Raw genomic sequence first — 114014 nt, 5'->3', positions numbered from 1 at the left:
GGACTTCCCCAGAGGTGCGTTGCCGGGGCACGTACACCGGGAAGCTTTGAGCGGCCCTCCCGCGCGTGCGCGTCCCGGCAGACCGCACAGCACAAGGTGCGACGAGTTCTGCTCGTTGTGCTCACAGCGATTCAGGCGCTGGTCCTTTAACGCCCGGCCGGATCCCGTGGGGGGAATCCGCACCGGGACATGGGAAGGCGCCCTGGTCGTCGGCCCGTGGGGGGACCGGCGTGCCGGGGCGCCTTCCGCTTCTTCCGTGTTTCTTCCCCCGCACAGCACGAGGCCCCGCACCCGCGAGAACGCGCGGATACGGGGCCGGTGACGCTACGCGGCCGGTGGCGCCGCCGGGAGGCTCAGCGCCCCTCGACCGGGACGAAGTCGCGCTCGACCACGCCCGTGTAGATCTGGCGCGGGCGACCGATGCGGGAGCCCGGCTCCTTGATCATCTCGTGCCACTGGGCGATCCAGCCCGGCAGCCGGCCGAGGGCGAACAGGACCGTGAACATCTCGGTCGGGAAGCCCATGGCCCGGTAGATCAGACCGGTGTAGAAGTCGACGTTCGGGTAGAGCTTGCGCTCGACGAAGTAGTCGTCGGACAGCGCGTGCTCCTCCAGCTTCAGGGCGATGTCGAGGAGCTCGTCCTCCTTGCCCAGCGCGGAGAGCACGTCGTGCGCGGCGGCCTTGATGATCTTGGCGCGCGGGTCGAAGTTCTTGTAGACCCGGTGGCCGAAGCCCATCAGGCGGACGCCGTCCTCCTTGTTCTTCACCTTGCGGATGAAGGTGTCGACGCCGTTGCCCGAGTCGCGGATGCCCTCGAGCATCTCCAGGACAGACTGGTTGGCGCCGCCGTGCAGCGGGCCCCACAGGGCGCTGATGCCGGCCGAGATCGAGGCGAACATGTTGGCCTGCGAGGAGCCGACCAGGCGGACCGTGGAGGTCGAGCAGTTCTGCTCGTGGTCGGCGTGCAGGATCAGCAGCTTGTCGAGCGCGGAGACCACGACCGGGTCCAGGTCGAACTCCTGCGCGGGGACCGAGAAGGTCATGCGCAGGAAGTTCTCGACGTAACCGAGGTCGTTGCGCGGGTAGACGAACGGGTGGCCGATCGACTTCTTGTACGCGTACGCCGCGATCGTCGGGAGCTTGGCGAGCAGCCGGATGGTGGAGAGGTTGCGCTGCTTCTCGTCGAACGGGTTGTGGCTGTCCTGGTAGAAGGTCGACAGCGCCGAGACGACCGACGACAGCATCGCCATCGGGTGGGCATCGCGCGGGAAGCCCGTGTAGAAGTTCTTGACGTCCTCGTGCAGCAGGGTGTGCTGCGTGATCTCGTTCTTGAACGTGGAGAGCTCGTCGACGGTCGGCAGCTCACCGTTGATCAGCAGGTAGGCCACCTCCAGGAAGGTGGAGCGCTCGGCCAGCTGCTCGATCGGGTAGCCGCGGTACCGGAGGATGCCCTGCTCACCGTCGAGATAGGTGACGGCGGATTTGTACGCGGCCGTGTTGCCGTACCCGCTGTCCAAGGTCACGAGACCGGTCTGGGCGCGCAGCTTCCCGATGTCGAAGCCCTTGTCGCCGACGGTGCTGTCGACCACCGGGTAGGTGTACTCGCCGCCGTCGTACCGCAGAACTACAGAGTTGTCGCTCACGTCTTCCCTCACCGACGTAGTGCCTCATCTTCGAGGTGCCCTGACTGTCTCTACCATCCCCCATTTGGCTCAGGAGAGTGCACTCGGGGTCGACCATTGGGCCCATTGGCGGCACTCAGTGCCGTCAACCTGCTCATCCTGCCCCCTCGCTCCGGCCACGGGAAGTGCTGTGTGACCTTTACGACTCATTTGATCGATCATTTTTTGTGACGCGGCGTCAGACAGTGGGTTACGGCCCCACCGGAGGGCGGTTTTCAGCCGCCGCCGAGGCGGAAGTCCAGGGCCGTGCAGCGCCGTCCCGCCGACACCGTGCGCACCGCCTGACCGATCGCCCTGCGCGACCCGACGAGGACGACCAGCTTCTTGGCCCGGGTCACCGCCGTGTAGAGCAGGTTGCGCTGGAGCATCATCCAGGCTCCGGTGGTGACCGGGATCACCACGGCCGGATACTCGCTGCCCTGGGAACGGTGGATGGTCACCGCGTACGCGTGCGCCAGTTCGTCCAGCTCGTCGAACTCGTACGGAACCTCCTCGTCCTCGTCCGTCCGCACCGTCAGACGCTGGTCGACCGGGTCGAGCGAGGTGACCACGCCCACGGTGCCGTTGAAGACACCGTTCGCCCCCTTCTCGTAATTGTTGCGAATCTGGGTGACCTTGTCTCCGACCCGGAAGACACGGCCGCCGAACCGCTTCTCCGGCAGGTCGGGCCGGCCCGGCGTGACCGCCTGCTGGAGCAGTCCGTTCAGCGTGCCGGCGCCTGCCGGGCCGCGGTGCATGGGCGCGAGCACCTGCACGTCCCGGCGCGGGTCCAGCCCGAACCGGGCCGGGATCCGCCGCGCCGCCACGTCCACGGTGAGCCGGCCGGCCTCCTCGGTGTCGTCCTCGACGAACAGGAAGAAGTCCCTCATGCCGTCGGTCAGCGGATGCTGCCCGGCGTTGATCCGGTGCGCGTTGGTCACCACTCCCGACTGCTGGGCCTGGCGGAAGACACGGGTGAGGCGGACGGCGGGCACCGGGCCGCCGTCGGCGAGCAGGTCGCGCAGCACCTCCCCGGCGCCCACGCTGGGGAGCTGGTCCACGTCCCCGACGAGCAGCAGGTGCGCGCCCGGGGGCACGGCCTTGACCAGTTTGTTGGCCAGCAGCAGGTCCAGCATGGACGCCTCGTCCACGACCACCAGGTCGGCGTCCAGGGGGCGGTCCCGGTCGTAGGCCGCGTCCCCGCCGGGCTTGAGCTCCAGCAGGCGGTGCACGGTGGAGGCGTCGGCGCCGGTGAGCTCCGACAGGCGCTTGGCGGCCCGGCCGGTGGGCGCGGCCAGCACCACCTTGGCCTTCCTGGCCCGCGCCAGCTCCACGATCGAGCGCACCGTGAAGGACTTGCCGCAGCCGGGGCCGCCGGTCAGCACGGCCACCTTCTCGGTCAGCGCCAGCCTGACCGCCGCCTCCTGCTCGGGGGCGAGGTCGGTCCCCGTGCGGCCCTTCAGCCAGGCCAGCGCCTTGTCCCAGGCCACGTCCCGGAAGGCGGGCATCCGGTCCGTGTCGGCGCGCAGCAGGCGCAGCAGCTGGGCGGACAGGGACAGCTCGGCGCGGTGGAAGGGGACGAGGTAGATCGCCGTCACCGCCTCGCCGCCGTCCGGACCCGGCACCTTCTCCCGCACGACACCGGGGTCGGCGCCGTCCTCGGAGGGCTCGGCGAGTTCGGCGAGGCACTCGATGACCAGCCCGGTGTCCACCTGGAGGAGCTTGACCGCGTCCGTGATCAGCCGTTCTTCCGGCAGGAAGCAGTGGCCCTGGTCGGTGGACTGCGACAGCGCGTACTGGAGGCCCGCCTTGACCCGCTCCGGGCTGTCGTGCGGGATGCCGACCGACTGCGCGATCTTGTCGGCGGTCAGGAAGCCGATGCCCCAGACGTCGGCGGCCAGCCGGTACGGCTGGTTCTTCACCACCGAGATCGACGCGTCGCCGTACTTCTTGTAGATGCGCACCGCGATCGAGGTGGAGACCTCGACGGTCTGGAGGAAGAGCATGACCTCCTTGATCGCCTTCTGCTCCTCCCAGGCGTCGGCGATCTTCCTGGTCCGCTTGGGGCCGAGGCCGGGCACCTCGATCAGGCGCTTGGGCTCCTCCTCGATGACCTTCAGGGTGTCCAGGCCGAAGTGCTGGGTGATGCGGTCGGCGAAGACCGGTCCGATGCCCTTGACCAGGCCGGAGCCGAGATAGCGGCGGATGCCCTGGACGGTGGCCGGGAGCACGGTGGTGTAGTTGTCCACCTGGAACTGCTTGCCGTACTGCGGGTGGGAGCCCCAGCGGCCCTCCATGCGCAGCGACTCGCCGACCTGGGCGCCGAGCAGTGCGCCGACGACCGTCAGCAGGTCACCGGCGCCCCGGCCGGTGTCGACGCGGGCCACCGTGTAGCCGTTCTCCTCGTTGGCGTACGTGATCCGCTCGAGCACGCCCTCCAGCACGGCCGGACGCCGGTCCCCGGCACCGGCCTGCCCCCTCCGACTCGCGTCCGTGGTCATGACCCGACGGTACCGCCGGGTGGTGACAGCGCCGTCGAGCAGGCCGGGGCGGCCCGGCCCGCTCGCTCACCCGGCCTCGGACTTGGACTCGGACTCGGCGAGGGTGTGGGCGACCAGGGCGTTGGCGTGGCCGTGTCCCAGGCCGTGCTCGGCCTTGAGCCAGGTGACCAGTTCCATGTGCCTGGTCAGCGGCGAGGCGCGGATGAGGTCCTTCCACTCGGCGATCGGCCGGCCGTACTTCTTCTCGATGGAGGGGAAGTAGCTTGCGGGGCCCTTGGCGGCGGCGGTCATGGCGGGCTGCCTTCCTGTCGCGGACGGTGTCGTAGGTGATGACGGCCGCCGGAGGGCGAACTCATCGCTCGGGCGGGGGCGATTTCGCGCCACTCCCGGCCGCTAGACCTCCGGCTCCGGTTCCCCAGGGCAACGATCCGGCAACGGGCCCTTGCGATCAGCATGTGTAATCGTTTCCAATCGGTTCCAATCGTTTGCTGTAATCGATTCCACGAGGAGGTGGGAGGGCGATGGCGGGCATCAAGGACGTCGCCGCCGCGGCGGGCGTGTCCGTCGCCACGGTCTCGCGCGTCCTGAACGAGCATCCGTCGGTCAGCGCCGACGCACGCGCACGCGTGCTGGCCGCCGTCGAGGCGCTGGGCTACCGCCCGAACGCCGTCGCCCGGTCCCTGCGCACCCACCGGACCCGCACCCTGGGCCTGGTCATCAGCGACGTACTCAACCCCTACTTCACCGCTCTGGCCCGCTCGGTCGAGGAGGAGGCCCGCACCCTCGGCTACAGCGTGATCATCGGCAACGCCGACGAGCGGCCCGCCCTCCAGGACCACCACGTACGGACCCTGCTCGACCGCCGTATCGACGGCCTCCTGGTCTCCCCCACCGACGGCGGCTCCCCGCTGATGCTCGACGCCGCGCGCGCGGGTACGCCGATGGTGTTCGTGGACCGGTGGATCGGCGGCGTGGACGTGCCGGTGGTCCGCTCGGACGGGCGGGCGGCCGTACGGGACCTCGTCGCGCACCTGTACCGGCTGGGTCACCGGCGGCTCGCGATCATCGCGGGCCCCGCGGCCACCACCACCGGCCGCGAGCGCGTCGAGGCGTTCCGCGCGGCGCTGGCCGCCCACGGCGTGCCGCTCCCGGACGCATACATCGGCCAGGGCGACTTCAAGGCCGGGAGCGGCCGGCGGGTCACCGAGGGCTTCCTCGCCCTGCCCGTGCCTCCCGAGGCCGTCTTCGCCGCCGACAACCTGATGGCGCTCGGCGCGCTGGACGCCATCCGCGCGCGCGGACTGCGGGTGCCCGACGACATCGCGCTGGCCGCGTTCGACGACATCCCGTGGTTCCCGCACACCGACCCGCCGATCACCGCGATCGCCCAGCCCACCGGCGAACTGGGGCGGGCCGCCGTACGCGCCCTGGTCGACCGCATAGGGGGCCGGCCCGCGCGGTCCGTCACCCTCCCCGCCCGGCTGGTGGTACGCCGCTCCTGCGGCGAGCCGGGGCCGCGGCCGGGTGACGTGCGGCCCGGGGTCGACGCCCCGGTCACCACCGACCCCGCCACCGACCGCCGGAGCCCGGAATGGCCGGTTTCCGCCGGTCGACCGCCGGCTGCCCACCCCGATTGACCCCCGGTCGGCCCCCTCGTGAATCACCCCGGTAAGGAGAAAGCGCACATGTACGACTACGACCTCCTGGTCGTGGGGTCGGCCAACGCCGACCTGGTGATCGGTGTCGAGCGGCGGCCCGCCGCCGGTGAGACGGTGCTCGGTTCCGACCTGAGCGTCCACCCCGGCGGCAAGGGTGCCAACCAGGCCGCGGCCGCCGCCCGGCTCGGGGCCCGGACGGCCCTGCTGGCCCGGGTCGGCGACGACGACCACGGCCGGCTGCTGCTCGACGCCCAGCGCGCGGCCGGGGTCGACCCGGCGGGCGTGCTGGTGGGCGGGGCGACGACCGGGGTCGCACTGATCACGGTGGACCCGTCCGGGGACAACAGCATCGTGGTCTCGCCGGGTGCCAACGGCCGGCTCACCCCCGAGGACGTCCGCGCGGCCGGGGCCCTCCTGCGGACCTCGCGAGTGGTCTCCGCGCAGTTGGAGATCCCGCTGGAGACGGTCGAGGAGACGGCGCGGAACCTGGCGCCGGGAAGCCGCTTCGTGCTGAACCCCTCGCCGCCGCGCCCCCTGCCGCGGGAACTCCTGAAGGCCTGCGATCCGCTGATCGTGAACGAGCACGAGGCGAAGGTGATCCTGGGCGGGTCCGAGGCGGGCGACGCCCCCGAGGACTGGGCGCGGGACCTGCTCGCGCTCGGCCCTCGCTCGGTGGTGATCACCCTGGGCGGCGAGGGAGCGCTGGTGGCGTCCGTCGACGGGGTCGCCCGGGTCCCGTCCGTGAAGGTGGACGCCGTCGACACCACGGGCGCGGGCGACGCGTTCACCGCGGCGCTGGCCTGGCGGCTGGGCGCGGGCGCTTCCCTGGAGGAGGCCGCGGCCTACGCCGCCCGGGTCGGCGCGCTCGCCGTCACCCGGCGGGGCGCGCAGGAGTCCTATCCAACGGCGGCCGAGGTCGACGCCCTGTAAAAGGCCGGCGCCTTGTACAACAGGCCGGCACCCTGTGAGACAGGCCGGTCGGCGTCCTCGGCGGTCAGGAGCTCTCGGGGCTCTCCTCTTCGTCCCGCGGCCGCTGTCCGGCCTGCCGGGCCTCGGCCACCGCCTCACGTATCGCGCGGGGCGACCAGGGCCGCTGGAGAGCCAGTCGTCCGACGACGGAGCCCAGCCAGGCCGGGTCGCCGAACAGGTGCATCTCGCCTGCCTCGGAGGTCTGCGTCAACAGCTCTTCGAACAGTACGAGTTCGGTGCCACCATAGAAGCGGGGGTGCCGGCTGAAGCGGGCCACCCAGTTCTCGTAGGGGTGGCGCAGGGTCATGTGCAGGTAACCGCTGCCCCGCCCCCTCCAGGGGCCCGGCAAGCCGCCGAGCATCCCCATCGGGGAGTAGTTTCCCCTCGTCGGGTACTTGGCGCCCAGGGTGAAGAGAATTCCCGGCATGATCCTGGACCACGGGATCAGCTGCTCCTCCGAGTTCGGCTCGTGCTGATACAGCCCGTCCGCCCGGAGTTCGACCCAGTGGCTGCCCGGCCGGCTCCTCGGATCCCCCATCACCCAGCGGCCGTCGGTCAGTTCCAACGGCCCCAGGGACGTTCGCGTGTCCGTCTCGGTCATACGGTCATTGGATCACGTGTGCGACGAACCGATCCGCCGTCTCCGCCAGCACCTCCCGTCCGTCGCGCGCCCACAACAGCTCGTTGAACAGCTCGACTTCGATGGCGCCGGTGTAGCCGGCCGCCTCCACGTACCGCTTCCACTGCCGCATGTCGATCGAGCCGTCGCCGATCTGCCCGCGGCCGTTGAGCACGCCCTCGGGCAGCGGGGTGGTCCAGTCGGCGAGCTGGAAGGTGTGGATGCGGCCGCCCGCGCCCGCCCGGGCGATCTGCTCGGGGGCGGTGTCGTCCCACCAGACGTGGTACGTGTCGACGGTGACGCCGACCTGGTGGGCGGGGAAGCGTTCGGCGAGGTCGAGCGCCTGCGCGAGGGTGGAGACCACGCAGCGGTCGGCGGCGTACATGGGGTGCAGCGGCTCGATGGCGAGGCGGACCCCGCGCTCGGCCGCGTACGGACCGAGGTCGGCGAGGGCGTCCGCGATGCGCTCACGGGCTCCGTGCAGGTCCTTGCTGCCGGCCGGGAGCCCGCCGGAGACCAGGACCAGGGTGTCCGTGCCGAGGGTGGCGGCCTCGTCGACGGCGGCCCGGTTGTCGTCCAGGGCCTTCGCCCGCTCGCCGGGGTCGAGCGCGGTGAGGAAGCCGCCCCGGCACAGGGTGGTGACGGTCAGGCCCGCGTCCCGTACCAGCCGGGCGGCGGCCTCCACACCGTACTTCCGCACCGGTTCGCGCCACAGCCCTACGCCCGGGACGCCCAACTCCAGGCAGCTGTCGACCAGTTCCGGCAGTGACAGCTGCCTGACCGTCATCTGGTTGATCGAGAAGCGTTCGAGACCGGTGCTCATCGGTTCACCCCGTACAGCGACAGCAGGTTCTTCATCCGCTCCTCGGCGAGGTGCGGGTCGGGGAACAGGCCGAGGCCGTCGGCGAGTTCGTAGGCGCGGGCGAGGTGCGGCAGGGAGCGGGCCGCCTGGAGGCCGCCGACCATCGTGAAGTGCGCCTGGTGCCCGGCGAGCCAGGCCAGGAACACCACGCCCGTCTTGTAGAAGCGGGTGGGGGCCTGGAAGAGGTGCCGGGACAGCTCGACGGTGGGGTCGAGCAGTCCGTGGAAGCCCTTGACGTCCCCGGTGTCCAGGAGTCGCACCGCCTCGGCCGCGAGCGGTCCCAGCGGGTCGAAGATGCCGAGCAGCGCGTGGCTGAAGCCCTGCTCGTCGCCGGCGATCAGCTCGGGGTAGTGGAAGTCGTCGCCCGTGTAGCAGCGCACGCCCTGCGGCAGGCGGCGGCGCAGCTCGACCTCCCGCCGGGCGTCCAGCAGGGAGATCTTCACGCCGTCGACCTTGTCGGGGTGAGCGGCGATGACCTCCAGGAAGGTGTCGGTGGCCGCGTCCAGGTCGGCCGAGCCCCAGTAGCCCTCGAGGGCCGGGTCGAACATGGGGCCGAGCCAGTGCAGGATCACCGGGTCGGCGGCCTGCCGGAGCAGGTGGCCGTAGACCTCCAGGTAGTCCTCCGGGCCCTTGGCCGTGGCGGCCAGGGCGCGCGAGGCCATCAGGATCGCCTGGGCACCCGACTCCTCGACGACGGCGAGCTGCTCCTCGTAGGCGGCCCGGATCCGCGCGAGCGAGCCGCCGGTGAGCTGGTCGGTGCCGACGCCGCAGGCGATCCGCCCGCCGACGGCGCGGGCCTCGGCCGCGGACCGGCGGATCAGCTCGGCCGCGCCTGCCCAGTCCAGGCCCATGCCGCGCTGCGCGGTGTCCATGGCCTCGGCGACGCCGAGCCCGTGGGCCCACAGGTGGCGGCGGAAGGCGAGGGTGGCGTCCCAGTCGACGGCGGCGGGCGCGTCGGGCGAGGTGTCGGCGAACGGGTCGGCGACGACGTGCGCCGCCGAGAAGACCGTACGGGAGGTGAAGGGCGTGCCCGGGGTGACGGCGAGCGGCTCGGTGCGGGGCTCGTAGGCCCGCAGCGCCCCGCCCGCTGCGGGGAGTCGGATGGTCACAGCGAGATCTCCGGTACGTCGAGGCGGCGGCCCTCGGCCGAGGACTTCAGGCCCAGTTCGGCGAGCTGGACGCCGCGGGCGCCGGCGAGCAGGTCCCAGTGGTAGGGGGCGTCCGTGTACACGTGCTTGAGGAACAGCTCCCACTGGGCCTTGAAGCCGTTGTCGAAGTCCTGGTTGTCGGGCACCTCCTGCCACTGGTCGCGGAAGGCCTCGGTGGCGGGGATGTCGGGGTTCCAGACCGGCTTGGGGGTGGCGGAGCGGTGCTGGACGCGGCAGTCGCGCAGACCGGCGACGGCCGACCCCTCCGTGCCGTCCACCTGGAACTCGACCAGTTCGTCGCGGTGGACGCGGACCGCCCAGGAGGAGTTGATCTGGGCGATCGCGCCGCCCTCGAGTTCGAAGACGCCGTAGGCGGCGTCGTCGGCGGTGGCCTCGTAGGGCTTGCCGTCCTCGTCCCAGCGCCGGGGGATGTGGGTGGCGGTGAGGGCCTGCACGGAGGTGACCCGGCCGAACAGCTCGTGCAGCACGTACTCCCAGTGCGGGAACATGTCGACGACGATGCCGCCGCCGTCCTCGGCGCGGTAGTTCCAGGACGGGCGCTGGGCGTCCTGCCAGTCGCCCTCGAAGACCCAGTAGCCGAACTCGCCGCGCACGGACAGGATCCGGCCGAAGAAGCCGCCGTCGATCAGCCGCTTCAGCTTGAGCAAGCCGGGCAGGAAGATCTTGTCCTGGACGACGCCGTGCTTGATGCCGGCCCCGCGGGCGAGCCGGGCGAGCTCCAGGGCGCCGTCAAGGCCGGTGGCGGTGGGCTTCTCGGTGTAGACGTGCTTGCCGGCGGCGATCGCCTTCCTGATCGCCTCCTCGCGGGCCGAGGTGACCTGTGCGTCGAAGTAGATGTCGACGGCGGGGTCGGCGAGGACCGCGTCCAGGTCGGTCGAGACGTGCTCCAGGCCGTGCTGCTCGGCGAGCGCCCGCAGCGCGTGCTCGCGCCGGCCGACCAGGACCGGCTCCGGCCACAGCACGGTGCCGTCGCCGAGGTCGAGTCCGCCCTGCTCGCGCAGGGCGAGGATCGAGCGGACCAGATGCTGGCGGTACCCCATGCGCCCGGTCACGCCGTTCATGGCGATCCGCACCGTCTTGCGTGTCACGTCAGTCCCTTCGTACGCGGTCCACGCGCCGCGTACGCCCCCGGTGGTCGCACTGGTGAGCGTCGCAGCAAGCGCTTTCTATGTCGCAGAAGCTAGCCTCTGGACAGCGGTCCGGACAAGGGCGTGTCCAGGACGTGGTTGTCCGAGTCGGCGAACAGGCGAACAGGCGGACCGAGTGGCCGTAGGGTCTGCACGACGCCCCGACCCGGCCGCGTCCCCGCGGGCGGACCGCAGGGAGGCGCGTACCGGCCGGGCACGGCACGTACGACGACGACACGCGCGACCGGAGGACGACGAGATGACGGTGACCCTGGCGGACGTGGCGGCCCGCGCCCAGGTCTCCCCCGCGACGGTGTCGCGCGTGCTGAACGGCAACTACCCGGTCGCCGCGTCCACCCGGGAGCGGGTGCTGAAGGCGGTCGACGAGCTGGACTACGTGCTCAACGGCCCCGCGAGCGCGCTCGCCGCCGCGACCTCCGACCTGGTCGGCATCCTGGTGAACGACATCGCCGACCCCTTCTTCGGGATCATGGCGAGCGCCATCCAGTCGGAGATCGGCGGCCCCGGGGGGCGGGCCGGCGGGGAGCGGCTGGCGGTGGTCTGCAACACGGGCGGCTCACCGGACCGCGAGCTGACCTACCTGACCCTGCTGCAACGGCAGCGGGCGGCGGCGGTGGTGCTGACCGGCGGGGCCGTGGAGGACGCGCCGCACGCGGCGGCGGTCTCGGAGAAGCTGCGCAAGCTGGCGGACGCCGGGACGCGCGTGGTGCTGTGCGGGCGCCCGCCGGCGCCCGGCGCCCGGACGATCGCGCTGGCCTTCGACAACCGCGGCGGGGCACGGCAGCTGACGGAGCACCTGATCGGCCTGGGGCACCGGCGGCTCGGCTACATCGCGGGCCCCGAGGAGCGGACGACCACCCGCCACCGCCTGGAGGGCCACCGGGAGGCGCTGGCCGCGGCGGGCGTCGAGGACGATCCCCGCCGGACGGTGTACGGCCGGTACGACCGCTCGTCCGGCCACGAGGCCACCCTGGAGCTGCTGCGCCGCGACCCGTCCCTGACGGCGGTCGTCGCCGCGAACGACTCCGTCGCCCTGGGCGCCTGCGCCGCGCTGCGCGAGTCCGGTCTGCGCATCCCCCAGGACGTCTCGGTGGCGGGCTTCGACGACCTGCCGTTCAGCGTCGACACGGTGCCCGCGCTCACCACCGTCCGGCTGCCTCTCGCGGAAGCGGGCGCCCGCGCGGGCCGCATCGCGATGGGCCGCGAGGAGCCGCCGTCCGGAGGGGTCACGACCGTCCCGGGGGAGCTGATGGTGCGCGGGTCCACGGGGGCACCGCGCGGGTCGACGGGGGCGCCCCGGGGGGCGTGAGGCGTCGCGCGTCCGCGGGGGGGCGTTCCGTGGGGCACGAGACACCGCGGGAGTCCGCGGAGAGCGTCCCGCAGGGCGCGAGACACCACAGACATCCACAGACATCCTGCGGGCCTGGGAGCCGCGGGAACCCTGGGCCCTGAGGCACTTCGGGGGCGCGCGACACCGCGCGAATCCGCAGGGGGGCGTTCCGTGGGACATGAACCGCGCGGCGCGTGAGGCGCCGCGTGAGGCCGCGGGCGTGCCGGGCGGGTCCGCGGGGCCGCGCCCGGGGCTCGGGGCGCCGTGCGGGTTCGCGGGGTGTCGGGCGGGCGGGTTCGGTGGGCGGGGCGTGGACGGGCGGGGGTCGCCGGTTTAGCCTCGGAGCGAGCGGTTCTCTGACTGGGTCAAGTATCCGCGCCCGCCTCCCGTCCCCTTCACCCACGGGGTCCGACATGACCGTCCAGGACATCCGCGCCTTCAACCGCTTCTACACCAACGCCATCGGTGCTCTCGACTACGGCCGCCACCTCTACGCCCCCTACACGCTCACCGAGTCCCGGGTGCTCTACGAACTCGCGCACGCGCCCCGGACCGACGCGGCCGACCTGCGGGCCGAACTCTCGCTGGACGCCGGGTACCTGAGCCGGATCCTCAACAAGTTCGAGCAGGAGGGGCTGGTCGAGCGCGGCCCGTCCGAACGGGATCCCCGGCGCCGGAGCGTCGCCCTCACCCCGCACGGCAGGGAGGCCGCCGTCCTGCTGGAGGAGCGGGCTCGGGAGTCCGTCGGTCGGCTGCTGCTCTCCGTACCGCCGGCGGACCGGTCACGGCTGGCGGACGCGATGCGCGCCGTTCGGGAGATCCTGTCCGGGGGCCGGGCACCCAGCCCCGAGGACGTCGTGCTGCGCGGGCCCGGACCCGGCGACCTGGGCTGGATCGTGCAGCGCAACGGCGCGGTGTACGCGGCCGAGTTCGGCTGGAACGCCGACTACGAGCGCCTGGTGGCGAGGATCGTCGCCGACTTCGCCGAGGACCACGACCCGGCCCTGGAGCGGGTGTGGGTCGCCGAACTCGACGGACGCCCGGTGGGCAGCGTGATGTGCGTACGGGACGAGGCCCCGGCCACCGCCCGGCTGCGGCTGCTGCTCGTCGGGCCCGAGGCGCGCGGGCTGGGCATCGGGGACCGGCTGGTGCGGGCGGTCGTCGACTTCGCGCGCTGGGCCGGCTACCGGGACCTGGTCCTGTGGACCAACGACGTGCTCGGCAGCGCCCGCCGCATCTACCAGCGGCACGGCTTCGTCCTGGTCTCCGAGCAGCCGCACCACTCCTTCGGCAAGGACCTGATGGGCCAGGACTGGCGGCTGGACCTGCGCGAACCGGGCGCGTGACGAGCGGGGCCCGTGCCCATGGAGCCCGTCCTCCGGGGTCCGGTGAGCGGGTCCTCCGCCCTCAGCGCGACCGCCCGGCCGGCTGCGGCGTGGCGGGGCCGCCGGTGGGGACGGCGGCGGGCTCCGGAGCCGGGGCCGGCGACGGCTCACGGCGGCGGCCCGGCGCCAGGGACGTCAGCGCCACCCCGCCCACCAGCAGCGCCGCCGCGCACCAGCGCAGGGGGCTCACCGACTCGCCGAGGAAGAGCGTCGCCGCGGACATGCCGAAGACCGGGACCAGCAGCGAGAACGGGGCGACCGTGGAGGCCGGGTGGCGGCGCAGCAGCCAGCCCCAGGCGCCGAAGCCGAAGACCGTGGTGATCCAGGCGACGTAGAGGACCGTGCCCGCGCCCTGCCAGTCGAGGGCGCGCAGCGCGGCCAGGTCCCGGGAGGGGCCCTCAAGGAGCAGCGACAGGCCGAGCAGCGGCAGGACCGGGACCGTGCTCACCCAGACCATGAAGTTCAGCGCGTCCGGGGAGGCCGCCTTGCGGGTCAGGACGTTGGAGACACCCCAGCAGGCGGCCGCGGCGACGACGAGCGCGAAGGCGCCGAGGGGGCCCGCTGCGCCCTCGTCCACGGCCGCGACGCCGATACCGGCGAGCGCCACGCCCATGCCCAGCACCCGTACGCCCGTGGGGCGTTCGCCCAACGCCAGGAAGGCGAACAGGGCCGTGAACACCGCCTGGATCTGGAGCACCAGGGAGGAGAGCCCCGCGGGCATCCCGGCGTCCATCCCGAGGAACAGCAGCCCGAACTTGGCGACGCCGAGCACCAGTCCCACCGCGACGATCCACTTCCACGCCACCTTCGGCCGGCCCACGAGGAGGACGGCGGGGACGGCGGCCACCAGAAAGCGCAGGGCCGAGAAGAGCAGGGGCGGGAAGTGGCCGAGGCCGACCTCGATGACGGTGAAGTTCACGCCCCAGACGGCGGCGACGAGGACGGCGAGAAGGACATGGGCGGGTCGCATGTACCGAGGATCACTTCCACGGACCGTGAAGCACCAGCGATGATTGCTGCACCGTTGCATGAAGCATCGCTAACCAGTCGGCCCGTCGGAGGAACCGTGCTCGATCTCCAGCGTCTGCGTGCCCTGCACGCCGTCTCCGTGCACGGCACGGTCGGGGCGGCCGCCGCCGCGCTCGGGTACACCTCGTCGGCGGTGTCGCAGCAGATCGCCAAGCTGGAGCGGGAGACCAGGACGGTCCTGCTCGAGCGCGAGGGGCGCGGGGTGCGGCTCACCGACGAGGCGCAGCAACTGGTGTCGGTGGCCGGCGAGTTGCTGACGCTCGTGGAGCGCGCGGAGACCGAACTGGAGGAGCGGCGCGGGGTGCCCGCCGGGCGGCTGCTCGTGGCGGCGTTCGCCTCGGCGGCGCGGGGGCTCATGCCGTGCGTCCTCGCGGACCTGGCCCGCCGGCACCCGGCCCTGGACGCCCGGCTCAGCGAGGTCGACCCGCACCTGTCGGTGGACCTGGTCGCCAAGGGCGCCGTCGACCTGGCCGTCGCGCACGACTGGGACATCGCCCCGCTGCCCGCACCGGCCGGGGTGGAACAGGCTGTCATCGGGGACGACCTGTGCGATCTGCTGGTGCCGTCCGGGCACCCCTTCGCGGGGCGGACGGGGGTACGGCGCGAGGAGCTGGGCGGCGAGCGGTGGATCTGCCAGCCGCCGGGCCGGGTGTGCAGCGACTGGCTGCTGCGCACCCTGCGTGCCGCCGGACACGAGCCGGACGTGGTCCACCAGGCCGACGAGAACCCGACCCTGGTCGCCCTGGTCGCCGCGGGCCTGGGCGTCGCGCTGATCCCGCGCCTGGGCCGGGGCCCGCTGCCCGAAGGGGTCGTGGAGGTGCCGCTGGACCCCATGCCGGTACGGCGGCTGTACGCGCTGTGGCGCACGGGCGCCGCACGCCGCCCGGCCATCGCCGAGACGGTACGCACCCTGCGGCACCACTGGCCCACGGTGTCCGCCCACACACCTCGCTGAACGCCCACCCCCGCGCCACCGGTTCCTGTGCACTCCCTTGACTGGCAGAAACTGCCGGGATATTGGTGACCCCTCGGAAGTTTCCTTCAGTGATCCTCCAGCGGATCTCCTCCGGAAGGGGCGCACGTGCACGACACCAGCACGGGATCCACCGCACTTCCCTCCAGACGTACCCTCCTCGCCGCCACGGCCGGCGTCACCGCCGCACTGGCGGTCCAGGGCACCGGCACCGCCCACGCCGCTTCCCACGACGACAAGAAGCTGCGTGCCCTGATCTCCCGGATGACGCTCGAGGAGAAGGTCGGCCAGCTCTTCGTGATGCGGGTCTACGGCCACTCGGCCACCGCTCCGACCCAGGCCGACATCGACGCGAACCTCGCGGAGATCGGCGTCCGCACGGCCGCCGAGCTGATCGCCAAGTACCGCGTCGGCGGCATCATCTACTTCGCCTGGGCCAACAACACCCAGAACCCGCACCAGATCGCCGACCTGTCCAACGGGATCCAGCAGGCGTCCCTCGGGCAGCCGCGCGGCCTGCCTGTGCTCGTCGCCACCGACCAGGAGCACGGCATCGTCTGCCGTGTGGGCAAGCCCGCGACCCTCTTCCCGGGCGCCATGGCGATCGGCGCGAGCGGCTCGCCCGCCGACGCCAACACCCTGGGCCGCGTCTCCGGTGCGGAGCTGCGCGCCCTCGGCATCAACCAGGACTACTCCCCCGACGCCGACGTGAACGTCAACCCGGCCAACCCGGTCATCGGCGTACGGTCCTTCGGCGCCGACCCGGACGCCGTGGCGAGGCTGGTGGCCGCGGAGGTGAAGGGCTACCAGAACTCCCGGGTGGCGGCGACCGCCAAGCACTTCCCCGGGCACGGGGACACCGCCACCGACAGCCACTTCGGCTTCCCGGTCATCACGCACAGCCAGGAGCTGTGGGAGCAACTGGACGCGGTGCCGTTCCGGGCCGCGATCAAGGCCGGCATCGACTCGATCATGACCGCGCACATCCAGTTCCCGGCGCTGGACGACTCCGGCGACCCGGCCACCCTGTCCCACCCGATCCTCACCGGCATCCTGCGCGGCGAACTCGGCTTCGACGGCGTCGTGGTGACCGACTCGCTCGGCATGGACGGCGTGCGCACCAAGTACGGCGACGACCGAGTCCCGGTGCTCGCGCTGAAGGCGGGCGTGGACCAGCTGCTCAACCCGCCCTCGCTGGACGTGGCCTGGAACGCGGTGCTGGACGCGGTGCGCGCCGGCGAGCTGACCGAGGCCCGGCTCGACGAATCGATCTTCCGCGTCCTGCGGCTGAAGGCGAAGCTGGGACTGCTCGACGACCCCTACGTCAGCCAGTCGAACGTCGACCGCGTCGTGGGCGTCGAGTCCCACCTGGCGGCGGCCGACCGCGTCGCCGAGCGGACCACGACCCTGCTGGCCAACGAGGGCCGCCTGCTGCCGCTGTCCCGCCGCAGCCACAGAAAGATCCTCGTCGTCGGCGCCGACCCCGCCTCCCCGTCGGGCACCACCGGCCCGCCCACCGGAGTGCTCGCCGCCGCTCTCACCGAACTCGGCTTCCAGGCCACGGCGTTGTCGACCGGCACCGACCCGTCGGCGGCGACCGTCGACCAGGCGGTGGCCGCGGCACAGGACGCGGACGCGGTGGTGGTCGGGACGTACAACGTCACGGCGGGCAGCTCCCAGAAGACACTGGTGGAACGGCTCGTCGCCACCGGCCGCCCGGTGGTCGCGGTCGCGATCCGCAACCCCTACGACATCGCCCACCTGCCCACCGCCCCCGCCCACTTGGCCGCCTACTCCTGGACCGACGTGGAACTGCGCGCCGCTGCACGGGTGATCGCGGGCCAGGTGCGGCCGCGCGGGAAGCTGCCGGTGCCGGTGCAGCGGGCGGACGACCCGGCGCGGATCCTGTACCCCATCGGATACGGCCTGTCCTACTAGCCGCTCTCGCCCGTAGGGCGTAGGGCGCTTACGCCGCTCCCCCCGGCGTGCCACCGCCAACTGGCCCGAAGCACCGCGCACGCCTGGCGTGGCCCCGCTGCGGCGAGCCACGCTGGGCCGGGGTGGACCGGGGGGGACGGCGATGCGCGGGACATGGACCATGGGGGTGGCGTGCGCCCTGCCGGCGCTGCTCGTGGCGCTGCTGACGGGCTGCGGGCAGCCGCCCGGGTCCACGGGCGGCCGGGAGGGGGGCACCGCCCCGGCCTCCGCGGGGCCGTCCGGTCACGGCGCGGTGTTCCTCGACGTGGGCGAGTGCAGTTCCTTCGGCACGACGGCCTTCACCGAGGTGCCCTGTTCCGGCGAGCGGGCGGCGGCCCGGGTGCTCACCCGGCACGACGGCCGGCCCGGCGACGGCCCGCTCTGCCCGCCGAACACCGACTTCGTCCTGCACATCGACGCCCAGCCGGCGGGTCCCGGCCAGGAGGACGGCGCGATCCCGCAGGGCTACGCCTGTATGCGCAACCTCCAGCCGCCCCACCCCGGCGACCCCGGCGGCGGGGGTGGCCCGCGCACCGTCGTCGGCGACTGCCTCTACGGCTCCGGACGCGGCCAGGTCCGGGAGACCGCGTGCGACGGCACGGGCCACAAGAAGCCCGAGTATCTGGTGACGCGGGCGGTGCGCAGCCGCGACCGGTGCCCCGCGTCGACCGCCCTGTACGTCCGACTCGGCGGCGACGAACCGGTGGGCTGTGCCCGGAAGCTGTGACTCCGGGCGCAGCCCACCGATGGATCAGCGCGTGCGCGTCAGCGTGTCACGGCCTGAGCGCGGGCTCCCGCTCCACGTCCCGCACGTCCAGCTTCGCGTCGTAGCCGGCCAGCGGCTTGGCCACCGACGGGTTCGACTGGACCGCCGGGGTGGCGACTCCCGCCCACTCGAGGATCCTGGCCGTGGCGAGCGCCTTCTCGTCCGGCACGAGACCGGCGACGTTCGCCCCGTGGTTCATGCCGGGCGCCGTGAAGACGTACGAGTCCTGTGCCTTCTTGTCGAGGCGGAACCGCTCCGAGCCCCACGGGTCGTTCTCCCCGTACACGAAGAGCATGTGGTTCGCGTGCTGGCGCACCCAGGTGTCCACGTCACGCATCGCCGACGGCTGGAACTTCATCGGGATCGACCGCGGCACGTAGTTGCGCGGCGGCTGGTAGCCGTAGCGGATCAGCTTCTTCTCGATGTGCGGGAACTGGATGGTCGGCGCGCCGAGCTGCGTGCCGGCCTGGTAGTAGTACGGCGTGTAGGTCTCCAGGCCCTGGTCGGTGTAGGCGTCGAAGCCGGAGATGGCGTCGACGGTGTCCCAGATCTGCTGGTCGGTGGCGTTCTTGGCGTCACCCGGGATGGTGCCGCAGTCCTTCAGCAGGCTGTACTGCCAAAAGCCCCACACGTAGTCGAGGACGACGGCCTCGTAGGCCTTGTCCAGGTTGCCGACGGTGGTGAAGGTGTAGCCGTGGTCGGCGGCGAACTTCGCGTACTTGTTCTCCAGCGACTCCCGGCGCACCAGCGCCTCCCGCTGCACCCCGTTCAGCCGGTCGCGGCACTCCTTGGTGCCGACGGTGGCGAAGAAGCGGTCGTAGGCGGAGTCCTCCTTGTCGACCACGTCGTTGGGGGCGACGTAGGCGACCACGCCGTCCATGTCACCGGGGTAGAAGCGCTTGTAGTAAGTGGCCGTCATGCCGCCCTTGGAGCCGCCGGTGGCGATCCAGTTGTGGGAGTAGACCGGCTTCAGCGCCTGGTAGATGCGGTGCTGGTCGCTGGCGGCCTGCCAGATGTCGAGCTTGGACCAGTCGGCGGGGGCGGGTCGGGACGGGGTGAAGAACCGGTACTCCATGGAGACCTGGTTGCCGTCCACGATCTGGGTGGGCTCGCGGCGGCTCGCGGTCGTGGAGACGTTGTAGCCGCCGGTGTAGAAGACCGTCGGGCGGTCGACTCCCTTGTGCAGCACGGTGATCCGCTGCTGGAAGGTGCCCTTCGACGGATCGCGGTGGTCGACCGGCTGGGTGTAGTTGAGGACGAAGAAGCGGTAGCCCGTGTAGGGCTTCTCCTCGATCAGGCTCATGCCGGGGATGGCCAGGAGCCGGTTCAGGATGTCGGTTTCCGAGCTGGCCGCGGTGCTGTTCGTGGCCTCCGGCTGGGCCGCGGTGGCCGCCCCCGCCGTACTCAGCGTGCCGATGGACACCGTGAGCGCGAGCAGCCATCTGAGCGCCTTGCGCATGCACCCTCCCATTAAGACAGATGTTCGCCGGAAGGTATCGGAGCAACTCGGGTGCGCACCAGGGCGGCAGGGAAATACCTGAACGTGTTTCAGGGGCTCAGCACAGGATCCAGGACGTGTGCACCGACTTCGAGCCCACCGATCCGGAGACCCGCACGCACCGGTGGCCCGCGTGCACGGTGACCGGGCCGGCCTGCTGGGAGTAGCGGCCCTTGTCGGTGACCGGACGGTTGCCGCGGGCCTGCACCGTCACCGACATCGACCGTTTGGGGCCGGGATTCCTGGCGGTGGTGAGGGCGCAGACGTAGCCGTCGCGCTTGTGGACGTGGACGATGCCGGTGGCGAAGGAGAGCTTCCTGACCTCGCGGCCGGCGCAGGCGACGGCCGCGCGGGCGGTGGCGGGCGCGGCGAACGCGAGCAGCACCGCCCCGGTCAGCACGGCCACGACCGGCGCCCGCATCCGGTGTATCGCACCACGGTCCACGGTCCCCCCTGACGGCAAGCGTACGAGTGTACGGATGTACGGACGCGGCCCGCGGGCCGGTTGGTTGCTGCCACGGGCTCAGCGTGACGCGCTGACCGGCTCCTCCGGCTCGGACGCGCCGACGAACGTCCGCCACAGCGCGGCGTACCGTCCGTCGCGGGCCAGCAGTTCCTCGTGGGTGCCGTCCTCCACGACCCGACCGTGGTCCATCACCACCACCCGGTCGGCGCGGGCGGCCGTCGTCAGTCGGTGGGCGACCACCAAGGTGGTGCGCGCTGGGGGTCCCCCCGGACGGAGTCTGGGGGAGCTCGATGAGGGGTGGTGGTCGGGCGACGGGTGGGCCGTACGGCGGCCGGCGAGCCGGTCGGTGGCCTGGTTGACCTGTGCCTCGGTGGCCAGGTCGAGCGCGGCGGTCGCCTCGTCGAGGAGCAGGACGTCGGGGTCGACGAGTTCGGCGCGGGCCAGCGCGATCAGCTGGCGCTGACCGGCCGACAGGTTGCGTCCGCGCTCGGCGACCTCGTGCAGGTAGCCGTCCTCCAGCGTGGCGATCATCTCGTGCGCGCCGACCGCGCGCGCGGCGGCCTCCACCTCGGCGTCGGTGGCGTCGGGGCGGCCGTAGGCGATGGCGTCGCGGACGGTGCCCGGGAAGAGGTACGCCTCCTGCGGCACGACCCCGAGCCGGTGCCGGTACGCGGTGAGGTCCAGCGCCCTGAGGTCCGTGCCGTCGACGGTCACCCGGCCGCCGGTCGGGTCGTAGAACCGGGCCACCAGCTTCACCAGGGTCGACTTGCCCGCGCCGGTCTCGCCGACGAAGGCGACGGTCTGTCCTGCCGGGATGCGCAGGTCGACGCCGGTGAGCGCCGCGTCGCCCGCGTCGCCGGCGCCGTAGTGGAAGTGCACGTCCTCGAAGGCGATCTCGCCGCGCAGGGCGGGCACCTCGACGGGCTCGGCGGCGGACTTCGTGGACGTCGGCTCCCGGAGCAGTTCCTGGATGCGGCCCAGGGAGACGGTCGCCTGCTGGTAGCCGTCGAAGACCTGGGAGAGCTGCTGGACGGGCGCGAAGAAGAGGTCGATGTAGAGCAGGTAGGCCACCAGGGCGCCCGTGGTCAGCGTGGCCGCCTCCACCCGGCCCGCGCCCGCGATGAGCACCGCGGCCGCCGCGACCGAGGACAGGAGCTGCACGAACGGGAAGTAGACCGAGATCAGCCACTGGCCCCGGATCCGCGCCCGGCGGTAGTCCTCGCTGCGCCCGGCGAACCGCCGCCCGCCGTCCCCCTCGCGCCGGAAGGCCTGCACGATCCGCAGCCCGGCCACCGACTCCTGGAGGTCGGCGTTGACCACCGACACCCGCTCACGGGCGAGTTCGTACGCCCTGACGCTCGCCCGGCGGAAGAAGAACGTGGCGACGACCAGCGGCGGCAGCGTCGCGAAGACGACGAGCGCCAGGTGCACGTCGATCACCAGCAGGGTCATCATGATGCCGAAGAAGGTGACGACCGAGACGAACGCCGTGACCAGGCCGGTCTGGAGGAACGTCGACAGCGCGTCGACGTCGGTCGTCATCCGGGTCATGATCCGGCCGGTCAGCTCGCGCTCGTAGTAGTCGAGGCCGAGCCGCTGGAGCTGGGCGAAGATCTTCAGGCGCAGCGAGTACAGCACCCGCTCCCCGGTCCGCCCGGTCATCCGGGTCTCGCCGATCTGCGCCGCCCACTGCACCAGCACGGCGAGCAGGCCGAGCAGCGACGCCGCCCACACGGCGCCCAGGGCCATCCGTGTGACGCCCTGGTCGATGCCGTGCCGGATCAGGATCGGCAGCAGCAGGCCCATGGCGGCGTCCACGGCGACGAGGCCGAGGCTGGCCAGGAGCGGCAGGCCGAAGCCGCGCAACAGGCGGCGCAGGCCGTAGGAGTCCTCCGGGCGGACGGCCCGCCGCTCGTCGATGTCGGGGGTGTCGGCCGCGGGCGGCAGCGCCGCGACCTGGGCGAGCAGTTCGGGGGTGGCGGGCATGCCGGCCATCGCCGCGTCCCGGGGCTCGCGCTCGCCCGCCCACAACGTGGGCGTGATGCCGCGCTCGGCGTCGAACTCGGCGTCCAGTTCCTCCCGGACCGAGACGTCGTCCGGGGGAGCGGCGGGCTGGGTGTGGCCCGGTGAGACGCCGCCGAGCTCGTCGGGGTCGGTGAGCAGGCCGCGGTAGAGGGCGCACCGTTCCTGGAGTTCGTCGTGGGTGCCGATGTCGGCGAGGCGGCCCTGGTCGAGGACGGCGATGCGGTCGGCGAGGTTCAGGGTGGAGCGGCGGTGGGCGATGAGGAGGGTCGTGCGGCCCTCCATGACCTGCGCCAGGGCCTCGTGGATCTCGTGCTCGACGCGGGCGTCCACGGCGGAGGTGGCGTCGTCCAGGACGAGCAGGCGCGGGTCGGTGAGGATCGCGCGGGCCAGGGCGACGCGCTGGCGCTGGCCGCCGGAGAGGGTCAGGCCGTGCTCGCCGACCGTGGTGTCGTAGCCCTCGGGCAGCTCCGCGATGAAGCGGTCGGCCTGGGCGGCGCGGGCGGCGGCCTCGACCTGCTCCGCGGTGGCGTCGGGGCGGCCGTAGGCGATGTTGGCGCGGACGGTGTCGGAGAACAGGAAGGAGTCCTCGGGCACCAGGCCGATCGCGGCCCTGAGCGAGTCCAGGGTCAGCTCGCGCACGTCGTGGCCGCCGACGAGGACGGCGCCGTGGGTGACGTCGTAGAAGCGGGGCAGCAGCAGGGAGACCGTGGACTTGCCGGAGCCGGAGGAGCCGACGACGGCCAGGGTCTCGCCGGGGCGGATCTCGAAGGACAGCCCCTGGAGGACGGGCCGGCCGTCCGCGTAGCCGAACGAGACGTCGTCGAACTCGACGGTCGCGGGGGCGTCGGCGGGCAGCTCCTTGGTGCCCCCGGTCAGGGTGGGCTCGGTGTCGATCAGCTCCAGGACGCGTTCGGTGCCCGCCCGGGCCTGCTGCCCGACCGTGAGCACCATGGCGAGCATGCGGACCGGTCCGACGAGCTGGGCGAGGTAGGCGGAGAAGGCGACGAACGTGCCCAGCGTGATGTGCCCGCGCACGGCGAGCCAGCCGCCGAGGGCCAGCATGGCGACCTGGCCGAGGGCGGGCACGGCCTGGAGCGCGGGGGTGAACCTGGAGTTCAGGCGGATGGTGCGCAGCCGCCCGGCGAACAGCCTGCGGCCGACCCCGCGCAGCTTGGCGGTCTCCTGCTCCTCCTGGCCGAAGCCCTTCACCACGCGGACGCCGCTCACCGCGCCGTCGACCACGCCGGCGACGGCGGCGGCCTGCGCCTGGGCGTACCAGGTGGCGGGGTGGAGCTTGGTGCGGCTGCGCCGGGCGATCCAGCCGAGGGCCGGGGCGACGGCCAGGGCGACCAGGGTCAGCGGAAGCGACAGCCAGGCCATGATCACCAGGGAGATCAGGAAGAGCAGCACGTTGCCGATGGTCATCGGCAGCATGAAGAGCAGGCCCTGGATCAGCTGGAGGTCGCTGGTGGCGCGGCCGACCACCTGGCCGGTGGACAGCTCGTCCTGGCGTCTGCCGTCGAGCCGGGTGATCGTCTCGTACATCTCCGTCCGCAGGTCGTGCTGGACGTCGAGGGCGAGCCGGCCGCCGTAGTAGCGGCGGATGTAGGTGAGGACGTAGACGACGAGCGCGGCGGCGATCAGGGCGCCCGCCCAGGGGGTCATACGGCGGCTGTGGTCGCCGATCACGTCGTCGATGATCACCTTGGTGATCAGCGGCACCAGCGCCGTGACGGCCATGCCGGCGAGCGAGGCGCCCAGGGCGAGGACGACGTCCTTGGGGTAGCGCCAGGCGTACCCGGCCAGTCTCCGCGCCCATCCCTGGGCATTCTTCTCGGCCCCGCCCTTTTCCGCTGACACCCAGTGCCTCCCGATCCGCCTGCGCTACCGCAAGCAGGCAACGCCCGGTGGCCCGGTTTTCATCCCGCGGCGCCTTACCCGCACTCTTGTATCAAACAGTTGACACAAAGAGCCGGCCGACCCCATCTTGTAGCAAGTGCTTGATACAAATTGAGTTTCAGGCCAGGAGTTCGATCCAAGGGGGATTCGTATGCCCGTTCTGCCTGTGGGGTGGACGCTCGCGGTGCTGTGCGCCGGGGGAATCCTGTTGGCACTCGTGCCGGGCCGTGACGCGACCACGCCATTCGGCGGGCCTTCACGCCTGCGGCCGGAGAGCCTGGCCCGCTGGTCCGGGCTGGCGCTGGGCGCGGCGCTCGCGTGGTGGGCGAGCGGCAGCGAGACGCTCGGACGCGGGGCCGTGCTGGCGCCGACCCTGTTCGGCGCCGGTGCGGTGCTCGGTGCGCTGGGTGCCGACGCACTGACGCCCCGGCCGCACGGAAGGGTTCGCTTCGCCGGGCTCGCGCCGCGCCGGATCCGCGACTACCTGCCGACCCGCCTCGCCGCCCTCCTCGGCGGCTTCGCCGTCGCCCTGGTGGTGCTACTGACCTTCACCACCTTGGCGGGCAGTGCCGACGACCTCGGTCGGGCCGGGCGCTCGCTGACCTTCACCTGCGGTGACATGACCGGTTCGCACGGACCCTGGCCCGGTTCCTACTACAGCGTGCCCCTGCTGGCGGCGCTCGCCGCGGCAACCGCCGGGTGCGGGCTCGCTCTGCACCGGACGGCGCGCCGCCCGGTCACCGGGGAGCCGGACGGCGGCGCGGACGCGGGGCGACGCCGGGACGGCACGACGGACGTGGTCGCCGCGTGGGGACTGCTCGTCACCGGCTCACTCGCCGGCGTCGGCACGTTCGCCGTCGGCGGGGTCCACGCCGTACCGTGCGCGAGCGCGGCCCTCCAGGCCGGGTACTGGCTGCTCCTGCCCACGGTGGCCGGTGCCGCCTTCACGGCCGTGTATTGCCTGGCCGTCCTGGTCGACGGGACGGGACGGCGACGGTGAGCCCCGCCTCGGTCCGGGTGGACACCACGAGTCCGGTACCGCCGTACGAGCAGATCCGGGCCCAGCTGTCCGGGCTGATCCGAACCGGCGGGCTCACAGACGGCGAGCGGCTCCCACCGGTCCGCCAACTCGCGGCGGACCTCGGTCTGGCGACCGGCACGGTGGCCCGCGCCTACCGCGAACTGGAGACCGCCGGGCTGGTCAGGACCCGCCGGGGTGCCGGCACCCGCGTGTGCGCGCCGGCACCCGGACCGGACACGGGGAACCCACTGGGCCCGTTGGTGCCGCTGGCGCGTGACTACGTACGAGCGGCACGGCAACTCGGCGCGGATGACACCCGGCTGCTCGAAGCCCTCCACCAGGCTCTCCGGGAACCCCCGCCGGGACGGTCGGCGCGGTGAGCGCCGGGACGCAACGCCGGGGCGCCGCCCTCCCGGCCGCGCACCCCTACGGGGCCGGGACGGAGGCCTCGCTCGGGGTTCCGGTCGGCGCAAAGCGCACGGTGTTGGTCGCCGTGGGGACGAGGTCCTTGTGGATGGCCTTGGCGATGTTCTGGATGGTGGTGACGCCGTAGTTCATGGTGCTGTTGTCCTGGGTCAGCACCGTGATCATGTAGTCGTGGCCGGCGCCGTTGAAGGTGCCGACGCTGTGCACCCGCCAGCCGTGTGTGGAACGCGACAGCCAGCCGTTCTTGACGTGCACGGCGACGGAGGACGGCGCTCCGGCGGGCGTGCCCCAGCGCTGGGAGGAGACGACCTGGCCCATGAGCTTGAGGACGTAGGCGCGGGAGTTGTCGCTCAGCACGGTGTTCTTCGCCGTGAGCAGCCCGAGCAGCTTCTGCTCGTCACGCACGGTGATCTGGGTCAGGCCCCAGTAGCCGTTCGCTCCCGGCTTGGTCTGGGTCATGCCGGCCGCGGTGAGGAAGCCCTTGACCTTCGTCACGCCCAGCTGCTTCCACAGGCTGGAGGTGGCGTTGTTGTCCGACTTGGTGATCATGGCCTTGGCGAGCGTGGACTCGCGGGCGGTGAGGTAGCGGTTGTGCTTCTTGGCGTCCCACAGCAGGGTGGCGAGAACGGTGACCTTGACGACGCTCGCCGAGTCGTAGGTGGTCGACTGCCGCAGCGTGCAGGTCGTGTTGGTGGTGCGGTCACGCAGACCGACGGCGATGGTGCCTTTGCGGCCCTTCATGGCCGCGGTGATGTCCTTCTGCAACTTGGCTGCCAGTCCCGCCTTCTGGGACGTGCAGCTGACCGTGGGTGTGGCGGCCGTGGCCGGCGTCGCGACGGCCACGCAGGGAATCAGCATCCCGACGCCCACACCCGCCGCGAGCCCTCTGGCGCGCCGGGTTGTCCAGTGAGTCATGCATCCTTGACATACGGACTCCGGGCCAAGGTTGCGCGAGTTGACCGAGATTTGACCGGCCGTTACCCGAATGCAGTCAGGGACTCGCACACACGAGCACGAGCCCCTTTCCGGTTTCGCCGCGGGCTCAGTCCAGATGCGTGGGCGCGAACATCCGCAGGACGGCGGGGAGGACGACGACCGAAGGACCCGGTTCGGAAAGGGCCTTCGCCAGGTCGGCCGCCAGGTTCTCGGGCGTCGTACGGACGCCCGGGACGCCGAAGGACTCGGCCAGGGCCACGTAGTCGGGGCGGGTGAGCTCCGTCGCCGTGGCCTGGCCGAAGGCGTCGGTCATGTACTCGCGGAGGATGCCGTAGCCGCCGTCGTCGACGATCAGCCAGGTGACGTCGAGGTCGTACTGGCGGGCGGTGGCCAGTTCCGCGATCGAGTACAGCGCGCCGCCGTCGCCCGACACCGCCAGGACCGGGCGGGTGCGGTCCGCGGCCGCCGCCCCCAGCGCCGCCGGGAAGCCGTAGCCGAGGCCGCCGGCGCCCTGGGCCGAGTGCATGGTGTTGGGGGACTTCGCGTCGAAGGCCGACCAGGCCCAGTACGCCAGGATCGTCATGTCCCAGAAGGACGGCGAGCCGGCGGGCAGGGCGCGCCGGACGGACGCCAGCACGTTCTGCTCCAGGGTGAGTTCCTGGGCGGCGATCCGGTCGCGGACCTTGTCGAGGACGGCGCGTGCGCGGTCGGCGGCGCCCTCGTCCGGCCGCTCGTCCACCGTCTCCAGCAGGGCCTGGAGGGCCAGGCGCGCGTCCGCGTGGATGCCGAGCGCCGGGTGGTTGGACTCCAGCTTGCCGAGGTCGGCCTCGATCTGGATCACCCGGCCGCGCGGCGTGAACGTGTGGTAGTTGGAGGAGAGTTCGCCGAGGCCCGAGCCGATGACGAGCAGGACGTCCGCGTCCTCCAGGAAGTCCGTGGTGTGCCGGTCCTCCAGCCAGGACTGGAGGGACAGCGGGTGCTCCCAGGGGAAGGCGCCCTTGCCGCCGAAGGTCGTGACGACCGGCGCGTTCAGCCGCTCCGCGAGGGCCAGCAGCTTGCCGGACGCGTCGGCGCGGACCACTCCCCCGCCCGCGATGATCGCCGGGCGGGCGGCCTTCGACAGCAGGTCGGCCGCCACCGCGGTGAGTTCGGGACGCGGGAGCAGTTCCTCCGGGGTCGCGTCCAGCGCCGTCACCACCGGCAGGCTCGTCCGGTCGAGCAGCACGTCCTGCGGGATCTCCACCCATACGGGCCCGTGCGGGACCGTCAGCGCCGACTTCCAGGCGGCCGCAATGGCGGAGGGGATCTGGGACTGGGTACGGACCGTGTGGACGGACTTCACCACACCGCGGAACGAGGCGGCCTGGTCGGGCAGTTCGTGCAGGTAGCCGTGGCGGCCGCCGCCGAGCCCCGCGCTCGGGATCTGGCTGCTGACGGCCAGGACGGGGGCCGAGGCCGCCGCCGCCTCCTGGAGCGCGGCCAGCGAGGTCAGCGCTCCCGGGCCGGTCGACAGCAGCAGCGGCGCGGCCTCGCCGGTGATCCGGCCGTAGGCGTCGGCGGCGAAGCCCGCGTTGTTCTCCACCCGCAGGCCCACGTACGTGAGGTCCGAGCGGCGCAGCGCGTCGAACATGCCGAGGGCGTGCTGGCCGGGCAGGCCGAAGACGGTCGTCGCGCCCAGCCCGGCCAGGGTCTCCACGACCAGGTCTCCGCCGTTGCGGCCGGGGGGAGGGTTCAGGGCGGCCTCCGTCTGCGCGGGTGTCGGGCGGAGTTCCAGGTCGTGGTCGTGCGTCACGTCGCTTACGCGTCCTTCCGGGCCGCCGCGATCTGGCGGGTCATGATCGTGGTCAGTTCGTACGCCGTGTGGGAGGCGGCCACCGAGGTGATCTCGGCGTGGTCGTACGCCGGGGCCACCTCGACGACGTCGGCGGAGACCAGGTTGCAGGAGGCCAGGCCGCGCAGGATCTCCAGCAGTTCGCGGGAGGTCATGCCGCCGGCCTCGGGGGTGCCGGTGCCGGGCGCGTGCGCGGGGTCGAGGCAGTCGATGTCGATGGAGATGTACAGCGGGCGGTCGCCGATGCGCTGGCGCAGCTGGTCGGCCACCTCGTCGGCGCCGCGGCGGTAGACGTCGGCGGAGGTGACGATGCCGAAGCCCATCTTCTCGTCGTCGGTGAGGTCCTGCTTGCCGTACAGCGGGCCGCGGGTGCCGACGTGGGAGAGTGCCTCGGTGTCGAGGATGCCCTCCTCCACCGCCCGCCGGAACGGGGTGCCGTGCGTGTACTCGGCGCCGAAGTAGGTGTCCCAGGTGTCGAGGTGAGCGTCGAAGTGGAGCAGCGCGACCGGGCCGTGCTTCTTGGCGACGGACCGCAGCAGCGGCAGCGCGATGGTGTGGTCGCCGCCGAGGGTCATCAGCCGGGCGCCAGTGCCGAGGAGTTCGTCGGCGGCGGCCTCGATGGTCTCGACCGCCTCGTTGATGTTGAACGGGTTCACGGCGATGTCGCCGCCGTCCGCGACCTGGGCGAGGGCGAACGGGGAGGCGTCCTGCGCCGGGTTGTAGGGGCGCAGCAGCCGGGACGCCTCACGGATGGCGTTGCCGCCGAAGCGGGCGCCCGGCCGGTACGAGACGCCGGAGTCGAACGGCACGCCCACGACGGCGACGTCGGCGGTGCCCACCTCGTCGAGGCGGGGCAGCCGGGCGAAGGTCGCGGGGCCGGCGTACCGCGGGACGCGGGAGGAGTCGACGGGGCCGCGGGGCGTCTCGGTGCTGCTCATGCTGACATGCCTTCTTTCCTGCGCTTCGTCGCGCATGTACGGGCTCGTGATCGACCCTACTGGTGAGCGGGGGCCGGTTCGGACGTGAGTTCGGAGGTACGCCCGGCGAGACGTTCGCGCCAGGCGGCGAGGACGGCCTCGTCGGTCGGCTTCGTCGCCAGGGAGACGACGACGTAGGCGGCCAGGGAGGACAGCAGGCCGTAGTAGACGGGCTCGTTCGCGAGGATGCCGAAGGCCGCCATGAGGCCGATGACCGCGACACCGCCGACGATCACGGAGGCGAGGGCGCCCTGCGCGGTGCCGCGCTTCCACAGCAGTCCGCCGAGGATCGGCACGAGCAGCCCGCCGACGAGCAGGTTGTAGGCGACGGTCAGCGCCTCGACGACGTTGTTGAGCGCGATGGCGGTGCAGATCACGCCGACGCCCATGATCAGGATGAAGACGCGGTTGCCCTTGACCTCGTCGTGCGCGTCAGCGTCGCGGCGCACGGCGCCGCGCAGCCGGGACCAGATGTCGTTGTTGGCGACGGTGGCGCAGGCGATCAGCGCGCCGGAGGAGGTGGACATCACCGCGGCCAGGGCGGCGGCCAGCACCAGGCCGCGGATACCGATGGGCAGGTCGTCCTTGACGATGGTGGCGAAGGCGTCGTCGGCGCTGCCGAGCTTGGGGTAGAGCACCTTGGCGGCGGTGCCGATGACCGCGCCGGCGATCGCGTAGACCAGGCAGTAGGTGCCGGCGACGGTGCCGCCCCACTTGGCGGTGGTGTCGCTGCGGGCGGTGAACACGCGCTGCCAGATGTCCTGGCCGATGAGCATGCCGAAGGTGTAGATCAGGACGTACGTGAAGATCGTCTCGCCGCCGATGCCCAGCGGGTCGAAGTACGAGGTCGGCAGCTTGGCCTTCATCTCGCCGAAGCCGCCCGCCTTGACGACGGCGATGGGCAGCAGCAGGAGCAGCACGCCGATCGTCTTGACCACGAACTGCACCATGTCGGTCAGCGTGATGGACCACATGCCGCCGAGGGTGGAGTAGGCGACGACGATCGTGCCGCCGAGGATGATCGCGACGGTGCGGTTCAGGTCGAACAGGACGTCGAAGATCGTGGCGTACGCGATGGTGGAGGTCACCGCCAGCATCAGGGTGTACGCCCACATCACGACGCCCGAGATGATGCCGGCCCGGCCGCCGTAGCGCAGGTCGAGCATCTCGGAGACGGTGTAGACCTTCAGGCGGGCGATGCGGGCGGAGAAGAAGACCGAGAGGGCGAGGATTCCGAGGCCGATGGTGAAGACCATCCAGGCGCCGGAGAGGCCGTACTTGTAGCCGAGGCCGACGCCGCCGATGGTGGACGCGCCGCCGAGGACGATCGCCGCCATGGTGCCGGAGTACATCGCGGGGCCCAGACGGCGGCCCGCGACCAGGAACTCGCTCTTGGACTTGGCGCGGCGCATGCCCCACCAGCCCATGGCCAGCATGCCGGCGAGATAGACGACGATCACTGTGTAGTCGACGGCCATGTGGGGCCCTCCTTCGCGCACATCCCGGTGGCGGTGTCGTGCAGGTGTCTGGGGGTGGGTGGGACGTCGGCAAGGGCTCGCGGGGACATCGCCCGTACCCGTGGCTGCCGGTCTGCCTTGACACTAGGTGGCCGAAAAGCGACTGCGAAGTGTACTTTTCATCCATTCGAGCCGCGACGGTATGGAAGGAACGCACATCATGCCGGACGCACCGGGGCCAGTGGCCCCCACGGTCCCGTCAGTTCCGTCGGTCCCGCCGACCCCGCCCATCCCGCTGTCCGCCCTGCTGGCCCGCGAGGACCTCGCGCTGCGCCGGATCGCCGGCCCGGCCGACCGGGACACCGTGATCCACTGGGCGCACACCTCGGAGATGGCCGACCCCTACCCGTACCTGCTGGGCGGCGAGCTGCTGCTGACGGCCGGCGTCCATGTCACCCCGGCGGACGCCACCGGCCCGTACTTCGACACCTACGTCTCCCGGGTGGCGGCGGCGGGCGGCGCGGCCATCGGTTTCGGCCTGGCGCCGTTGCACGACACGGTGCCGCGCGCCCTGGTGGCCGCCTGCGAGGCCCACGGCCTGCCGCTGCTCGAGGTCCCGCCGCAGACCACCTTCTCCGGCGTCGCCCGCGCCGTCTGGCAGCTGATGGCCCAGGCCCGGCTGGCCGAGCTGCGCCGCGTGACCGAGGCGCAGCAGAGCCTCGCGGCCGCCGCCTCCCGCCCCGACCCCGTCCCCTCCGTGCTGCGCCAACTGGCCCAGCGCCTGACCGGCTGGGCGGCCCTGTACGGCCCGGACGGCGCGGAGATCGCCTCCGCGGGCCGGGCCCCGCACGAGACGGCCCGCCAGGCGCTCGCCCACCTGACGGCCGTGGTACGCCCGACCCCGACGACCACGCCGCCGTCGCCCGCGACCCCAGCGGGCGCGACCGCCCGCACGCCCCCGACCCCGGCCGCGCCCCCGACGGGTCGTCCCGGCGCGACAGCCGCCCCCGCGGGACGGCCCGTTCCCTCCTCCGCCACCGACAGCGTGGCGGGCAGCCATCTGGCCGCCTACGCCCTCGGGGCCGGGCAGGGCTTCGTGCTCGGAGTGGCCTCGCCGCGCCGCGAACCCGGGGACCACACCATCGCCTCCGTGGCCGCCGTACTGCTCTCGCTGCTCACCGGGGAGCGCCGCAGCGGTACGGGGGCGGCCCGCTCCTCGGCGCTGGTGCGGGTGCTGCTCGGGGCATCGCCCGAGGAGGTGGCGCCGCTGCTCGGGACCGGACGGTGGGTCGTCGTGCACGCACGGCCGGACACCCAGGCGGCCGACGCCGTGGCCGCCTCCGCGCTCGGCGCCGCGCTGGGCTCGGCCCTGGTCGACCTCGCCGACGGGGCCGTACGGGTCCTCCTGCCCGCCGAGCGGGAGCCGGGACCCCAGCCCGGCTGGGCCCTCGGAGTGAGCGCCGCCGTCGGCCCCGGCGACTGGGCGACGGCCGACGCCCAGGCGGCCCGCGCCCTGGCCCGCGCCCGCGCCACCCGCACCGCCCTGGTCGGCCACGGCACCCGCCCCGGCCTGACCGACCTGCTCCCGCGGGACGAGGCCGACGCCCACGCCCGGGCGCTGCTCGCCCCGATCGGCGCGGCTCCCGCGCTCACCGAGACACTACGCACCTGGCTGTCCCTGCACGGCAGTTGGGACCGCACCGCGGTCGCGCTGTCCGTGCACCGCAACACCGTGCGCCAGCGCATCGCCCGCTGCGCCGCCCTCCTCGACACCGACCTGGACGACCCCGACGTCCGCATGGAACTGTGGTTCGCGCTGCGGCGGGCGTGACCCGCGTCCCAGCGGCCGGGACACCGGCGACGCGGGCGGGGCGCTGCTCCACAATGGGGCCATGCCGATATCCGGGACACCCAGCCGCGCCGAGCTCGTCGACCACCTCGTGAGAACCCGTATCGCCGGGGATGTCGCGACCCCTCGCGAGAACAACCTCTCCCACTACCGCAAGCTCGCGAACGGCGACCGCAACTTCTGGCTCGGTCTGGAGCTCGGCGACCGCTGGAGCGACGAGCAGGACGTGCTGGCGGTGATGGCGGAGCGCGTCGGCGTCAACGACGACCCGGAGCACCGCCACGGCCAGGACACCATCGACCCGGACCTGACCGTCGACGCCCTGGAGCGGATGGCCGGCCGGCTGCGCAAGGCGGCCGACAGCCGTCAGCGGGTGCTGTTCGCCACCGGCCACCCCGGCGGCCTGCTGGACGTGCACCGTGCCACCGCCGCCGCCCTGCGCGCCGCCGGCTGCGAGATCGTGGTGATCCCGGACGGGCTCCAAACGGACGAGGGGTACGTCATGCAGTTCGCGGACGTGGCCGTCCTGGAACACGGCGCCACGCTGTGGCACACCCACTCCGGCGAGCCGATGCGGGCCATCCTCACGGGCCTGGAGCGCGAGGCCCGTCCGCTGCCCGACCTGGTCGTCGCCGACCACGGCTGGGCGGGATACGCCGGTCAGCACGGCGTGGACTCGGTCGGCTACGCCGACTGCAACGACCCGGCCCTCTTCCTCGCCGAGGCCGAGGGCACCCTCCAGGTGACCGTGCCGCTCGACGACCACGTGGTCAGCCCCCGGTACTACGACCCGATGACGGCGTACCTGCTGGACCGGGCGGGCCTGGGCTAGCCGGTCCTCGCCCCCGAAGCCGTGGTCGGGACCCTTGAGGACGCTCAAGGGTGTCGGTGGTGTTGTCCGCCGGTGTTCGGGCCGGGGCGGGTCCGCGCGCGGAAGGTACGGCGGTAGGTGTCCGGAGGCACGCCGACCGTGCGGTTGAAGTTCCGGCGCAGTGTGGTGGCGGTGCCCATACCGGTGGCCGCCGCGACGGTGTCGATGCTGTCGTCGGTGGTCTCCAGCAATTCCTGGGCGTGGCGGATCCGTTGGGTGAGCAGCCATTGCAGTGGGGTGGTGCCGGTCACGGACTTGAAGTGGCGACCCAGGTTGCGCGAGCTCATCCGTGCCTGGCGGGCCAGGTCCTCCACGGTCAGTGGCTGGTCCAGCCGTGCGATCACCCAGGGGAGGAGTTCGGCGAGCGGGTGGTTGTCCGGTGCGGGGACCGGAGTGGTCACGTACTGGGCCTGGCCGCCGTCCCGGTGCGGCGGCACGACCAGGCGGCGGGCGAGCGTGTTGGCGATCGCCGAGCCGTGGTCGAGGCGGACGAGATGCAGGCACAGGTCCATGGCGGCGGCCTTGCCGGCGGAGGTGAGCACGCTGCCGTCGTCCACGAAGAGGACGTCCGGGTCGACCGTCACCCGGAGGTAGCGGTCGGCCAGGGCTCGGGCGTGCGCCCAGTGCGTGGTCGCGCGTTTTCCGTCCAGCAGACCGGCGGCGGCCAGCACGAACGCGCCCGTGCAGAGGGAGGCCACGCGCGCGCCCGCCTCGTGGGCCGCGCGGATCGCGTCGACCAAGTCGACGGGTGGGTCCTGGTCGACGTCGGCCCAGCCGGGGACGATCACGGTGTCGGCGTGCGGGAGCCGGTCGAGGCCGCAGTCGGGCTCCAGTCGGAACCGGCCGACCTGCACGGCGCCCGGCCCGCAGACGGCGAGGTCGTACCAGGGGCCTGTCACGCCCGCCGGGGCGGAGCCGAAGACCTCGCACGCCAGGGACAGTTCGAAGTGCAGCATCCCGTCGGTGACGGCCAGGGCGACAGTGTCCATGTCCGGAATTGTATGAGCCATGGCGTTCCAGACACTCGCGGCGGGATGCCCGCCCTCGCCAGGATGTCCGTGACAGATGGCGGCAGATCGATTCGAGTACGGGGGACCCCATGGAACCGGGACAGACGGTGGCGGTGTTCGGCGCCTACGGGCACACCGGGCGCTTCGTGGTGGCGCGGTTGCGAGAGCGCGGGTTCGTCCCGGTGCTCTCCGGCCGCGACGCCGACAAGCTGCGCATACTGGCATCCGAGTCCGGACTCGACGCCCGCCCGGCGTCGGTCGACGACCCGGCCTCCCTCGACCGCGCGCTGGCCGACGCGTCGGCCGTGATCAACTGTGCCGGGCCGTTCGCCACGACGGCCGTCCCCGTGATCGAGGCGGCACTGCGCACCGGGATCCCGTACGTGGACGTGGCAGCCGAGATCGAGGCCAACACCGACACGTTCACACGCTTCGCCGACCGCGCTCGCGCCGCAGGAGTGGTGGTCGTCCCGGCGATGGCCTTCTACGGCGGCCTCGGCGACCTGTTGGCCACCGCCGCGATGGGCGACTGGACGGCGGCCGACGAGGCCCACATCGCGTACGGTTTGAGCAGTTGGCACCCCACCGCCGGAACGCGCACGGCCGGCGCGGTCTCCCGGCAGCGGCGGGGCGGCGGACGCATCGTGTACACCAACGGACGGCTGGAGTCCCGCCACGACGACCCGCCGACCCTTCAGTGGCCCTTTCCCGGCCCGATGGGCCCCCGGGCCGTCATCGGGGAGTTCACGATGGCCGACGTCGTCACCATTCCCAGCCACCTGTCCATCCCGGAAGTGCGCACCTACATGACGGTCGAGGCGGCCAGGGACGTGGCGTCCCCGGACACCCCGGCACCGGCCGCGGTTGACGCGCACGGACGGTCCGCGCAGACCTTCCTCGTCGACGTCGTCGTGCGCTCGGGCGACACCGAGCGGCGCGCCACGGCGAGGGGTCGGGACATCTACGCCGTCACCGCGCCACTCGCGGTGGAAGCGGTCGACCGCATCCTCACCGGACGGACCAGGACGACCGGCGTCGCCTCCGCAGGAAAGATCTTCGACGCACCCGACTTCCTCCGCACGCTGTCCCCGCACATCACCCTGGATCTGCATGTTTGACGTCCTCTCCTGCCGGAGGGGCAGGGGATTTGGGTCCGCACCGCGACGCGGTGCCACCTCGGGTTCCTGCTTCACCGGCCCTTGCCGCTCTTCTTGGCCGTGCCCTTCACCTCCACCCGGAAGGGTGGAGCACTGGGCAAGCACTCGATAGCAGGCCGACCGTCCACGCAGCCCTGCGCCGGGCCTCCTCGATGTCGTCGGCTGACGCCGCTCGGTCACACGTGGTTCCGGGCCGCCGTACAGCGCTCTGACGGCGGGCCGCCCTGATTCCGCACCACGAATGCGAGAGCGACGACGACCACGCCCTGGCGGCCACGGCGCAGGCGCGAGCCGACCGCTCACCCCGGGCGGCGCCGCGCCGCGCGAGCCGGTGAACCTTTCCGGTCGCGGCGCTACTAGGCCCCGGCGGCGGGTCCCTCGGAGCGGGGCACGCGGACCACGCCCTCCTGGATCACCGAGATCGCCAGCCGGCCGTCCTGGGTGTAGATGCGGGCCTGGCCGAGGCCCCGCCCGCCGTGCGCGGAGGGGGACTCCTGGTCGTACAGCAGCCACTCGTCGGCCCGGAACGGCCGGTGGAACCACATGGCGTGGTCCAGCGAGGCCCCCACCACGTCACCGACCGCCCAGCCGCCGCGGCCGTGCGCGAGCAGCACGGAGTCCAGCAGCGTCATGTCGGAGACGTAGGTGGCGAGGACGACGTGCAGGAGGGGTTCGTCGATCTCGCCGTCGAGCTTGCCGTCGGTGCGGAACCACACCTGGGAGTGCGGCTCGCGCGGCTCGCCGAACCTGCCGTACGGCGGCTCCTCGACATAGCGCAGGTCGACCGCCTCACGGGCCGCCAGGAACCGCTCCACGACCTGGCGCGGAAGGTGGTCGTAGCCGCGCATCCGCTCCTGCGAGGTGGGCAGGGTCTCCGGATCCGGGGCGGGCGGCATGGGCGCCTGGTGCTCCAGGCCCTCCTCGTACGTCTGGAACGACGCCGAGAGGTGGAAGACGGGCTGCCCGTGCTGGACCGCGACGACCCGGCGGGTGGTGAAGGAGCGGCCGTCGCGGATGCGGTCCACGGTGTAGACGATGGGGGCGCCGGGGTCGCCCGGGCGCAGGAAGTAGGCGTGCAGCGAGTGCGCGTGCCGGTCCTCGGGCACCGTGCGCCCGGCGGCGACCAGCGCCTGCGCCGCGACCTGCCCGCCGAAGACGCGCGGGACGACCGCGTCACGGGACCGGCCGCGGAAGATGTCCTGCTCGATCCGCTCCAGGTCGAGCAGATCGAGCAGGGACCGAAGTGCTGGGTTCATGCGTTTCTCTGCCCTTACAGGCCCATGTCCTTGGCGATGATCGACTTCATGATCTCGCTGGTGCCGCCGTAGATGCGGTTGACGCGGTTGTCCGCGTACAGGCGGGCGATGGGGTACTCGTTCATGTAGCCGTAGCCGCCGTGCAGTTGGAGGCAGCGGTCGATGACGCGGTGGGCGACCTCGGTGCAGAACAGCTTGGCGGAGGCGGCCTCGGCGGGGGTGAGCTCACCGGCGTCGAGGGCCTCCAGCGCGCGGTCGGCGACGGCCTGCGCCGCGTCCACCTCGGCCTGGCAGGCGGCCAGCTCGAACTTGGTGTTCTGGAAGTGGGCGACCGGCTTGCCGAAGACGGTGCGCTCCCGCACGTACTTCGTGGCGAACCGGACGGCGGCCCGGGCCTGCGCGTAGGCGCCGAAGGCGATGCCCCACCGCTCGGAGGGCAGGTTGGCGCCGAGGTAGGAGAAGCCCTTGTTCTCCTCGCCGAGCAGGTCCTCGACCGGGACCTTGACGTCGACGAACGCCAGCTCGGCGGTGTCGGAGGCCTTCAGGCCCAGCTTGTCGAGCTTGCGGCCCACCGAGTAGCCCGCGGACCGGGTGTCCACGGCGAACAGGGAGATGCCGTGGCGGCGGTCCTCGGCCGTCGGGGCGGCGGTGCGGGCGCAGACGATGACCCGGTCGGCGTGGACGCCGCCGGTGATGAAGGTCTTGGCGCCGTTGAGGACGTAGTGCGCGCCGTCCTCGCTCAGCCGGGCGGTGGTCTTCATGCCGGCGAGGTCGGAGCCGGTGCCGGGCTCGGTCATCGCGATGGCCCACATCTCGTCACCGGAGACGAACCTGGGCAGGTAGCGCTTCTTCTGCTCGTCGGTGGCGAGCATCCTGAGGTAGGGCAGCGCGAGCAGGACGTGGACACCGGAGCCGCCGAAGGTGACGCCCGCGCGGACGGTCTCCTCGTACTGGACGGCCTCGAACCGGTGCGTCCGGAGTCCGGCGCCGCCGTACTCCTCGGGGACGTTGATGCCGAACAGGCCGAGCTCGGCGAGCCGGTGGTAGAACTCGCGCGGCACCTGGCCGCCGGCGCACCACTCGTCGTAGACCGGTACGACCTCGGCCTCGATGAAGGCGCGGAGGGTCTCCCGGAACGCCTCGTGATCCTCGCTGAACACCGTACGGCGCACGCCGCCACCTCCACACACCCGGACTGTCCAAGCGCTTGCTCACACCAACGTACCGGCGAGTACGCAACCCCGTAAAGAGCACTCCGAGTAAGACGGATCACGAAAGAGACGAACTGGAGGGCCAGGGGGCGCCGCCCCCTGGCCAGGGGCGCGGGGAACTGCGCGCCCGGCCCCCACGAACCCGCAGCCGACAACGGGGGTCCGGGGGGCGCAGCCCCCGGGACGGGACGGGTAGGAGCGGCGGGAGCGAACCAACCACCACACACCCCAGGGGCACGGGGCACAGCCCCGTCACACGCCGGGCCGCACCCGCAAACCGCTCAGCCCGCCGCAGGCGACGGCGCGGAGGCGAACGCCCCCCGAGCCATCCGATGCAGCAACTCCGCCGTCGCCCCGCGCCCCGGCAGGGACCCGGCCCGCCCCAGATGCGGCGTGGAGTTCAGCAGCCCGAACACCGAGTGCACGGCCGACCGCGCGGCCGGCTCGGCGAGGTCCGGATGGACCTGGCGGACCACGTCCACCCACAGCTCGACGTACTGCCGCTGGAGCTGGCGGACCAGCTTGCGGTCGCTGTCCCGCAGGCGGTCCAGCTCACGGTCGTGCAAGGTGATGAGGGGCCGGTCGTCGAGCGCGAAGTCGATGTGGCCCTCGATGAGGGAGTCGAGCACCGCCTCGGGCCCGGCCGGCCCGTCGGCCTCGGCCAGACGCCGCTTCGCCCCCGTCAGGAGCTGACCGCTGATGCCGACCAGCAGCTCCGCGAGCATCGCGTCCTTGCCCGGGAAGTGCCGGTACAACCCCGGCCCACTGATGCCCACGGCGGCGCCTATCTCGTCGACGCCGACACCGTGGAACCCACGTTCGGCGAAGAGCCGCGCGGCTTCCCTGAGGATCTGCTCGCGGCGGGTGGTGGCATCGGTTCGGGTGGCCATGGAAGTAATTCTAGACAGGGAGGTTAGCGCTCGTTAACCTGGATGCAGATGCGTTAACGCTCATTAACCATTCGGGCATGGCCGTCCAGGCATTGCCGGTCGGGCATGAGCAGTCAGGCACGGACAACCGGGCATGGACAGCCGGTCGCACGGACCACCGGGTGAGGGGACCGCAAGGATGCACGAGGCACCGGAGCTGACGAGCGCGGCCGATCCCGCGTCGGAGGCCTGGCGGGCCAACGAACAGGCACACCGCGCGCTCGTCGACGAGCTGCGCGGCAAGCTCGCCGCCGCACGGCTCGGCGGCGGCGAGAGGGCCCGCGCCCGGCACACCGCGCGCGGGAAGCTGCTGCCGCGCGACCGCGTGGACACGCTCCTCGACGCCGGGTCGCCGTTCCTGGAGCTGGCACCGCTGGCCGCCGACGGGATGTACGAGGGCCAGGCCCCGGCCGCCGGGGTCATCGCCGGCATCGGACGGGTCGCCGGCCGCGCGTGCGTGATCGTCGCCAACGACGCGACCGTCAAGGGCGGGACCTACTACCCGATGACGGTGAAGAAGCACCTGCGGGCCCAGGAGGTGGCCCTGGAGAACCGCCTGCCCTGCCTGTACCTGGTCGACTCCGGCGGCGCCTTCCTGCCCATGCAGGACGAGGTCTTCCCCGACCGGGAGCACTTCGGGCGGATCTTCTACAACCAGGCCCGGATGTCGGGCGCCGGGATCCCGCAGATCGCCGCCGTCCTCGGCTCCTGCACGGCCGGCGGGGCCTACGTCCCGGCGATGAGCGACGAGGCCGTGATCGTCCGCAACCAGGGCACGATCTTCCTGGGCGGACCGCCCCTGGTGAAGGCGGCCACCGGCGAGGTCGTGACCGCCGAGGAGCTCGGCGGCGGCGAGGTGCACTCCCGGATCTCCGGCGTCACCGACCACCTCGCCGAGGACGACGCCCACGCCCTGCGCATCGTGCGGAACATCGTCGCGACCCTCCCCGCGCGCGACACCCCGCCCTGGGAGGTCACCGAGGCCGTCGAGCCCAAGGTCGACCCCTCCGGGCTGTACGGCGCGGTGCCCGCCGACCCCCGCACGCCCTACGACGTCCGCGAGGTCATCGCGCGCGTGGTCGACGGCTCCCGCTTCGCCGAGTTCAAGGCCGAGTTCGGGCAGACCCTGGTCACCGGCTTCGCCCGGATCCACGGCCACCCGGTCGGGATCGTCGCCAACAACGGCATCCTGTTCTCCGAGTCCGCCCAGAAGGGCGCCCACTTCATCGAGCTGTGCGACCAGCGCGGGATCCCGCTGCTGTTCCTCCAGAACATCTCCGGCTTCATGGTGGGCAGGGACTACGAGGCGGGCGGCATCGCCAAGCACGGCGCCAAGATGGTCACCGCGGTCGCCTGCACCCGCGTGCCCAAGCTGACCGTCGTGGTCGGCGGGTCGTACGGCGCGGGCAACTACTCGATGTGCGGCCGGGCCTACTCCCCCCGCTTCCTGTGGATGTGGCCGAACGCCAAGATCTCCGTCATGGGCGGTGAGCAGGCCGCCTCCGTGCTCGCCACCGTCAAGCGGGACCAGCTCGAAGCGCGCGGCGAGGAGTGGCCGGCCCAGGACGAGGAGTCCTTCAAGGCCCCCATCCGCGCCCAGTACGAGCACCAGGGCAACGCCTACTACGCCACCGCCCGCCTCTGGGACGACGGCGTGATCGACCCGCTGGAGACCCGGCAGGTGCTGGGCCTGGCCCTGACCGCGTGCGCCAACGCGCCACTGGGCGAGCCCCAGTTCGGCGTCTTCCGGATGTGAGGGGGGACCTCGTGACGATGTTCGAAACGGTTCTGGTGGCCAATCGGGGCGAGATCGCCGTCCGGGTCATCCGTACGCTGCGCGCGCTCGGCGTGCGCTCGGTGGCCGTCTTCTCCGACGCCGACGCCGGCGCCCGGCACGTGAGGGAGGCCGACACGGCCGTCCGGATCGGACCGGCGCCCGCGGCCGAGAGCTATCTGTCCGTCGAGCGGATCCTTCAGGCCGCCGCCCGCACCGGCGCGCAGGCCGTCCACCCGGGGTACGGCTTCCTCGCGGAGAACGCCGGGTTCGCCCGCGCCTGCGAGGAGGCCGGGCTGGTCTTCATCGGCCCCGGGGCGGACGCCATCTCCCTCATGGGCGACAAGATCCGCGCCAAGGAGACGGTGAAGGCCGCCGGAGTGCCGGTGGTCCCGGGCTCCAGCGGCTCCGGGCTCACCGACGACCAACTCGCCGACGCCGCCCGCGACATCGGCATGCCGGTGCTGCTGAAGCCGTCCGCCGGCGGTGGCGGCAAGGGCATGCGACTGGTGCGGGACGCCGGCCTGCTCGACGAGGAGATCGCCGCCGCCCGCCGTGAGGCCCGCGCCTCCTTCGGCGACGACACCCTCCTCGTCGAGCGCTGGATCGACCGCCCCCGGCACATCGAGATCCAGGTTCTGGCCGACGGGCACGGCAACGTGGTGCACCTCGGCGAGCGCGAGTGCTCCCTCCAGCGCCGCCACCAGAAGATCGTCGAGGAGGCGCCGAGCGTGCTCCTCGACGAGGAGACCCGGGCCGCGATGGGCGAGGCCGCGGTCCAGGCGGCCCGCTCCTGCGGGTACCGGGGCGCGGGCACGGTGGAGTTCATCGTCCCCGGCGGTGACCCGGCGTCGTACTTCTTCATGGAGATGAACACCCGCCTCCAGGTGGAGCACCCGGTCACCGAGCTGATCACGGGTCTGGACCTGGTGGAGTGGCAGCTGCGGGTGGCGGCGGGTGAGCCGCTGGCGTTCGCCCAGGAGGACGTCCGGCTGACCGGTCACGCGATCGAGGCCCGCCTGTGCGCGGAGGACCCGGCGCGCGGGTTCCTGCCCTCGGGCGGCACGGTGCTCGGGCTGCGCGAGCCGCAGGGAGAAGGAGTGCGCACCGACTCCGGGCTCAGCGAGGGCACGGAGGTCGGCAGCCTGTACGACCCGATGCTGTCCAAGGTGATCGCCCACGGCCCGGACCGCGCCACCGCGCTCAGGAAGCTGCGGGCGGCCCTCGCCGGGACGGTCACGCTGGGCGTGCAGACCAACGCCGGGTTCCTGCGCCGGCTGCTGGCCCACCCGGCCGTGGTGGCGGGCGAGTTGGACACCGGGCTGGTGGAGCGGGTGGCGGACGAGCTGATCACCGCGGAGGTGCCGGAGGAGGTCTACGAGGCCGCCACGGCCGTACGGCTGGAGGGCCTGCGACCCAAGGGCGGGGGCTGGACCGACCCGTTCTCCGTGCCGAGCGGCTGGCGGCTGGGCGGGGAGCCGAAGCCGATGGCGTTCCCGCTGCGGGTGCCGGGACTCGAACCCGTCACCCACCAGGTGCGCGGCACCCACACCGTCACCGACGACACGGTGTCCGTCACGCTCGACGGCGTCCGCCACACCTTCCACCGCGCCGCCGACTGGCTCGGCCGCGACGGCGACGCCTGGCACGTGCGCGACCACGACCCGGTGGCCGCCTCCCTCAGCCGCGCGGCCCACGCCGGCGCCGACTCGCTCACCGCCCCCATGCCGGGCACGGTCACGGTGGTGAAGGTCGCGGTCGGCGACGAGGTGGCCGCGGGGCAGAGCCTGCTGGTCGTCGAGGCGATGAAGATGGAGCACGTCATCTCCGCGCCGCACGCCGGCACCGTCACCGAACTGGACGTGGCACCGGGCACGACGGTCGCCATGGACCAGGTCCTGGCGGTCATCGCCCCCGTGGAGGAGGAGACGGCATGAGCACGCCGAACGGCACGGGCACCGGGGACACCGGCCTCCCGATGGTGGTCCCCGCCCCCGACCTGCCCGCGCGAATCAGGATCCACGAGGTCGGTCCGCGCGACGGACTCCAGAACGAGAAGGCGACGGTGCCGACCGAGGTCAAGGCGGAGTTCATCCGCCGCCTCGCCGACGCGGGTCTGACGACCGTGGAGGCCACCAGCTTCGTCCACCCGAAGTGGGTTCCCCAACTGGCGGACGCGGAGGCGCTGTTCCCGCAGGTCAAGGATCTGAAGGGGGTGCGTCTGCCGGTCCTCGTGCCCAATATGCGCGGGCTGGAGCGCGCGCTCGCCCTCGGGGCGGACCGCATCGCCGTCTTCGCCAGCGCCACCGAGTCCTTCGCCAAGGCCAACCTCAACCGCACGGTGGAGGAGTCGCTCGCCGTCTTCGAGCCGGTCGTGGCCCGCGCGAAGAAGGGGGGCGCCCATGTCCGCGGCTATGTCTCCATGTGCTTCGGCGATCCCTGGGAGGGCGCCGTCCCGCTGCACCAGGTCGCCCAGGTGTGCAGGGCGCTCCTCGACATGGGCTGCGACGAGCTGAGCCTCGGGGACACGATCGGCGTCGCCACGCCGGGGCACGTCCTGGAGCTGCTGGCCACGCTCAACGAGCAGCACGTACCGACCTCCGCGCTCGGCGTGCACTTCCACGACACCTACGGCCAGGCCCTCGCCAACACCCTGGCCGCCCTCCAGCACGGCGTCACCACCGTCGACGCCTCCGCGGGCGGCCTCGGCGGCTGCCCCTACGCCAAGTCCGCCACCGGCAACCTCGCCACCGAGGACCTCGTGTGGATGCTGCGGGGTCTCGGCATCGAGACCGGAGTCGACCTCGGCCGCCTGACCGCCACCAGCGCGTGGATGGCCGACCAGCTGGGCCGCCCCAGCCCGTCCCGCACCCTCCGTGCCCTCTCCCACAAGGAGCAGTGATCGACGATGAACCACCGCCTGACCCCCGAGCTGGAGGAACTCCGCCGTACGGTGGAGCAGTTCGCCCACGACGTCGTCGCCCCGAAGATCGGCGACTTCTACGAGCGGCACGAGTTCCCGTACGAGATCGTCCGGGAGATGGGCCGCATGGGCCTGTTCGGGCTGCCGTTCCCGGAGGAGTACGGCGGCATGGGCGGCGACTACCTGGCGCTGGGCATCGCCCTGGAGGAGCTGGCCCGGGTGGACTCCTCGGTCGCCATCACGCTGGAGGCCGGGGTCTCGCTCGGCGCCATGCCGATCCACCTCTTCGGCACCGAGGAGCAGAAGCGCGAGTGGCTGCCGCGGCTGTGCTCCGGCGAGATACTGGGCGCCTTCGGCCTCACCGAGCCCGACGGCGGCTCGGACGCGGGCGGGACGCGCACGACGGCCCGCCTGGACCCGGACACGAACGAGTGGGTGATCAACGGCACCAAGTGCTTCATCACCAACTCGGGCACGGACATCACCGGGCTGGTGACGGTGACGGCGGTGACCGGCCGCAAGCCCGACGGGCGCCCGCTGATCTCGGCGATCATCGTCCCGTCCGGCACGCCCGGCTTCACGGTGGCGCCCGCCTACTCGAAGGTCGGCTGGAACGCGTCCGACACCCGTGAGCTGTCCTTCGCCGACGTCCGCGTGCCGGCGGCGAACCTGCTGGGCGAGGAGGGCCGCGGCTACGCGCAGTTCCTGCGGATCCTCGACGAGGGCCGGATCGCCATCGCGGCGCTGGCGACCGGGCTGGCCCAGGGCTGTGTGGACGAGTCGGTGAAGTACGCCAAGGAGCGCCACGCCTTCGGCAGGCCCATCGGCTCCAACCAGGCCATCCAGTTCAAGATCGCCGACATGGAGATGAAGGCCCACACCTCCCGTCTCGCCTGGCGCGACGCCGCCTACCGCCTGGTGGCCGGCGAGCCCTTCAAGAAGGAGGCCGCCCTCGCCAAGCTCTACTCCTCGACGATCGCCGTCGACAACGCCCGCGACGCCACGCAGGTCCACGGCGGCTACGGCTTCATGAACGAGTACCCGGTGGCCCGTATGTGGCGCGACTCCAAGATCCTCGAGATCGGCGAGGGCACGAGCGAGGTGCAGCGGATGCTCATCGCGAGGGAGCTGGGCCTGACGGACTGACGATCCGGCAGGGCACGGGCCGCCGACCGGCACGGGGCACGGCGGCCCGCCCCTCGGACCGGCACGGACGCGGCGACCCGCTCACTGGACAGAAACTAAGGTTAGGCTAACCTAGCTTCGAACCTGTCCGGCGGGCGCTCCGCCCCGTTCGAAAGCAGTCACACCCATGCCCAACGCCCGTGCCACCCTCCTCTCCCGCCGCGGCGTCCTCGCCGCGGGCGGCGCCCTCGGCCTCGGTGCCGTGCTCGCAGCCTGCGGTGACGGCGACGCGAAAAGCGGCGGCTCGGGCGGCGGCAAGGCGGCGGCCGACATGTCGGGCCCCTGGTCCTTCAAGGACGACCGCGGGCAGACCGTGAAGGCCGACAAGGTCCCCTCGCGCATCGTCGCCTTCGTCGGGGTCGCCGCCGCGCTGCACGACTACGGCGTCCGGGTCGAGGGCGTCTTCGGCCCGACGACGACCAAGGACGGCAAGGCCGACGTGCAGGCCGGCGACATGGACGTCAGCAAGGTGACGGTGCTCGGCAACGAGTGGGGCCAGTTCAACATCGAGAAGTACGCGTCCCTCCCCCCCGACCTGCTCGTCTCCACCATGTTCGACGACGCGGGCACCCTCTGGTACGTCCCGGAGGAGTCGAAGAAGAAGATCCTCGCCGTCGGCGCCCCCACCGTGGGGATCTCCGTCTACGACCGGCAGCTGACCGAACCACTGGAGCGCATGCTCGCGCTGGCCAAGTCGCTCGGCGGGGACGTCACCGGGGACAAGGTGAAGCAGGCCAGGAAGCGGTTCGAGGACGCGGCCGCCCGGCTGCGCGCCGCCGCCCGGGCGAAGCCGGACATCAGGGTGCTGGCGGGCTCCGCGAGCCAGGACCTGTTCTACGTCTCCGGCACCCACCTCTCCATCGACCTGGAGTACTTCAAGGCCCTCGGCGTGAACTTCGTGGAGCCCCCGGAGAGCGCCAAGAAGCAGGGCGGAGGCTGGTACGAGTCCCTGAGCTGGGAGAACGCCAACAAGTACGCGGCGGACATCATCATGATGGACAACCGCACCTCGGCCATCCAGCCCGCCGACATCACCCAGGGCACCTGGAAGAAGCTCCCCGCGGTCAAGGCGGGCCAGGTCATCGCCCGCAACCCCGAGCCGATCCTGTCGTACGACAAGTGCGCCCCGCTGCTCGAGGACCTCGCGAAGGCCATCGAGACGGCGAAGAAGGTCGCCTGACCCGCCCCGCTCCCCCTCCCTCTCCCCCCTCGCCCCACCTCGATCCCCACCCCCCACGCACAAGCACCCTGACGATGACTCAGGAGCACCCATGACGACGGCCGTGGCCGCCCCGTTCCGCTTCTTCTCCCTCCAGGTCGTACGGACGAGGCGGCTCGGCCCGTCTTTCGTCCGGGTCACCTTCGCGGGGCCCGACCTGCACGCCTTCCACTCCGACGGGCGCGACCAGTCCCTCTCCCTGTTCCTGCCGCACCCGGGCCAGCCCGCGCCGGTGGTGCCGCTCGAACTGGGCTGGGGGTCCCCCCGCTCGAGCGCAGCCGAGAGTGGGGGAGGATGGTGGCAGGAATGGCGCGAACTCCCCGACGACGTACGGGCGGTGATGCGCTCGTACACCCTGCGGTCCCTGCGCCGGGAACCCGACGAGATCGACATCGACTTCGCCCTGCACGGCCTGGAGCCCGGCGCCGCGGCGCCCACAGGACCCGCCTCCCGCTGGGCCGCCCGCGCGACGCCGGGCGACCGCGTCCTGCTGCTCGGCCCGGCGGTCGCGGACAACCGGGCGATCCGCTTCCGCCCGCCCGAGGACACCGATCTGGTGGTGATGTGGGGCGACGAGACCGCCGTGCCCGCCGCGACCGCGATCCTGGAGTCCCTGCCGGCCGGCACGCGGGTGCGCGCCTGGCTGGAGGTGGGGCACCCGGGGGACATCCAGGACGTGCCGACCGACGCCGACGCCGAGATCACCTGGCGGGTGCGGGAACCGGGCCGCCCCAAGGGGCCCCCGATGGCGCTCGACGCCCTCCGCCGCACCCGGTTCCCCGCCGGCGCGCGGCCGTACGTCTGGCTCGCGGGCGAGTCCGGGTGCGTCCGGGCGCTGCGCCGGCACTTCGTCGACGAGCGCGGGACCGACCGGCGCCGCGTCACCTTCGTGGGCTACTGGCGGCACGGTCTGAGTGAGGAGCAGTCGCGCGCACAGGAGTGACGCCGGTCACACCGGGGTGGCGCTTGACCTAGATCAACTTAGGTTAGGCTAACCTAAGCCGAGTCGCGCGTTCGGCGCCGCTTCCCCGTCCCGCACGGACCGTCCCCACCCCACCGGAGGACCCCCCACATGCGCTCACACCTGCTCAATGACCTGACCGCGGAGCACTACCGCCGGTCCGTGAAAGAAGGAGTGGAGCGGGTGGCCGCCCGGCTGGCCACCACCGACCGGCCGTTCACGGGCGTGACCGCCGACGCCCTCGCCCCCCGCTTCGAGCGGATCGACCTGGACCGGCCGCTGCGCGACACCACGGCGGCCCTCGACGAGCTGGAGGAGGTCTACCTCCAGGACGCCGTCTACTTCCACCACCCCCGCTACCTCGCCCACCTCAACTGCCCGGTCGCCATCCCGGCGGTGCTCGGCGAGGCCATCCTGTCCGCCGTCAACTCCTCCCTCGACACCTGGGACCAGTCGGCGGGCGGCACCCTGATCGAGCGCAGGCTCATCGACTGGACGGCCGCCCGCGTCGGCCTCGGCCCCGACGCCGACGGCGTGTTCACCTCCGGCGGCACCCAGTCCAACCTCCAGGCCCTCCTGCTGGCCCGCGAGGAGGCCGGCAGCGACGACCTCTCCAGGCTGCGGATCCTCACCTCCGAGGCGAGCCACTTCAGTGTGCGCAAGTCCGCGCGGCTGCTCGGCCTGGGCCCCGAGTCGGTGGTCTGCGTCCCGGTCGACCACGACAAGCGCCTGCAGACCCTCGCGCTCGCCCGTGAACTGGAGCGCTGCCGCCGCCACGGACTGGTCCCGATGGCCGTGGTCGCCACCGCCGGCACCACCGACTTCGGCTCCATCGACCCGCTGCCCGAGATCGCCGGACTGTGCGAACGGTTCGGCACCTGGCTGCACGTCGACGCGGCCTACGGCTGCGGCCTGCTGGTCTCCCCCACCCGGCGCGAGCTGCTCGCCGGCATCGAACACGCCGACTCGGTCACCGTCGACTACCACAAGTCCTTCTTCCAGCCGGTGAGTTCGTCCGCCGTGCTGGTCCGGGACGCCTCGGTCCTGCGGCACGCCACCTATCACGCGGACTACCTCAACCCGCGTCGCGCGGTGACCGAGCGCATCCCCAACCAGGTCGACAAGTCCCTCCAGACCACCCGCCGCTTCGACGCCCTCAAACTCTGGATGACCCTGCGCGTGATGGGCGCCGACGGCGTCGGACAGCTCTTCGACGAGGTGTGCGACCTGGCCGCCGCGGGCTGGACGCTGCTCGCCGCCGACCCGCGCTTCGACGTCGTCGTCGAACCGGCGCTGTCCACCCTGGTCTTCCGCTACCTCCCGGTGTCCGTCACCGACCCGGCCGAGATCGACCGAGCCAACCTGTACGCCCGCAAGGCGCTGTTCGCCTCCGGCGCCGCCGTGGTCGCGGGCACCAAGGTCGCCGGGCGCCACTACCTCAAGTTCACCCTGCTCAACCCCGAGACCACGACCGACGACCTCTCGGCCGTCCTCGACCTGATCGCCGGCCACGCCGAGCAGTACCTGGGAGAGTCCCTTGACCGCGCGTCCTGAAGCCCCGTACGAGACCCATGACTTCGTGGGCATCGGCCTGGGCCCCTTCAACCTCGGCCTGGCCTGCCTCACCGAGCCGATCGCCGAACTGAACGGCGTCTTCCTGGAGTCCAAGCCCGACTTCGAATGGCACTCGGGCATGTTCCTCGACGGCGCCCACCTCCAGACCCCGTTCCTGTCGGACCTGGTCACCCTGGCCGACCCGACCTCCCCCTACTCCTTCCTCAACTACCTGAAGGGGAAGGGCCGTCTGTACTCGTTCTACATCCGGGAGAACTTCTACCCGCTGCGCGTCGAGTACGACGACTACTGCCGCTGGGCGGCGTCCCGGCTGAGCAGCGTGCGTTTCGGCACGACGGTCACCGAGGTGACGTACGACGAGGGCGACGAGCTGTACACCGTGCGGACGCACACCGGAGCCGCGTACCGTGCCCGCCGCCTGGTGCTCGGCACGGGCACGCCCCCGTACCTCCCCGAGGCCTGCCGCGGCCTGACCGGCGACTTCCTGCACAACTCCCGCTACCTGGAGCACAAGGCGGCGCTCCAGCGCAAGGAGTCGATCACGCTGGTCGGCAGCGGTCAGTCCGCCGCCGAGATCTACTACGACCTGCTCGGCGAGATCGACGTCCACGGCTACCGGCTGAACTGGGTCACCCGCTCCCCGCGCTTCTTCCCGCTGGAGTACACCAAGCTCACGCTGGAGATGACCTCCCCGGAGTACGTCGACTACTACCACGCGCTGCCGGAGCAGACCCGCTACCGCCTCACCGAGCAGCACAAGGGCCTGTTCAAGGGCATCGACGGCACCCTGATCGACGAGATCTTCGACCTGCTCTACCAGAAGAACCTCGGCGGCCCGGTCCCCACCCGCCTGCTCACCAACTCGTCCCTCGCCCGGGCGACTTACGACGACGGTGCGTACACCCTCACCTTCCACCAGGACGAACAGGGGAAGGACTTCGAGCTGCGCTCCGACGGCCTGGTCCTGGCCACCGGCTACCGGTACGCCGAACCCGAGTTCCTGAAGCCGATCCGGGACCGGCTGCGCTACGACTCCCACGGCAACCACGACATCGGCCGCAACTACGCGATCGACGTCACCGGCCGGGGCGTCTTCCTCCAGAACGCCGGCGTGCACGCGCACAGCATCACCAGCCCCGACCTGGGCATGGGCGCCTACCGCAACAGCTGCATCATCCGCGAGCTGCTCGGCACCGAGCACTACCCGGTCGAGAAGACCATCGCCTTCCAGGAGTTCGCCGCATGACCCTCACGATCCGTCCGCTCGACCCGCTGCAGGACGCCGAGCTGCTGCACGGCTGGGTCACCCACCCCAAGGCGGCGTTCTGGATGATGCAGGACGCGACACTCACGGACGTCGAGCGCGCCTACCTCGAGATCGCCGCCGACCGCCACCACGACGCCTTCCTCGGCCTGCACGACGGCGAGCCCGCGTTCCTGATGGAGCGGTACGACCCGGCCCACCGCGAACTGGTGGGGCTGTACGAGCCGGAACCCGGCGACGTCGGCATGCACTTCCTGGTCGCGCCGACCGACACACCCGTGCACGGGTTCACCCGCGCGGTGCTCACCGCCGTGCTGCGGCACCTGTTCGAGGATCCGGCGACGCGCCGGGTCGTCGTGGAGCCCGACGTGCGCAACAAGGCCGTGCAGGCGCTGAACACGGCCGTCGGGTTCGTGCCGGAGCGCGAGATCGACAAGCCGGAGAAGACGGCGCTGCTGAGCTTCTGCACCCGGGAGCAGTTCACCCCGGCCCCGGGGGTGACGGCATGACCCTCGCCGACGCCGTGTCCCATCTCTCCCCGGAGCGCTGGGAGAGGGCCAACCGCCTGCTCATACGCAAGGCGCTCGCCGAGTTCACGCACGAGCGGCTGCTCGCTCCCCGCCCGGACGGCGACCACTGGGTCGTCCCCACCGACGACGGCCTCACCCACTACCGCTTCGCCGCCGTCCGCCGCGCCCTCGACCACTGGCAGGTGGACCCCGACTCGATCACCCGCCGACGCGACGGCGCCGAACTGCCGCTCGCCGCACTGGACTTCTTCATCGAGTTCAAGGCGTCACTGGGGCTGAGCGACGAGATCCTCCCGATCTACCTGGAGGAGATCTCCTCCACCCTGGCGAGCACCTGCTACAAACTGGCCAAGCCGCAGGTCACCTCCGCCGAGCTGGCGAAGGGCTCCTTCCAGGACATCGAGACCGGCATGACCGAGGGCCACCCCTGCTTCGTCGCCAACAACGGGCGGCTCGGCTTCGGGGTCCACGAGTACCTGTCGTACGCCCCCGAGACCGCGAGCCCCGTCCGGCTGGTGTGGCTGGCCGCGCACCGCTCACGGGCGGCGTTCACGGCGGGCGCCGGCATCGAGTACGAGGCCTTCCTGCGCGAGGAGCTGGGCCCCGGGACCGTCGAGCGCTTCCACGCCCGGCTCACCGGCCAGGGCCTCGACCCGGCCGACTACCTGCTCATCCCCGTCCACCCCTGGCAGTGGTGGAACAAGCTCACCGTCACCTTCGCCGCCGAGATCGCCCGCCGGCACCTGGTCTGCCTCGGCGAGGGCGTCGACGAGTACCTGGCCCAGCAGTCCATCCGGACCTTCTTCAACCGCACGAACCCGCACCGGCACTACGTCAAGACCGCGCTGTCCGTGCTCAACATGGGCTTCATGCGCGGACTGTCGGCCGCCTACATGGAGGCCACCCCGGCCATCAACGACTGGCTGGCCCGGCTCATCGCCGACGACCCGGTACTGAGGTCGACCGGTCTGACGATCATCCGCGAGCGGGCGGCCGTCGGCTACCGGCACCTGGAGTACGAGGAGGCGACGGACCGCTACTCGCCGTACCGGAAGATGCTGGCCGCGCTGTGGCGCGAGAGCCCGTTGCCCTCGCTGCGGGACGGCGAGTCCCTGGCCACCATGGCCTCGCTGCTCCACGTGGACCACGAGGGCGCGTCGTTCGCCGCGGCGCTGATCGAGCGCTCCGGGCTCTCCCCCACACAGTGGCTGCGCGGTTATCTGCGCGCCTATCTCACTCCTCTCCTGCACAGCTTCTACGCCTACGACCTGGTGTTCATGCCGCACGGCGAGAACGTGATCCTGGTGCTCCAGGACGGCGAGGTGCGGCGGGCGGTCTTCAAGGACATCGCCGAGGAGATCGCGGTGCTGGACCCGGACGCCGCGCTGCCGCCCCAGGTGCGGCGGATCCGGGTGGAGGTCCCGGAGGACAAGAAACTGCTGTCCCTGTTCACGGACGTCTTCGACTGCTTCTTCCGCTTCCTGGCCGCGGGCCTGGCCACCGAGGGGATCATGGAGGAGGACGACTTCTGGGGGACGGTCGCCGAGGTGGTGCGCGCGTACCAGGAGTCGGTGCCGGAACTCGCCGGGAAGTTCCGGCAGTACGACCTGTTCGCCCCGGAGTTCGCGCTGTCCTGCCTCAACCGGCTCCAGTTGCGCGACAACCGGCAGATGGTGGACCTCGCGGACCCCTCCGGGGCGCTCCAGCTGGTCGGGACCCTGCGCAACCCCCTCGCGGGGCGCTGAGCCCCGACCCGGACGGACGGGCACCCCGGAGTACGGTCCTCCGGGGTGCCCGTCGCCGTGTTCGGCCGTTCGGCCTACCGCGCGGGCCAGGGCACCTGCGGGGAGCGGTAGTACCCGATCCCGAGCGCGTCCCAGCGCGGCGCCTGGGCCGCCAGGCGCGTCCGGTAGGTGTTCCAGTCGTGCGTGGCCGCGGGCGACCAGCCGAGTTCGGCGACGCCGGGCAGCCGGGGGAAGGCCATGGCGTCGATGTCGGCGGAGGTCGACAGGGTCTCCGACCACAGCGGGGCCTCGACACCACGCACCGCGGAGGCGGGCGCGCCCGGCAGATAGCTGCCCGGGTCCCAGTCGTAGGACCGCTGCACCTCGACGTAGCCGGCCCAGGCCAGTCCGAGCGGGGTGTCCTTGGTGTACTTCATGTCGAGGTACACCCGGTCGGCCGGGGACAGGATCAGCCCGGTGCCGTTCTGCGCGGCCTGGGCGACCTGCGCCTTCTCCGCCGCGCTGGTGGAGTCCAGGCCCCAGTACTGGGCGAGCGCGCCCTTGGCCGGGGTCGCGCCGGTCAGCTGGTGCCAGCCGATCACCGTCTTGCCGTACTTGGCGACGATCGGCTGCACCCGGTCCATGAACCGCACGTAGTCGTCGTGGCTCGTGGAGTGCGCCTCGTCGCCGCCGATGTGCAGGTAGCGGCCGGGGGTGAGGGCGGCCAGCTCGCGCACGACGTCGTCCACGAAGGCGTACGTGACGTCCTTGGACACGCACAGCGAGCTGAAGCCGACGTCGGTGCCGGTGTACAGCGGGGGTGCCACGCCGTCGCAGTTCAGTTCCGCGTAGGAGGAGAGGGCCGCGTTGGTGTGGCCGGGCATGTCGATCTCGGGGACGACCTCCAGATGGCGGGAGGCGGCGTAGCGGACGATCTCCTGGTAGTCGGCCTTGGTGTAGTGGCCGCCCGTGCCGCCGCCGACCTGCGTGGAGCCGCCGTGGGTCGCCAGGCGCGGCCAGGAGTCGACGGCGATGCGCCAGCCCTGGTCGTCGCTCAGGTGCAGATGCAGCTCGTTGATCTTGTAGAGGGCGAGTTCGTCGATGTAGCGCTTGACCTGCGTGACGGTGAAGAAGTGCCGGGAGACGTCGAGCATGGCGCCCCGGTAGGCGTAGCGCGGGCTGTCCTGGATGGTGCCGCCGGCGACCAGCCACGGGCCCGGCTGCACGGACTTCCTCTCGACGGACGGGGGCAGCAGCTGCCGCAGGGTCTGCACGCCGTGGAAGAGGCCGGCCGGCTCCCCCGCGGTGATCGTCACCCCGCTCGCCGCGCTGTCCAGCCGGTAGCCCTCGGCTCCGTACGACCCCTTGGCCAGCCGCAGCTGGATGCCGCCGTGACCCTGGGTGGTCAGCGGCAGGCGGTAGCCGGTGGAGGGCCGCAGGACGTCCGCGAGGTACTCGCCCACCTGACGCGCCTCGCGGGAGTCGTCGACGCGGATGTGGGTGCCCGCCGTGATGCGGTACGGGTTCCCGCCCGCATGGACGGAGGCGGGGGCCGGGACCACCTGGCCGAGCGGCGTCGCGGCCGCCGTGGGCGCCGCACCGCCGGCGGGCGCGGCGCCCACGGCGAAGGCCCCGGCCGCCGCCGCGAGCAGTAGCGCGCCCAGGGCTCGGCTCGTCCTGGGCATCCGGATTCCTCGGGGAGTCGTGCTGTGGTGCCGTCTCACATGCGCTCCCTTCGTTCGGCTCGGGACTCTGGGAGCCCCGACGGTATAGACCACTCTCTCGCAGATGCGGTGAAACAATCTCCCCATGACGGAAATCATCCAGAACGACGGCACGTGGGTGCTGGACGGCGACGCCCTGAGACTGACTCCGGGACGGGACAAGAACGTCGGTCTGCTGCGACGGACCCTGGGTGAGATCCGCGTACCGCTCGCCGCTCTGGCGGGCGTGTCGTTCGAGCAGGGCAAGCGGGCCGGGCGGCTCAGGCTGCGGCTGCGTGACGGCGCCGATCCGCTGCTGCACGCGACCGCGGGCCGGCTGCCCGAGCCGCACGACCCCTATCAGCTGCTGGTCGAGCCCGAGCGCTACGGGGTCGCCGAGTACTTCGTGGACGTGGTCCGTGACGCCCTGCGGCTGGAGCAGGTGCCCTCCGGCCCGGTGACGGAGTACCTGCTGCCCGGTCCCGCGCTGCCCCTGTCGGTGTCGGCCGGGGACGGCACGGCGAGCTTCGACGGCGAGCGGGTGCGTCTGGAGTGGAACTGGAAGACGGAGGACGCCAAGGCCGCGGGCGGGGCCCGCACACTGGCGCTCGCCGACATCACCGCGGTGGAGTGGCTGCCCGCCGCCGGGCTGGAGAACGGCTTCCTGCGCCTCACCGTGCGGGGCGCGCCCGCCGACGTCCCGCCCAAGCACGACCCGAACGCCGTGGAGCTGTGGGGTTTCAAGAAGGACCCGCTGATGGCGCTGGTCGCGGCGGCCGTGCAGGCGCGGCTGCCGCATCCGGCCGCGCCCGCGGACGGGGCCATGCCCGGCGGGCCCGCCCCGGTGGAGGCCGCCGCCGACCCGGGCGCGGACGGGACCGAGGAGGACCACGACGTCCTGCTGCGGCGGCTGCGCGAGCTCGGCGAACTGCACCGCGCGGGGGTACTGACGGACGAGGAGTTCACCCTGGCCAAGCAGGCGGTCCTCAGGCGCCTGTGAGAACCGTCCGGGCGACACCACCCCCGCACCCCCCGCACCCGGCACCCCGCGCCACCTCCGCACCCGGCACGCCCACCACCCCATCGGCGCATCCCTGCCCGAAATCGGGCAGGATTCTTGCGAAAGCCCGTCCCTTACTCCAGAATCCACCGGGTGCACGACGAACTTGTTGATCACCTGACACGGTCCACGCCCCTCAACCGGGGCGAGGCGCTGCGGGTGGTCCAGGACGTGCTCGCCTACTTCGACGAGACGACCGAGGAGTTCGTCCGTCGCCGCCACCGCGAGCTCCAGGCCCAGGGCCTGGTGAACGCGGAGATCTTCGAACGGATCGGGGCGGACCTGAAGTACCGCGCGGTGGCACCGCCGGAGCTCTCCCTCCGGCAGCTGCGCCGGATCGTCTACGGCTGAGGGATACCTGTACATGTGCGGAATCGTCGGATACATCGGCAAGCGTGACGTCGCCCCGCTGCTCCTGGAAGGCCTTCAGCGCCTGGAGTACCGCGGCTACGACTCGGCGGGCATCGCCGTCACCTCGCCGAAGGCGGCCGGCCTGAGGATGGTCAAGGCCAAGGGCCGGGTCCGCGACCTGGAGGCCAAGGTCCCGGCGCGCTTCAAGGGCACCACCGGCATCGCCCACACCCGCTGGGCCACCCACGGCGCCCCCTCCGACGCGAACGCCCACCCGCACATGTCGGCCGACAACAAGGTCGCCGTCGTGCACAACGGCATCATCGACAACGCCTCCGACCTGCGCCGCAAGCTTCAGGCGGACGGCGTGGAGTTCCTCTCCGAGACCGACACCGAGGTGCTCACCCACCTCATCGCCCGCTCCGAGGCGGAAACGCTGGAGGAGAAGGTCCGCGCCGCCGTCCGCCTGGTCGAGGGCACCTACGGCATCGCCGTCCTGCACGCCGACTTCCCCGACCGCATCGTGGTGGCCCGCAACGGCTCGCCGGTCGTGCTCGGCATCGGCGAGAAGGAGATGTTCGTCGCCTCCGACATCGCCGCGCTGGTCACCCACACCCGGCAGATCGTGACCCTCGACGACGGCGAGATGGCCACCCTCAAGGCCGACGACTTCCGCACGTACACCACCGAGGGCACCCGCACCACCGCCGAGCCGACCACCGTGGAGTGGGAGGCCGCCTCCTACGACATGGGCGGCCACGACACCTACATGCACAAGGAGATCCACGAGCAGGCCGAGGCCGTGGACCGGGTGCTGCGCGGCCGGATCGACGACCGCTTCGCCACCGTGCACCTCGGCGGCATCAACCTCGACGCCCGCGAGGCACGCGCGGTGCGCCGGGTGAAGATCCTCGGCTGCGGCACCTCCTACCACGCGGGCATGATCGGCGCCCAGATGATCGAGGAGCTGGCCCGCATCCCCGCCGACGCCGAGCCGGCCTCCGAGTTCCGCTACCGCAACGCGGTGGTCGACCCCGACACGCTGTACGTCGCGGTCTCCCAGTCCGGTGAGACGTACGACGTGCTGGCCGCCGTGCAGGAACTCAAGCGCAAGGGCGCGCGGGTGCTCGGCGTCGTCAACGTGGTGGGCTCCGCCATCGCCCGCGAGGCGGACGGCGGCATCTACGTCCACGCGGGCCCGGAGGTCTGCGTGGTGTCCACCAAGTGCTTCACCAACACCTGCGTCGCCTTCGCGCTGCTCGCCCTGCACCTGGGCCGCATCCGCGACCTGTCGGTGCGTGACGGCAAGCGGATCATCGAGGGCCTGCGCAAGCTGCCGTCCCAGATCTCCGAGATCATGAAGCAGGAGGAGGAGATCGAGCGGCTGGCCCGGGACTACGCCGACGCCCGTTCGATGCTCTTCATCGGCCGGGTCCGGGGCTACCCGGTGGCCCGTGAGGCCTCCCTGAAGCTCAAGGAGGTCTCCTACATCCACGCCGAGGCGTACCCGGCCTCCGAGCTCAAGCACGGCCCGCTGGCCCTGATCGAGCCCGCGCTGCCGACGGTGGCGATCGTGCCGGACGACGACCTGCTGGAGAAGAACCGCGCGGCCATGGAGGAGATCAAGGCCCGCAGCGGCAAGATCCTGGCCGTCGCCCACCAGGAGCAGGAGAAGGCCGACCAGACGATCGTCGTCCCCAAGAACGAGGACGAGCTGGACCCGATCCTCATGGGCATTCCCCTCCAACTCCTCTCTTATCACACGGCGTTGACCCTGGGTCGAGACATCGACAAGCCCCGCAACCTGGCCAAGTCGGTAACGGTCGAGTAAGAGCAAGTAGTTAACGGTGCCCTGACAGGTCGCCCCGAAGGGGCGCCCCAGGGGCGCGGGGCTGTATCGACATGCGGCTCCGCCGCGTGGGCGCGACCAGCCCCAACGCGCCCGCACGGGCCGAACCGTGAGAAACGGACCCCCACGTGTGCACCCAACACGCGGGGGTCCGTTTTCACCCGCCGGGGAGCAACTCACCCCACCCCCCAGCCCGCGCAGCTACCCGGTGGCCGTCACCCCCCGGCCGGCAGCGCGTCGCGGAAGTTCCGTGGGCCAGTGGGCGAGCGCCGCCGTGGCCGCGTACCAGGCGACCGCTCCCGCCGCCACGGCGAACCAGCCGCCCACCTTCGCCAGGCCGCCGTTGTCGGCGAAGCGGGCGATGGCGAGCAGCACCAGGGAGACGAAGAACAGCCCGTAGGTGCCCTGGCCGAGCACGTCGCCGCCGGCGAGCGTCAACGTCAGGGCCACGAGGGCGAACAGAAGCAGGAAGAGCCCCGCGCCGTTGCCGGAGACCTGGTTGCCGACCGAGACGGCCCAGGTGAACCAGAGGGCGCCGAGCGCGCAGTAGGCCGTACCGGTCGCGGTGTCGCGATCGCGGAAGGCCAGCAGTCCGGCGACGAACAGTGCGACACCGCCCACATAGTGAGCGAGCGTCACCGAGTCGTTCGCCGTCACTCCGTTGATGACTTCGGTGTACCCGAGGCCGAAGGCCAGCAGGGTGACACCGAGGGCGAGTCGGCCGAGGATGGTGGTTGTGGTGCTTCCCGCAGAGACGTCGTTGGCCACGGCAAGCTCCCTTCATGCCTGCGCAGTTGTGCGGTGACCGGTATATGCCCTCCACAAGGACACAAACACCTCTACGCGCGAGTAGCTTCACGGAAAGTGCGCGACGGGAAAAGGGAGTCGGCCGACGTGGGCCCGTCCAGGGCGCGATCGACTAGGGGATGACGACGACCGGCCGCCGCGCGCGCTTGGCGAGCCGGCCCGCGACCGAGCCGAACAGGCGCCCCACGAGCCCGTGCGTGGAGCCGACGACGATCGCGTCCGCCTCGTACTCCCTGCCGACCTCTTCGAGTTCGTGGCAGATGTCGCCGCCGCGCTCGACGAGGATCCACGGGACCTCCGCCAGGTACTCCGCGCAGGCGAGTTCGAGGCCGAGAACCTCGGTGCGGTGGTCCGGCACGTCGACGAAGACGGGGGGCTCGCAGCCCGCCCACACCGTGGTGGGCAGCCGGTTGGCGACGTGCACGATGATCAGGCCCGAGTGGGTGCGCAGCGCCATGCCGATCGCATAGGCGAGGGCGCGCTCGCTGGAGGTGGATCCGTCGAAGCCGACGACGACGCCGTGCTTGAACGCCGGATCGCAGGGATGGCGTGGCTCTTCCGCCGCCAGGGGATCGGCCGCCGTGGGGTCGGCGACCGGTCGCTTGCGGTCCGCGGGTTCGAAGAATTCGTGACCGGCCATGGCTGTCTCGGCGTTGTGATCCTTTGTCGGGGACGACAGTCTGTGGCGAAGCTGTGTCCGGGAATGGTCTTCCCGTCCCCATACCCCCAAGGGTACGGCGGCACGCCTCCTTAGCCCAGATCCCGCGCACTCTCCGTGGCGGTTCACCGGAGCATGCACGAGCCACGCCCGTAACGCAATGGTTGCTGCCCCGTACAGGCGGTTTGTGCGGGATTCACTTTCCGCGACGGACGGGATCGCGGTGACAGCGGGGCACCCGGCGCACCGAGCGGCGCGCGGGACGCCGGACGGGACACCGGGCAGCGCGCCTTGGGCGACACCGCCGGCGAGGCGGCGCGTTGGGCCGCCTTCAGTTGCGCACTCGTCCCCGCGGCCCTGCTCCGGTACGGCACGTCGTTCGCCGGCGAGGCCGGCACCGCCCTGGGCCTGGCGGCCGTCCGGCACCCGGACGGAAGAGCACCGGTCGGTTGACCGGTTTTTACGCACGCAGCCGTAGCTTTTCAGCCAACTTCTCGTATCTGTGCATTCCCCGGCCGAAGTACCCCCCACTCCCCGTTCGACCTGCACGGAAAGGGTCCCCACGGCCCCGCGCACCCTACGGGGATTGGCCACCGCGACGAGGCGCACTTCCCTGCACGCTCCCCGAGTGCAACGCTTCGTGATCGAATGCTTCACGCCAAGTTGCCATGTCGACAATGTGCCGGGTGACGAACTGGTCAACGCGGCGCGGCGGGACGCAGTAGATTCGATCTTGACTGTCTTACGGCGGGGGACTCGTGCAGGACCGAGGGGAAACGTGTTGGAGCGACAGACCCGAGAGGAACAGGGCGCCGCGACCACCGAGGGGGGCTTAGCAGTATGAGCCACGACTCCGCTGCCGCGCCGGAAACCGCGGCCCGGAAGCTTTCCGGGCGACGCCGCAAGGAGATCGTCGCGGTGCTGCTGTTCAGCGGCGGCCCCATCTTCGAGAGTTCCATACCGTTGTCGGTGTTCGGGGTTGACCGCCAGGACGCCGGCGTACCGCGCTACCGACTGCTGGTGTGCGGCGGCGAGGAAGGCCCGCTGCGGACCACCGGGGGCCTGGAACTCACCACACCGCACGGCCTGGAGGCGATCTCCCGCGCGGGCACGGTCGTCGTACCGGCCTGGCGCTCGATCACCTCGCCGCCGCCGGAGGAGGCGCTCGACGCGCTGCGCCGGGCACACGAGGAGGGCGCCCGCATCGTGGGCCTGTGCACCGGGGCGTTCGTACTCGCCGCGGCCGGCCTGCTGGACGGCCGGCCGGCGACCACGCACTGGATGTACGCGCCGACGCTGGCCAAGCGCTATCCGTCCGTCCACGTGGACCCCAGAGAGCTGTTCGTCGACGACGGCGACGTGCTGACGTCGGCGGGCACGGCGGCCGGGATCGACCTGTGCCTGCACATCGTGCGCTCGGACCACGGCAACGAGGCCGCGGGCGCGCTGGCCCGGCGGCTGGTGGTCCCGCCTCGCAGGAGCGGAGGCCAGGAACGCTACCTGGACCGCTCTTTACCCGAGGAGATCGGCGCCGACCCGCTCGCCGAGGTCGTCGCCTGGGCGCTGGAGCACCTCCACGAGCAGTTCGACGTAGAAACGCTGGCGGCGCGCGCGTACATGAGCCGGCGTACGTTCGACCGCCGCTTCCGCTCCCTGACCGGGAGCGCGCCGCTCCAGTGGCTGATCACCCAGCGGGTGCTCCAGGCCCAGCGGCTGCTGGAGACGTCCGACTACTCGGTCGACGAGGTGGCGGGCCGCTGCGGCTTCCGCTCCCCCGTGGCGCTGCGCGGCCACTTCCGGCGGCAGCTGGGCTCGTCCCCGGCGGCGTACCGGGCGGCCTACCGGGCGCGGCGGCCGCAGAGCGAGCGGCAGGGCGAGGGCGACCTCGGCTCGGGGACGGCCGGCGTGCCGGGCGTCCCGGGACCGCACTCCGCGGCGGCCGTCCAGGCCGGTGCCGCGTCGCCGCTGCCCTCCTTCCCGCCGGAGAGCCAGGTGCCCCACCAGGCCCGCCGCACGGCGGCCCTGTCGGTGAGCGTTCCGGGCCAGCGCGGCGGCTCCTGATCCACGACGGGTGGGCGGACGGGCCTCCTGGCACCGTCCGCCCACCCGTCCCGGCGTGAGGGCCGCGTCGGCCCTTGTCCGACAAGGCGCCGCATGGTCGGTTCAGCTCGCGGCGGGGCGCCGTAAGGTGAGACACATGAACGATCGCATGGTGTGGATCGACTGCGAGATGACCGGCCTCTCGCTGTCCGACGACGCGCTCATCGAGGTGGCCGCCCTCGTCACCGACTCCGAGCTGAACGTACTCGGCGAGGGAGTCGACATCGTCATCCGGCCGCCGGACTCGGCGCTGGAGACGATGCCGGAGGTGGTGCGTGAGATGCACACCGCGTCCGGTCTGCTCGCCGAGCTGGCCGGCGGCACGACGCTCAAGGACGCCGAGGAGCAGGTCCTGGCCTACGTGCGGGAGCACGTCAAGGAGCCCGGCAAGGCCCCGCTGTGCGGGAACTCGGTCGGCACCGACCGCGGCTTCCTGCTGCGCGACATGCCGACGCTGGAGGGCTACCTCCACTACCGGATCGTGGACGTGTCCTCGATCAAGGAGCTGGCCCGGCGCTGGTACCCGCGGGCGTACTTCAACAGCCCGGAGAAGAACGGCAACCACCGCGCCCTGGCCGATATCCGTGAGTCCATCGCGGAGTTGCGCTACTACCGCGAGGCCGTCTTCGTCCCCCAGCCCGGTCCCGACTCCGACACGGCCAGGACGATCGCGGCGAAGCACGTCCTGCCTGCTCAGCAGGTGTAGCGGGGTCCCACGAAGGGGCGCCGCGAAACCTGTGCGCGAGCACCCCTTCGGACCCTGTAGACTTCTTCTCGGCCGGTCGGGGAAGCCACAGAATCCCTGTGACCGGTCATGGTGGGTGTAGCTCAGCTGGTAGAGCACCTGGTTGTGGTCCAGGATGCCGCGGGTTCGAGTCCCGTCACTCACCCTTCACCGAGAGGCCGGTGACCTGATACCCAGGTCACCGGCCTCTCGCGTACCCGCCCGACCCGTTCAGAGCCGGTCCGGTGGGTTGCGCAGGGTGCGGCGTGGCCGAAGCCCGACCTGGCTGACTTTCATCTGCGGCTGGTCGCGGTCGCCGCCAGTGGACTGGCCGATCCGGTGGACCTGGTGGACCTCCAGCGCCGGGAGCTGATGCGCCGGCTGCGCGACGCCCGGCGGGCGGCACTGGACGAGCCCTGCGTCCCGACCGCCTCGCTGCTGCTGGAAGGCGTGGTGCTGCGGCTGGAGGCATGCGAGCGGGCATGGCTCGGAAAGAGGGAGGGTGCGTGACCGGCGTATCGAGCGGCACCGCGCTGCGGGCACACCGGGTGTCCAAGGAACACGGCGAGGACCAGGGCCTGGTGCGGGCGGTCGACGAGGTCGACCTGGAGGTGCGCGCGGGCCAGAGCGTCGCGGTCATGGGACCGAGCGGCTGCGGCAAGTCCACGTTGCTCCACCTCCTCGGCGGCATGGACCGCCCGACCGACGGGGAGGTCTGGCCGGCCGGCCACCGCCTGGACATGCTCGGCGAACGGGCCCTGGCCCGGCTGCGCCGCCGGTCGCGGCCCTGACCACGGCCCCGGCCCGCCTGAGCGCCCGCCACCCCGTCCACCAGGCCCTGTACAGCGAGGTGAGCTGATGTCGGGCCGGCACCGGCTCCCCTGACCGGCAGCCGCTACCCTCGGCAGCCATGAACCGACGGCAGCGCAGGAAACTCCCCCGGCACCTCGCCGCGGCGGCCATGCCGGGTGACCCCGCCGGCGCACAGGCGCTGCCCCGGGCCGACGCCGCCCCGGAACGGACGGTCACCGACGCCCCTGTCGAGACCGCCGCGCTTCTCGTCACGGCCGGAGTCCCCGAGGGCGCGGGACCGGGGTCCGCCAGGCTGGGTTCCGCCGGGACGGGATTCACCAGCCCGGGGTCCGCCGGGACGGGATTCACCAGCCCGGGGTCCGCCGGGGCGAGATCCACCAGCCCGGGACCCGCCAGGACAGGATCCACCGGGCCGGAGCCCGCCAGAACAGGTCCCGCCAGCACGACGTCCGCTAGGACGACGTCCGCACCACCAGTTCCGTAGGCAGCACGAGTTGCTTGCGCTCCAGTTCCCGGGACACCGCCGGGCGGCGGTCGGCGATCTCGTGCAGCAGGAGGTCGATCATCGCGCGGCCCATCTCCTCGATGGGCTGGCGGACGCTGGTCAGGGGGGGATCCATGTGGCGGGCGATGGCGGAGTCGTCGTAGCCGACGAGGGCCACGTCGTCGGGGATGCGGAGGCCCGCCTCGCGCAGCACCTGGCGGGCACCGGCCGCCGTGACGTCGGAGGCGGCGAAGACGGCGTCCAGGTCGGGGCGGTGCTCCAGCAGACGCGCCATCGCCCGGCGGCCGCCGCCCTCGGTGAAGTCCCCCTGAGCCACGAGGAGTTCGTCCACCTCCTGGCCCGCGTCCCGCAGGGCCTCACGGTAGCCGTCGACGCGGCGCTGGGCGCCGTACACGTCCAGGTGGCCGGTGATGTGGGCGATGGTGCGGCAGCCATGGGCCAGCAGGTGCTCCACCGCGGAGCGGGCGCCGCCGTAGTTGTCGGAGTCCACCGAGGGCAGGGTCTCGCCCGCCGAGCGCGGGCCGCTGATCACCGCCGGGATCTCCAGCTGGGCCAGCATGTCCGGCAGCGGGTCGTCGGCGTGCACCGAGACCAGCAGGACGCCGTCCACCCGGTGCGCGGCCAGGTACTGGGCCAGCCGCTGCCGCTTCTGGTCACTGCCGGCGAAGATCAGCAGCAACTGCATCTCCGTGTCCGACAGTCCGGCGCCGACACCCCGCAGCATGTCCGAGAAGTACGGCTCGGCGAAGAAGCGGGTCTCCGGCTCGGGCACGACCAGGGCGATCGCGTCGGTGCGGTTGGCGGCGAGGGCACGGGCGGCCGTGTTGGGGACGTAGCCGAGTTCGGCGACCGCGGCCTCGACGGCGGCCCGGGTGGCGTCGCTGACCCGGGGCGAGCCGTTGATCACCCGCGAGACGGTGCCGCGGCCGACGCCGGCCCGCGCGGCGACCTCTTCGAGGGTCGGCCGACCGCCGCTCCGGCCCCGCGCTCCGTGGCCTGTCATTGGCTCCGCCCTTCCGCCGTCGAAACCGCCTTGGCCTGGAATGTAACAGTCTCCCGAATGCGGACAGCGGGCCCGGGGGCCGCCGCGGCGGCCTGCGGGGACGGAGCGGCTCCGCAGGCCCGGGGCGAGAACCTCCCCCCGCCCGCGTTAGTTAACAGGCAGATAACCGAACGCATTTGTCCTCGCTCACACCCTTGACACCCCCGCTCGAACCCGCGACTCTTCAACACATCACTGGTGGGAGCGCTCCCACAGTACCTGACACATACACAACCCGCACGTTCCCCGCCCGAGCCGCAGCGAGTAAAAACGGGCCCAACATGCAGTTGGCCGGGGGGTCGGCACGTCAGGGCAACAGGAGGACGCAATGCGAGCACGTTTGCTCCCCCATTCTCGACTTCGTTCGAGCGGGGGGACCCCCATCGCCCGCAAGGCGGTGGTCCTGGCGGCAGCCGTGTCGCTGGGCGCCGGGCTTCTGGCCGGCTGCTCCAGCGACAGCGGAGACAAGTCCGGCTCGTCGGACGGTGGCAGCGGCGACGGTAAGGGCAAGACCACGATCACCATGGGGCTCTTCGGCACCATGGGCTTCAAGGAGGCCGGGCTCTACTCCGAGTACGAGAAGCTTCATCCTGAGATCAAGATCCAGGAAACCGTGGTCGAGCGCAACGAGAACTACTATCCGGCGCTCGTCAACCACCTCACCACCAACAGCGGCCTGATGGACGTCCAGGCCATCGAGGTCGGCAACATCGCCGAGGTCGTCACCTCCCAGGCGGACAAGTTCGTGGACTTCTCCAAGGTCTCGGGCGTGGACAAGAGCAACTGGCTGGACTGGAAGTGGGCACAGGCCACGACCCAGGACGGCCAGACCATCGGCCTCGGCACCGACATCGGCCCGACGGCGATCTGCTACCGCAAGGACCTCTTCGAGAAGGCCGGCCTGCCCACCGACCGCGACGAGGTCGGCAAGCTGTGGGCGGGCGACTGGAACAAGTTCGTCGCGGCGGGCGAGCAGTACAAGAAGAAGGCGCCCAGCGGCACCTACTTCATGGACTCCCCGGGCGGTCTGATCAACGCGATCCTCGCCTCTGAGGAGAACAAGTTCTACGACTCCTCCGGCAAGGTCATCTACAAGACGAACCCCGCCGTCAAGGCCGCCTTCGACCTGACCGCCAGGGCCGCCCAGGAGGGTCTGCTCCAGTCGCAGCAGCAGTTCCAGACGGCCTGGAACCAGACGATCGCCAACAGCAAGTTCGCCACGGTCGCCTGCCCGCCGTGGATGCTCGGCACCATCAAGGGCAACGCGAAGCCGGACGCGGCCGGCAAGTGGGACGTGGCCATAGCGCCCAAGGGCGGCAACTGGGGCGGCTCCTTCCTGGGCGTGCCCAAGAGCGGCAAGCACGTGAAGGAGGCGGAGGCGTTCATCACCTGGCTGACGGCTCCCGAGCAGCAGGCGAAGCTGTTCGCCGTCCAGGGCAGCTTCCCGAGCGCGCCGGCCGCCTACGACATGTCGGCGGTCACCGACGCGAAGAACGAGATGACTGGTGACGCGCCCACCGGCAAGATCTTCGCCGAGGCGGCCAAGGCCATCCCGACCCAGGTCATCGGCCCGAAGGACCAGATCGTCCAGCAGGGTCTGACGGACAACGGCGTCTTCCTCGTCACGAAGGGCAAGTCGCCCGCCGACGCCTGGAAGACGGCCACCAAGACCATCGACAACAACCTGGAGAAGTGACCGGTATGGCCACCGGGCACGACACCGCCGCGTCCCCCTCGCAGGAGGGGGGCGCGGCCCCGGGCCGCCCGGCCAGGACCGAGACCGCCGACGCGGAGCACCGGCGCCGGGCCCGGCAGTCCCGCCGCTGGCAGCGGGACATGCGATGGAGCCCGTACGCGTTCGTCTCGCCGTTCTTCCTGCTGTTCGTCGCGTTCGGACTGTTCCCACTGATCTACACCGGGTGGGCCTCTCTGCACACCGTGGAGATGACGGCACCGACCGACATGGAGTGGGCGGGGCTGCGCAACTACACCCGGATCTTCGACGACGAGTTCTTCTGGAACGCGGCGCGGAACACCCTGACCATCGGGCTCATCTCCACGGTCCCCCAGCTTCTGATGGCGATGGGCCTGGCGCACATCCTGAACTACAAGCTGCGCGCCTCGACCTTCTACCGGGTCGCGATGCTCGCGCCGTACGCGACCTCGATCGCCGCCGCCACGCTGGTCTTCGTGCTGCTGTTCGGGCGCGACTACGGCATGATCAACTGGGTGCTGCAGTCGGTCGGCTTCCACAGCATCGACTGGCAGAACGACAAGTGGCCCTCCCAGATAGCCGTCTCCACGATCGTCATCTGGCGCTGGACGGGCTACAACGCGCTGATCTACCTCGCGGCGATGCAGGCCATCCCGAACGACCTGTACGAGTCGGCGGCCCTGGACGGCGCCAGCCGGCTGAGGCAGTTCTTCCACGTCACCCTGCCGCAGCTGCGCCCGACCATCCTGTTCACCACCGTGGTGTCGACCATCGGCGCCAGCCAGCTCTTCGGCGAGCCGCTGATGTTCGACGCCAGCAAGGGCGCCTCCGGCGGTGGCGAGCACCAGTTCCAGACGCTGGGTCTGTACCTGTACGAGCAGGGCTGGGTGAACCAGCACCTGGGCCGAGCCTCCGCGATCGCCTGGACGATGTTCCTGATCCTGATCGTGATCGGCCTCGTCAACTACGTCATCTCGCGCCGGCTGCGCGCCAGTAGCTAAGGAGTACCGGCCGTGACGACGACGACCCTGACCGAACCCGAGACGCCGACCGCCGGGCCGCGCCGGACGCGCCGGTCCAAGTCCGCCCGCGCGGGCGGACATCTGCACGCCGGCCCGATCACGTACGTGATCCTGGCCCTGTTCACCTTCGGCTCGCTGTTCCCGTTGGTGTGGACGGCGATCGCCGCCTCCCGGAACAACAACCGACTGGCCCAGACGCCACCGCCCCTCTGGTTCGGCTCGAACCTGATGCACAACCTTCAGGTCGCCTGGTCGGAGGCCAACCTCAGCAAGGCTCTCCTCAACACCACGATCGTGGCGGGGATCTCGGCGGCGACGGTCGTGTTCCTGTCGACGATCGCCGGCTTCGCCTTCGCCAAGCTGCGCTTCCGGGGCCGGGGCGCGCTGATGCTGATCGTGGTCGGCACGATGATGGTGCCGCCGCAGCTCAGCATCATCCCGCTGTACATGATGGTGGCCAAGCTGAACTGGACCGACCAGTTGCAGGCGGTGATCTTTCCGTCGCTGGTCAGCGCGTTCGGTGTGTTCTTCATGCGCCAGTACCTGCTCCAGGCGCTGCCGGACGAGATCATCGAGGCCGCCCGGGTGGACGGCGCGAGCAGCTGGCGCGTGGTGTGGCACGTGGTGTTCCCGGCGGCGCGGCCGGCGATGGCCGTGCTGGGCATGCTGATGTTCGTGCAGACCTGGAACGACTTCCTGTGGCCGTTCCTGGTGCTGACCCAGACCGGCAACCCGACCGTGCAGGTCGCCCTCGCGGGCCTGGGCCGCGGCTACACCCCCGACCAGTCCCTGATCATGGCGGGCGCGCTGCTCGGCACGCTGCCGCTGCTGCTGGTCTTCGCGATCTTCGGCAAGCAGATCGTGGGCGGCATCATGCAGGGCGCGGTCAAGGGCTGACGCCCGCACCCCGTCCTGGTACGCGCGGCGGCCCGGCCGCCGCGCACCCCCCGCCTTTCCGGGGGCCGGGTCACCGTGGTCCCGGCCCCTGGTCCACCCTGTCCATCCTCCCCTTTCGAACCGTAGGTCTTTCACGACCATCTATGGGAGCGCTTCCATGCCTGAGTCCGCACAGCCGGTGACCCCGGTGACCTTTCCGCCCGCCTTCCTCTGGGGTGCCGCGACCTCCGCGTACCAGATCGAGGGGGCGGTGCGGGAGGACGGCCGCACGCCCTCGATCTGGGACACCTTCAGCCATACCCCGGGCAAGACCGCCGGTGGCGAAACCGGTGACATCGCCGTCGACCACTACCACCGCTACCGCGACGACGTGGCCCTGATGGCCGACCTGGGCCTGAACGCCTACCGCTTCTCCGTCTCCTGGCCGCGCGTGCAGCCGACCGGCCGGGGTCCCGCCGTCCAGGTGGGCCTGGACTTCTACCGCCGTCTCGTGGACGAGCTGCTGGCCCACGGGATCAAGCCCGCGGTCACCCTCTACCACTGGGACCTGCCACAGGAACTGGAGGACGCCGGCGGCTGGCCGGAGCGGGAGACCGCGCTGCGCTTCGCGGAGTACGCACAGATCGTCGGTGAGGCGCTCGGCGACCGCGTGGAACAGTGGATCACCCTCAACGAGCCGTGGTGCAGCGCCTTCCTGGGCTACGGCTCCGGGGTGCACGCACCGGGCCGCACCGAGCCCGCGGCCACGCTGCGCGCGGCCCACCACCTGAACCTGGCCCACGGCCTGGGCACGCAGGCGCTGCGCTCGGTGATGCCGTCCCGCAACTCGGTCGCGGTCAGCCTCAACTCCTCGGTGGTCCGCACGGTCTCGCAGGACCCCGCGGACCTGGCGGCGGCCCGGAAGATCGACGACCTGGCCAACGGGATCTTCCACGGCCCGATGCTGCAAGGGGCGTACCCGGCCACGCTGCTGGAGGCCACCTCCTCGCTCACGGACTGGTCCTTCGTCCTGGACGGCGATCTGGCCACCGCGCACCAGCCGCTGGACGCGCTCGGCCTCAACTACTACACGCCGGCCCTGGTGTCGGCGGCGGACCCGACGCTGGAGGGCCCGCGGGCCGACGGTCACGGGGCGAGCGCGCACTCGCCGTGGCCCGGCGCGGACGACGTGGCGTTCCACCAGACGCCGGGCGACCGCACCGAGATGGGCTGGACGATCGACCCGAGCGGCCTGCACGAGCTGATCATGCGCTACTCCCGGGAGGCGCCGGGGCTGGCGCTGTACGTCACCGAGAACGGCGCCGCCTACGACGACAAGGTGGGCCCCGACGGCCGCGTGCACGACCCGGAGCGCATCGCCTACCTGCACTCCCACCTGGCGGCGGTGCGCCGGGCCATCACGGACGGCGCGGACGTCCGCGGGTACTACCTGTGGTCCCTGATGGACAACTTCGAGTGGGCCTACGGGTACGGCAAGCGGTTCGGCGCCGTCCACGTCGACTACAGCACCCTCGCCCGGACCCCGAAGTCCAGCGCCCACTGGTACGGAAAGGCGGCCCGCACCGGAGAGCTGCCGTCGCCGGACGCCGCCTGACGGCCCGTCCGGTCACCGTGCGCCCCGGCCGGTTCTAGTGCCGCGGCAGGCAACGTTTGCCCGCCGCGGCACTGGCGTGAACCGGCCGGGGCGTTCTGCCCTGCCTGCGGCGGCGCACGTGGAGATCGGCGGCTACCGGAGGGATACGCCCGGTTCAGCGGAAGGCGGAGGCCGGCGGGGCCGGTGAGGCGACCGCCGCGGCGTCGGTGACCGGTGCGGCTCCTCCGGTGAAGTCGGTGAGGGCGCGGCCGTGTTCGACGCGGCCGGGGTGCGGGTCGGTGGCGGCCCTTCGGGTCAGCTCGGCGACCGGCAGCGGGAGGTCGGAGGCCACGAGCACGGCGTTGCCGAAGCGCTTGCCGCGCAGCACCGTCGGGTCGGCGACCAGCGCGAGCCGGGTGAACCGGGCGGCCGCGGTGGCGATCTGGGCGCGCAGATGGGCCAGCGGCGGGCCGTCGGCGAGGTTGGCGGCGTAGAGACCGCCCGGCTTGAGGACCCTGCGCACCCCGTCGAGGAACTCCGTCGAGGTGAGGTGGGCGGGCGTGCGGGCGCCGCTGAACACGTCCGCGATGACCAGGTCGGCCCAGCCGTCGGGCACTTTGGCGAGACCCTCGCGGGCGTCCGCCGACCGCACCCGAAGACGAGCCGCTGAATCCAGCGGCAGCTCCCGGCGCACGAGTTGGACGAGGGCCGCGTCGCGCTCGACCACCTGCTGGGTGGAGCGGGGCCGGGTGGCGGCGACGTACCGGGCGAGGGTGAACGCCCCTCCGCCGAGGTGCACGGCGTGGACGGGCCGCCCGGCGGGAGCGGCGAGGTCGATCACGTGCCCGAGCCGCCGCTGGTACTCGAAGGAGAGGTACGCCGGGTCGTCGAGGTCGACGTAGGACTGCGGGGCGCCGTCGATCAGCAGCGTCCAGCCCCGGGCCCGCTCCCGGTCGGGTATGAGCTGCGCGAGTCCGCCGTCGACCTGTTCGGCGACGGCTTCGACGGCTCCTCGCCCGCGGCGGGGGCTCCTGGACCTTCCCATGGGCTCATTGTCGCAAGCGGTGCGGTGTGCCACCCACAGGTGGCGGGAGCCGTGGCCGGGCGTTCCGGCAGGCGGGGCGCCGGCGTCAGCAGCAGCCGTCCGCCGCCTTGATCGTCCGGGCCGCCTCCCCCAGCGCCCGCCGCAGCACCGCGGGGTCCGTCGCGAGGTCGGCCTCGCCGGGCGGGACCAGCCAGTCCGAGCCCTCCACGGGCGGCTCCGGGGCCAGTCGCAGGCCCCCTCCGTCGGTCTCGGTGCAGGTGCTCCCGGGCACGTCCCAGGCCGCGGCCGTGCCCGCCGGCACCACGAAGCCGAGCGTGTCGCCCCCGTCGTCGTGCAGTACGGGGCCCACCGCGTCACCCGGCCCGCGGCGCAGGATGTCGACCGCCTCAAGGCCCTGCCGGGCCGGCACGGTGACCACGTCGCACGGGGACTGCGCACGGGGATCGACACTGCGCGGGGTTTCCATCCCGGCCTCCATCACGAAAATCCCTCCTCGTGAACGAGCGGGTCGGGAGTCTGGCGGCTCCCGGTCCACGGGGTTCAACGCGACAAGTGCGTCAACGGCAACGGGCGAAGTCCGCCAGGAAGAGTGGCACTTCATGGCAGATCACGGATGGGATATCCGGTTTGTAGCCAAACACTGCGTACCCGGGCGGACACAGCGGGTACTTTCTTGCTCGCCGGAAACAGGGTCTCACCCGGACGACCGGGGCGACTCGGGCGATTCCCCTGCGTCCGGCATGGTTCGACGGTTCGCACGAGAGGGCCCGGCCATGACGTCGTCGACAGTGACCTCGTCCCAGTTCCCCCACCCGCCACGGCCGAATCTCGCCTTCCGGCGGCTGCGCGGACAGCGCTCGCCGGCCGAGTTCGCCGCGGCGGTACGACGGGCCGCCACCGAGATCGGTGAGCGGGTCAGCTGTGACGCGCGCTACATCGGCCGGGTGGAGGCAGGTGAGATCCGTTGCCCCAACTACGCCTATGAACGTGTGTTCTCGCACATGTTCCCCGGCCGCACGCTGACCGATCTGGGGTTCGCGCCCCGGTCGGCCGTTCGGGGACGCGCCTCCCGTGCCCCGCACGAGGCGCGCGAGGCGGGCGACCCGTACCCCCCGGATCGCCCGTCCCCGGATCACCACTCGCCGGACCCGCAGGACCCTTACGACCCGTACTGCCCGCACGACCCGTACCACCCGCACGATGACCACGAGAACCACGAGGAGAGCGACGTGCTGCGTCGCGCATTCATGACCCGCGGGGGCGCCACGGTGGCCGCCGCCTCGCTGAGCCCCCTGGGCCCCGCCTTCGACGCCGCGGCCGCGGACCGCCCCACGCGCCGCGCCGGCGCGGGCGACGCCGGGGCCGTCGAAGAGACCGTCCGCCGGATCCGGTTGCTGGACGACCGGCACGGAGCGGACGGCCTCTACCGCCGGGCGGCCGCACCGCTGCGCGCCGCCTACGCGCTGCTCGATGCCGGCGCGACCCGGCAGACGACCGCCGACCGGCTGCACTCGGGCGCCGGTGAACTGGCCATCTCGGTCGGCTGGCTGGCCCACGACTCCGGGCGTTTCGACGACGCGCGCTCGCACTACGCCGAGGCACTGGCCACCGCGCGCATGACCGGGGACCGGCCCCTGGAGACGCACGCCTTCTGCAACACCGCGTTCCTCGCACGGGACGCGGGACGGCCCCGCGAGGCGGTGCGGGCCGCCCAGGCCGCCCAGCGCGTGGGGCGCGGAGTGGGCTCGGCGCGCCTGATGTCGCTGCTCGCGCTGCGCGAGGCGGGCGGCTGGGCCGGCCTCGCCGACCGCACGGGCTGCGAGCGGGCGCTCGCGCGGGCGCGGGCCCTGTACGAGCGGGGCGCCTCGGACGCCGACCCCGAGTGGATGAGCTTCTACGGCGAGGCCGAGCTGGCGGGGCTCGAGGCGCAGTGCTGGTCCACGCTGGGCGACTGGCCGCGGGCGGCCCGGCACGCGCGGCGCGCGGCGCAGCTCCAGGATCCCCACTTCACGCGGAACATCGCGCTCTACTCGGCCGAGCTGGCCGACGACCTCGCGCGCGGGGGGCTGCCGGACGAGGCGGCCGCCGCCGGGATGCGGGTGCTGGACCTGCTGAACCAGGTCCAGTCGTCCCGGATCCAGGCGATGCTGGCGGGGACGGCACGGGTGCTGCTGCCGCACCGCAGGTCGAGCGGGGTGTCCGCGTTCCTGGAACGGCACGCGAGCGCCCCTCGGCCGGTGTGACGCGACCCCGGGCCGGCCGGGCGCACGGGCGCCCCACAGGGGTCGGGTTCACCCGGCCCCACCACGGGGTCCTCCCCCGGCTCCTCCGGGACCTCTGCCGGCCGGGCGGCACAGGTCCGGGGATCACACGAGGTGGCCCACGTCGTTCCAGCTTTCGAGGGCCGGCTCTCCATAGGCCCAGCCCAGTACCGACAGCGACGTGGGGTTGAGGCGGATGCGCGCCGCGAAGTCGAGCGGCAGGCCCAGCCACCGGGCGCCGATCGACCGCAGTATGTGCCCGTGCGCGAAGACCAGCACGTCACGGTCCTCGCCGCGCGCCCAGGCCACCACCTCGTCGGCACGGGAGGTCACCTCGGCGAGCGTCTCCCCGCGCGGGACGCCGTCGCGCCAGATCAGCCAGCCGGGCCGCTCGGCCTGGATCTCCCGCGGCGTCAGGCCCTCGTACGCGCCGTAGTCCCACTCCATCAGCGTGTCCCAGCACATCGCGCGGTCGCCGAACCCGGCGAGCTCGCACGTCTCACGCGCGCGTGCCAGCGGGCTGGTGCGGACCTCGACCCCGGGCAGGCCGTCGAACGGCGCCCGCTGGAGCCGCTCCCCGAGCAGCTTGGCACCGTGTCGGCCCTCGTCCAGGAGGGGAATGTCGGTCCTGCCGGTGTGCCTGCCGGACAACGACCACTCGGTCTGTCCGTGCCGGGCCAACAGGATGCGCGGTGCCATGGAGAACCTTCCGGGAAAAGTCGGATCTTCGGACGGATTCACTCCATCATCGCGCACGCCGTCCGGCGGCAACCCGGGGGGCGGTGCCCGCGTCTATCAGGGCCGGGGGCACCCCGAGGTGATCGGGTCGGGCACCGTAAAGTGGCACAACTGTCCGGGTACCGCCGGGCGGAGCAGCACGGTGAAACGCCATGACGCGATGAACCGCGATGAATGTGATGAACGGGGAGGGGCATCGGATGCCGCAGACCGAGGCACCGGCACGGCGCACCGAGACGGCCCCGCGCACCCGGCTGCGCTGGTGGACCGAGCTGCCGCTGATCCTGCTGGTGTACGGCTGCTACTCGGCGGGCCGGCTGCTGGCCCGGGGCGACGTCTCCGCGGCCGTCGACCACGGCCTGGCGATCCTGCGCGTCGAGAAGCTGCTCCACCTCAACGCGGAGCACCCCCTCAACCGCCTGTTCACCCGGGAGCCGTGGCTGGGCGTCCCCGCCGACTTCTGGTACGCGTCGCTGCACTACCTGGTGACCCCGCTGATCCTGGTGTGGCTGTTCAGGGCGCGCACCACGCACTACCAGCCGGCCCGCACCTGGCTGATGACGTCCACCTTCATCGGCCTGATCGGCTTCACCCTGCTGCCCACCTGCCCGCCCCGCCTGCTCTCCCCGGACCACGGCTTCGTGGACACGATGGCCCAGTACAGCTCGTACGGCTGGTGGGGCGGCGAGGCCAGCGCGCCACGGGGTCTGGGCGGTATGACCAACCAGTACGCGGCCATGCCGAGCCTGCACGTGGGCTGGGCCCTGTGGTGCGGAGTGATGCTGTGGCGGCACGGCGGCACGCGCACGGCGAAGGCGGCGGGCGTCGCCTATCCGCTGCTGACCGCACTGATCGTGATGGGCACCGCGAACCACTACCTCCTGGACGCGGTCGCGGGCGTGGCCGTCATGGGGCTCGGGATGCTGCTCGCGCCGTTCGTGATGCGGGGCGCGGACCGGGCCAAGGCACTGCTGACCCCCGGGGCCACGTCCGTCGCGGGGGACCCGGGCGCCGCGGGTTCCCCGATTGTCAGTGGCGAATGCCAGACTTCGGCGGGTGAGCACATTCCACGGCAGCGCGAAGCAGGGTCCGGCCCCGGAGCCGAACCGGGTGCCGTCCCCGAGGACGCCGGCGACGGCGCCCCGGACTGGGGTCCTGCCCGCCCGAGCGAAGTCGAGAGCCTCGGGAAGGCTCGCTGAACTGCGCGGGCCCGGCGTACCGGCCCGGGCCCTTGACGCCCGTGCCCTGGCCGCGCTGGCCGCGAACCCCGGCTGCGGACGGCGCGCCGTCCTGGACGGCGCGGGCGTGGACAAGGCGGCGCTGGCCGAGGCGCTGGGCACGCCCGCCGTGTTCGGGCAGTCGCAGTTCGCCTTCATGCGGGGCAACGCGTTCGAGGCGCGGGTCAAGGCCGACGGCGGCGCCGAGCTGCTGAGGCTCGCGCACACCAGGCTGGACCCGGGCGCCGAGTCGCCGCGGGAGGGCCGGATGCCCGACCTGAGCGCCGTCGGCCCCGAGGGGCGTACGGCGCGTACGGCGCTGGCGTTGCGCGAGGCGACGCGGGCGGGCGCCTGGACGCTCCTCGACCATCCGATGCTCGCCCTGGAGGTGGCGGGCTCGCCCGCCTATCTGGAGCCGGACGCGGTGGTGGTGCACCCGGACGGCAGCTGGACGGTCGTGGAGATCAAGTCCTTCCCGATGCTGGACGGCTCCGCCGACCCGGCCAAGGTGGGCGCGGCCGCCCGGCAGGCTGCGGTGTACGTGCTGGCGCTGGAGGACGTCGCCGCACGCCTCGACCCGGTCCCGCGCGTACGGCACCGGGTGCTCCTGGTGTGCCCCAAGGACTTCTCCAACCTGCCGACCGCGTCCGCCGTCGACGTCCGCAAGCAGCGCGCGGTGACCTCCCGCCAGCTGACCCGGCTGACCCGTGTCGAGGACATCGCCGCCGCCCTGCCCGAGGGCGTGTCCTTCTCCCCCGAGCAGTCCCCGCGGGAGCTGACGGCCGCGGTGGAGGCGGTCCCGGCGACGTATGCGCCCGAGTGCCTGGCCATGTGCGAGCTGGCGTTCCACTGCCGTGCGCGGTCCCGCGCACAGGGCGCGGTGACGACGCTGGGCCGCTCGGTCCGCGCCGAACTGGGCGGCCTGTCGACGGTCGAGGACGTGCTGGCGGCCGCCCACGGCGCGGCGGGCGACCCGGACGACCCGGCGGTGGCGGCCCTGCGCCGGGCCGCCGTGCTGCGGGCCGAGGCCCTGGAGCCGGCCGGGCGGGAGGCGCTGTGTCGCTGATCGCCACCCTGGGCCGTCTGGAGGCCGTGCGGACCGGGCGGGCCCAGCCCGCCGCGACCGTCCGGCACCGGCGTCTGTCCACGCGGCCGCTGGTGTTCGTGCCGCTCACCACCGCCGGTGAGGCGGGCGCCCCGCTCGGCGCGCTGGTCGGCACGGACCGTGACGCGCCGCGGCTGCTGGCCGTGCCGCAGCCACGCGACCGCGACCTGCGGTTCGCGTTCCTCGCCGAACTGGCCGACGTGATCCTGCCGTACATCGACTCCTGCGCCGACGCCGTCGAGGCCGCCGAGCGCAGCGAGACCGACCCGGAGAGCGGCAAGCGGGTCAAGGTCGAGGTGGAGCTGTGCGCGGACGCGCCCCAGCTGATCGTGCCGAGCCGCGCGGGCGTCGACTTCGTACGGCTGCTCGGGCGCTCCATGCGTTTCCGGCGCACCGCGGAGCAGGACCCGCAGACGCCGCACCCGGCGCCGCCCAGGGTGCCCTTGCTCGGGCGGTGGCTGACCCACTTCGGGGAGCGGGCCCGGGTGCCCGGCTCCTCGCTGCTGCCGGCGATGACCGACCTGCTGGCCCGACACTGGACGACCGGCCAGTCCAGCCTGGAGGACCAGCACCTGGGGGCGCTGCTCGCGTGGATCGACCCGCCCGACGGCGGATCGGGCGCCGAGGCCGCGCTGCGGGCCGAGCTCGCGCGCACCGCCGACGGCCAGTTGGAGTGCCCGCCCGCGGGCCCCGCCACCGACCCGGCCTTCGACAACAAGCTGCTGGCGCCCGCGATCGAGCGCTACGACCGCGCCCGGACCGCCCTCGCCGCCGCCGAGGACGGCCTTCAGGCCGACGCGCGGCTGGGCGCCCTCACCGCGGCCGAGCAGGGGATCCGCGACCTGGTCGCGCGGTGCGCCCTGCCCACCTGGGAGAACGTCTGGCGCGGCCTGGACCTGCTGCGGGCGCTGCCCGAGGGCGCGCACGTCGAGGAGCGCTGGACGCGCGACCGCTGGTCGTTCACCGGCCACCGCGACCGCGTCCGGGCCGGCGAGCCGCCGCAGCCGCGCCGCGACGACGCGGTCACCGCGGCGAACAAGCTGGCCACGCGCGAGCGTGAGCAGGCCCGCCTGGAGGCGCAGGAGGCGCTGGACGACCCGCTGGTCATGGCGGGGCGGCGGCTGGCCGGGGAGGCGTTCGCGGGCGAGGTCACGGACGTCGTCGCGGCCTACAGCGAGGGGAAGCGGCCCAGTCCGCGCCCGCTGGTCACCGTGCGCACCGACGACCGGCCGCACCTGGGCGAGCGGGCCAGGGCGTACCGCTCGCTGGACGGCAAGCCGCAGTCGGCGGAGTTCGTCGCCGTCGAGGAGGACGACGCCCAGGGCGCGCTGGTCGTCCTGCGGATCCTGGACCGGATGGGCCGCGGCAGGGAACCCGCGGCCGGTTCCGTGCCGGAGAAGGGCGACCGCGTGTGCTTCACGCTCTTCGAACACGAGCAGCGCGGCGGCGCGAAGCTGCCCGACCCGGAGCAGACCCCGTGGACGCACGGCGGCCCGCCGGGCGAGGAGAGCACGCCTCAGGCCCCGGACCCGGTGACCGAGGAGGATCTGCTGTGACCGCCCCCGCCCAGGACCCCGCGGTCGGCCCCGCCGGCCTCCGGACGCCCTTCGACCCCGGGGCGGCGGCCGCCCGCGCGACCGACGCGATCCTCCGCGACACCCTGCACGGCGCGCACCGCGGGGTCGTCGTCGACTCCCCGCCCGGCGCCGGGAAGTCGACGCTGGTGGTGCGCGCGGCGCTGGAGCTGGCCGCCGCGGGACGGCCGCTGATGGTGGTCGCGCAGACCAACGCCCAGGTCGACGACCTGGTGCTGCGGCTGGCGGAGAAGAATCCCGACCTGCCCGTGGGCCGGCTGCACAGCAGCGACACCGACCCCTACGACAAGGCGCTCGACGGCCTGCCGAACGTGCGGAAGTCGGCGAAGGCCGCCGACCTCGCCGGACTCGACGTGGTTCTGTCGACCGCCGCGAAGTGGGCGCATGTGAAGGCCGACGAGCCGTGGCGGCACGCGATCGTCGACGAGGCGTACCAGATGCGCTCGGACGCCCTGCTCGCGGTGGCCGGGCTGTTCGAGCGGGCGTTGTTCGTGGGCGATCCGGGCCAGCTGGACCCGTTCGCGATCGTCGGCAGCGAGCAGTGGGCGGGCCTGTCCTACGACCCGTCGGCGTCCGCGGTGACGACCCTGCTGGCCCACAACCCGCAGCTGCCCCAGCACCGGCTGCCGGTTTCCTGGCGGCTTCCGGCCTCGGCGGCGCCGCTGGTCTCCGACGCGTTCTACCCGTACACGCCGTTCCGCAGCGGCACGTCGGCCGGAGACCGTCGGCTGACGTTCACCGTCCCCTCGGACGGCTCGGGTCCCGACCGGGTGCTCGACGAGGCGGCCGAGTCCGGCTGGGGCCTGCTGGAGCTGCCCGCGCGGCACACCCCGCGCACCGATCCGGAGGCGGTGCGGGCGGTGGCGGCGGTCGTACGACGGCTGCTGGAGCGGGGCGGTGCGGCCGTCTCGGAGCGGTCTTCGGACCCGGCGCCGCTGACCGCCGACCGGATCGCGGTCGGCACGGCGCACCGGGACCAGGCGGCCGCCGTGCGCGCGGCGCTGGCGGAACTGGGCGTGACGGATGTCGCCGTGGACACGGCGAACCGGCTTCAGGGCCGTGAGTTCGACGTCACGGTCGTCCTGCACCCGCTCTCCGGCCGCCCCGACGCCACCGCCTTCCACCTGGAGACGGGCCGGCTGTGCGTCCTCGCCTCCCGCCACCGGCACGCCTGCGTCGTGGTGTGCCGCGCGGGGGTGACCGACCTCCTGGACGACCACCCGTCGACGGACCCGGTCCAGCTGGGGGTGACGGTGAAGTTCCCGGACGGCTGGGAAGCCAACCACGCGGTCCTGGCCCACCTGCGGGAACACCGGGTGGCCTGGCGACCGTGACCACCCCTCCGGCACCTGCCCAGGCAGGCGATCAGCACGACGCCGCCCCTCCGCCGGACGGAGTCCGGCACGCCGCCGAAGGCGGCCGATGGCTACAGCCCCGGACGGCTGGGAAGCCAACCACGCGGTCCTGACCCACCTGCGGGAACACCGGGTGGCCTGGCGGCCGTGACCACCCCTCCGGCACCCGCCCCGGCAGGCGATCAGCACGACGCCGCCCCTCCGCCGGACGGAGTCCGGCACGCCGCCGAAGGCGGCCGACGGTTACAGCCCCGGACGGCTGGGAAGCCAACCACGCGGTCCTGACCCACCTGCGGGAACACCGGGTGGCCTGGCGGCCGTAAGGAGTTGACGGGTGGGCCAGGGGCCCGCCCCCTTGCGTTCGCGGGAGACAATGAAGGGTGGCCCTTTCACAGGGCGGTGTCATCCGAACCGTACGAGGAGGTCCAGACATGGCGGAGCCAACGCCGCGTCGTGACGAACCGCGGCTACGCCCCGCGCCCCTGCTCTTCGAGCCCGCCGAGGCGGCCGCCGACCCCGAGCACTTCTTCGACCTGGAGTCGATCGACGATCCGCGGGCGCTGCTCGCACGGGCGACGGAGCTGACGCTCGCGTTCCGCGCGGCGGCCGACCGGGCGGTGGAGTTCCAGGCGATCGCGGCGGCGCAGCTCGCCGACCCGCGGCGGCTCGACCGGCTGACCGCGGCGGCCATCGCCGAGCGGGCGGACTGGACCGAGGACTACGCCAAGAAGATGGTGGAGTTCGGGCGGGATCTGCTCAGCGGAGCCGAGGGCGGCGTGCACGCCAACCCGGCCGACCCCGTCTGATCCCCCGATCCCCTCCCCTGATCCCCGATCCCGTCCTCCACGCTTCCCGCTTCCCCCGGCTCTGGCATATGCCGAGCGCGCAAGATACCCCGATCCGCACCTTGCCGTCCCGGTTTCCCGCAACCCTGTGGAATCACCTGCTCACAGCAGGTAGATATATCCGTCATGAGCCGCACCGGGAACGAACCCTTCGTCGCCCACCTCGACCCGTGGGCAGCACGGCGCTCCAACGCCTCGGGCGTCACCGCGGACGGCGCCGCCTGGCTGGCCTCGGCGGGCGCGTATGCCCGCAGCACGCTCGCCCTCTGGCGGGAACGGCCGGACGCGCCGGTCGTCCTGCCCTGCGGCACCGCCTTCGACGTCGTGAACGTGCCCGCGATCTTCGGCCGCCGGATGCTGGACCGACTGTGGGACGAGGGCCCGGGGTCGGGCCCGGTCGCCGTCCACCGGGGCCGGATGCTGCTCTTCGCCGCGCCGGGCACCGCGCACCGGCTGCCCTCGCTGCTGGAGTGGGAGGAGTGGGGGTCCCGGGGCCGGGAGGCCGGCCGCGGGGAGGGCATCCCGCCCCTGCTGTGCCACGGCAACGGCGACGCGGTGACCCTCCCCGCCCTGTCCGGCGACGCCTTGTCCGACGACACCCTCGCCGCACGGCCGGCCTCCCGCTGGCTCGTCGCCCCGGACACCTGTCGCCCCTGGCTGCCGGGCCCGGAGATCATGCTCTGGGCGGCGGTGCGGGCCGCCCGCGCGGCGGTGCGGATATCGATTTTTCCTCCCAGCGACCAGGATGCTAAGGTCTACGACGTCAGCAGGCGCCGCTAGCTCAGTTGGTTAGAGCAGCTGACTCTTAATCAGCGGGTCCGGGGTTCGAGTCCCTGGCGGCGCACGACGACGATGGCGGGACAGGGTCGCGGACAGCGAACCGGTCTCGCCATCGCTGTGTCGTCTTCACCATGTCGTTTTCACCACGTCGTTTTCACCGTGCCGTCATCGCCGCGTGTGCGACAGATGCGCCCCATGTGCACGCCAGGCGTCACACCGAGCTGATCTTGACGGTGTACGCACCGGACGCCGTACGGTTCTCCACCTCCACCCGGACCCCGTCGCCCGGCACGGTGAAGCTCTCCCCCACGTCGATCGGGGCGTCGGCGAGCGCGGGCTGGACCGAGGTCTCCTCGCAGGCCCCGGTGTGCGGATGGGCGTCGACCACCTCGATCGGGCCGCCACCGGACTCCGCCCCGCTGCGCACCCGGTACACCAGCACCCCCTGCCGGCACCCGCCCACGTCGTTGCCCACCGACGCCCGCGCCTCGATGGCCAGCACACTGTCGCTCCCGGTGCGCACCACCACCAGCTTCGTTCCGCTGCCGAGCCCGAACAGCGGCGATCCGGCGGCGGACGTCCCCGAAGAGCCCGCGTTCGCCGGACCCACCTCCACCGGCTCCAGGGTCACCCGGGTCGGCCCCCTTCCCCACACGCAGGTCACCTGGCGGGGGTCCAGCCACCCGAGCTTCCACTTGTGCCAGGCGAACAGGTCGGGCGAAAGACCGAACTGGCTGCCCATCAGATCCCAGTCCCCGACGTAGGTGTCCCAGTCACCCTTGCCGTCCGCGGGCCGGTGGTACAGGTCGGGCAGGTCGAAGACGTGCCCCGACTCGTGGGCGAGCACCAGCCGGTCCGGCGGATGCCGTTCGAAGACGGTCACCACCTGCCGGAACTCCTTGCCGTCGGCTCGCAGCGGAGTGTCCAGGTTGACCACCTTCGTCGCGTCCGAGTCGACGCCGGGCGCGTCCGGGTCGGCGACGAAGTAGACGATGTCGTAGCGCGAGAAGTCGACCTGGGGGTCGGCCACGGCGAGCGCGTCCCGCAGATACGCGGTGCGGTCCTGGGCGTTCCAGTCCCGGCGCACGGCATACGCGGTGGACGGGCGCGGCATCCGGAGCCAGCGCCGCAGCGGGTGGGCGCGCAGGGTGAACCTGCCGTAGGACGCCTGTTCGTAGTACCGGCTGGTGGCCGGGAAGTGGTCGGCGGCGAGTTCGGCCGGGGTGGTGCGCGGGGCGGAGTCCGGGAACGACAGGAACACCATGACGGCGTCCCGCGTACCGACCGGCTGTACGTAGGAGGGGTTCCAGGTGTCCAGCCCTTCCGAGTGGTGGGCGTCCGTGCGTTGCAGGGCGCAGGGCGCGGTGGAGAACGGCCCGGCGGCCGACGCCCCGCCCAGGATCGAGGTGGCGGCGACCGCCGACATGGTGGTGAACACGGCTGTGGTGCTCCGCAGCCGGGGACGCGCCCCGGCCCGGTTCAGCGCCCCGAGGACGCCACGGCCGAGCGCCTTCGGGGGCAGCTGACACGGCACGGGGACCTCCGGGGCGGTTCGCGGGACACCGAACCCAGCCTGTGCGAGTTTGGAGGGGTACGCCCTGTTTGTCTGCACCGGAAGGGTGAGGGACGCGAGTTCACGGCAGGACGGCCCGGCGCGGGACCGGGGGGAACGACACCCCCGAGCTGCTCACGGAACGTCACAAACGGTCAGCGATAAAAGGAACCGATGCGGGTGTGATCGGAAGCGATCCGGGCGAGCGGCCGGTCGCCGCGCGGGAGCGGCGCGCGGCTGGAAGGGGTTCGCCGACGGCATCTATGATCGACACACTTTCCCTGCACTTTCCTGCGCGGACACGGGCCGGGCCGCCGTCCTCCAGCCGGCCGGCCACCCCGACCAGACCGATAAGAAGACCGAGTGCACTGTGGGAGCGAGCGGTGAGCGGAACGTCCGAAGGGCCGACGCCCGCGGCAGCCTTCATGCGACCTACTGTCACGGAGAGTGACGCGACCGGGGCTCCGGGTGCGGACCCGGTCGCGGCCGCCGCCGCCGAGCGGGCCGTCGCCCCGGCCGCGGCCGCGCCCTGCGGCACCGGTCCCGCCGGGTTCCTCCCCGTCCACGGCCTCACTCCGATGGCGCAACCGGCTGCCGCCGCCCACCGATTCACCGTCCTGGCCGAATCAGCGCCCGCGGTCGTGGACCTGCTCGGGTCCGCACCGCCACCGGTCCGCACCACCCCGGAACCCATCCCGGAGTCAGCGCCGGAGCCGGCCCCGGAATCCGTCCTTGAACCGGCCCCGGTCTCCGCCCTGGAACCGGTCACGCGCCTCTCCCCCCTGAGCGCCGCCCCGCACGCCGCCCCGGAATCCGGCCCGGCCACCGGGGCGGAGCGCCCCTTCCGGTCCGCCTTCCGCGCGGCGCCGCTGGCGATGGCCGTCGTCGACCACGAGGGCCTGGTCATCAGCGCCAACGAGACCTTCGGCGCGCTCTTCGGCGCCGGCCCCGACGAACTGGCCGGGCAGCCCGCCGCCGATCTGGTGGACCTGGCCTCCGACACCCGCACCCGGCACGCCTACGCCGAGGTGCTGCGCGGCCGGCAGGCCCGGCTGCGCTGCGCCCGCCGGCTCAAGCACCCCGACGGCCACCCGCTGTGGGTCCAGGTCACGGTCGCGCCCCTGACCCCCGGTTCCCCGGGCGTGCTGCTGTCCGTGGCCGACATCAGCGCCCGGCGCGAACTCCAGGCCCGGCTGCGGCACGTGAAGAGCCACGACCCGGTGACCCGGCTGCCCAACCGCACCCTGTTCTTCGAGCGCCTGTCGGCCGCGCTGGAGTCGGAGTCGTACGAGCGCGGCGGGAGCGGCCGGGTCGGCCTGTGCTACCTGGACCTCGACGGCTTCAAGGCGGTCAACGACACCCTCGGCCACCGCGTCGGCGACCGGCTGCTCGCCGCGGTGGCGGAACGGCTGACCCGGTGCGCGGACGAGGCCGGCCACGGCCGGACGAGCACACCGCTGGTGGCCAGGCTCGGCGGCGACGAGTTCGCGCTGCTCGTCGAGGACTCGACCGGCACCGAGCAGGTCGCGGAGCTGGCCGAGTCGGTGCTCTCGGCGCTCCAGGAGCCCTTCGAGGTCGCCGGCCGGCGCCTGTCGGTGTCGGCGTCCATCGGCGTGGTCGAGCGGCACGCGGCCGGTTCGTCGGCCACCGCGCTGATGCAGGCCGCCGACACGACGCTGTACTGGGCGAAGGCGGACGGCAGGGCCCGCTGGACCCTGTTCGACCCGGAGCGCAACGCGCACCGCATGACCCGTCAGGCCCTGGTCTCCACGCTGCGCGCGGCCGTCGAACGCGGCGAGTTCTCCCTGGAGTACCAGCCGCTGGTCGGCATGGAGGACGGACGGCTGCGCGGGGTCGAGGCCCTCGTCCGCTGGCGCCACCCGCAGTTCGGCACGCTCACGCCGAATCGGTTCATCGCGCTGGCGGAGGAGGACGGCTCGATCGTGCCGCTGGGCCGCTGGATCCTGGCCACCGCCTGCGGCCAGGCCCGCCGCTGGCAGCTGGACCATCCGGACGAGCCGCCGATCTTCGTCAGCGTCAACGTGGCCGTCCGCCAGGTGTGGGACTCCGACCTGGTCGCGGACGTGGCCGAGGTACTCGCCGAGACCGGTCTCGCGCCGCACCTGCTCCAGCTGGAGCTGACCGAGTCGGCCGTGATGGGCTCGGCCGGCCGGCCGCTGGAGGCGCTGCGGTCCCTGAACGACATGGGCGTGCACATCGCCATCGACGACTTCGGCACCGGGTACTCCAACCTCGCCTACCTCAGCCGCCTGCCGGTGTCGGCGCTGAAGCTGGACGGCTCCTTCGTACGGGGGTTCCAGCACGAGGAGCCGGAGGGCGCGGCGAGCCGGCCGAGCCCCGCGGACGAGGTCATCGTCGAGGCGATGATCCAGCTCGCCCACCGGCTGGGGCTGACCGTCACGGCGGAGTGCGTGGAGACGTCCGACCAGGCGAGCAGGCTGCGCCGGATCGGCTGCGACACCGGACAGGGGTGGCTGTACTCCCGCCCGGTGCCGCCCGACCGCATCTCCGAGCTGCTGGGCGACCGGGCCTGAGGCTGCTCAGGCGGCCGGCAGTCCGTAGGCGTCCGCGACGAGTTCGTAGCTGCGCAGGCGCACGGCGCCGCTGTGCGCGTTGCTCGTGATCATCAACTCGTCGGCGCCGGTGCGCTTGTGCAGGTCGTCGAGGCCGGAGCGGACCTCGTCGGGGGTGCCGTGGACGACGTTGGCGTTCCAGGACTCGACGAACTCCCGCTCCATCGAGCTGAACGCGTACGCCTCCGCCTCCTCGGGGGTGGGCACGAGGCCGGGGCGGCCGGTGCGCAGCCGGACCATGTTCAGGGCGGCGGCCAGCACCTGGCGGCGTGCCTCGCGCTCGTCCTCGGTGGCGAGGGCCGCGACGCCGATGAGGGCGTACGGGGTGTCGAGCACCGCGCTGGGACGGAACGACTCGCGGTAGAGGTCGAGGGCCGGGACGGTGTTCTGCGCGGAGAAGTGGTGGGCGAAGGCGAACGGCAGGCCGAGGGTGCCGGCCAGGCGGGCGCTGAAGCCGGAGGAGCCGAGCAGCCAGACCGGCGGGCGGTGCCGGGACTGTACGCCACCCGGAGAGGTGGCCTGGACCGGGCCGGGCACGGCGTGGATACGGCGGTAGGGGTGGCCGTCGGGGAAGTCGTCGTCGAGGAAGCGGATCAGCTCGGCGAGCTGCTGGGGGAAGTCGTCGGCGCCCTGGTCGAGACGTTCGGCGCGGCGCAGGGCGGCGGCGGTGGCGCCGTCCGTGCCGGGGGCGCGGCCAAGGCCCAGGTCGACACGGCCCGGGGCCATGGCCTCCAGGGTGCCGAACTGCTCCGCGATGACCAGCGGGGCGTGGTTGGGCAGCATGACGCCGCCGGAGCCGAGGCGGATCCGGTCGGTGTGGGCGGCGAGGTGGGCGAGGATCACCGCAGGTGAGGAGGAGGCGACGCCCGGCATCGAGTGGTGCTCGGCGACCCAGTAGCGGTGGTAGCCGCGGCTCTCCGCGGTCCTCGACAGGGCGACGCTGGTGCGCAGCGCGTCGGTGGCGGTGTGCCCCGCGCCCACGGTCACCAGGTCCAGTACGGACAGGGGTACCGGGGCGGTCCCGTGTGCCGTGCCCCTGATCTCGTCTCCCGCCACGGGTGCCTCCATCTGGTTGACCGTTCACTTTCCTGACCGGGGTCAACAGGGCACCGCTGTCGTTTGTTCCTTCGTCCCTGCCCGCCCACCCGCCCGTCTCGCTTGCACGCGGAGGAACCGCCACGGGGCTCCGCCGCGGACCCCGACGGGTCCAGGGCGGAGGTTCCCTGTGACGGCTCCCTCAGTCCGCGTTCACGCCGCGAGCGCGTGTCCCGGGTGCAGGACCACCTTGGTGTAGCCCTCGATCCGCTTGTCGAACTTCTGGTACGCCTCGGGTGCCTGGTCCAGCGGCAGCTCGTGGGAGACCACGAAGCTGGGCTTGGCGCGCCCGGCCATGATCAGATCGCGTAGCTGGCGGTTGTACTGCTTCACGTTGCACTGGCCGGTACCCATCTGCTGCCCCTTCTCGAACATCTTGCCGATGGAGACCAGCAGCTGGCCGTGCTTGGCGTGCTCGTCGGGTCCGCCCGGGTCGGAGGGTACGTACAGCCCCGGTATGCCGAGCAGGCCGGTGGGCCGTACCGTCTCGACGAGCGTGTTGAGGACGACGGCGGGCTCCTCGTGGCTGACGTCCTTGTGCGACTGGGCCTGGTAGCCGACGGCGTCCACACCCTTGTCGGTGCCCTCGCCGTCCGTGTGCTCCATGATCTGCTCGGCCGGGTCGCCCCTGGTGAAGTCGATGGGGATGGCCCCGATCTCCTCCGCCTTGGCGAGCCGCTCGGGCACCCGGTCGACCGTGAACACCTTCGACGCGCCGCGCAGCAGGGCCGAGTAGGCGGCCATCAGGCCCACCGGTCCGGCGCCGAAGACGGCGACGGACTCACCGGGCGACACCTTGGCGAGTTCGCAGCCGTGGTAACCGGTCGGGAAGATGTCGGCGAGCAGCACGAAGTCGGTCTCGAACTCGTCGCCCGGCGGCAGCTTCAGGCAGTTGAAGTCGGCGAACGGCACGCGCAGCCGCTCGGCCTGGCCGCCGGTGTAGGGGCCCATCGCCACGTATCCGTAGGCGCCTCCGGCGAAGCCGGGGTTCACCGTCAGGCAGAACCCGGTCTTCCCGGCGAGGCAGTTCTTGCAGAACCCGCAGGCCACGTTGAACGGCATCACGACCCGGTCGCCCGGGGACAGCGACGTCACGCCGTCACCGATCTCCTCGACGATGCCGAGGTTCTCGTGGCCGAAGACGATGCCTGCCTCAGCGGCCGTGCGGCCCTCGTACATGTGCAGGTCGGACCCGCAGATCGCGGTGGACGTGACCCGTACGATCACATCGTTCGGGTGCTGGATCTGGGGATCGTCGACGTCCCTCACCATGACGTTGAAGGGCTTTTCGTAGACGACGGCTTTCACCTGGGTCACCTCCGCGTCGAACGCTGGACGACGGCGGCGACCACGGGTCGTTGCCGGGGGACACCCACTGCGAGGATGACACGGGAAGGCGGGGGCGTCGGTCCTCCCGGGCCCCGGGCGTTCTCGCTGCACCGCCGGACACTTCCAGCGTCCGCCCGTGCGACGGGGACCGCAACCGCGCCGGTGTCACACCTGGACGATCGGCTCCCGGGTGAACAGCGCACCCAGAGCGGGCGCGTTGACGCGGCGGTCGGCGAGCCGCAGCGCCTCCCAGACGCTCACCTGGTTCGCCGTGAGGACCGGCTTGCCGAGGTGCTTCTCCAGGGCGGGCAGGTGGGACGCCGTGTGCAGGGCGGTGGCGGGCAGCAGGACCGCGTCCGCCTCGGGGACGTCCGCCTCCCGCGCCAGGGCCAGGATCTCCGCCTCGCCCCAGGTGGCCACCTCGGCCGCGGTGACGATCCCGGCGCTGCGGGCGGCGGCCACCTCGATCCGCCCGGCGTGCAGGAAGTCCGTGAACAGGGCGGTGACGTCCTTGGGGTAGGTGGCCGCGACCGCGACCCGGCGGACGCCGAGCTCGGTTGCCGCGTGCACGAAGGCGAAGGAGGTGGAGGAGGCCGGCATGCCCGCCGTCCGGGCCAGCGCGCGGACCTGTTCGTGCGCGCCCTGCCAGCCGCGTACGAAGCTGCCGCCGGTGCACGCCCACACCACCGTCTCCGCGCCGGACAGCCGCAGCCCCTGCACGCCCCGCGCGAGCCGCTCGGGCGCGCCCGTCTCGTACAGCGCGTCGACCCGGTGCGCGTCCTCGCCGATGTCGGTGTGGACCAGGTCCACCCGGATGTCGCTGCCCAGGAGCTGCTCGATGCGCGGATAGTCGTCCTCTGCGGAGTGGCCCGGGTAGAGGAATCCGAGTGCGGTCATGGCCTGCCTTCCTGCTGTTCGTCGGACCGTACGGGCCGGGCGCCGCCGGCACCCGGTCGCGGCGCGGGCCGCGCGGGCGGCACACCGGCCGGCAGCGCCTGGTACGGCCCCACGGGCTCGGGTACCCAGCCGGCGCGGCGCGGCCCACATCGTGACCTGGTTGGCGGAGGTCACCGGGGTGCGCGGTTCCGCCTCCGCCACCGGACCCGCCTCACGTGGGGGGACGGGAGGGCGGTGCTGACGGCAGGTGAACGACACGGTGGGGCCACGGAGAGCAACCGTCCGTACGGGTGCCCGTGTTGACGAGGGGGGATTCGGGTGCGAGCGTGGTCCGTCCGTGCACGTCGGACGGCCGCCCCTTACGAGAAACGGCTCGCCATGAGTGTCCCCGTCCTTCTCGTCCTGCTCGTCCTGGACGCCGATCCGCCGCCGCGTCTGGGCCGGCTCACCGGCCGCGCCAGGATCGTGCGCACGGACGCGGCCGGGCTGGCCGCGCGGCTGCCCGGGGCGGATGTGCTGCTCGTGTGGGACTTCACCTCCACCGCGGTGCGGGAGGCCTGGCCGGGCGGGGGACCGCGGCCGCGCTGGGTGCACACGGCGAGCGCGGGCGTGGACCATCTGCTGTGTCCCGAGCTGGCGGCGTCCACCACGGTGGTGACCAACGCGCGGGGCGTGTTCGACGAGCCGATCGCCGAGTACGTCGCCGCGCTCGTCCTCGCCCTGGCCAAGGACCTGCCGCGGACCCTGGAGTTCCAGCGCGAGGGGCGGTGGCGGCACCGCGAGTCGCGGCGGCTGGCCGGTACGCGCGCGTGTGTCGTGGGCTCCGGGCCGATCGGCCGGGCGATCGCCCGCACGCTGGGCGCGCTGGGGGTGCGGGCGGCGGTCGTCGGCCGCGCCGCGCGCACCGGAGTGCACGGCCCAACGGACCTGGACCGGCTCGTCGCCCGCGCCGACTGGGTGATCGCGGCGGCCCCGCTGACCGAGGAGACCCGCGGCATGTTCGACGCCCGCCGGTTCGGCCTCATGCAGCCCTCTGCGTGCTTCGTCAACGTCGGCCGGGGGCAGCTCGTCGACGAGGAGGCGCTCGTCCGGGCGCTCACGGACGGCTGGATCGCGGGCGCCGCCCTGGACGTCTTCAGGGACGAACCCCTCACCCCCGACAGCCCGTTGTGGCGGGTGCCCGGTCTGGTCGTGTCCCCGCACATGAGCGGTGACACGGTCGGCTGGAGGGACGAGCTGGCGGCCCAGTTCGTCGATCTGTACGGCCGCTGGGAGGCGGGCGAGCCGCTGCCGAACGTCGTCGACAAACGGCGCGGGTACGTACCGGGACACTGACCCCTGTCTGGAGGCGCGATGACCGAGCTCACCGAGCTGACCGCGGGAGAACTGCTCGACGGCTACAGGAGGGGCGAGTTCAGCCCCGTGGAGGCCACCCGGGCGGCGCTGGAACGGGCCGAGCGGATCCAGCCGGAGGTGAACGCGTTCGTCCGGATCACCGCCGAGGACGCCCTGGCGCGGGCCCGGGAGTCGGAGGACCGGTGGCGGCGCGGAAGGCCCGCGGGACGGCTGGACGGTGTGCCGGTCACCGTCAAGGACATCCTGCTGCTGCGCGGCCACCCGACCCTGCGCGGTTCCAGGACCGTGTCGGAGGAGGGGCGTTGGGACGAGGACGCGCCCTCGGTGGCCCGGCTGCGCGAGCACGGCGCGGTCTTCCTCGGCAAGACCACGACGCCCGAGTTCGGCTGGAAGGGCGTCACGGACTCGCCGCTGACCGGCGTCACCCGCAACCCCCACGACCCGGCCCGCACCGCCGGCGGCTCCAGCGGTGGCAGCGCGGCGGCCGTGGCGCTCGGCGCGGGCCCGCTGTCCCTGGGCACGGACGGCGGCGGCAGTGTGCGCATCCCGGCCGCGCTGTGCGGGATCTTCGGGCTGAAGCCGACGTACGGCCGGGTCCCGCTGTATCCGCCGAGCGCCTTCGGCACGCTGTCGCACGTCGGTCCGATGGCCCGGGACGCGGCGGACGCGGCGCTGCTGCTCGACGTGATCGGGGTGCCCGACGCGCGGGACTGGTCGGCGCTGGGCCCGGCCCCCGGCTCGTTCACGGAGGGCCTGGCCGGCGGGGTGCGGGGGCTGCGGGTCGCCTACTCGCCGTCCCTGGGCGGCCAGGTGCCGGTGCGCCCGGCGGTCGCCACGGCGGTGCGCCGGGCGGTGGCGGGTCTTGCGGACCTCGGCGCGTACGTCACCGAGAGCGACCCGGACTTCGCCGACCCGGTGGACGCCTTCCACATCCTGTGGTTCAGCGGCGCGGCCCGTGCCGTCCAGCATCTGGGGCCCAGCCGACGGGAGTTGCTCGACCCCGGGCTGCGGGAGATCTGCGCGGCCGGCGCCCGGCTGTCGGCGCTCGACTACCTGGCCGCCGTGGACGTCCGCGCCCAACTCGGCCGCGTCATGGGCCACTTCCACGAGAGCTTCGACCTGCTGGTCACGCCGACCCTGCCGATCACGGCGTTCGAGGCGGGCGCGGAGGTGCCGAAGGGCTCGGGGCACCGGCGCTGGACCGGGTGGACCCCGTTCACGTACCCGTTCAACATGACCCAGCAGCCGGCGGCGTCCGTGCCGGTGGGCGGGGACGAGGACGGGCTGCCGGTCGGCCTCCAGATCGTGGCCGCGCGGCACCGCGACGACCTGGTGCTGCGGGCGGCCCACGCGCTGTACGAGGCGGGGGTGGCGACCCGGCTCACGCCCGCCGGAACGTGAGGATCTCCCCCGCCGCGCCGCGCTCGTGGAGCAGGACGAGGTCCACGACCCGTCGGTCCGGAGGCACCGGAGTTCACACCCGCCCCGCGTCTCGCCGGCCGGACACGGAACGGTCTCCGCCCGGACACCGTTGGATCACATCCCCAAGTCCACCCGCATAGACCACGGAGATCGGGCAGGCGCCACCACTATCCGCGAAGGGCCCGAGCCGACGAGGCTCTCTTGGAGGGTGAGTGTCCATGTCCGAGTTCCCCAACCTGTCCCGCCGGGGCTTTCTGACCAGAGCCGCGACCGTGGGCGGCATGCTCGCCGTCCCCGGGCTGCTGGCCGCGTGCAGCAAGACGGACAGCGGCGACGGCAAGGGCTCGAAGCTGGAACAGCTGAGGAAGCAGGGCTATGTGAAGGTGGCCTACGCCAACGAGGCCCCGTACGGCTTCGAGGAGGGCGGGCAGCTCAAGGGCGAGGCGCCGACGCTGCACCGGGAGATCTTCAAGGCCCTGGGCGTGGACGAGCTGAAGCCGACCTTCTCCGAGTGGGACGGTCTGATCCCCGGGCTCCAGGCCGGCAAGTACGACGTGATCAGCGCGGGCATGGCCATCATTCCGGAGCGCTGCCGGAAGGCCCTGTTCTCCGAGCCGGAGTTCGTCTCGCCCACCGCGATGATGGTGAAGAAGGGCAACCCGAAGAAGCTGACGGACCTCGCCTCCGCCAAGGCGGCCGGGGCCACCGTGGGCGTGATGTCGGGCGCGGTGGAGAAGGGCTACGTCACCGCCGCCGGCATCTCCGAGAGCGGCATCCGCACGCTCCAGAAGCCGCAGGACGGCGCGGACGCGGTCGCCCAGGGCAGGGTCGACGCCTTCGTGCTGACGGGCATCTCACTGCGTTGGCTGGCCAGGACCAACCCGAAGGTGGAGGTCACCGAGTCCTTCGTGCCGGTGGTCGACGGCGTGCGGCAGTACAGCCCGGGCGGCGCCGTCTTCCGCAAGAACGACGAGGAACTCCGGAACGCCTTCAACGAGCAGCTGAAGAAGATCACCTCGGATCCGGACCGGTACGTGCGGCTCGTCGGGGAGTACGGGTTCGGCAAGGACACCATCCCGCCGGCGGACCTGAAGACCGCCGACCTGTGCAAGGGCTGACGGGGACGCCTGTCCATGGGTGACTTCTACACGTACTTCTTCGACCACATCTCCACCGTGTGGTCGGGGCTCCTGGTGACGGTCGAGGCCACGGTCTTCGGTTCGGCCGTCGCGCTCGCCCTGTCCTTCGTGTTCGGCTTCGCGGCGGGCAGCAGGTTCCTGCTCGCGCGCGGCGCCTCACGGGTGATCGTGGAGTTCCTCCGCGGCACCTCGCTGTACGTTCAGCTGTTCTGGCTGTACTACGCCTTCCCGCTGCTGTCCGGGTACGAGCTGTCGCCGCTGTTCTGCGGTGTGGTGGCGTTCGGCATGAACTACGGCGCCTACGGCTCCGAGGTGGTGCGCGGCGCGCTGAACGCCGTGCCCAGGGCGCAGTGGGAGGCCGCCGTCGCGCTGAACATGACGCCCCTGCAACGCATGCGCCGGGTGATCCTGCCGCAGGCGTGGGTGCAGATGATCCCCTCGTTCACGAACCTGCTGATCCAGTTGCTGAAGTGCACCCCGCTGCTGTGGCTGATCTCCGCGGCCGACCTGACGACGGTGGTCCAGCAGATGCGTGACCGCACCGGCGCGACCACCTGGGCCTATCTGACCCTGCTGGTGATCTACTTCGTCCTCGCCTACGCGCTGACCCTGTTGATGAACGCTCTGGAGCGGCACGCCAAGTCCCGGCTCGGCCTGCGCACGGACCGCCGCTCGCTGCTGCGCCGCCGCGGATCCGAGCCGGCGCGCGAACCCGAGATGGCGGGAGGTGCCTCGTGAGCTACGACTGGGACTGGGGCGCGGTCCGCGACTCGCTGCCGCTGCTGTGGCACGGCTTTCTGACCACGCTGCTGGCCACGGTCCTGGGCACGGCGGTGGCCGCCATCCTCGGCCTGCTGGTGGCCGTGGCCGGGCGGGTGCCGAGCCGGCTGGTCACCGTGCCGGTGCGGGCGGTCACCGAGTTCGTGCGGTCCACCCCGCTGCTGGTGCAGTTGGTCGGTGCCTACGCGGTCTTCAACACGGTGGACCCGCTGACCATCGGCGTCACGGTGCTCGGCATCCACTACGCCTCCTATCTGTCGGAGGTGTACCGGGCGGGCATCGACGCCGTGCCGAAGGGCCAGTGGGAGGCCTGCCGGGCGCTGTCCCTGTCGCCGCGCCGCACCTGGCAGGCGGTGATCCTGCCGCAGGCGGTGCGCAAGGTGCTGCCGGCGCTGGGCAACTACGGCGTCTCGATGTTCAAGGAGACCCCGTTCCTGGCCGTCATCACGGTCCAGGAGATGGTCGCCAAGGCCCGCGAGTACGGCGCGGACCACTTCACCTACGCCGAGACGTTCACCCTCGCGGGCCTGTTCTTCCTGGCGGCAAGCTATCCGACCTCGCTTCTGATGAGAAAGCTGGAGAAGCGCCTTGGCCACTGACCCTTTGCAGAGGACGCCGCCGCAGGCGCCCGAGAACGTGACGCCCGACGCGCCGCCCGCGGACCTGGTGCGCTTCGACCGGGTGGTCAAGCGCTTCGGTGATCAGGTCGTGCTCGACCAGCTGGACTTCGCCGTCCGGCGCGGGGAGCACGTGACGCTGATCGGGCCGAGCGGCTCGGGGAAGACGACCATCCTGCGGCTGCTGATGACGCTGGAGCGCGTCAGCGACGGCGTGATCCACGTGGACGGCGAGCCGCTGTCCCACATGCCAGGACCGGACGGGACCCTGCGCCCGGCGAACGAGAAGCACCTGCGCCGGATCCGCAGGAAGATCGGGATGGTCTTCCAGCAGTTCAACCTGTTCCCGAACATGAAGGTGCTCCAGAACATCACGGAGGCGCCCGTCAACGTGCTCGGGCTCGACCGCGAGGAGGCGGAGCAGCGGGCACGGGAGCTCCTCGACCTCGTCGGGCTCGCGGACAAGATCGACGCCCATCCGTCGCAGCTGTCCGGCGGCCAGCAGCAGCGGGTGGCGATCGCCCGGGCGCTCGCGATGCGGCCGGAGATCCTGCTCCTCGACGAGGTGACCTCGGCCCTGGACCCGGAGCTGGTGGCCGGTGTGCTCGACCTGCTGCGGGAGATCGCGCGCACCACCGACATCACGCTGCTGTGCGTGACCCACGAGATGAGCTTCGCCCGGGACATCTCCGACCAGGTGATGATGTTCGACTCGGGCCGGGTCATCGAGTCCGGACCGCCCCGGAAGCTCTTCGGCGATCCCGACCACGAGCGCACCCGGGAGTTCCTGAGCGCCGTTCTGTAGGGGGCCTCCGGGGGCGCCGGCGGCCTTCCGGGCCACCCCGGCGACCCCGGCCCACCGAGGTGGTCGAAGCACCCCCGAGGACCGGGTAGTATTTTCTTCGTCGCCGGCCGCGGGAAGCGGACGGCGGGAGTCATGCGCCGCTAGCTCAGTTGGTTAGAGCAGCTGACTCTTAATCAGCGGGTCCGGGGTTCGAGTCCCTGGCGGCGCACAGATGAAGGGCCCTTCGTGATCACGAGGGGCCCTTCGGCGTGTTCCGCGCACGGTCACATGCCGGCCATGTCGTTGTACGTGATCATGAACCCGACGCAGAAGCCCACGACCATGCCGAGGAACGCCAGGGTGGCGGCCAGTGCGGCCGCGTTGCGGGCACCGTTCGGCCGGCGGGCGGTGGCGAACACCTCGCGGCCGTCGGTGTAGTGCACCGGCACGATGTCGCCTTCGACGATCGTCGCCGGGCCGTTCTGCTCCTCGAACCGGACCTGGCGGCCGTCGCGGGCGGTGAACTCGTACACGTGGTGCAGGCGGGTGCGGACGCGGGATTCGTCGCCGCCGCGCGTCGTGGTGAACATCCGCAGACAGCGCGCCTCGGCGGTCAGCCCACTGCGCCAGGCGCGCCTGAGCCGCAGCGTGTGGCGGACGGCCACGAATGCCATGGTCAGGGCCACGGCCATGATGAAACCGGGCACGACGTAGAACATCGCTTCCATGAGATCCCCCGAACTCGGTGCCGCCGTGATCGGCCGGCGTGGGGGCAATGTACCCACGCCGGCCGGCCCGGTGGCTCAGGGAATGCTCAGATCCCCGCTCAGAACGTGACGTCGGAGCAGGCGTAGAACGCGTTGCCCGTGTCGGCGACCGTCCAGACCGCGAGGATGACGTGGTGGCCGCTCAGCCCGTTGGGCAGGGTGCCGCTGTGGCTGAGGGTGGCCGGCGGCTGCTGTCCGCCGTAGGGCACGGTCAGGAACGGGGTCGTGTTGAGGTCGGCGCGGGTCAGGGCGTGGTTCTCGTTCCAGCCCTGCTTGGTCACGTAGTACGAGAAGTCCGACGTGGCGTGCATGGCCGTGAACTGCCAGCGGAAGGTGTAGCTCTGGCCGCCGACGACCTTGGTGGTCGGCCAGGCGCCGCCCGAGGGGGTCTTGGGACTGTCGAGCTGGCTGAACCGGGTGTTGTTCCCGGAGCAGAGCCGCCCGTCGGCCGGCCCGGAGGCCGGGAAGCCCTTCGGGCCCTCGACGCTCTGCGGCTCCCACTGGATGTCGCCGCAGTTGGCGACGGCCCCGTTGGCGCAGAGTTTCTGCCGGCTGATGGGCAGGTCGGTGTAGCCGTGGCTGCTCGCGCCGCCGGTGGAGAGCACGAAGGCTCCGGCGGTCGTGAGGCCGAGCACGGCTGCGGAGATCTTTGCCTTGGTGCGCATACTGCCGCTCCTGGAGACGTGGGGGAGATTCAGTGAGCTGTGCAGGTCTAGACCAAGCTCAGGCTAGGGGCGCCACTTGAACATGTCCAGACCAAAGACGCGTCCTCCCCCGCCCCCCGTCACGGCCCCGGTTCCCGGCCTCCCGCGCAGAAGGCCACCGTCAAGTCCCGTACCAGCAGCTTGCGTTCGTAGTCGTCGAGGTCGACAAGACCCCGCGCGGTCAACCGGGTCACCGTGTCCTCCACCGAGTCCACCACCGAGGTCAGCCGGCTCGCCCGGTGCCGCGCGTCCAGGGCGTCGAGGCTGCGCCGGTGCACGGCGGCGGCGACCTCCGGCGGGTACTCGGCCCGGACCGGCTGGACCGAGAACACCTCGAGACCGACCGGCGCCACCTCCCGCGCCACCAGCCGGGTCAGCGTGTCCGCGGCGGCCGTCGCCCCCCGCGCGCCGTCCGGCGGGTCCACCGGCACCCGGGCCAGCGCCGCCTCGACGCACTCGCGCAGGTACGTCTCGTGGTCGTCGATCCCGAGCGTGGCCCGCGCGACGTCCCGCACCCGCCACACCACCAGCACCACCACCCGCAGCGCGACCCCGCCCGCGTCGGCGGCCGGCATCGGCTCGCTGCGCCAGTGCCGCAGCCTGACGTCGATCCGACGGCGCGGCATCAGCGGGTTGAGCCACAGCAGCCCGGTGCGCCGGACGGTCCCGCGGTAGCGGCCGAACAGGCCGAGCACCCAGGCCCGCCCGGTCCGGCCGCGGGCCAGCCCCCCGAAGCCGAACAGGGCGAGCGCCCCCGCCCCGGCGTACGCGGCCCACTGCGGCCCGCCGAGTCCGGCGCCCACGAACGCCGGCAGCCCCAGCAGCCGTGCGGCGACGCCCGGCAGCGCCCCGGCCCACCACGAGGTGAGCACACAGCCCGCCGTACCGCAGGCCCCGGCCAGCAGTCCGGCCGCCCCGGGCAGCACCCGCACCGGGCGCTCCAGCAGGTCGGGGTCCATCTCCGGCACCGGGCCGGCCGGCGCGGGCACCCGGTGACCGCTCACCGGCCGCGGCTGCTCGCCGGTACCTCTCCCGCCGCCCTCCACCGCGGGCACCACCGGCAGCGGGATCGTGTCGGGGCCGTCGCGGAACAGCAGATGGACGGGGATCTCGGTGGTGGCCTCGTTCTGGATGAGCCGGGGGACGCTGCGGCCCGCCCGGACGTCCGGGGCGATCACCGCCTCGCGGCCCTCGGATTCGGGTGTGGAAAACGTGGTCGTACTCATACCTGCCTCCAGCCTCCGCGCCAGATGGTTCAGACGTTCGTACGGTGGGTCGGCGGCCCCGGCGGGGCCGCTCTCATGCGAAGAGCCGGCGCCAGGTCTCGGGCCCCGGCAGCCCGTCCGCCGCGCCGCCCCGCCAGCCCTGGGCGCGCTGGAAGGCCTCGACGGCCCGCCGGTCCGCGTCCGACCAGCGCGACCCCGGCCCGTTCGGGTAGAACCGGCCGTACCCCTTCTTCACCAGCTGCCGGCCCAGTTCGGTGACGTACCGGTTGTCGGCGCCGGGCCGGAACATGCCCCGGCCCGGATAGCCGGGCACCCCGTGCGAGGCGGGGGCCGCGGCCTTGATGTCCTTGCCCTTCCCGGTCACCAGGAGCTGCCACGTCCGCGGCCCGGGCAGCCCGTCCGCGGCCGCCCCGGTCCAGCCCTGGGCCCGCTGGAAGGCCTGGGTGGCCCGCCGGTCCGCGTCCGTCCAGCGCGGGCCGGGCCCCTTGGCGTAGTAGGAGGCGCCACCGCGGGCGACGAGCATCCGGCCCAGCCGGGTGACATGGGGGTTGTTGGCGCCGGGGCCGAAGTACGCCGCTCCCGGGTACGGCCCGGGCAACGCCGCGAGAGGACCGACCGCGCCCCGGGTCAGGCCCTTGTAGCGGTAGGGGACGTACCGCTTGGAGTTGGTCCAGTAGGCGTACGGGGTGGCCCTGCGGCGGGTGTGCGGCGGTGCCTGCTCGTAGGCGATGTAGGTGGTGTGCCGGTTGTCGGTCCAGCCGCCGAAGAGCACCACGTGCGAGCCCCTCTGAGGGTTGACGGGGTTGTGGAAGAGCAGGATGTCGCCGGGTTGGAGCTGCCCCTTGGTGATCCGCATCGCGTACCGGCCCAGGCTGCCGGTCCACTCGTTGCGCGGCAGGTCCCAGGCCATCGAGACGAAGCCCGAGCAGTCCTGGCGGTATCCGTCGCGCCAGTAGCGGCTCATGCTGTACGGCACCCGGGCGTCCAGCCACTTCTTGGCCCGGCTGACGATCTGCGACCGCGTGGCGGCAACGATCGCGGCGTGCTCCCCCACCTTGGTCGGGCCGCCGTGCCCGAACAGCGCGCCCACATCGCCCTGCGGCGTCTCGGACTCGCCGACCCGGGGCTGGTCGGCCGGCGCCCCGGGCGGCCGTCCGGCGGTGCGGGTGGTCGCCGCCGCCGGTGCCGCCTGACCCGCGCCGAGGACCGCGGCGGTGACGGCCGCCACGACCAGCGCGCGGTGCGCGGCGGCCGCACGGGCCGGGGGGCGGGCGGCCGGGGAGCAGGACGGGCCACGCCCGCGCACGCACCCGGGGCAGTCGCAGTCGCTCGCGGGATCGATTTCCTCGAACACCGGAGACTCCATGCGATCTTCCTCACACTTGATAGTACATATCCGGATCTGTGCACGTTGATCATTGCCACAACTGTCCACCCGACGCGAATATTGACGGTCCGAATGATGTACAGGACGCCTCCACCGCCCCCGCGCCCACGCACGGTGGGCCGGGAGGGCCCCGGAGATCATGTAAAGTGAACGATGTCAGCAGGCGCCGCTAGCTCAGTTGGTTAGAGCAGCTGACTCTTAATCAGCGGGTCCGGGGTTCGAGTCCCTGGCGGCGCACCACGACGAAGGCGAGCCCGGTCCACAGGACCGGGCTCGCCTTCGTCGTTCGAGAGTTTCCCCCGCCCCGGCTGAACACCTCCCCCGCCCCGGCCGTACAGAAGAGCAGGGCGGCGCACCCCTTGGGCACCCATTTCCGCAATGCGCACACATGACCGGTAAACTCCGGCTTTCGCGTCTTGCGATCATGCTGAACGCCGTAGAACCCTGGAGGCCAAACTGCCGTCCTTTGACGGCACTTGGGGGGTGTAGGGGATCTTGGGGGGTGTTGGGGGGTTGTAGCAGCCGGTTGCCCGGCCGCGCGGGGAGTCACGGATCCCCCGCGTCGACGGCCGCCACGGGGGGCAGCCATGCAACCGGCGGGCCGCGATGCCATGTCTTCGAGGTGGGACCGACCTGGAGGCGCGCGGCCGGCACGCAGACGTCTGCGCAGGGGCCGAGGGCGCCTCGAACAGACGAAGGAACCGACGAACACGCGCTCGCATGCGTGTGGGGGGATGAGTCATGACGTCGACGCCGACGGGCGCCCGGCACGAGTCCGATCCTTCTGAGACGACCCGGCTACGGGTTCCGGGACACCGCACCAGCACCACGGGGACGTTCCGCAGAATCAGGAAGTCCCTGCCGAAATACGACTACGAGCACTACAGCCGGCTCGCCGGCCCCCTCACCGAACCCGACCCGGACCAGCCGTACACGGTGCGGTACCGCTCGCTGATCTCGCAGGAACCGCACCGCGTCCGGGTCGCGCTGATGCTCGCGGCCGCGCCGCTGCTGTCGCTGGTCCTGCTGGCCTGGCTGCTCCAGCCCAAGCACTGGACCGAACGCGACTACCCGGCCTACGACTTCCTGCCGGCCCTCGACATGGTGATGCTGGTCTCGATCGGCCTGATCGAGTTCTTCCGCTGCATGAACGTGCTGTCCAACGCGCACGCCACCCTCGTCGCCCGGGACCCGGTCCCGGTGGTGCCGCAGACCGGCACGCGGGTCGCGTTCCTGACCTCCTTCGTGCCCGGCAAGGAACCGCTGGAGATGGTGACCAGGACCCTGGAGGCCGCCGTACGGCTGCGCCACCGGGGCCTGCTGCACGTCTGGCTGCTCGACGAGGGCGACGACCCCGAGGTGAAGGCGGTCTGCGCACGCCTGGGCGTGCACCACTTCAGCCGCAAGGGCGTCGCACGCTGGAACCAGGCCAAGGGCCCGCACCGCGCCAGGACCAAGCACGGCAACTACAACGCCTGGCTCCAGGCGCACGGCGACGAGTACGACTTCTTCGCCTCCGTCGACACCGACCACGTGCCGCTGCCCAACTACCTGGAGCGGATGCTCGGGTACTTCCGCGACCCCGACGTCGGCTTCGTGATCGGCCCGCAGGTCTACGGCAACTACGACACGTTCGTCACCAAGGCGGCCGAGTCGCAGCAGTTCCTCTTCCACGCGCTGATCCAGCGGGCCGGCAACCGCTACGGCGCGCCCATGTTCGTCGGCACCTCCAACGCCGTGCGGATCAAGGCGCTGAAGCAGATCGGCGGCCTGTACGACTCGATCACCGAGGACATGGCCACCGGCTTCGAGATGCACCGCGCCAAGAACCCGGCGACCGGCCGCAAGTGGAAGTCGGTGTACACCCCGGACGTGCTCGCGGTCGGCGAGGGCCCGAACGCCTGGACGGACTTCTTCACCCAGCAGCTGCGCTGGTCGCGGGGGACCTACGAGACGATCCTCAAGCAGTACTGGAAGGGCTTCGGCACCCTGCCGCCGGGCCGGCTCTTCAACTACACGATGATGATCATCTTCTATCCGATGTCCGCCCTCAACTGGATCCTGGCGGCGCTGAGCTGCGCGCTGTTCCTGGGTCTTGGCGCCTCGGGCGTGAACATCGACCCGACCGTGTGGCTGATGCTGTACGGCAACGCCTCGGCGCTCCAGATCGGCCTGTACGTGTGGAACCGCCGGCACAACGTCTCCCCGCACGAGCCGGAGGGCTCCGGAGGGGTGGCGGGCATGGTGATGTCGGCGCTGTCGGCGCCGGTCTACGCGCGCTCGCTGATGGACGCCGTGCTGCGGCGCGGGAGCAGCTTCGTGGTGACCCCGAAGGGCCAGTCGGCCAGCCCCGACACGCTGTTCGGGACGTTCCGCATCCACTGGTTCTTCATCCTGGTCTTCGGCGGCTCGCTCGTCGCGGGGTTCGCCCTGGGGCACTCCCACCCGGCGATGATCACCTGGGCCACGTTCGCCATGCTCGTCACCGCCGCGCCGATCCTCGCCTGGCGGTGGTCGCTGCGCCGGGAGCGGAAGCAGCGGGCGTCCACGGCCGCCGCGCCGGAGCCGTGGGACACGGTCCCGGCGCATCCACACCGGGCGCACACACCGGCCCGGGGGACGCCGGTCGGAACGGACGGAGCACACGGCGCACACGGCGCAGAAGGAACGACGGGCGAGCACACCATGCAGATCGCCCTCGGTGGACTGGGGGGACGTAAGGAATGAGGGAGCAGGCCGGCCTCCGCCGCGCCCGACGGCTCGGGATCGGCGCGGTGGTGGTACTCGCTCTGGCCGGGATGAACGGGCCGTGGCTCTACCGCTTCGGCACCGAGCGCTATCACGAGTACAAGATCAACAGACCCGAGTACAAGGCCGAGAACGGCCACTGGGAGATCGTCGAGTTCCCGAAGGAGTACCGGCAGAACACCATCCACGCCGTGCTGCTGCACACGGGCAAGGTGCTGATGGTCGCCGGCTCGGGCAACAACAAGGAGAACTTCGACGCCCGGCGGTTCGACAGCCGCATCTGGGACCCGGTCAAGGGCACCGTCAAGAAGGTGCCCACGCCCGAGGACCTGTTCTGCACGGGCCACACCCAGCTCGCCGACGGCAACATCCTGATCGCCGGCGGCACCAAGCGGTACGAGAAGCTCAGGGGCGACGTCACCAAGGCCGGCGGCCTGATGATCGTCCACAACGAGAACCCGGACAAGCCGATCACGCTGCCCGCGGGCACGAGGTTCACCGGCAGGGAGAACGGCAAGACGTTCGTCTCGAAGGACCCGGTGCTGGTGCCGCGCGCCAGGAAGAACTTCGACAAGGCCGGCAGGTTCCTGGGCAACACCCCGGGCCTGGGCCGCATCTACGTCGAGGCGCAGAAGAGCGGCGCCCGGCACGAGACCGGTGCCCAGGACAACTACCGGATCCAGGGCCTGTCCGGCGTCGACACCCGCAACACCTACGGCATCGCGGAGAAGCTCGCCCTGGACAAGAAGGACTTCCAGGGGATCCGGGACGCCTACGAGTTCGACCCGGTCGCCGAGAAGTACATCAAGGTCGACCCGATGAAGGAGGCCCGCTGGTACCCGACGCTCGCCACCCTGAGCGACGGGCGGATCCTCAGCGTCTCCGGGCTCGACGACATCGGCCAGCTCGTCCCGGGCAAGAACGAGGTCTTCGACCCCACGACCAGGAAGTGGACGTACACGCCGAAGATCCGTCAGTTCCCGACCTATCCGGCGCTGTTCCTGCTCCAGAGCGGCAAGCTGTTCTACTCCGGCTCCAACGCGGGCTACGGACCGGCCGACGTGGGCCGCGACCCGGGCCTCTGGGACGTGGACAGCAACGAGTTCGCGAAGCTGCCCGGCCTGAGCGACGCACGGATGATGGAGACCTCCGGCACGGTCCTGCTGCCGCCCGCGCAGGACGAGCGGTTCATGGTGATCGGCGGCGGCGGGGTCGGCGAGTCCCCGCTGGCCAGCGTCAAGACCCGCGTCATCGACCTGAAGGCGAAGAACCCGCGCTTCACGGACGGTCCGACGCTGGAGAAGGGCACCCGCTACCCGCAGTCCTCGATCCTGCCCGACGACTCCGTCCTGGTCTCGGGCGGCTCCGAGGACTACCGGGGCCGCGGCGACTCCAACATCCTCCAGGCCCGGCTCTACCACCCGGGGACCAACACCTTCAATCAGGTGGCCGACCCGCTGGTGGGCCGCAACTACCACGCCGGCTCGATCCTGCTGCCGGACGGCCGGGTGATGTTCTTCGGCTCCGACTCGCTGTACGGCGACAAGGCCAACACCAAGCCCGGCACGTTCGAGCAGCGCGTCGAGATCTACACACCGCCGTACCTGTTCCGGGACGCGCGGCCCTCCCTGTCGGGCGGCCCGCGGACCATCGGCCGGGGCAGCTCCGGCACGTTCACCTCGCAGCACGCGGGCACGGTCAAGAAGGTCCGGCTGATCCGCCCGAGCGCCTCCACGCACGTCACGGACGTCGACCAGCGCTCGATCGCGCTGGACTTCACCACGTCCGGCGACACGATCACGGTGACGGTCCCCAAGAACCGGAACCTGGTGCAGTCGGGGTGGTACATGCTGTTCGTCGACGACGACCAGGGGACGCCGAGCAAGGCGCAGTGGGTGAAGGTCCCTTAGTGGGGGCCGGGTCCCGGGAGCGGTTCCGGGACCTCGTGTACGTGGGGGCGCCCTCCTTCAGGGGGCGCCCCCACGTCACGTCCCGCCGCCTCTACCTGCCTGCCTTGGCCAGCTTCAGCGCGTAGTCGGCCCACCAGTCCCCCGCCTTCGGGCCGCCCTTGCAGGTGCCGTCGGACTCGCCGGGCCGCTTGACCCACAGGTAGGCGTCGGCCAGCGGGTCGGCCGTCGTGGTCGTGGGGGTCTCGCCCAGGGCCCGGCCGGGCGGGTTGCACCAGCGCTCGCCCGGATCCCCGCCGTCGTAGGGGCCGTTGCCGTTGCGGCTGGTGTCGACGACGAAGTGCGTGCCGCCGAGCCTGGCGGACAACTGCCTGCCGTAGGCGAGGGAGTCCTGGGTGGAGTAGAAGTTGGAGACGTTGACCGCGAAGCCGTCGGCACGGTCCGCGCCCGCGCGCCGCAGCGGCTCGAAGATCTGGTCGGGGTGGCCCCAGCCCGCGTTGCCCGCGTCCACGTACACCTTGGTGCGCTTCAGGGACTTGAGCCGTTCGACCGCGCCCTCGAGCAGGTCGTAGCGCTCCTCGCGGAACTCCTCCGGGGTGCAGCCGTCCACCAGGTGCAGCAGGGCGTCCGGTTCCAGGACCACCGTGGCCGGGCGGTCGCCGATGCCCCGGGCCACGCCGTCCACCCAGGCGCGGTAGGCGTCCCCGTCGGCGGCGCCGCCCTGCGAGTACTGGCCGCAGTCGCGGTGCGGGATGTTGTAGAGGACGAGCAGCGCGGTGCGGCCCGCCTTGTCGGCGGCCTCGGTGAAGCCGCGGGCCTCCTGCTCGGGGTTCTCCGGGCCGATCCACTCGCCGGTCGGCTGACCGGCGATCTTCCGGATCTGCTCGGCGTCGGCCTTCCGTCCGGCCTTGAGGTAGGCGGCGACCTGCCGGGCCGCCCTGCTGTCCGGGTTGACCCAGAACGGGTCCGCATCCTTGGGCTGTTGGGTGAGCCCGGCGCCGTCGTCGTTCCCACCGTCCCCGGTGGTGCACCCGGCGGCCAGCAGTGCCGCCCCCAGCACCACCGCGGACGCCCGGACCCCCACCGCACGGGCACGCGAGAGGGTCCCTCTCCTGCCGTACATGCCTTCCCCCCTGCTGCACTTGGCCAGATCCCATGCTGTCACAGGTCACCGGTCGCCCGAGGCCGCAATGTCCCCTGGGGAGCGGTTTGTCGAGGGGGCGGAAGGAGGCGGAGGAACGGGCGACGCCGACGGGTCGGTGGACTCACAGGCCAGTGCCGGTGCCCGTGAGGTGTGCCGACACGATCACGTTCGCGGTGCAGACGCGGCTCGCCGGGGCGGTGGTGCCGCCGCAGCCGATCAGCCGCAGTTCGGCGCGACCCTGCTGCCGTGCCCCGGACGCCTGCCGGACGTCGAGACGGTCGTGGGGCAGGACCTCGACGCCGTCGACGGTGAAGTCGGCGACGCTGCCGTCGTCCCGGACCACCCGGACCGCCTGACCGGGCCGCAGCGAACCGATCCGGTCGAACGCCCCTGGCCGGCTCCCAGCCCCTGGGTCACCCACCAGGAGCGCGGTCCCGGGCGCCCCCGGCTTCACCCCGGCGCCGTACCAGCCGACCGCGCCGGCCCGGTCCGCGGGCGGTGGTTGGACCGCGCCCCGCGCGTCCAGGCCGCGGGGCACCATCGGCGCCCGCACCCCCAGGTCGGGGATGTCCAGGCGCCGCGGCGAGGCGTCAGCCGGCGGCTCGGCCGCGGAGGGCCGGCCGGCCGCGGCCATGTCCCCGGTGGCCGACGGGGCCAGGGACTCCCGTACGTCGGTCAGGTCGCGCCCCCACAGCCACAGCCCGAGCAGCAGCACCACCCAGGCCAGGCCGGCCAGGAGGCGGCCGGTGCAGCGGGAGCGGGTGCCGTCGTGGTCGGACATGCCGATCCCGCCCTCAGCGCGGTCCGCGGCCGCGGCGGCCGGGCCGATCGTCCTCGCAGCCGGTCGCACCGCGCGCCCGGGGAAGGAGGACGACGGCCGCCCCGGCGGCACCCGCGAGCACCAGCTCGGTCACCGCGTGCGCCGCGCCGGGCGCCGGTGGACGAGCGGGCGCGGAGGCGGGGGCCGCGTCCCGGGGGGTCCGGGTGGCCGGCACGAACGGTGTGGGCGGCGTGGGTGGCGGACTGGCGGAAGCGGACGCCGTGGGCGGCTTCGACGGCGCCGCCGGGGCGAGGGCGCCCGGGGCCGCCGGCGTACCGGGCACGACCGGACCGCCCGAGCCCGTTCCGTCCACCCTGTCGGCCGCGGGGACGAGGGCGGCGGCCGCCAGCAGTCCCGTGCAGAGTGTGAGGCGCCAAGGACCCATCGTGAAACCTCCACCCTCAGGAGACTCCCGGCGGTCCCGGGCCGCATCCGCTGCGGAAGCGCGCTGCTCCGAACGGGTGAGAAGAGGGTGGAGGAAGGGGTCCGCGGACGGTGCCGGGTGTCAGATCCGCTCGACGAGGTCCGCGATCGAGTCGACGACGTGGGACGGCCGGAACGGGTAGCGGTCGATCTCGTTCGCCTGCGTGACACCGGTGAGCACCAGGAACGTCCGCATCCCGGCCTCCAGGCCGGCGAGCACGTCGGTGTCCATACGGTCGCCGATCATGGCGGAGGTCTCCGAGTGGGCGCCGATCGCGTTCAGCCCGGCGCGCATCATCAGCGGGTTGGGCTTGCCGATGAAGTACGGCTTCCTGCCGGTCGCGGCGGTGATCAGGGCGGCGACCGACCCGGTGGCCGGCAGGGCGCCCTCGGCGGACGGGCCCACGTTGTCCGGGTTGGTGGCGATGAACCGCGCGCCGTCGTTGATCAGCCGTACCGCCTTGGTCATGGCCTCGAACGAGTACGTCCGGGTCTCCCCGAGGATCACGAAGTCGGGGTCGTGGTCGGTCAGGATGTAGCCGACGTCGTGCAGCGCGGTGGTCAGACCGGCCTCGCCGATGACGTAGGCGCTGCCGCCGGGCCGCTGGTCGTCGAGGAACTGGGCGGTGGCCAGCGCGGACGTCCAGATGTTCTCCATCGGCACGTCCAGGCCCATGCGCTGCAACCGGGCGTGCAGGTCGCGCTGGGTGTAGATGGAGTTGTTGGTCAGCACCAGGAACGGCCGGCCGGACTCACGCAGTTTCTTCAGGAAGGCGTCGGCACCGGGGATCGGAACACCCTCGTGGATCAGGACACCGTCCATGTCGGTGAGCCACGACTCGATGGGCTTGCGGTCTGCCATGCTTCGGCCTCCTGCCGTACGCGTGTCTGCGTGAGTCCAGCCTAGCCAGCGGCCGGATCGTGCCGGAGGCCGGTTCAGCTTCCGGTGGCCTGCTTCCACGCCTCCACGTACGCGGTGAGGTTCTTGTCGATGTCGTTCCAGTCCGGCGTGAACACCTCGACGCCCTCCATCAGCTTCTTCAGGGCCGTCGCGTTGGCGTCGTCGGCCGTGACGTCCTGGCGGACGCTGAAGCCGCCGCCGATCTCGCTGACCTGCTGCTGCGCCTGCTTGCCGAGCATGAAGTCAAGGAGCTTCCTGCCGTTGGCGTCGTGCGGGGCGTGGCTGACCAGTCCGGCGGCGTACGGCAGGGCGAAGGTGGTCGGCTTCCCGCCCTCCCGGGCCGGGAACCAGATGCCGAGGTTGGGCATGGTCGTGGACTGGGCGTAGTTCATCTGGACGTCGCCGTTGGCGACGAGCAGTTCGCCCTTGTCGACCTTGGGCGCGAGCTTGCCGGTGGAGGCGGACGGCCCGACGTTGTTGTCCTGGAGCTTCTTCAGGTACGCGAGCGCCGCGTCCTTGCCGCCGAAGTCGTGCATGGCCTTGACGAGCACGGCGGTGCCGTCGCCCGCGACACCCGGCGTGGAGTACTGGAGCTTGTTCTTGTACTTGCCGTCGAGGAGCTGCTCCCAGGTGGTGGGGGCCTGCTTGAGCTCCTTCTTGTTGTAGACGAAGCCGAAGTAGTTGTTGACCACGGAGGTCCAGGTGCCGTCGGCGGCCTTGTCCTCGCCGGCGACCTGGCCGGCGCCCTGCGGGGCGTACTTCTGCAACAGACCCTTGCTGTCCGCCTGCTGGATGAACGGCGGCAGGGTGACCAGCACGTCGGCCTGCGGGTTGCCCTTCTCGCGGACGGCCCGCTGGACCATCTCGCCGGAGCCGCCCTCGACGTACTTGACCTTGATGCCGGTCTCCTTCTCGAAGTCCTTGAAGACGCGGTCGTACCAGCCGTCGCCGTTCTCGCCCTTGAGGCCGTCGGCGCTGTAGACGGTGACGACCTTGGCGTCGGCGGCGGAGGAGTTGCCGCCGCAGGCGGTGAGGGGGGCGGCGAGCAGGCAGACGGCGGTGGCGATCTTGAGCGTGTTCTTGCGCATGGCGAGGTGAACTCCTGGCTCGATGGGGCGTGTCGGGGGTGGAGGGAGCGGGGGGTGGCCTAGCGGTGGGCGGCCCTGGTGCGGATCCGGGAGACGGCGAGCAGGACCAGCAGGGTCGCCGCCATGAGGACGACGGCGAGGGCGGAGCCGGCGAACAGGGAGCCGCGGTCGGTGGCCCCGTAGATCAGGACGGGCAGCGGGGTCCAGTCCGGCGGGTAGAGCATCATCGTGGCGCTCAACTCGCCCATGGACAGGGCGAAGCAGAGGCCGGCCGCGGCGGTCAGCGAGGGCAGCAGCAGCGGCAGCCGCACCCGCCACAGCACCCGGGCGGGCCCGGCGCCGAGGGAGGCGGCGGCCTGTTCGTAGACCGGGTCGAGGCGGCGCAGGGCGGCGGTGACCGACTGGTAGGCGAAGGCCGTGACCAGCACGGTGTGCGCGAGGACGACGATCCACCGGGTGCCGTTGAGCAGCAACGGCGGCTGGGAGAAGGCGACCAGGACCGCCAGGCCCACCACCACGGAGGGCACGGCGACCGGCAGCACGAACAGGGCGTCCATCACACGCCGGTGGCTCTTCTTCAGCGCCGCGCCGGCCAGCGCCGCCCAGGTGCCGACGGTCAGGGCGAGCAGGCTCGCGCCGAGCGCGGTGAGCAGGCTGGTGGTGAGCGCCTGGAGGGCGTCGCCGTGCGTGGCCGCCTGGTAGTTGGCGGTGGTCAGGCCGGACGGCAGGACGCTGGACCAGTGGGTGGCGAAGGACGCGCCGAGGACGACGAGGAGCGGCAGCGCGAAGAGGGGGAGGAAGAGGACGAGGAAGACCGCCCACAGTGCCCACTTCGCCTTGCGGCTATGCACCAGCACGACGGCTCACCACCCGGTACAGGCCGTACAGGCCCACGGAGAGAAGGACGTTGACCACGGCGACCACGCAGGCGCCCGGGTAGTCGGACTCCAGGATCGCCTTGCTGTAGACGAGGGCCGGCAGGGTCGTGACGCCCTTGGCTCCGGTGAACAGCACGATGCCGAACTCGTTGAGGCACAGCACCAGCACGAGGCTGCCGCCGGCCGCCAGCGCGGGCAGCGCCTCCGGCAGGATGATCTGCCGGACCATGCGGGGCGCGCGGGCCCCGAGCGAACTGGCCGCCTCCAGCTGCGCGGTGTCCAGCTGCGTGAACGCGGCGAGCAGCGGCCGCATCACGAACGGCGTGAAGTAGGTGATCTCCGCCAGCAGCACACCCCACGGCGTGGTGAGGAACTGGAACGGCCCGTCGGCGGCCCCGGTGACGTCCGTCCACAGGCCGTTGGCCATGCCGACGTTGCCGTAGATGAACAGCAGGGCGAGCGTGATCAGGAAGGACGGGAAGGACAGGAAGACGTCGATGAACCGGGCCACCGCCTTGGCGCCGGGGAACGGCACGAACGCGATGACCAGGGCCAGCAGGAAGCCGAGGACCAGGCATCCGGCGGTCGAGCCGAGCGCGAGCCACACGGTGGTCCACAGCGCCTCACGGAACGCGGCGGACGCGAAGACGTCGAGGTAGGGCTGGACGGAGGTCCCGCCGCTGTCGGGGTGGAGGGACTGCCGGCCGACCAGGAAGAGGGGGTAGAGGAAGAACACCGCGAGGAGGGCGACCGGGGGCAGGGCCCACAGCAGCCTCGGCGCCGTCCGCGGGCCGCGCCCGCGGGCCCGGGCGGGTGCCGCGTCCGGGCCGGGGCCCGCCGCCTTCTCCCCGGGACGGGCGGGCGCCGCCCGCAGGATCGGTTCAGCGCTCATCGCCGCTCACCCCCGCGGCCAGCAGCACCGCGTCCTCGGGCGCGAAGTGCAGGCTGACCTCGTCGCCGTGGACCGGCGGGTTCCTCAGCTCGGGCAGGTCCGCCATCACCGGGTGGCCGGCCACGTCGACGTACAGCCGATGCGTGGAACCGCGCCACTGGATCTCGCTGACGGTGCCGGTGAGCCGGTTGGGTCCGTCTCCGAGGCCGACCAGGTGCGGCCGGACGCACAGGGTCGCCCGCGCGCCGGACGCCGCGCCCGCCGTGTCGACCTTCAGTTCGGCGCTCCCGAGGGCGGCGCCCCCTGCGGTCACGGTGACCGGCAGCAGGTTGGCGTTGCCGACGAAGGAGGCGGTGAACTCGTTGGCCGGGGCCCGGTACAGCTCCCGCGGCGTCCCGCACGCCTGCAGGCGCGCCCTGTCCATCACCGCGATCCGGTCCGCGAGGGTCAGCGCCTCGACTTGGTCGTGGGTGACGTACAGGATGGACACCTCGGGCAGTTCCCGGTGCAGCCGGGCGAGCTCGGTGAGCATCCCGGAGCGCAGCCGGGCGTCGAGCGCGGACAGCGGTTCGTCGAGCAGCAGGACGTCGGGCCGGATGGCCAGGGCGCGGGCGATGGCGACGCGCTGCTGCTGGCCGCCGGACAGCTCCCGCGGGTAGCGGCGCGCGTAGGCGCCCATGCCGGTCATCTCCAGGGCCTCGGCGACCCGCTCGCGGATCTCGGCCTTGGCGACCTTGCGCGCCTTGAGCCCGAAGGCCACGTTGTCCTCGACCCGCATGTGCGGGAAGAGCGCGTACTGCTGGACGACCATTCCGATGCCCCGGCGGTGGGGCGGCAGGTCCGTCACGTCCCGCTCCCCCAGCAGCACCCGTCCCGACGCGGGCCGCACGAACCCGGCGACCGCCCGCAGCGCGGTGGTCTTGCCGGACCCGGACGGCCCGAGCAGCGCCATCACCTCGCCCGGCGCGACGGTGAGGTCGAGCGAGTCGAGGACGACGTTGCCGTCGTAGGCGACCGTGACGGAGTCGAACCGGATGCTCATGTCACCGGGCTCCTCGAAGCAGGGCGGGAAGGGCGGCGACCGAGTCCAGGACGTGGGTGGCGCCCGCGGTGCGGAACTCCTCGTCGCCGTGCGCCCCGGTCCGGACCCCGGCCACCAGGCCCGCCCCGGCACGGACGCCGCTCAGCACGTCGTAGGAGGTGTCGCCGACGACGGCCACCTGACGCACACCGTCGGCGGCCTTGGTGCGCAGGAAGGCCTCCAGCACCATGTCCGGGTACGGCCGCCCGCGCCCGCCGGCGTCGGCCGGGCAGAGGGTGATCGGCACCAGGCCGCGCCAGCCGAGCGCGTCGAGGATGGCGTCCTTGGTGACGCGCGCGAAGCCGGTGGTCAGCACGACCGTGCGGCCGTCGGCCTGCATCTTTTCGACGGCCTCGCGGGCGCCGGGAACCGGTACGACGAGCCCGCCGTCGACGAGTTCGCCGTACGCCTTCTCGAAGGCGGCGTTGGCCCGCTGGGCCAGGTCCTCGGCGCCGAACAGGTGCCGGAAGACGGAGATCTTGGACTCGCCCATGGTGGCGCGGACGTAGGCGAGCTTCTCCGCGTGGTCGGCCGAGCCGGGCTCGACGCCCAGTTCGGCGGCGGCCGCGGCGAAGGCCTGCTCGACCAGACCGCCGTCGGCGACGGTGGTGCCGGCCATGTCCAGGACGACGAGACGGATGTCGACGGTCGTTGTGTTGTTCATCGGTTCCTCACCAGCCCAGCTCGTCGGCGGTCTTCTCGGCTATCGCGGGTGCGCAGGTCATGCCGCGCCCGCCGGGCCCGGTGACCAGCCACACCCCGTCGCGGACCTGCTGCCGGTGCACCACCCGGCCGGGGTCGGTGCACTGCGCGTACACCCCCGCCCAGCGGCGCCGGATCTTCGGCAGCGGACGGCCGAGGAAGGACTCGACGACACCGGTGAGGTGCTCGTAGGGGTCCTCGACGGTGTCGAACGCGAAGGGGTGCTCGTACTCGTGGGTGTCGCCGATGGTCAGTCCGCCGTCGGCGCGCTGCACCATCAGCAGCTGCATCCGGTGCGCGGAGGCCGTCTCGGCCTGCGCCTGCCCCGCGTTGAGCTCGTCCAGGGCCTGCGACGCGTACGCCGGGTAGTACCGGAAGCTGTCGCCGTCGGCCACCGAGGTGGTCAGCGGCTCACCGAGCGGGTCGGTCTGCATCATCTGGAGCCGGACGCGGCGGACCGGCAGGTCGGGGCCGGCGAGTTCGCGTACGAGTCCGCCGAGCCAGGCGCCCGTGCACAGCACGACCACGTCGGCGGCGTGCACGTCGCCGTGGTCGTCGCGGACGGCTCCCTCGCCGACGACCTCGCGGACCTCGCGTCCGGGCAGGAACGTGTAGTTCGGGTGCTTGAGCAGTTCGGCGCGCAGGGCCAGCTGGGCGGTGCGCGGCTCGACGGCCGCGTCGCGCTCGCAGTACAGGGCCGCGTCGTACTCCCCGCGCAGGGCCGGGTTGATGGCACGGGCCTCGGCCGGGGTCAGCAGCTTGCGACCGCGGACGGCGGCGTCCGGGCGGGCCACGACGGCCTCGGCGACGGCGCGTTCGAGCTCGCCGCGCACGGGGGTCAGGGAGCCGTTGGCGCGGAAGCCCAGCGCGGGCACGCGGCCGCCGATCTCCTCCCACAGCTCCCGGGCGCGCAGGGCGGTCTCGAGTTCCTCTCCTTCCGCGCGGCCGGAGACCCATATCTGCCCGAAGTTGCGCAGCGAGGCGCCGCGGGCCTCGGCCTCCCGCTCGATCTGTACGACCTCGTGGCCGCGTTCCACTGCTTGCCAGGCGTGCATGGTGCCCACCACGCCGGCTCCTACGACTGTCACTCTCACGACGTCCACGTTCCTCCCGGACAGGGAACCGGAGGGGTCCTGTCGACAACGGGAGGTTGAACGAGCCGTCAAGATTGGGCTAGACCCGTTATCTCCTCGTGACTGAAAGGGAGGGTGTCGGGGCCCTGGCTGTCAGCCGCGCAGGTGGGTGGTGAAGGAGAACCGGTCCCCCCGGTACAGGCTGCGCACCCGCTCCAGCGGGCGCCCCTCCGTGTCCCGTGAGACACGGTGGATCAGCAGCATGGGCACCGCGGGGGGAGTGCCGATGAGCAGGGCCTCCCGCGGGGTGGCGAGCACCGTCTCGATGCGCTCGTCGGCGTCGCCGAAGGCGATGCCGAGCCCCCGGAGGTAGGCGTAGAAGGAGGAGTCGGGGTCGAACCCGGTGTCCAGGTGCGGCACCCGGGCGACCGCCACGTAGGTGCTCTCCAGGCCGACCCGCTCGTCGTCCGCGAGGAGCACGCGCTCCAGGTGCCAGACGGGCTCGCCGCGGACGAGTCCCGTCTCGGCGGCGAGGGGGTCCGGGCAGGGGAAGCGGTCCAGGGTGACGAGGGACCGTCCGGGGGCGCGGCCCTGCCGCCGTACGCCTTCGGTGTAGCTGACCAGGGACAGCGGCTGCTCCAGCTTGGGGCCCGCGACGACCGTGCCGCGGCCCCGGCGCCGCAGCTTGCCCTCCAGGACCAGCTCGCGCACCGCCTGCCGCACGGTCTCGCGGGCGACCCCGTACTCCTCGGACAGATCGCGCTCGGTCGGGATCGGCCGGTCCTCCCCCAGTTCGCCGATGAGGTCGTCGATCCTCGCCTTCACGGCGTAGTACTTGGGGATCCGGCCGTGCTCCGGGATGCCGGAGCGCACCGGGGAGCCGGGGGCCTGGTCGTTGGGGTAGTCCACCCGGAGATCGTCGCAGATCGCGGTGCCGTACCCCGCGAGCGGGGGCGGGCCGGCCCACTGGGAGAGTAGGGCCCATGACTGGCACCCCCTTCCGCGTCGGCCTCGTCGGCTACGGCCTGGCCGGCTCCGTCTTCCACGCCCCGCTGATCGCCTCGGTGGAGGGCCTGGCCCTGGACACGGTCGTCACTTCGAACCCGCAGCGGCGGGAACAGGCCCGCGCGGACTTCCCGGACGTCCGCCTCGCCGCCGGCCCCGACGAGCTGTTCGCCCGCGCCGGCGAGCTGGACCTGATCGTCCTCGCCTCCCCGAACAAGACGCACGTGCCGCTCGCCACGGCCGCGTTGAAGGCGGGCCTGCCGGTGGTCGTGGACAAGCCGCTCGCCGGGACGGCGGCCGAGGCCCGGGACCTGGCCGCCCTGGCCGACGAGCGCGGACTGCTCCTGTCCGTCTTCCAGAACCGCCGCTGGGACAACGACTTCCTCACCCTGCGCAAGCTGGTCGCCGAGGGCGAGCTGGGCGACGTGTGGCGGTTCGAGTCCCGTTTCGAGCGCTGGCGGCCACGGCCGAAGGGCGGCTGGCGCGAGTCCGGCGACCCCGCGGAGATCGGGGGCCTGCTGTACGACCTCGGCAGTCACCTGGTCGACCAGGCCCTGGTGCTGTTCGGCCCGGCCACCCAGGTGTACGCCGAGTCGGTGGTGCGCCGCGCGGGCGCCGAGGCGGACGACGACACCTTCATCGCGGTCACGCACGCGGGCGGCGTCCGCTCCCACCTCCACGTCTCCTCGACGGCCGCCCAACTCGGCCCCCGTTTCCGGGTGTTGGGCTCCCGGGCCGGCTACGTGAAGTACGGTCTGGACCCGCAGGAGGCCGCGCTGCGGGAGGGAAGGCGCCCGGGCCCCGAGGGCTGGGGCACGGAGGACGAGTCCCTGTGGGGCCGCGTCGGCTCCGGGGAGTCCCCGCTGACCGGCGGCGGCCGCCCCGTACCGACCCTGCCCGGCGACTACCCGGCGTACTACGCCGCCGTGACCGCCGCCCTCCGCGACGGCGCCCCGAACCCGGTGACCGCGCCGGAGGCCGCCGCCGCGCTCGACGTCCTGGAGGCGGCCCGCCGCTCGGCCCGCGACGGCGTGGCGGTGACGCTGTGACGAACGTCGAGCGCACCGACCCCGGGGCCACTCCGAGCGTCGAGGACCTGGAGGCGCAGGAACGCCGCCTGGTCCTGCCCCGCTTCACGCACGACGACGCCTGGGCGCTGGGCTCGCTGCTGGTGGAACTGGCGCGCGAGCGGCAGGCCCCGGTCGCCGTCGACATCCACCGCGCCGGCCAGCAGCTCTTCCACGCCGCCCTGCCCGGCTCGACCCCCGACAACGACGCCTGGATCGCCCGCAAACGCCGGGTGGTGGAGCGCTACGGCTGCGCCTCCTACCTGGTCGGCGCCCGCTTCCGCGCCAAGGGCACGACCTTCGAGGCCTCCTCCCGCCTGGACCCGGACCGGTACGCGGCCCACGGCGGCTCCTTCCCGCTCCACGTCGAGGGCGCGGGCGTGATCGGCGCGGTGACGGTGTCCGGGCTGCCGCAGATCGAGGACCACCGGATGGTGGTGGAGGCACTGGAGCGGTTCCTGGCACAGCGTTAGGGCCTGTTGCGAAAGTCCCGTCGTCCGCCCGGAGGGCGGGCCTCGCGGCGTCAGGTGCGTGCTCTGGGGGTCCCCCCTGCTCGAAGAGCTTGGGGGAGTGCCGGGCCCTGGCCCTCGTACTGGACGTACTTGGGTCAGGGCCCGGTGCGCCGAGTGGGGGTCCCCCCTGCTCGAAGAGCTTGGGGGAGCGTGCATGGCGTCGCGGGGCAGGCGGGACTTTCGCAACAGGCCCTAGTCCTCTTGGGGGAAACCGCGGAATGTCCGGGAACGCCCTCCGGTTGGGAGCTGCCGCAGGCGTGACGATCAGGCCACAGCCACCCCAGCCGGAGGGATCGGAACCGATGAGTGACACCACAGGCCCCTCGCGCCCCTTGCGGGAGACC

At 72.3% G+C, this 114014-nt stretch carries 97 protein-coding genes, 4 tRNA genes and 2 pseudogenes (1 of these 103 cut by a window edge); 57 read left to right on the top strand and 46 right to left on the bottom strand.

Features of this window, described 5'->3' with window-relative positions; translation table 11 throughout:
- Positions 1–353 precede the first annotated feature (353 nt).
- The 3 genes from ACTYVM_RS03480 to ACTYVM_RS03470 all read right to left on the bottom strand — a co-directional run bounded on the left by ACTYVM_RS03480 (position 354) and on the right by ACTYVM_RS03470 (position 4453).
- Entirely contained in the window at positions 354–1643 is a 1290-nt protein-coding gene (locus ACTYVM_RS03480) for a citrate synthase (RefSeq protein ID WP_445524469.1), read from the bottom strand.
- A 254-nt stretch (positions 1644–1897) separates the two neighbouring features.
- The gene (recD2, locus tag ACTYVM_RS03475; RefSeq protein WP_445524468.1) at positions 1898–4162 is read right to left on the bottom strand and encodes an SF1B family DNA helicase RecD2; all 2265 of its coding nucleotides are present in this window, start codon (positions 4160–4162) and stop codon (positions 1898–1900) included.
- Positions 4163–4228: 66 nt separating this feature from the next.
- Positions 4229–4453, bottom strand: coding sequence for a DUF4287 domain-containing protein (locus ACTYVM_RS03470; RefSeq protein ID WP_445524467.1), 225 nt, complete (start codon positions 4451–4453; stop codon positions 4229–4231).
- 230 nt (positions 4454–4683) lie between these two features.
- Between ACTYVM_RS03470 and ACTYVM_RS03465 the strand changes: the two genes are divergently transcribed.
- Positions 4684–5799: a LacI family DNA-binding transcriptional regulator gene (locus tag ACTYVM_RS03465; RefSeq protein ID WP_445524466.1), complete on the top strand. Its 1116-nt coding sequence runs from the start codon at positions 4684–4686 to the stop codon at positions 5797–5799.
- Positions 5800–5847: 48 nt separating this feature from the next.
- Complete coding sequence (locus ACTYVM_RS03460; protein ID WP_445524465.1) at positions 5848–6750, top strand: ribokinase; 903 nt, start codon at positions 5848–5850, stop codon at positions 6748–6750.
- A gap of 64 nt (positions 6751–6814) precedes the next feature.
- Here the strand turns inward: ACTYVM_RS03460 and ACTYVM_RS03455 are convergent, their stop codons facing one another.
- The 4 genes from ACTYVM_RS03455 to ACTYVM_RS03440 are packed head-to-tail and all read right to left on the bottom strand — an operon-like array spanning position 6815 to position 10527.
- Positions 6815–7390, bottom strand: coding sequence for a hypothetical protein (locus ACTYVM_RS03455; RefSeq protein ID WP_445524464.1), 576 nt, complete (start codon positions 7388–7390; stop codon positions 6815–6817).
- A gap of 4 nt (positions 7391–7394) precedes the next feature.
- A complete protein-coding gene (locus tag ACTYVM_RS03450) occupies positions 7395–8231 on the bottom strand; it encodes a sugar phosphate isomerase/epimerase family protein (RefSeq protein ID WP_445524463.1) in 837 nt (278 codons plus the stop codon).
- The gene (locus tag ACTYVM_RS03445; protein ID WP_445524462.1) at positions 8228–9379 is read right to left on the bottom strand and encodes a dihydrodipicolinate synthase family protein; all 1152 of its coding nucleotides are present in this window, start codon (positions 9377–9379) and stop codon (positions 8228–8230) included. The genes ACTYVM_RS03450 and ACTYVM_RS03445 overlap by 4 nt, the downstream gene beginning before the upstream one ends.
- Positions 9376–10527 (bottom strand): Gfo/Idh/MocA family protein, encoded by a 1152-nt coding sequence (locus tag ACTYVM_RS03440; RefSeq protein ID WP_445524461.1) that lies wholly within the window; start codon positions 10525–10527, stop codon positions 9376–9378. The genes ACTYVM_RS03445 and ACTYVM_RS03440 overlap by 4 nt, the downstream gene beginning before the upstream one ends.
- A gap of 298 nt (positions 10528–10825) precedes the next feature.
- On the opposite strand from ACTYVM_RS03440, the gene ACTYVM_RS03435 reads away from it, so the two are divergent.
- Together ACTYVM_RS03435 and ACTYVM_RS03430 are read left to right on the top strand one after the other, a co-directional pair.
- Positions 10826–11896 (top strand): LacI family DNA-binding transcriptional regulator, encoded by a 1071-nt coding sequence (locus ACTYVM_RS03435; protein ID WP_445524460.1) that lies wholly within the window; start codon positions 10826–10828, stop codon positions 11894–11896.
- A gap of 434 nt (positions 11897–12330) precedes the next feature.
- Positions 12331–13263, top strand: coding sequence for a bifunctional helix-turn-helix transcriptional regulator/GNAT family N-acetyltransferase (locus ACTYVM_RS03430; protein WP_445524459.1), 933 nt, complete (start codon positions 12331–12333; stop codon positions 13261–13263).
- A 61-nt stretch (positions 13264–13324) separates the two neighbouring features.
- Here ACTYVM_RS03430 and ACTYVM_RS03425 read toward each other — a convergent pair whose 3' ends face one another.
- Positions 13325–14272, bottom strand: coding sequence for an EamA family transporter (locus ACTYVM_RS03425; protein ID WP_445524458.1), 948 nt, complete (start codon positions 14270–14272; stop codon positions 13325–13327).
- Between the two features lie 96 nt (positions 14273–14368).
- Here ACTYVM_RS03425 and ACTYVM_RS03420 point away from each other — a divergent pair, with 96 nt between their 5' ends.
- The 3 genes from ACTYVM_RS03420 (at position 14369) to ACTYVM_RS03410 (ending at position 18008) form a co-directional block, all read left to right on the top strand.
- Complete coding sequence (locus ACTYVM_RS03420) at positions 14369–15286, top strand: LysR family transcriptional regulator (protein WP_445524457.1); 918 nt, start codon at positions 14369–14371, stop codon at positions 15284–15286.
- Positions 15287–15412: 126 nt separating this feature from the next.
- Positions 15413–17242 carry a glycoside hydrolase family 3 protein gene (locus tag ACTYVM_RS03415; RefSeq protein ID WP_445524456.1) on the top strand — a complete coding sequence of 610 codons (1830 nt, stop codon included), beginning with the start codon at positions 15413–15415 and terminating at the stop codon, positions 17240–17242.
- A 142-nt stretch (positions 17243–17384) separates the two neighbouring features.
- Entirely contained in the window at positions 17385–18008 is a 624-nt protein-coding gene (locus ACTYVM_RS03410; protein ID WP_445524455.1) for a hypothetical protein, read from the top strand.
- A gap of 46 nt (positions 18009–18054) precedes the next feature.
- On the opposite strand, the gene ACTYVM_RS03405 is transcribed toward ACTYVM_RS03410, so the two are convergent.
- The 4 genes and pseudogenes from ACTYVM_RS03405 to ACTYVM_RS03390 form a co-directional block, all read right to left on the bottom strand.
- Positions 18055–19506 carry a S28 family serine protease gene (locus ACTYVM_RS03405; protein ID WP_445524454.1) on the bottom strand — a complete coding sequence of 484 codons (1452 nt, stop codon included), beginning with the start codon at positions 19504–19506 and terminating at the stop codon, positions 18055–18057.
- Between the two features lie 97 nt (positions 19507–19603).
- Positions 19604–19966, bottom strand: coding sequence for a hypothetical protein (locus ACTYVM_RS03400; RefSeq protein WP_445524453.1), 363 nt, complete (start codon positions 19964–19966; stop codon positions 19604–19606).
- A gap of 102 nt (positions 19967–20068) precedes the next feature.
- Positions 20069–20260, bottom strand: a pseudogene (locus ACTYVM_RS03395) (hypothetical protein); the annotation flags it as partial.
- 150 nt (positions 20261–20410) lie between these two features.
- Positions 20411–23896, bottom strand: a pseudogene (locus ACTYVM_RS03390) (ABC transporter ATP-binding protein); the annotation flags it as partial.
- Between the two features lie 190 nt (positions 23897–24086).
- On the opposite strand from ACTYVM_RS03390, the gene ACTYVM_RS03385 reads away from it, so the two are divergent.
- The gene (locus ACTYVM_RS03385) at positions 24087–24935 is read left to right on the top strand and encodes a hypothetical protein (protein ID WP_445524452.1); all 849 of its coding nucleotides are present in this window, start codon (positions 24087–24089) and stop codon (positions 24933–24935) included.
- Positions 24932–25336 (top strand): GntR family transcriptional regulator, encoded by a 405-nt coding sequence (locus ACTYVM_RS03380; protein ID WP_445524451.1) that lies wholly within the window; start codon positions 24932–24934, stop codon positions 25334–25336. Before ACTYVM_RS03385 ends, ACTYVM_RS03380 begins: the two co-directional genes overlap by 4 nt.
- Positions 25337–25382: 46 nt before the next feature.
- Here ACTYVM_RS03380 and ACTYVM_RS03375 read toward each other — a convergent pair whose 3' ends face one another.
- The 4 genes from ACTYVM_RS03375 to ACTYVM_RS03360 all read right to left on the bottom strand — a co-directional run bounded on the left by ACTYVM_RS03375 (position 25383) and on the right by ACTYVM_RS03360 (position 30604).
- Positions 25383–26240, bottom strand: a complete 858-nt coding sequence (locus tag ACTYVM_RS03375) for a serine hydrolase (protein ID WP_445524486.1) — start codon at positions 26238–26240, stop codon at positions 25383–25385.
- Positions 26241–26424: 184 nt separating this feature from the next.
- On the bottom strand, positions 26425–28110 hold the full coding sequence (locus ACTYVM_RS03370) for a thiamine pyrophosphate-binding protein (protein ID WP_445524450.1): 1686 nt from the start codon (positions 28108–28110) through the stop codon (positions 26425–26427).
- Between the two features lie 5 nt (positions 28111–28115).
- Entirely contained in the window at positions 28116–29087 is a 972-nt protein-coding gene (speB, locus tag ACTYVM_RS03365) for an agmatinase (RefSeq protein ID WP_445524449.1), read from the bottom strand.
- Positions 29088–29143: 56 nt separating this feature from the next.
- A complete protein-coding gene (locus tag ACTYVM_RS03360; protein WP_445524448.1) occupies positions 29144–30604 on the bottom strand; it encodes a sodium:solute symporter family protein in 1461 nt (486 codons plus the stop codon).
- Positions 30605–30803: 199 nt separating this feature from the next.
- Here ACTYVM_RS03360 and ACTYVM_RS03355 point away from each other — a divergent pair, with 199 nt between their 5' ends.
- Positions 30804–32414: a PucR family transcriptional regulator ligand-binding domain-containing protein gene (locus tag ACTYVM_RS03355; protein ID WP_445524447.1), complete on the top strand. Its 1611-nt coding sequence runs from the start codon at positions 30804–30806 to the stop codon at positions 32412–32414.
- Positions 32415–32475: 61 nt separating this feature from the next.
- Positions 32476–33264, top strand: coding sequence for a phosphatase (locus tag ACTYVM_RS03350; RefSeq protein WP_445524446.1), 789 nt, complete (start codon positions 32476–32478; stop codon positions 33262–33264).
- Positions 33265–33308: 44 nt separating this feature from the next.
- Here ACTYVM_RS03350 and ACTYVM_RS03345 read toward each other — a convergent pair whose 3' ends face one another.
- Positions 33309–34292 (bottom strand): GlxA family transcriptional regulator, encoded by a 984-nt coding sequence (locus ACTYVM_RS03345; RefSeq protein WP_445524445.1) that lies wholly within the window; start codon positions 34290–34292, stop codon positions 33309–33311.
- 110 nt (positions 34293–34402) lie between these two features.
- Here ACTYVM_RS03345 and ACTYVM_RS03340 point away from each other — a divergent pair, with 110 nt between their 5' ends.
- Entirely contained in the window at positions 34403–35431 is a 1029-nt protein-coding gene (locus ACTYVM_RS03340) for a saccharopine dehydrogenase family protein (protein ID WP_445524444.1), read from the top strand.
- A 395-nt stretch (positions 35432–35826) separates the two neighbouring features.
- On the opposite strand, the gene ACTYVM_RS03335 is transcribed toward ACTYVM_RS03340, so the two are convergent.
- From ACTYVM_RS03335 to ACTYVM_RS03325, 3 genes are all read right to left on the bottom strand, one after another.
- Positions 35827–36726: an acyl-CoA thioesterase gene (locus ACTYVM_RS03335; protein ID WP_445524443.1), complete on the bottom strand. Its 900-nt coding sequence runs from the start codon at positions 36724–36726 to the stop codon at positions 35827–35829.
- A 14-nt stretch (positions 36727–36740) separates the two neighbouring features.
- Positions 36741–37898: an acyl-CoA dehydrogenase family protein gene (locus ACTYVM_RS03330; RefSeq protein WP_445524442.1), complete on the bottom strand. Its 1158-nt coding sequence runs from the start codon at positions 37896–37898 to the stop codon at positions 36741–36743.
- A 320-nt stretch (positions 37899–38218) separates the two neighbouring features.
- Positions 38219–38827, bottom strand: coding sequence for an SACE_7040 family transcriptional regulator (locus ACTYVM_RS03325; RefSeq protein ID WP_445524441.1), 609 nt, complete (start codon positions 38825–38827; stop codon positions 38219–38221).
- Positions 38828–39005: 178 nt separating this feature from the next.
- Between ACTYVM_RS03325 and ACTYVM_RS03320 the strand changes: the two genes are divergently transcribed.
- From ACTYVM_RS03320 to ACTYVM_RS03275, 10 genes are all read left to right on the top strand, one after another.
- Complete coding sequence (locus tag ACTYVM_RS03320; RefSeq protein WP_445524440.1) at positions 39006–40622, top strand: carboxyl transferase domain-containing protein; 1617 nt, start codon at positions 39006–39008, stop codon at positions 40620–40622.
- A gap of 17 nt (positions 40623–40639) precedes the next feature.
- A complete protein-coding gene (locus ACTYVM_RS03315; protein ID WP_445524485.1) occupies positions 40640–42577 on the top strand; it encodes an acetyl/propionyl/methylcrotonyl-CoA carboxylase subunit alpha in 1938 nt (645 codons plus the stop codon).
- Positions 42574–43542 (top strand): hydroxymethylglutaryl-CoA lyase, encoded by a 969-nt coding sequence (locus ACTYVM_RS03310; protein WP_445524439.1) that lies wholly within the window; start codon positions 42574–42576, stop codon positions 43540–43542. The genes ACTYVM_RS03315 and ACTYVM_RS03310 overlap by 4 nt, the downstream gene beginning before the upstream one ends.
- Before the next feature lie 6 nt (positions 43543–43548).
- Positions 43549–44709 carry an acyl-CoA dehydrogenase family protein gene (locus ACTYVM_RS03305; protein ID WP_400034341.1) on the top strand — a complete coding sequence of 387 codons (1161 nt, stop codon included), beginning with the start codon at positions 43549–43551 and terminating at the stop codon, positions 44707–44709.
- Between the two features lie 166 nt (positions 44710–44875).
- Positions 44876–45928, top strand: a complete 1053-nt coding sequence (locus ACTYVM_RS03300; RefSeq protein WP_445524438.1) for an ABC transporter substrate-binding protein — start codon at positions 44876–44878, stop codon at positions 45926–45928.
- Between the two features lie 91 nt (positions 45929–46019).
- Positions 46020–46910: a siderophore-interacting protein gene (locus ACTYVM_RS03295; protein WP_445524437.1), complete on the top strand. Its 891-nt coding sequence runs from the start codon at positions 46020–46022 to the stop codon at positions 46908–46910.
- A gap of 129 nt (positions 46911–47039) precedes the next feature.
- On the top strand, positions 47040–48482 hold the full coding sequence (locus ACTYVM_RS03290; protein WP_445524436.1) for a pyridoxal phosphate-dependent decarboxylase family protein: 1443 nt from the start codon (positions 47040–47042) through the stop codon (positions 48480–48482).
- A complete protein-coding gene (locus ACTYVM_RS03285) occupies positions 48466–49749 on the top strand; it encodes a lysine N(6)-hydroxylase/L-ornithine N(5)-oxygenase family protein (RefSeq protein WP_445524435.1) in 1284 nt (427 codons plus the stop codon). The genes ACTYVM_RS03290 and ACTYVM_RS03285 overlap by 17 nt, the downstream gene beginning before the upstream one ends.
- Positions 49746–50276 carry a GNAT family N-acetyltransferase gene (locus ACTYVM_RS03280; RefSeq protein WP_445524434.1) on the top strand — a complete coding sequence of 177 codons (531 nt, stop codon included), beginning with the start codon at positions 49746–49748 and terminating at the stop codon, positions 50274–50276. Before ACTYVM_RS03285 ends, ACTYVM_RS03280 begins: the two co-directional genes overlap by 4 nt.
- Positions 50273–52042 carry an IucA/IucC family protein gene (locus tag ACTYVM_RS03275; RefSeq protein ID WP_445524433.1) on the top strand — a complete coding sequence of 590 codons (1770 nt, stop codon included), beginning with the start codon at positions 50273–50275 and terminating at the stop codon, positions 52040–52042. Before ACTYVM_RS03280 ends, ACTYVM_RS03275 begins: the two co-directional genes overlap by 4 nt.
- A 74-nt stretch (positions 52043–52116) precedes the next feature.
- Here the strand turns inward: ACTYVM_RS03275 and ACTYVM_RS03270 are convergent, their stop codons facing one another.
- Entirely contained in the window at positions 52117–53706 is a 1590-nt protein-coding gene (locus tag ACTYVM_RS03270) for a beta-N-acetylhexosaminidase (protein WP_445524432.1), read from the bottom strand.
- Between the two features lie 124 nt (positions 53707–53830).
- Here ACTYVM_RS03270 and ACTYVM_RS03265 point away from each other — a divergent pair, with 124 nt between their 5' ends.
- From ACTYVM_RS03265 to glmS, 3 genes are all read left to right on the top strand, one after another.
- A complete protein-coding gene (locus tag ACTYVM_RS03265; protein WP_445524431.1) occupies positions 53831–54724 on the top strand; it encodes a DUF4429 domain-containing protein in 894 nt (297 codons plus the stop codon).
- Positions 54725–54877: 153 nt separating this feature from the next.
- Positions 54878–55135 (top strand): hypothetical protein, encoded by a 258-nt coding sequence (locus ACTYVM_RS03260; protein WP_189705630.1) that lies wholly within the window; start codon positions 54878–54880, stop codon positions 55133–55135.
- Positions 55136–55148: 13 nt separating this feature from the next.
- Positions 55149–56966 (top strand): glutamine--fructose-6-phosphate transaminase (isomerizing), encoded by a 1818-nt coding sequence (gene glmS, locus ACTYVM_RS03255; protein ID WP_445524430.1) that lies wholly within the window; start codon positions 55149–55151, stop codon positions 56964–56966.
- Between the two features lie 219 nt (positions 56967–57185).
- On the opposite strand, the gene ACTYVM_RS03250 is transcribed toward glmS, so the two are convergent.
- A complete protein-coding gene (locus ACTYVM_RS03250) occupies positions 57186–57752 on the bottom strand; it encodes a GPR1/FUN34/YaaH family transporter (RefSeq protein ID WP_445524429.1) in 567 nt (188 codons plus the stop codon).
- Positions 57753–57903: 151 nt separating this feature from the next.
- Entirely contained in the window at positions 57904–58431 is a 528-nt protein-coding gene (locus tag ACTYVM_RS03245) for a universal stress protein (protein ID WP_445524428.1), read from the bottom strand.
- Positions 58432–58740: 309 nt separating this feature from the next.
- Between ACTYVM_RS03245 and ACTYVM_RS03240 the strand changes: the two genes are divergently transcribed.
- The 6 genes from ACTYVM_RS03240 (at position 58741) to ACTYVM_RS03215 (ending at position 62064) form a co-directional block, all read left to right on the top strand.
- Positions 58741–58902, top strand: coding sequence for a hypothetical protein (locus tag ACTYVM_RS03240; protein ID WP_445524427.1), 162 nt, complete (start codon positions 58741–58743; stop codon positions 58900–58902).
- Positions 58903–59289: 387 nt separating this feature from the next.
- Positions 59290–60510: a GlxA family transcriptional regulator gene (locus ACTYVM_RS03235; protein ID WP_445524426.1), complete on the top strand. Its 1221-nt coding sequence runs from the start codon at positions 59290–59292 to the stop codon at positions 60508–60510.
- A gap of 136 nt (positions 60511–60646) precedes the next feature.
- Positions 60647–61255 (top strand): oligoribonuclease, encoded by a 609-nt coding sequence (orn, locus tag ACTYVM_RS03230; RefSeq protein ID WP_445524425.1) that lies wholly within the window; start codon positions 60647–60649, stop codon positions 61253–61255.
- A gap of 111 nt (positions 61256–61366) precedes the next feature.
- Positions 61367–61439 (top strand) — tRNA-His (locus ACTYVM_RS03225).
- A 173-nt stretch (positions 61440–61612) separates the two neighbouring features.
- Positions 61613–61783, top strand: coding sequence for a hypothetical protein (locus tag ACTYVM_RS03220; RefSeq protein ID WP_445524424.1), 171 nt, complete (start codon positions 61613–61615; stop codon positions 61781–61783).
- Positions 61780–62064 (top strand): ATP-binding cassette domain-containing protein, encoded by a 285-nt coding sequence (locus ACTYVM_RS03215; RefSeq protein WP_445524423.1) that lies wholly within the window; start codon positions 61780–61782, stop codon positions 62062–62064. Before ACTYVM_RS03220 ends, ACTYVM_RS03215 begins: the two co-directional genes overlap by 4 nt.
- 474 nt (positions 62065–62538) lie before the next feature.
- Here ACTYVM_RS03215 and ACTYVM_RS03210 read toward each other — a convergent pair whose 3' ends face one another.
- Positions 62539–63594, bottom strand: a complete 1056-nt coding sequence (locus tag ACTYVM_RS03210) for a LacI family DNA-binding transcriptional regulator (RefSeq protein ID WP_445524422.1) — start codon at positions 63592–63594, stop codon at positions 62539–62541.
- A 367-nt stretch (positions 63595–63961) separates the two neighbouring features.
- On the opposite strand from ACTYVM_RS03210, the gene ACTYVM_RS03205 reads away from it, so the two are divergent.
- The 4 genes from ACTYVM_RS03205 to ACTYVM_RS03190 all read left to right on the top strand — a co-directional run bounded on the left by ACTYVM_RS03205 (position 63962) and on the right by ACTYVM_RS03190 (position 68860).
- Positions 63962–65329: an ABC transporter substrate-binding protein gene (locus ACTYVM_RS03205; protein WP_445524421.1), complete on the top strand. Its 1368-nt coding sequence runs from the start codon at positions 63962–63964 to the stop codon at positions 65327–65329.
- A 5-nt stretch (positions 65330–65334) separates the two neighbouring features.
- Positions 65335–66348: a carbohydrate ABC transporter permease gene (locus ACTYVM_RS03200; protein WP_445524484.1), complete on the top strand. Its 1014-nt coding sequence runs from the start codon at positions 65335–65337 to the stop codon at positions 66346–66348.
- A gap of 12 nt (positions 66349–66360) precedes the next feature.
- Positions 66361–67266 (top strand): carbohydrate ABC transporter permease, encoded by a 906-nt coding sequence (locus ACTYVM_RS03195; RefSeq protein WP_445524420.1) that lies wholly within the window; start codon positions 66361–66363, stop codon positions 67264–67266.
- Positions 67267–67423: 157 nt separating this feature from the next.
- Positions 67424–68860 (top strand): GH1 family beta-glucosidase, encoded by a 1437-nt coding sequence (locus ACTYVM_RS03190; protein ID WP_445524419.1) that lies wholly within the window; start codon positions 67424–67426, stop codon positions 68858–68860.
- Positions 68861–69014: 154 nt separating this feature from the next.
- Here the strand turns inward: ACTYVM_RS03190 and ACTYVM_RS03185 are convergent, their stop codons facing one another.
- Positions 69015–69884 (bottom strand): spermidine synthase, encoded by an 870-nt coding sequence (locus ACTYVM_RS03185; RefSeq protein ID WP_445524418.1) that lies wholly within the window; start codon positions 69882–69884, stop codon positions 69015–69017.
- 85 nt (positions 69885–69969) lie between these two features.
- The gene (locus ACTYVM_RS03180; protein ID WP_445524417.1) at positions 69970–70350 is read right to left on the bottom strand and encodes a hypothetical protein; all 381 of its coding nucleotides are present in this window, start codon (positions 70348–70350) and stop codon (positions 69970–69972) included.
- A 307-nt stretch (positions 70351–70657) separates the two neighbouring features.
- On the opposite strand from ACTYVM_RS03180, the gene ACTYVM_RS03175 reads away from it, so the two are divergent.
- Entirely contained in the window at positions 70658–72127 is a 1470-nt protein-coding gene (locus ACTYVM_RS03175) for an NsdA family TPR-like regulatory protein (protein WP_445524416.1), read from the top strand.
- Positions 72128–72250: 123 nt separating this feature from the next.
- Here ACTYVM_RS03175 and ACTYVM_RS03170 read toward each other — a convergent pair whose 3' ends face one another.
- Positions 72251–72844: a histidine phosphatase family protein gene (locus ACTYVM_RS03170; protein WP_445524415.1), complete on the bottom strand. Its 594-nt coding sequence runs from the start codon at positions 72842–72844 to the stop codon at positions 72251–72253.
- Positions 72845–73083: 239 nt separating this feature from the next.
- On the opposite strand from ACTYVM_RS03170, the gene ACTYVM_RS03165 reads away from it, so the two are divergent.
- The 7 genes from ACTYVM_RS03165 to ACTYVM_RS03135 all read left to right on the top strand — a co-directional run bounded on the left by ACTYVM_RS03165 (position 73084) and on the right by ACTYVM_RS03135 (position 79844).
- A complete protein-coding gene (locus ACTYVM_RS03165) occupies positions 73084–74082 on the top strand; it encodes a phosphatase PAP2 family protein (RefSeq protein WP_445524414.1) in 999 nt (332 codons plus the stop codon).
- Positions 73994–75166, top strand: coding sequence for a hypothetical protein (locus ACTYVM_RS03160; RefSeq protein ID WP_445524483.1), 1173 nt, complete (start codon positions 73994–73996; stop codon positions 75164–75166). The genes ACTYVM_RS03165 and ACTYVM_RS03160 overlap by 89 nt, the downstream gene beginning before the upstream one ends.
- Positions 75157–76761 (top strand): hypothetical protein, encoded by a 1605-nt coding sequence (locus ACTYVM_RS03155; RefSeq protein WP_445524413.1) that lies wholly within the window; start codon positions 75157–75159, stop codon positions 76759–76761. Before ACTYVM_RS03160 ends, ACTYVM_RS03155 begins: the two co-directional genes overlap by 10 nt.
- Positions 76758–78134: an AAA domain-containing protein gene (locus ACTYVM_RS03150; RefSeq protein ID WP_445524412.1), complete on the top strand. Its 1377-nt coding sequence runs from the start codon at positions 76758–76760 to the stop codon at positions 78132–78134. The genes ACTYVM_RS03155 and ACTYVM_RS03150 overlap by 4 nt, the downstream gene beginning before the upstream one ends.
- A 452-nt stretch (positions 78135–78586) precedes the next feature.
- Positions 78587–78961, top strand: a complete 375-nt coding sequence (locus ACTYVM_RS03145; protein ID WP_445524411.1) for a DUF8844 domain-containing protein — start codon at positions 78587–78589, stop codon at positions 78959–78961.
- 165 nt (positions 78962–79126) lie between these two features.
- On the top strand, positions 79127–79780 hold the full coding sequence (locus ACTYVM_RS03140) for a bifunctional DNA primase/polymerase (RefSeq protein ID WP_445524410.1): 654 nt from the start codon (positions 79127–79129) through the stop codon (positions 79778–79780).
- Positions 79771–79844: transfer RNA gene (locus ACTYVM_RS03135), tRNA-Lys, on the top strand. Before ACTYVM_RS03140 ends, ACTYVM_RS03135 begins: the two co-directional genes overlap by 10 nt.
- Positions 79845–79991: 147 nt before the next feature.
- Here the strand turns inward: ACTYVM_RS03135 and ACTYVM_RS03130 are convergent.
- A complete protein-coding gene (locus ACTYVM_RS03130) occupies positions 79992–81314 on the bottom strand; it encodes a M6 family metalloprotease domain-containing protein (RefSeq protein WP_445524409.1) in 1323 nt (440 codons plus the stop codon).
- A 443-nt stretch (positions 81315–81757) separates the two neighbouring features.
- On the opposite strand from ACTYVM_RS03130, the gene ACTYVM_RS03125 reads away from it, so the two are divergent.
- On the top strand, positions 81758–83887 hold the full coding sequence (locus tag ACTYVM_RS03125; RefSeq protein ID WP_445524408.1) for a putative bifunctional diguanylate cyclase/phosphodiesterase: 2130 nt from the start codon (positions 81758–81760) through the stop codon (positions 83885–83887).
- 6 nt (positions 83888–83893) lie between these two features.
- On the opposite strand, the gene ACTYVM_RS03120 is transcribed toward ACTYVM_RS03125, so the two are convergent.
- The 3 genes from ACTYVM_RS03120 to ACTYVM_RS03110 form a co-directional block, all read right to left on the bottom strand.
- Entirely contained in the window at positions 83894–84994 is a 1101-nt protein-coding gene (locus tag ACTYVM_RS03120) for an LLM class flavin-dependent oxidoreductase (RefSeq protein ID WP_445524407.1), read from the bottom strand.
- Positions 84995–85174: 180 nt separating this feature from the next.
- A complete protein-coding gene (locus ACTYVM_RS03115; protein ID WP_445524482.1) occupies positions 85175–86329 on the bottom strand; it encodes a glutathione-independent formaldehyde dehydrogenase in 1155 nt (384 codons plus the stop codon).
- A gap of 186 nt (positions 86330–86515) precedes the next feature.
- Positions 86516–87247, bottom strand: coding sequence for a maleate cis-trans isomerase family protein (locus ACTYVM_RS03110; RefSeq protein WP_445524406.1), 732 nt, complete (start codon positions 87245–87247; stop codon positions 86516–86518).
- A 378-nt stretch (positions 87248–87625) separates the two neighbouring features.
- Here ACTYVM_RS03110 and ACTYVM_RS03105 point away from each other — a divergent pair, with 378 nt between their 5' ends.
- The 7 genes from ACTYVM_RS03105 (at position 87626) to ACTYVM_RS03075 (ending at position 93574) form a co-directional block, all read left to right on the top strand.
- Positions 87626–88582, top strand: a complete 957-nt coding sequence (locus ACTYVM_RS03105) for a D-2-hydroxyacid dehydrogenase (RefSeq protein WP_445524405.1) — start codon at positions 87626–87628, stop codon at positions 88580–88582.
- A gap of 18 nt (positions 88583–88600) precedes the next feature.
- Entirely contained in the window at positions 88601–90004 is a 1404-nt protein-coding gene (locus ACTYVM_RS03100) for an amidase (RefSeq protein WP_445524404.1), read from the top strand.
- 239 nt (positions 90005–90243) lie between these two features.
- Entirely contained in the window at positions 90244–91143 is a 900-nt protein-coding gene (ehuB, locus tag ACTYVM_RS03095; RefSeq protein ID WP_445524403.1) for an ectoine/hydroxyectoine ABC transporter substrate-binding protein EhuB, read from the top strand.
- Positions 91144–91158: 15 nt separating this feature from the next.
- Complete coding sequence (gene ehuC / locus ACTYVM_RS03090) at positions 91159–91902, top strand: ectoine/hydroxyectoine ABC transporter permease subunit EhuC (protein WP_445524402.1); 744 nt, start codon at positions 91159–91161, stop codon at positions 91900–91902.
- Complete coding sequence (ehuD, locus tag ACTYVM_RS03085) at positions 91899–92543, top strand: ectoine/hydroxyectoine ABC transporter permease subunit EhuD (RefSeq protein WP_445524401.1); 645 nt, start codon at positions 91899–91901, stop codon at positions 92541–92543. The genes ehuC and ehuD overlap by 4 nt, the downstream gene beginning before the upstream one ends.
- Positions 92533–93366 carry an ectoine/hydroxyectoine ABC transporter ATP-binding protein EhuA gene (gene ehuA, locus ACTYVM_RS03080; protein WP_445524400.1) on the top strand — a complete coding sequence of 278 codons (834 nt, stop codon included), beginning with the start codon at positions 92533–92535 and terminating at the stop codon, positions 93364–93366. The genes ehuD and ehuA overlap by 11 nt, the downstream gene beginning before the upstream one ends.
- A gap of 134 nt (positions 93367–93500) precedes the next feature.
- Positions 93501–93574, top strand: a tRNA-Lys gene (locus tag ACTYVM_RS03075).
- Between the two features lie 55 nt (positions 93575–93629).
- Here the strand turns inward: ACTYVM_RS03075 and ACTYVM_RS03070 are convergent.
- The 4 genes from ACTYVM_RS03070 to ACTYVM_RS03055 all read right to left on the bottom strand — a co-directional run bounded on the left by ACTYVM_RS03070 (position 93630) and on the right by ACTYVM_RS03055 (position 97408).
- Positions 93630–94073 carry a DUF3592 domain-containing protein gene (locus ACTYVM_RS03070; RefSeq protein WP_445524399.1) on the bottom strand — a complete coding sequence of 148 codons (444 nt, stop codon included), beginning with the start codon at positions 94071–94073 and terminating at the stop codon, positions 93630–93632.
- A 98-nt stretch (positions 94074–94171) separates the two neighbouring features.
- Entirely contained in the window at positions 94172–94777 is a 606-nt protein-coding gene (locus ACTYVM_RS03065; RefSeq protein WP_445524398.1) for a lytic polysaccharide monooxygenase auxiliary activity family 9 protein, read from the bottom strand.
- Positions 94778–94896: 119 nt separating this feature from the next.
- On the bottom strand, positions 94897–96042 hold the full coding sequence (locus ACTYVM_RS03060) for an SPFH domain-containing protein (RefSeq protein WP_445524397.1): 1146 nt from the start codon (positions 96040–96042) through the stop codon (positions 94897–94899).
- 73 nt (positions 96043–96115) lie between these two features.
- Complete coding sequence (locus ACTYVM_RS03055) at positions 96116–97408, bottom strand: peptidoglycan-binding protein (RefSeq protein ID WP_445524396.1); 1293 nt, start codon at positions 97406–97408, stop codon at positions 96116–96118.
- 184 nt (positions 97409–97592) lie between these two features.
- Here ACTYVM_RS03055 and ACTYVM_RS03050 point away from each other — a divergent pair.
- From ACTYVM_RS03050 to glxA, 3 genes are all read left to right on the top strand, one after another.
- Positions 97593–97669 (top strand) — tRNA-Lys (locus ACTYVM_RS03050).
- A 501-nt stretch (positions 97670–98170) separates the two neighbouring features.
- A complete protein-coding gene (locus ACTYVM_RS03045) occupies positions 98171–100156 on the top strand; it encodes a glycosyltransferase family 2 protein (protein ID WP_445524395.1) in 1986 nt (661 codons plus the stop codon).
- On the top strand, positions 100153–102087 hold the full coding sequence (gene glxA, locus ACTYVM_RS03040) for a radical copper oxidase GlxA (RefSeq protein WP_445524394.1): 1935 nt from the start codon (positions 100153–100155) through the stop codon (positions 102085–102087). The genes ACTYVM_RS03045 and glxA overlap by 4 nt, the downstream gene beginning before the upstream one ends.
- A 91-nt stretch (positions 102088–102178) precedes the next feature.
- On the opposite strand, the gene ACTYVM_RS03035 is transcribed toward glxA, so the two are convergent.
- The 11 genes from ACTYVM_RS03035 to ACTYVM_RS02985 form a co-directional block, all read right to left on the bottom strand.
- A complete protein-coding gene (locus ACTYVM_RS03035) occupies positions 102179–103207 on the bottom strand; it encodes a glycoside hydrolase family 6 protein (protein WP_445524393.1) in 1029 nt (342 codons plus the stop codon).
- A 142-nt stretch (positions 103208–103349) separates the two neighbouring features.
- Positions 103350–104009 (bottom strand): sortase domain-containing protein, encoded by a 660-nt coding sequence (locus tag ACTYVM_RS03030; RefSeq protein WP_445524392.1) that lies wholly within the window; start codon positions 104007–104009, stop codon positions 103350–103352.
- 13 nt (positions 104010–104022) lie between these two features.
- Positions 104023–104433, bottom strand: a complete 411-nt coding sequence (locus ACTYVM_RS03025) for a hypothetical protein (RefSeq protein ID WP_445524391.1) — start codon at positions 104431–104433, stop codon at positions 104023–104025.
- Between the two features lie 120 nt (positions 104434–104553).
- The gene (locus ACTYVM_RS03020) at positions 104554–105333 is read right to left on the bottom strand and encodes an HAD-IIA family hydrolase (protein WP_400034239.1); all 780 of its coding nucleotides are present in this window, start codon (positions 105331–105333) and stop codon (positions 104554–104556) included.
- A 74-nt stretch (positions 105334–105407) separates the two neighbouring features.
- A complete protein-coding gene (locus ACTYVM_RS03015; protein ID WP_445524390.1) occupies positions 105408–106460 on the bottom strand; it encodes a 2-aminoethylphosphonate ABC transporter substrate-binding protein in 1053 nt (350 codons plus the stop codon).
- Between the two features lie 59 nt (positions 106461–106519).
- Positions 106520–107317, bottom strand: coding sequence for an ABC transporter permease (locus ACTYVM_RS03010; RefSeq protein ID WP_400034235.1), 798 nt, complete (start codon positions 107315–107317; stop codon positions 106520–106522).
- Complete coding sequence (locus ACTYVM_RS03005; RefSeq protein ID WP_445524389.1) at positions 107304–108230, bottom strand: 2-aminoethylphosphonate ABC transporter permease subunit; 927 nt, start codon at positions 108228–108230, stop codon at positions 107304–107306. The genes ACTYVM_RS03010 and ACTYVM_RS03005 overlap by 14 nt, the downstream gene beginning before the upstream one ends.
- A complete protein-coding gene (locus ACTYVM_RS03000; RefSeq protein WP_445524388.1) occupies positions 108220–109272 on the bottom strand; it encodes an ABC transporter ATP-binding protein in 1053 nt (350 codons plus the stop codon). Before ACTYVM_RS03000 ends, ACTYVM_RS03005 begins: the two co-directional genes overlap by 11 nt.
- A 1-nt stretch (position 109273) precedes the next feature.
- Positions 109274–109975 carry an HAD family hydrolase gene (locus ACTYVM_RS02995; RefSeq protein ID WP_445524387.1) on the bottom strand — a complete coding sequence of 234 codons (702 nt, stop codon included), beginning with the start codon at positions 109973–109975 and terminating at the stop codon, positions 109274–109276.
- 7 nt (positions 109976–109982) lie between these two features.
- Positions 109983–111107: a TIGR03364 family FAD-dependent oxidoreductase gene (locus tag ACTYVM_RS02990; RefSeq protein ID WP_445524386.1), complete on the bottom strand. Its 1125-nt coding sequence runs from the start codon at positions 111105–111107 to the stop codon at positions 109983–109985.
- A 132-nt stretch (positions 111108–111239) separates the two neighbouring features.
- A complete protein-coding gene (locus ACTYVM_RS02985) occupies positions 111240–111995 on the bottom strand; it encodes a GntR family transcriptional regulator (protein WP_445524385.1) in 756 nt (251 codons plus the stop codon).
- A gap of 74 nt (positions 111996–112069) precedes the next feature.
- Here ACTYVM_RS02985 and ACTYVM_RS02980 point away from each other — a divergent pair, with 74 nt between their 5' ends.
- The 3 genes from ACTYVM_RS02980 to ACTYVM_RS02970 all read left to right on the top strand — a co-directional run.
- Complete coding sequence (locus ACTYVM_RS02980; RefSeq protein ID WP_445524384.1) at positions 112070–113140, top strand: Gfo/Idh/MocA family oxidoreductase; 1071 nt, start codon at positions 112070–112072, stop codon at positions 113138–113140.
- Complete coding sequence (locus ACTYVM_RS02975; RefSeq protein ID WP_445524383.1) at positions 113137–113631, top strand: heme-degrading domain-containing protein; 495 nt, start codon at positions 113137–113139, stop codon at positions 113629–113631. Before ACTYVM_RS02980 ends, ACTYVM_RS02975 begins: the two co-directional genes overlap by 4 nt.
- Positions 113632–113972: 341 nt before the next feature.
- Positions 113973–114014, top strand: partial view of an LLM class F420-dependent oxidoreductase gene (locus ACTYVM_RS02970; protein ID WP_445524382.1) — the start only. It continues 861 nt past the right edge of the window; only the first 42 of its 903 coding nucleotides appear in the window; the start codon lies at positions 113973–113975; its stop codon lies beyond the right edge, outside the window.

Source organism: Streptomyces cyslabdanicus (assembly GCF_052663305.1).
Note: the sequence above shows the minus strand (reverse complement) of the source record. Positions and strands in the feature narration are given on the sequence as shown.

Bases quoted from the DNA above. Each gene is read 5' to 3' on its own strand.
- recD2 (WP_445524468.1), bottom strand. From the start codon at position 4,162: ATGACCACGGACGCGAGTCGGAGGGGGCAGGCCGGTGCCGGGGACCGG.
- ACTYVM_RS03470 (WP_445524467.1), bottom strand. From the start codon at position 4,453: ATGACCGCCGCCGCCAAGGGCCCCGCAAGCTACTTCCCCTCCATCGAG.
- ACTYVM_RS03465 (WP_445524466.1), top strand. From the start codon at position 4,684: ATGGCGGGCATCAAGGACGTCGCCGCCGCGGCGGGCGTGTCCGTCGCC.
- ACTYVM_RS03460 (WP_445524465.1), top strand. From the start codon at position 5,848: ATGTACGACTACGACCTCCTGGTCGTGGGGTCGGCCAACGCCGACCTG.
- ACTYVM_RS03455 (WP_445524464.1), bottom strand. From the start codon at position 7,390: ATGACCGAGACGGACACGCGAACGTCCCTGGGGCCGTTGGAACTGACC.
- ACTYVM_RS03450 (WP_445524463.1), bottom strand. From the start codon at position 8,231: ATGAGCACCGGTCTCGAACGCTTCTCGATCAACCAGATGACGGTCAGG.
- ACTYVM_RS03435 (WP_445524460.1), top strand. From the start codon at position 10,826: ATGACGGTGACCCTGGCGGACGTGGCGGCCCGCGCCCAGGTCTCCCCC.
- ACTYVM_RS03430 (WP_445524459.1), top strand. From the start codon at position 12,331: ATGACCGTCCAGGACATCCGCGCCTTCAACCGCTTCTACACCAACGCC.
- ACTYVM_RS03425 (WP_445524458.1), bottom strand. From the start codon at position 14,272: ATGCGACCCGCCCATGTCCTTCTCGCCGTCCTCGTCGCCGCCGTCTGG.
- ACTYVM_RS03410 (WP_445524455.1), top strand. From the start codon at position 17,385: ATGCGCGGGACATGGACCATGGGGGTGGCGTGCGCCCTGCCGGCGCTG.
- ACTYVM_RS03405 (WP_445524454.1), bottom strand. From the start codon at position 19,506: ATGCGCAAGGCGCTCAGATGGCTGCTCGCGCTCACGGTGTCCATCGGC.
- ACTYVM_RS03400 (WP_445524453.1), bottom strand. From the start codon at position 19,966: ATGCGGGCGCCGGTCGTGGCCGTGCTGACCGGGGCGGTGCTGCTCGCG.
- ACTYVM_RS03385 (WP_445524452.1), top strand. From the start codon at position 24,087: ATGCCCGTTCTGCCTGTGGGGTGGACGCTCGCGGTGCTGTGCGCCGGG.
- ACTYVM_RS03375 (WP_445524486.1), bottom strand. From the start codon at position 26,240: ATGCTGATTCCCTGCGTGGCCGTCGCGACGCCGGCCACGGCCGCCACA.
- speB (WP_445524449.1), bottom strand. From the start codon at position 29,087: ATGAGCAGCACCGAGACGCCCCGCGGCCCCGTCGACTCCTCCCGCGTC.
- ACTYVM_RS03360 (WP_445524448.1), bottom strand. From the start codon at position 30,604: ATGGCCGTCGACTACACAGTGATCGTCGTCTATCTCGCCGGCATGCTG.
- ACTYVM_RS03355 (WP_445524447.1), top strand. From the start codon at position 30,804: ATGCCGGACGCACCGGGGCCAGTGGCCCCCACGGTCCCGTCAGTTCCG.
- ACTYVM_RS03350 (WP_445524446.1), top strand. From the start codon at position 32,476: ATGCCGATATCCGGGACACCCAGCCGCGCCGAGCTCGTCGACCACCTC.
- ACTYVM_RS03345 (WP_445524445.1), bottom strand. From the start codon at position 34,292: ATGGACACTGTCGCCCTGGCCGTCACCGACGGGATGCTGCACTTCGAA.
- ACTYVM_RS03340 (WP_445524444.1), top strand. From the start codon at position 34,403: ATGGAACCGGGACAGACGGTGGCGGTGTTCGGCGCCTACGGGCACACC.
- ACTYVM_RS03335 (WP_445524443.1), bottom strand. From the start codon at position 36,726: ATGAACCCAGCACTTCGGTCCCTGCTCGATCTGCTCGACCTGGAGCGG.
- ACTYVM_RS03325 (WP_445524441.1), bottom strand. From the start codon at position 38,827: ATGGCCACCCGAACCGATGCCACCACCCGCCGCGAGCAGATCCTCAGG.
- ACTYVM_RS03320 (WP_445524440.1), top strand. From the start codon at position 39,006: ATGCACGAGGCACCGGAGCTGACGAGCGCGGCCGATCCCGCGTCGGAG.
- ACTYVM_RS03315 (WP_445524485.1), top strand. From the start codon at position 40,640: ATGTTCGAAACGGTTCTGGTGGCCAATCGGGGCGAGATCGCCGTCCGG.
- ACTYVM_RS03310 (WP_445524439.1), top strand. From the start codon at position 42,574: ATGAGCACGCCGAACGGCACGGGCACCGGGGACACCGGCCTCCCGATG.
- ACTYVM_RS03305 (WP_400034341.1), top strand. From the start codon at position 43,549: ATGAACCACCGCCTGACCCCCGAGCTGGAGGAACTCCGCCGTACGGTG.
- ACTYVM_RS03300 (WP_445524438.1), top strand. From the start codon at position 44,876: ATGCCCAACGCCCGTGCCACCCTCCTCTCCCGCCGCGGCGTCCTCGCC.
- ACTYVM_RS03295 (WP_445524437.1), top strand. From the start codon at position 46,020: ATGACGACGGCCGTGGCCGCCCCGTTCCGCTTCTTCTCCCTCCAGGTC.
- ACTYVM_RS03290 (WP_445524436.1), top strand. From the start codon at position 47,040: ATGCGCTCACACCTGCTCAATGACCTGACCGCGGAGCACTACCGCCGG.
- ACTYVM_RS03280 (WP_445524434.1), top strand. From the start codon at position 49,746: ATGACCCTCACGATCCGTCCGCTCGACCCGCTGCAGGACGCCGAGCTG.
- ACTYVM_RS03275 (WP_445524433.1), top strand. From the start codon at position 50,273: ATGACCCTCGCCGACGCCGTGTCCCATCTCTCCCCGGAGCGCTGGGAG.
- ACTYVM_RS03270 (WP_445524432.1), bottom strand. From the start codon at position 53,706: ATGCCCAGGACGAGCCGAGCCCTGGGCGCGCTACTGCTCGCGGCGGCG.
- ACTYVM_RS03265 (WP_445524431.1), top strand. From the start codon at position 53,831: ATGACGGAAATCATCCAGAACGACGGCACGTGGGTGCTGGACGGCGAC.
- glmS (WP_445524430.1), top strand. From the start codon at position 55,149: ATGTGCGGAATCGTCGGATACATCGGCAAGCGTGACGTCGCCCCGCTG.
- ACTYVM_RS03245 (WP_445524428.1), bottom strand. From the start codon at position 58,431: ATGGCCGGTCACGAATTCTTCGAACCCGCGGACCGCAAGCGACCGGTC.
- ACTYVM_RS03235 (WP_445524426.1), top strand. From the start codon at position 59,290: ATGAGCCACGACTCCGCTGCCGCGCCGGAAACCGCGGCCCGGAAGCTT.
- orn (WP_445524425.1), top strand. From the start codon at position 60,647: ATGAACGATCGCATGGTGTGGATCGACTGCGAGATGACCGGCCTCTCG.
- ACTYVM_RS03210 (WP_445524422.1), bottom strand. From the start codon at position 63,594: ATGACAGGCCACGGAGCGCGGGGCCGGAGCGGCGGTCGGCCGACCCTC.
- ACTYVM_RS03205 (WP_445524421.1), top strand. From the start codon at position 63,962: ATGCGAGCACGTTTGCTCCCCCATTCTCGACTTCGTTCGAGCGGGGGG.
- ACTYVM_RS03200 (WP_445524484.1), top strand. From the start codon at position 65,335: ATGGCCACCGGGCACGACACCGCCGCGTCCCCCTCGCAGGAGGGGGGC.
- ACTYVM_RS03190 (WP_445524419.1), top strand. From the start codon at position 67,424: ATGCCTGAGTCCGCACAGCCGGTGACCCCGGTGACCTTTCCGCCCGCC.
- ACTYVM_RS03185 (WP_445524418.1), bottom strand. From the start codon at position 69,884: ATGGGAAGGTCCAGGAGCCCCCGCCGCGGGCGAGGAGCCGTCGAAGCC.
- ACTYVM_RS03180 (WP_445524417.1), bottom strand. From the start codon at position 70,350: ATGGAAACCCCGCGCAGTGTCGATCCCCGTGCGCAGTCCCCGTGCGAC.
- ACTYVM_RS03175 (WP_445524416.1), top strand. From the start codon at position 70,658: ATGACGTCGTCGACAGTGACCTCGTCCCAGTTCCCCCACCCGCCACGG.
- ACTYVM_RS03170 (WP_445524415.1), bottom strand. From the start codon at position 72,844: ATGGCACCGCGCATCCTGTTGGCCCGGCACGGACAGACCGAGTGGTCG.
- ACTYVM_RS03165 (WP_445524414.1), top strand. From the start codon at position 73,084: ATGCCGCAGACCGAGGCACCGGCACGGCGCACCGAGACGGCCCCGCGC.
- ACTYVM_RS03145 (WP_445524411.1), top strand. From the start codon at position 78,587: ATGGCGGAGCCAACGCCGCGTCGTGACGAACCGCGGCTACGCCCCGCG.
- ACTYVM_RS03140 (WP_445524410.1), top strand. From the start codon at position 79,127: ATGAGCCGCACCGGGAACGAACCCTTCGTCGCCCACCTCGACCCGTGG.
- ACTYVM_RS03125 (WP_445524408.1), top strand. From the start codon at position 81,758: ATGCGACCTACTGTCACGGAGAGTGACGCGACCGGGGCTCCGGGTGCG.
- ACTYVM_RS03120 (WP_445524407.1), bottom strand. From the start codon at position 84,994: ATGGAGGCACCCGTGGCGGGAGACGAGATCAGGGGCACGGCACACGGG.
- ACTYVM_RS03110 (WP_445524406.1), bottom strand. From the start codon at position 87,247: ATGACCGCACTCGGATTCCTCTACCCGGGCCACTCCGCAGAGGACGAC.
- ACTYVM_RS03105 (WP_445524405.1), top strand. From the start codon at position 87,626: ATGAGTGTCCCCGTCCTTCTCGTCCTGCTCGTCCTGGACGCCGATCCG.
- ACTYVM_RS03100 (WP_445524404.1), top strand. From the start codon at position 88,601: ATGACCGAGCTCACCGAGCTGACCGCGGGAGAACTGCTCGACGGCTAC.
- ehuB (WP_445524403.1), top strand. From the start codon at position 90,244: ATGTCCGAGTTCCCCAACCTGTCCCGCCGGGGCTTTCTGACCAGAGCC.
- ehuC (WP_445524402.1), top strand. From the start codon at position 91,159: ATGGGTGACTTCTACACGTACTTCTTCGACCACATCTCCACCGTGTGG.
- ACTYVM_RS03070 (WP_445524399.1), bottom strand. From the start codon at position 94,073: ATGGAAGCGATGTTCTACGTCGTGCCCGGTTTCATCATGGCCGTGGCC.
- ACTYVM_RS03065 (WP_445524398.1), bottom strand. From the start codon at position 94,777: ATGCGCACCAAGGCAAAGATCTCCGCAGCCGTGCTCGGCCTCACGACC.
- ACTYVM_RS03060 (WP_445524397.1), bottom strand. From the start codon at position 96,042: ATGAGTACGACCACGTTTTCCACACCCGAATCCGAGGGCCGCGAGGCG.
- ACTYVM_RS03055 (WP_445524396.1), bottom strand. From the start codon at position 97,408: ATGGAGTCTCCGGTGTTCGAGGAAATCGATCCCGCGAGCGACTGCGAC.
- ACTYVM_RS03045 (WP_445524395.1), top strand. From the start codon at position 98,171: ATGACGTCGACGCCGACGGGCGCCCGGCACGAGTCCGATCCTTCTGAG.
- glxA (WP_445524394.1), top strand. From the start codon at position 100,153: ATGAGGGAGCAGGCCGGCCTCCGCCGCGCCCGACGGCTCGGGATCGGC.
- ACTYVM_RS03035 (WP_445524393.1), bottom strand. From the start codon at position 103,207: ATGTACGGCAGGAGAGGGACCCTCTCGCGTGCCCGTGCGGTGGGGGTC.
- ACTYVM_RS03030 (WP_445524392.1), bottom strand. From the start codon at position 104,009: ATGTCCGACCACGACGGCACCCGCTCCCGCTGCACCGGCCGCCTCCTG.
- ACTYVM_RS03025 (WP_445524391.1), bottom strand. From the start codon at position 104,433: ATGGGTCCTTGGCGCCTCACACTCTGCACGGGACTGCTGGCGGCCGCC.
- ACTYVM_RS03020 (WP_400034239.1), bottom strand. From the start codon at position 105,333: ATGGCAGACCGCAAGCCCATCGAGTCGTGGCTCACCGACATGGACGGT.
- ACTYVM_RS03015 (WP_445524390.1), bottom strand. From the start codon at position 106,460: ATGCGCAAGAACACGCTCAAGATCGCCACCGCCGTCTGCCTGCTCGCC.
- ACTYVM_RS03005 (WP_445524389.1), bottom strand. From the start codon at position 108,230: ATGAGCGCTGAACCGATCCTGCGGGCGGCGCCCGCCCGTCCCGGGGAG.
- ACTYVM_RS03000 (WP_445524388.1), bottom strand. From the start codon at position 109,272: ATGAGCATCCGGTTCGACTCCGTCACGGTCGCCTACGACGGCAACGTC.
- ACTYVM_RS02995 (WP_445524387.1), bottom strand. From the start codon at position 109,975: ATGAACAACACAACGACCGTCGACATCCGTCTCGTCGTCCTGGACATG.
- ACTYVM_RS02980 (WP_445524384.1), top strand. From the start codon at position 112,070: ATGACTGGCACCCCCTTCCGCGTCGGCCTCGTCGGCTACGGCCTGGCC.